This window comes from Rhodococcus artemisiae, from assembly GCF_036327795.1.
GTDB classification, from domain to species: domain Bacteria; phylum Actinomycetota; class Actinomycetes; order Mycobacteriales; family Mycobacteriaceae; genus Rhodococcus; species Rhodococcus artemisiae.
Map to the genome: position 1 here is coordinate 115,344 of NZ_JAUTXY010000007.1, position 115,343 is coordinate 230,686.

Here is a 115,343-nt window from a genome sequence, read left to right on the forward strand (position 1 = left end):
CGCAACCCCCGCTCGGTGACCGGTAGTTCCCGCAACAACGACGACGGCGCCATCGACGGAGGAGAGTCGTCGAAGGTGTCATCGGTGTCGGAGCTCGGCATTCTGTATTTATACGTGATCGGCACATGACCGCTGACCACCCTGGACGACGAGCGCCTCGAGGAGCCGCGACCGTGAACGAACCGCTACCGCTTCCCCGCGCACGTCACGAGGTCGCGCCCGGGGCGGTGCACGTGCCCGCGTGGCTGGACGGCCACATACAGCGCCGGCTGGTCGACACGTGCCGCGACTGGGCGCGGGGCCCGGCTCCCATGCGACACACCGCGCTCCCCGGAGGCGGGGTGATGTCGGTGCAGACCGTCTGCCTGGGGTGGCATTGGTCTCCGTACCGCTACACGCGCCGGGCGGTGGATGTCGACGACGCACCCGTCGCACCTCTTCCCCGCTGGCTCGCCGACCTCGGCCGCCGAGCGGTCGCCGACGCGTACTCCCGCCCGGCCGACGACTACGAGCCGGACACCGCCCTGATCAACTTCTACGACGCCGACGCCCGGATGGGGATGCACCAGGACAAGGACGAACACGTCGCCGAACCGATCGTGTCGTTGAGCCTCGGCGACGCATGCGTCTTCCGATTCGGGAATCGCGAGACGCGAGGCAGGCCCTACACCGACATCCGGCTCGAATCCGGGGATCTCTTCGTCTTCGGCGGACCGTCGAGGTTTGCGTATCACGGTGTGCCGTCGGTATTTCCGGATTCCTGCCCGCCCGGTCTCGGCATGACGCGGGGCCGGCTCAACCTCACCCTGCGGATGACGGGGCTACCTCCTGACGCACTGTGATCACCTTCACTCCGAAAGCGACAAAGTAGACAGGCCCGCGGACCGCGAGTTCGCTAGTATCGACTTCGATCATCGCCTGTCGGGGGCCGACCAGGAGAACCGCGCATGCCCCGGACCACCCGCACTCACATTCGCCTTCTCTGCATGCTCGCCGCCGGCCTGATCACCACCGCAGGCGCTGCGCTGGTCACCGCGCCCACCGCTGCTGCCGACGAGACGAGCGCCTGCCCCGACCGCTACGTCCTCGCGGTCGACGGCAGCAAGGGCTTCAGCACTCCGGACTCGATCGACCCGGACTCGCCGCTCGCGGAAATTTCCGACCGTTATCGCGGCCCGGGCACCGTTGTGGAACATATCCGCTACCCCGCGGTGGTCGTACCGATGCCCAGTACCGGCTCGCACGACGACGGCGACGGTATAGACGACGACGGCGCCATCGCCTACGACAGATCCAAGCAGATCGGACATCAGCGACTCCGCGAGACCATCACCGCGCGGCACAGCACCTGCCCCGACGCTGATCTGTTGATTCTCGGCTATTCGCAGGGCGCCTCCATCGCCGGCGACGTTCTCGCCGAGATCGCGGAGGACGGATCCGTCCCACCCGCTCGAATCAGCGGCATCCTGTACTCGGATCCGCGCGACTCCCGGGGTGTCGAGACCCTGTTCCCGGGCCCCGTTGTTCCCGGAGTGACGCTCGGCGGCGGCCGCAGCGAATTCGGTGAGATCCCCGTCCAACGAATCTGCATCGAAGGCGACGCGGTCTGCGACGGCCGCACCCCCGGCGACGGCGACGACTGGCTCGAGGCGAACGTCGCCGGCTATCTCGAACTGCACACGAAATACCCCGACTACCAGCCCTGACAGCCGCGCACAACCACGGCCTCGAACATCGATTGCGAAGACCGGCCACTCGCTTCAAGGCACCACTGTGCGTCCGGATTCGAGTCGAAGCACGCGATCTGCGGCCACGATGGATTCGTCATCGTGGGTCACGCAGGCCACTGCCGCTCCACAACGGGTCGCATACTCGGCGAGGATCTCGCGCGTGCGTCGGCGACTGGCCGAATCCAGCCCGGCAGCGGGTTCGTCGAGAAGCAGGATCGGTGCCTCTTGCACTATCCCTTGGGCAAGGAGGGCACGCTGCCGTTGCCCGCCGGAGAGTGCGGCGAGTGGTTGTTTCTCGAATCCGATGAGGTCCACCTTCTCGATGGCCTCGGCGACCTCACTGCGGGCACGCCGGCGGTCCAGTCGCCGCGCCCAGGTTCCCATGGTGACGACATCGAACACGGTTACCGGCAGAGTGTCGGGGACGGATGGCCGTTGGACGACGAGCGCCACCGCGCCGCATCGTGTGATCTCTCCGGAGCGTGGAGCTCGCACTCCCGCAAGCAACTCGATGAGTGTCGACTTACCTGAGCCGTTGGGTCCGGCGATTGCTGTCACAGTTCCAGGGGGGAGCGTCACGGAGACACCGTGCAGAACATCCCGTCCGTCGTAGGCGTAGCTCAGGGATCGCGCCGTCAACGCCGAAGTCGAAGTCTTCATTCATGCGACTATAGCAATTGGTAATCGTTGTCATTTCCAGTTACGCTCTTGCCTCGTGCCCTGGCTGAGCGATCCCTTCACCACCGACTTCATGGTCCGCGCCCTTGTGGGAGGTGCCCTCGTCGCAGCGATCTGTGGTGTGGTAGGCACCTGGGTCGTCATCCGTGGCATGGCTTTTCTCGGTGAAGCGATCGGCCACGGAATGTTGCCCGGGGTTGCCTTGGCCACAGTTCTGGGTCTGCCCGTGCTGGCGGGCGGAGCAATCAGCGCCGGAGCCATGAGCGCAGCAATCGGCGCCCTGCAACGGCGAGGGCGCCTGTCGTATGACACGACCATCGGCCTGTTGTTCGTCGCGATGCTGTCGAGTGGCATCATCATCGTCTCTCATTCGCGTAGCTTCGCCACCGATGCGACGACCATCCTGTTCGGCGATATTCTCGCGATCCGGACTGCGGAGATCGTCACCCTCGCATGCGCACTCATGGTTACGCTCGGTATTGCAGCCAAGTTCCACCGTTCCTTCGTCGCATCCGCGTTCGACCCGCGCATCGCCCACACACTCGGTCTCCGCCCGCGGCTCGCACAGGTGATGCTGGTTGCACTTGTCACCCTCGCCGTGGTCGCGTCGTACCAGGCGGTCGGAACGCTCCTCGTTGTGGCCCTGCTGCTCGGCCCGGTCGTCGCAGCCCACCAGTGGACCGCACGCATTCCCTCGACGATGCTCCTCGCCACGGCATTCGGAATCGCGGCTGTCTCCTCCGGCCTTCTCACCTCATGGCACGCCGGAACCGCGGCCGGTGCATCGATCGCGTTCTGCGCCATCTGCCTGGCCCTGGCGTCCGCGATCATCCGCAACGCACACAATCGCTTCCGTAATCGCCACGACCGTGGCGTGCACCCGACCGGGGAACTCGACCATATCGGAAGCGAACCGCCGTTCTCCATCTGGGCCGAAACCCGTTGACCTGAACAACTTCTCGATCGGAAAGCACACAATGCTACAACGCGGGATTCTGACCGCCTTTGCCGCGGCCGCAACTATCGCGCTGTCTTCCTGCGCAACTCAGACGGCCGATTCGACCCCTCCGATACCGGAGGCCGATCGATCCACTGGTGATGGCCACGGTGCGATTGCAGGAGCGGAAGAGGTTGCCGAGCCACCACTGCACCTGGTGAGCATCGACGCCGCGGGCGCAGTCGGCATGCTCGATCTTCTCGACGACACCACCACGGAGCTGGGCACCATCTCCGCACCGTCCGCTGTGGCATCCGACGGACGATACCTGTTTGCGACGACGCCACAGGGAGTCGACATCGTCGACAGCGGTGTGTGGACGTGGGACCACGTCGACCACTTCCACTACTACCGAGCGGATCCGAAGTTGCTCGGGAACGTCACCGGTGAAGGCACAGCGACAGTTTCGACATCGAACACCTCGACCGTCGGTGGGACCGGCCTCTTCTTCCCTCTCACCGGTGAGGCGGTGTTGTTGGACAACGAAGCCCTCTCACAAGGGGAGATACGCGAATTGTTCCGGATCGAAACAGGACAACATTCAGGACTTGCCGTCCCCCTCGGAGGCGGGGCCCTGGTCACCCATGCAGGAGATCGAGGACAGGCCACGGAGGTGCGTTTCCATCGTGCCGATGGGACACCCGTCGACGGGTCGAGCGTCGAATGCCCCGACGCACAGGGCACCATCACCACCCGGGTCGGAGTTGTGATCGGATGCGCCACCGGCGCTCTGCTCGCGACAGCGGAGGACGGTGACGTGACCTTCGAGCACCTTCCCTACCCGGAAGGGACCCACACGCAGCCCGCGGTAGAGTTCGACAATCGCAAAGGGCGGCCGAGTGTCGCCGCACCGGCCGGCGACGAGGGGATCTGGCTACTCGACACCCGTGCCCGCACCTGGCAGCTGATCCAGACCACCGAGCCACTCCTGCGGGTGTCGGCCGCAGACGATGCGGACGAGCATATCGTCGCCCTCGATCGAAGTGGCCGCGTTCGGGTCTACGACGGCAGTTCGGGTGATGAGGTCGGGGCCACCGAGCCACTGTTGCCTCGGAGCATCGCAGATCCCGCACTGCTCGACGGCGTCGAACTGACCGTCGACCGGCAGCGTGCATATCTCAATGCTCCGGCTGAAGGCGTCGTCTACGAGATCGCCTATGCCGACAATGCACGGCTTGCCCGCACGCTCGAAACACCCACCACACCAGCCTTCTTCGCGGAGACGGGACGATAATGCGACGAACCCCTCTGGTCGGTGCGGCGTTGGCAGGGATACTCGTTCTCGCAGGCTGCGGAAGCACCAGCGAGAACGAGGGCCGGCCGACGGTCGTCGTGACCACCAACATTCTCGGGGACGTCGTGGAAAACGTGGTGGGTGATGCCGCCGAGGTCACCACGCTCATGAAACCCAATGCTGATCCCCACTCCTTCGAGATCTCAGCACAGGAGGCAAGCCTTCTGAGTCGAGCCGATCTGGTGGTATCGAACGGGCTCGGCCTCGAAGAAGGGCTGCAGCAACACCTCGATCGCGCAGCCGATGCGGGTGTGGACACGTTCGTCGCAGGTAACGCCATCGACGTTCTGGCGTACTCCGAGGAGAACGAAGGTACACCCGATCCTCACTTCTGGACCGATCCCGCGCGCATGCGCGACGTTGTGGACGCACTCGAAACCGCGCTGGTATCGATCGACGGCATCGACAAGGAGGCGATCGACGAGAACGCCGAACGCTACCGCGAGGAACTCGCTGAACTCGAGAAGGAAATGACCGCGGCGTTCGATTCCTTACCCCAAGACCGGCGCAACCTGGTGACCAATCATCACGTTTTCGGTTATCTTGCTGAACGATTCGAATTCCGCATCGTGGGCGCGATCATCCCCGGGGGTACGACGCTCTCGTCGCCCAGCGCGAGCGACCTTCGCGAACTTTCTTCCGCCATAGTCGAATCCGGCGTTCCGGCGATCTTCGCAGAATCGTCACAACCCGACCGCCTGGTCCAGGTCCTGGCCGACGAAGCCGGCGTCGACGTGGACGTGATCGAACTGTTCACCGAGTCGCTCACAGAACCCGGACAAGGCGCCGAAACCTACCTGGAGATGATGCGTGCCAACACCGAGCGCATCACCGCCGGGCTCTCTCCCTGATACCCGTATACCGAGAGGAAGATCGATGAGACTACGACATGTGCCCGGAAAAGGGGCACTTGCGGCTGCAGTCGGCGCCGCATTGCTGGCAACCGCGTGTAGCGGATCGGATGAGCAGACGGTAACCGACCCGACCACGGTTTCACCCTCCGCCGATGCCTCGGCCGAAGGAGGCATCGCGGTCGCGATCGAGAACGGGCTCGTAGTACTCGATGGGGAGTCCCTCGAGATTCGCGGCGAGTTCGACTCCGAAGAGTTCACCCGGCTCAATGCGGTCGGCGACGGCCGCCATCTTCTCGTGACGACCACCGGCGGCTTCCAGGTACTCGACACCGCCACACCGGAACTGACCGATCTCGTCTTCGAGGCCGAGACTCCGGCGCACGTCGTCCGCCACCATGGCAAGACCGTCCTCTACGACGACGGCACCAGCAACACCGTCGTGTTCGACACCGACGCGCTGCTGACGAACAACGACGAGTTGCCGTCGACCCGGATGGTCCCCGGCGATGAAGCCCACCACGGGGTGTCGATCGTCCTCGAGGACGGCACGCTACTCACGACCATCGGCAACGCCGACGGCCGCACCGGGGTGCGGGCACTCGACACGGATTCGAACGAGGTGACGCGAAGCGAGGAGTGCCCCGGCGTCCACGGGGAAGGAACAGCGGCCGATGAGGCCGTGGTCTTCGGTTGTGAGGACGGGGCGCTGCTCTACCACGACGGTGCGTTCGAGAAATTCACCGCTCCTGACGAATACGGGCGGATGGGCAACGCCTACGTGTCGGAAACGAGCCCGCTCATCATCGGCGACTACAAGAATGACCCCGACGCCGAGGGCTCCCTGTTGCACATGGTGGCCTTGATCGACACCGAATCGCACACGTACGAAGCGATCGAGTTGCCTGACGGTATCGAGTACACCTGGCGAGGCATCGCGCGCGGACCGAATGACCAGGCCTACGTTCTCGCAACCGACGGGTCAATCTATGTCATGGACCCGGCGACAGGTGAGATGAGGGGCCGGTACCCCGTGATCGCACCGTGGGAAGGGCCGGACGAGTGGCAGAACCCGCACCCGGCCATCGTGGTCGACGGCGATATCGGATACGTCACCGAACCTGCGAGCAATACGATTCACGCCGTCGATCTCACCACCGGTGTGATCGTGAAATCCACCGAGCTCCCGGATCAGCCGAACGAGATCGCTGTCGCATAGCCTGATCGACCCGGCTGTGGTGTGCGTGATCGCGCACGCCACAGCCGGGTGTGTCGTTGTTGCCGGGGCCGGATGTCAGTGCGTTGCCGCGCAATGGATGCGTGAACTTCACGCTTGCGTCCTACAGTCGGGCGCTCTAAAGTGAACGCCATTCATAAATAAGTATGGCAACGCTAACCTTATTAGCGATTCGCTGCCGACGACGATCGGTTCGCCCCGACGCCCCAGGAGTGCCATGACGACCACCGCACCTGCCACCACTGCCCCATCAGAAGACCAGCGACAGAAATCCGACTCCGCCCACGAGCAGAAGGACCAACGGAAGGCAGGTGCCCGCGCACTGAAAGAACTGATGAGTCCGGTGTCGGCGCGCCTTACCGTCGGCCGGATCCTCGCGGCGGTGTCAGGGGTCTTCGCAGTGGTCCCCTATATCGCCTTGGTGCGCATCGGCGATCTGCTGCTCAGTGCCCACAACTCGAACACCGCCGTCGACGGCGACGAGGTCGCGATGTGGATTCGGGTTCTCCTAGTCACCTTCGGGATCCGACTGGTCGTCTACTTCACCGCCTTGCTCGTCACCCACTTCGCCGACATCAAGCTCGGCCACATCACCCAACTCCGTCTGGTGAGACGGTTCTCCCGCGTTCCGCTCGCTTGGTTCACGTCCACCAACTCCGGACGCGTACGCAAGGCGTTGCAGGACGACATCGGGACCATTCATCAGCTCATCGCCCACCAGCCTGTCGACGGAACCAACGCGATGGTGATGCCTCTGGCGTTGATGGTCTACGCCTTCATCATCGACTGGCGGCTGGGACTGCTGGCGATCGCGACGATCCCGCTCTATGCCGCGGCGATGGCCGGATCGATGCGCGGCATGGGCGAGAGAACCGCGGAGATGGATCAGCGACTGTCCACCGTGTCGGCGCGGATGGTCGAATTCGTCACCGGCATATCGGTTGTCAAGGCATTCGGACGCGTAGGACGTTCCCACCGCAATTATCAGGACGCCGCCGATGACTTCTACGACTTCTACCTGGCCTGGGTCACACCACTGATTCGGGTCTCCGCCCTCGGGACGTCCGTTCTTGCAGTACCGTTGGTACTGCTCATCAATATCGGCGTCGGTGCTGCACTCGTCCATCGCGACGTCGTCAGCACCGCCGACGTACTCGCTACTTCGCTCATCGCACTCCTGATCCCGTACGCACTCGAAACCCTGATGAATTCGATGTGGGCCCAGCAGATGGCGGGGGGCGCCGCACTGCGGCTCGTCGATCTGGTGAACACCCCGGTCCTGTCGCACACCGACGATGGACACGATCACGAACTCCGTTCTCACGAGGTCACATTCGACCGCGTCAGCTACACCTACGGTTCTGGTCCCGATGCGGTACTCGCCGTCGACGACGCCTCGTTCACCCTTCGGCAGGGGACTGTCACCGCACTCATCGGCCCCTCCGGGTCGGGCAAATCGACGATAGCCACGTTGCTCGCGCGCTTCGACGATCCTCGGTCGGGGACCATCCGTATCGGTGGGGTGCCGCTCGATCGGATCGCCGACCTGTACTCCCATGTCGGCTTCGTACTTCAGGATCCCCAACTGCTCGGCATCAGCATCCGCGACAACATCATGTTGGGTCGGCCGGATGCCACCGATACGCAGGTTCGGGAAGCAGCGGCCGCCGCCCGGATTCTCGACGACATCGAGGCCCTCCCGGACGGCTTCGACACCCTCTACGGCACCGAGTCGGGGTTGTCCGGCGGACAGGCGCAACGCATCGCGATCGCCCGAGCGCTGCTCGTCGACGCCCCGATCCTGATCCTCGACGAGGCCACTGCCCTCACGGATCCCGAGTCCGAACACCACATCCAACAAGCCCTGTCCACCCTTGTCCGGGGCAGGACCGTTCTGGTGATCGCCCATCGTCCCGAGGTCATCAAGGGCGTCGATCGGATCGTCGTGATCGATTCCGGTCGTGTGTCGGCCATCGGGACCCATGACGAGTTGCTCGACCACCCCCAATATGCGCGCTTGTGGCGAGTGACCGGGGCCGAGTTGCGCCTCGCCGAAACCGACCGCGACGGCGGCACCGACTGCGAAGGAACCCGCCGATGAAACTTCCGCTGATCGACATCGTCCCCCGGATGCAGCGCATGATCTCGCATCCGGAGAACATGCGGCCCGCCATCGCCGCCAGCGTGATCGTGGGCCTGGTCGAAGGTTTCGCGCTCGCGGCTCTCCTCCCCACCATCAGCGCACTGGCAGAGGACGACGCGGTCTGGGGGCTGGGACTTGCCGGCTGGCTGTGGGTGCTCGGCGTCCTGTCGGTGGCCAGCTTCCTGCTCAACTACTGGGCCAACAAGGCCAATTACGACGTCGCGCTCGACTTCCTACGAAGCTTCCATCGTCTGGTCGGTGACCAGGTCGCCAAGCAACCCCTCGGGTGGTTCGCGCGGCCGCTGGCGGGTGCATTGTCCCGAATGGTGTCGTCGGAGCTGATGTCGGCGGGCGAGATCTTTGCCCACATGTTCGGGCCACTCGTCTCGCGCAGTACGGCAGCGATCGTGATCATCGTCGCCGCGTGGTTCTGGGACCCCGCGCTCGGTCTGGTCCTCACCGCTGCGGTGCCGGTGTTCGTCCTCATCACCTTGGCGTCGACGGCCCTGATGCGCAAGGGCAGGTCGATTCACGAACCCAAAGAAGCCGCGCTGGCCAACCGGGTTGTGGAGTACGCCCAGTGCCAGGGCGCCATCCGCTCCTGCGCCCGCAACGACGACTACGCGCCACTGGGGCACGCGCTCGAGGGCGCGTATTCGGCCAAGAAGCGAGGGCTGTGGCTCGAGACGATCGGGATGCTTCTCAGCGGAATGGTCACCCAGGGCGTGATCGTGGTGCTGATCACCGTGACCGGATCGCTCGCCACGGACGGTGTCCTGCAACCGATCCCGGCACTGGCATTCATCGGCCTCGCACTGCGCTTCACCTCGACTCTGTCGGCCATCACCGAGAGCGCGATGGGTCTGGAGTCGCGACGACCGCTGCTCGACGCGCTCGACGACGTACTCACCGCGCAGGCCCTGCCCGAGCCCGGCAGCCCCGGGACACTGCCCTCGCCGGGCAGCGTGGAACTCGACGACGTCAGCTTCTCCTACTCGATCGGTTCCGCGCCGGCGGTGCGCAATGTATCGATGACGGTGTCCCCCGGGTCGATGGTGGCTCTCGTCGGTCCGTCGGGAAGCGGCAAGACGACCATCGCGCGGCTTCTCTGCCGCTTCTACGACGCCGACAAGGGCCTGGTACGGGTAGGCGGTCTCCCCGTGACCGAACAGACGTCCGAGCAACTGATGGGCCAGCTGTCGATGGTGTTCCAGGATGTCTATCTGTTCGACGACACGCTCGAGGCCAACGTTGCGGTGGGTCGGGAAGATGCGACCGAGGCGGACATCCGGGAGGCCGCTGACCTCGCCGGCGTCACGGAGATAGCCGAGCGGCTACCCGACGGCTGGCACACACGGGTCGGAGAAGGTGGCCGGGGCATCTCCGGCGGAGAGCGCCAACGAGTGGCCATCGCGCGGGCCCTGCTGAAGAATGCACCGATCGTCCTGCTCGACGAAGCGACATCGGCTCTCGACGTCGAGAACGAAGCGAACATCGTCGCGGCAATAGAGAGACTGCGCGAACAGGCGACCGTCGTCGTCATCGCCCATCGACTCACCACGATCATGGGAGCCGACAAGATTGTCGCGCTCGATGCCGAGGGCCGGATCGAGGGCCAGGGGACGCACGAGGAACTGCTGACTGCCGGAGGCACATACTCTCAGTTCTGGCGTCGGCTCGAGGAGGCGCAGGGCTGGCAGCTGGCGCACTAGCATTGCGGCATGGACCATGTTGATGGCACGAACGCGGCCTCACCGGTCCTGCTGAGCAAGAAGGCCGGGCGGAAGCCGGCTTTCACCGAGCAGGACGTCATCGATGCTGCCCTCGGAGAGGGCCTCGACCGCTTCACGTTGGCCGCTGTGGGTCGGCGCCTCGGCGTGGCGACCACGGCGCTGTATCGTCTGTTCGCTTCGCGCGAGGAGATCGTCGTGGCGTGCCTCGACCACATTGCTGCCGGAATCCGGGTGCCCGACGATGACGCAGCGGACTGGCGCACGATGCTCCAACTCTGGGCGGACGAATGTTGGCGGGTATGTGACGACTTTCCCGGACTCAGCCGGGTGGTCTACAGCTACGCCTCCGCGTTCACCCGCATCGAGGGGGTCATCGCTGCGTATGCCCGAGCCCTGGCGGCGCACGACAAGACCGACAGGCAGGCCCTGTTCGCGCTCGACTTCATCGGAGACACCGTCTTTGCTTGTCATCTCGGCGTGGAGTCATTGCGGAATGTCGACGACAGCGGCACCACCGGCTTCGATCGCGTGAAGGAAGCCGTGGGCCGCGAGTCGATCATCGAACCGCGTCAATCCTGGCGTGAGCGGGGTGTGGTCGACACCAAGATCGAGTTCATCCTCATGGGATTGGAGCATCACTGGCCGGAGATCTGAACCCAACGGATGCGGCCCAGCCCTCGACCGTCCCCACCTGCTGGGTGCGGCTCGCGCCGCGGCACAGGGATCGTCCTCGCGTGTCTTCGTGGCGAAACCGACACCAGCGTCTTGCCCTCGGTCTGATTCGCGAACCGTCGCCGTTGATCATGGCCGCTGCCGACTAGGCTCGACGCCGTGAGCGTACGTGCAGGAATCATCGTTACCGGGACCGAAGTGCTGACCGGGAGGATCGCCGACCAGAACGGACCGTGGTTGTCCACTCAGCTCGTGGCACTCGGCGTCGACGTCGCCCACATCACGATCTGCGGCGACCGACCCGCTGACCTGATCGCCCAGATGCGCTTTCTCGCCGATCAGGGTGTCGACCTCATCGTCACCAGCGGTGGTCTCGGCCCCACCGCCGACGACCTCACGGTCGCTACCGTCGCCGAGTTCTGTCATCGCGAGCTGCTGCTCGACCGTGAACTCGAAGAACACATCGCGGGTATCATCCGCCGCTACCGCCCGCGCACCTCGGACCTCGACGCAGGGCCGACGCGTATCGGGATCCGCAAGCAGGCACAGGTTCCCACCGGCGCCACCGCCCTGCCGCCGACCGGTACAGCGCCGGGCGTGGTTATCCCCGCGCTGGCCGGTGACCGGCAGGTCCCGACCATCGTCATCCTGCCCGGACCGCCCGGTGAGCTGCAGGCCATGTGGCCGAGCGCAGTCACATCCCCTGCAGTCGACGAGGTGCTGTCCCGAGCCGACGACCTGCAGCAGGAAACCGTGCGCGCCTACGGATTGCACGAGGCACAACTCGCCGAGACACTGCGCCGGGCCGACGCAGAGATCGCCGACCTCGACCGACTCGAGATCACCACATGTCTTCGACGCGGTGAACTCGACATGGTGACCCGATTCGCCTCCGGCGACGCGGACGTCTACCGCCGTCTTCTCGATGTTCTCACCGAACACCATGGACGCCAGATCTTCTCGACCGACGGCTCCACCATCGAAGACCAGCTGATCGACGTCCTCGACGGCCGGCTGATCGCGACTGCGGAGTCGTGCACCGGCGGGCTCATCGCTACGCGTCTCACCTCCCGCCCCGGGTCGTCGGCCTATGTCACCGGTGGCGTCGTCGCATACTCCAACGACGCGAAGTCCGATCTGATCGACGTACCGGCCGAGTTGATCACCGCGCACGGTGCAGTGAGCGAGCAGGTCGCCGCAGCTATGGCCGAGGGCGCCCGACGCCGCCTGAAGGCTGACGTCGCGGTCTCCACCACCGGGATCGCCGGCCCGGACGGTGGCACCGAGGCCAAGCCGGTGGGCACAGTCTGCTTCGGCGTCGCGCTCGACGGACGGCCGACGTACACGGTCACCCGCCGCTTCCCCGGGGACCGCGAACAGGTTCGAACCCTCACCACCACGGCCGCACTGCATTCGGTGGTTGCACAACTCGAACGAGGTTGACCTTGCATCCGAGCCCCCTTTGCCGGGGCGAGGGCAGCAGCCGACGCACCAGCTCGCCTGTGAGGTTGCGCGGCACGAAAAGTGAGCAGTTCGTCCATAAGAAGGCCGTCCGTACGGTCGCATCCAGCTCGACTCGTCATCGCAGATGCAGGTGGCATTGCCCCGCCCCGCCGCCGCCTACGTCGATACGGTGTAGCACTTGCGTTCTGTCTGCACCCTGCTGACAAGACCCCTGTTCGTGCATGCACGGTTTCATCGACGAGGCCCTGCGCGCCGGCGATCCCTCGGTGAACTCGCAGCCGAGGAAGTTCCCCACAGCGGGGAATGCGGGTGCTGTGGCGGCGACGTGGAACGAATCAGCTCGTCGGCGGTGAAACGATCCGCACCGACCGAGGGAGCCCGCCAGGGTGATACCGTACCGCCGAGCAGCTACTGCGAACGGCTCAGGGCTCGAGTCGGTCGCCCAGTCCGCCTTTCCAGCCTCCCCGAACAGACCGACATGGACAAGTCGATGGCGTTTGTGCGGGAGATAGACGCAATCCGCAATGCGGAGGCCAGTTCGATGGAACGCATGTCATACGGAATCGCGCCCATCACGTGGAACGACCGGAGGGAAATCGATGGAAGTCACCCTTCAGTTCATCGAATGTTCCGGTCGGCTACTTCACCGGATCCGGATTGACGCCGGTCAGCAGCATGTGGCCGGCATCGACGGGGATCGTCACACCAGTGACGCTCGCGGCAAGTTCGGAGTTGAGGTACAGGGCGGTGTTCGCGATCACCTCGGGTGGCATGAACGTGTGCCCCTTGAGCGCGTGGAAATGATAGCCACCTTCGATCATCTCTGATTCTGTGCCGCCTTCGTGGCCTGCGAACATGTCCCACGCACCTTGATGGTCGGTCATCGGAGTCCGGATCGCACCCGGGTTGATCGAATTGCACCGCACACCGTACGGAGCCAGTTCGAGCGCGATGTTCTTCATCAGCCCGATCACGCCGTGCTTCGACGACACGTAGTGGGCATAGTCCATGCCCGGCTCGAGTCCGTTGACCGACGACGTGATGACGATGGACCCGGTCTGCCGTTCGATCATATGGGGCGCGATGGCTTTTGCGGATTTCCATACTCCGGTGAGGTTGACATCGATCATGTCGTTCCAGGATTCCTCGGTCATTTCCCAGAACCGGGCCTTCGTCCAGATGCCGGCGTTGGCGATCAAGATGTCGATGTGCCCGAACTCCGCGATGCCCTGGGATACGGCGGCATCGAGTTGCTCCTGCGAGCGAACATCCGCGCTGATCGACAGGGCACGCCGATCGAGTTCTTCGACCTGCCGCACGGTCTCTGCCAGATCTTCCTGGCGTGCCATGGCATAATTCACGCTCGCGATCTGGTCTGCTATGTCCACCAGGATCACGTCTGCGCCTTCACGAGCCGAGACGAGCGCATGCGCGCGGCCTTGACCCCGGGCGCCGCCGGTGATGAGCACAACCTTGCCGTCGAGGAGTCCCATGAGAGTCCTTTCGCATGAAGGAGGGGTGTTGGTGGTGGTGCGACGCAGTCAGAGCCGACCACCGGCATCGACGACATGTTGCGTGCCGGTGACGTAACGGCCGTCATCGGAGACGAGATAGAGGATGGCGTTGGAGATGTCGACGGATTCGATCGCTGGGATCGGCAGAGCATTGAGAGTCCGTGCGGCCTCGTTGAAGTCCTCGAGGGTCGGGTTCTCGAGATCGGGACGGAAAAGCCGGTACGTGGCGTCGTTGAGGATCATATCGGTCGCTACCGTTGTCGGGTGGACGGTGTTGACCCGGATACTCTCCGGTGCAAGCTCTTTCGCCAGCACGCGCATGAATCCGACGAGACCGGCCTTGGCAGCACTGTAATGTGCGATGTTCTCGTTCGCCCACAGCGCCGCGAGCGAGCTCGTCAGCACTACCGAGCCACCGCGTCCTCCGGCGACAATGTGCGGTACGGCGGCTTTCACCGTTCGCCATTGCCCGGTGAGGTTGACGTCGATCATCGTCGTCCACATCTCGTCGGTCATCTCCAGAGTCGGGGCCATCGTGGAGATACCAGCGTTCGCAAGCACGATATCGATTCGGCCCAGCGCGGCGACACCATCATCTGCAGCCCTCTTCAGCCCGTCGAAATCGCGGATATCGACCTCGGAGGCAAGGATTCGACGGTCGAGTGCTTCGACCTGACGCACGGTTTCGGCGAGATCGTCAGGGGTTGCGGTGCTGTAGGGAACGGTATCGATCTGACGGCAGGCGTCGACGGCGATGATGTCTGCGCCCTCTTTCGCCAGCTCGAGTGCGTGGCTTCGCCCCTGTCCGCGGGCAGCGCCGGTGATGAAGGCGACCTTGCCGTCCAGTTTGCCCATGTCCACTCCTCGATTCGGTGGTGCGGCTGTGATCTGCGCCTCACTATATGACATAGGGTGCCAAATGTGGCTTGATTCGCCATGGAACCGAACCGACACCGATTCTCTGCAAAACTGGGCCCATGATCGAACCGGGGGACGAACGAACCGAACACGGGGCACGATGGGGGCGCCCGGCAGCCACCAGCGCACCCGAACTTGCCGCAGTGGCTCAAACTCTTTTCCTCCAGCGAGGATTCGACGAAGTCACCGTCGACGACATCGCGGCCGCCGCGGGAATCAGCCGCCGAACCTTCTTCCGCTACTTCCCCACCAAAGCAGACGTACTATGGGTGGAATCATCGGCCGAACTGGCGCAACTACATGATGGGCTGGAATCGAGCACCGGTAGATCGGAACCGTGCCGAGACTCTCTGATCCGCGCAGTCATCGCCGCACTCGAGTTCCCTCCCGAGCAACGCGAGTGGGCGCTGCACCGCGCACAACTGGTTCTCGATGTGCCCGCGGTGCAGACTCACACCACCATGCGGATGAACGCGTGGCGCACCGAGGTGACCGATTACGTGGCACGAAGCACCGGAAGTTCGTGCGATGACCTCGTACCTCTCACAGTTGGGCACGCGACGGTGTCTGCCGTACAGGCAGCGCACCGCTACTGGGTGACCCATCCGGACGAGGAACTTGCTGCCGTGCTCGAGCAGACGCTCGAGATCACACTGCCGGCCACATTCGCAGCAAACGATATGAAGGCAATGCCGCGACAGGACGATGGATTCGACACGGCGTCATCTCGAGCAGACGAGGCACTATCCGGTATTGCAGGTGAAAGAGCAACGAGCAACGAATGAGTGATTCAGTGTGAGCACAGAACGACACCTGATAGATCGAGCAGACCATGGGTCAAGCACCTGCCGTATCCGATGTCCGTGGTCTCAACAACCCTAGGAGCTGACAGCACAACTGTTTTCACCGCGGCGACAGGTGTCGACATTGCTCCGGACTCATTGGCGCGGTGAGACAACGTCTTTGTCCAGAAAACCTCAAATCCGCCACTGAAGACATCATTGTCGTCGCCGGCGACTATGACCGGCTCCGGTGACGTCGATCAGTGCGCCGGTCGGAATCAGCTCGGACAGTTCCTTGGCGTCTTCTTCACTGACCACTTTGGGTTGCCTGCTACGAACGAGCATCGTCAGACCTGTGATCGGACGCTGCGTCGTGCCGAGCGCGTTCATATCGCACGATCGAGTCGGCTTGGCGAGTGAGTTCGTCCCCATGTGAAATGAAGGCCGGGAGCCAATGACCGTACCAGCGACCGTCACGAAACGCAGGTTCTTGCGCAACCCTCCCCACTTGCTTCGTGACACGAAATCAGCGCTGGTTCGGGGAGTGTTGGTTTACCGCGGTAAACCGAAGCTTCCTCATCAAGTGGTCCCGGAGTGACGATTCGCGGACACAGGTCGCCAGGCCCACTCAATTCATTACGTTAGCTGTCGCATCTTTCGCACTGTCGCTTGCCAGGTTGATGGGCTCTGTCGCAGATTCCGTGAAGGATGCTGATACTCATACGATGTGAGTGTTGGAGAGGCCTGAGGTCGAGATATCGGTGGGTTTCGCCCAGGTGCCGATGGTGCCGGCGAGGCGAGTGCACCGTAGAGCACGTGCAGGCCGCCCTGACTGGCGATGACGGCGTCATACTTGGCGAATGCGCGGCGCTTGCGGGCCAGGGCGAGCAGGTCGGCGTCGGCGCGTTCTCCGGTCCAGTGGCGGTGGACGGTGTGGCGTCGAGCAGTTCGGCAACTGCAGCGTCGTCGCATGTGCGCCACCCGGCCCATCCCGCCGGCCCCGCTGACCGGACGAGTTCAGTTGGGGTGCAGAACCCGTTTTCTCAGCAGGTCCAGGCCGGCTCGGCCATACATTTGCCTCTTCAGCGCCTTGATTCGTGTCACTGCGCCCTCGGTAGGACCATTGCTGAACGCCAAAGTGAGCCCAGCAGCCACCGCGGTGAAGTCGTGTTCGACGCCGGTGGTGAACGAGTGCAGCGCGGGCAGATCATCGGCGCGGACCCGATCGATCCAGTCCTGCAGGCGGTCGCCGCGCCGGTCACGCATCATGACGGCGAACGCACCGACATGGCGGCGGACCGCAGCCAGCTGAGGACATGCGTCGGTTTTGCAGCGAGGACACCGCGCTGACCCGGCAGCGACGGCAGCCTCGATGACAACGGCGGAGTCGCCGCTACCGACATCCCTGATCAGCAGATCAGCCAAATGCGGAATCAACTCCCGAACAGGATCACCAGCGCACGCCCGCCACCATTACCCCTCCGCGCCGAGCCCGTGCGGCAACACGCCGAACAGCGGCATCACGGAATCTGCGACAGAGCCCATGCTCATGGCAGACGACAAGCAGTCCCGCAGTTCCTGGGTGGCCATGGTGCGCCGCCAGATCGCATCCTGGGCGGCGCGGGCGAGCACTGTGATCGCCCGCGCGAGATCGCTGCCCGAGGGCCGTGTCCGGTGCGCGTGCGCATCGGTGCGCAGGATGTTCGCCAGCGTCATCGCGTCCACGTGATCAGACTTCTTCCGTGCCATCGAGCCCCGATCGCGATAGCGAGCCACCGCCATCGGGTTGATGTCCTGGACGATTCTCCCCGATCCGCGCAGTGCAGCGACCAGCACGCCGCGTGAGGTCTCGATCGCCACGGGAATCGGTTCGTCGAGCATGTCGCTGGACTCCGCCAGTAGTCCGAGTAGTCGGCGGCGACCGCCCGGATGTCGACAACCGACGAGAAGAACCGTATCACCGAACCCGAACTTCGAATCTGAGAGTTGCGTCGCGCCAATGACATTACGCCCAAATCGGCGGCGCTTCTCGCGGTAGTGGAGGGCACGAAACTCAAGTGTCGGTCGACTACAGCGACGTCCCCAAGACCGCCTACGGGTCGAGCCACCGTGCATATCGCCCCGACATGCTGCGGCAAGAACTCGCGAGCCTCACCACGCGCGATCCTCCGCGCCGAACTTGTAGAACTGATCCGCGGGTCCACGGCAAGGGTTTCGTCGTCCACAGTGCCCGCAAGGTCTCCGCGAACTGAATCGCAGGATCCGGGTGGCCCGGTGCACGGTCCAGCGATTGACGCGCGCAGACGGCTTACGCGACAGCACCAGGTCGAGAGAACTGCGGACGACGATCACTGCAGCGGGCCGTGCTACTCGGAGCGAACGATCGTCGCGGTTCCTGCACCGGATCGAATTCGCTGCCCATCCCGTTCGGGATTGGCGAGCAACAACACCACAATCGCAGTAGCAACACAGAGGAACCCGACACCTTGGAAGGCTTGCGAGTACCCTTCGGCAGCCGAGGCAGCGTTGTCGACGATTACGCCAGTTGCGTACGGAGCAATCAATCCTCCCACCGCGACCAAAGCCATGAAGGTACCCATGGTGCCCGCTGTCTGCTGCGGTGGGCACAGCGACGAAATCGCCGTGCTGATCAGGGGAAGAGCAATCGCTCCCAGTCCATAGCCGAGCGATAGAACCACAACCGCGACGATGGGGGCCTTGATCGAGGGGAGTGAAATCAGGGTCACGCCGCAGAGCACTACGCCCGCCACCGGTACGATTACTCGGATGATCCGAGTACTCACGCCGCGAAGGGCGAGCCTGTCGGTGGTGTAGCCGGCAGTGAGCATCAGAATCAAGCCGACCACAGAGGGGGCCGCAAACAGCGAGCCCGCCTGCAGAGTCGAAAAGTTCAGCCCCTCTTCGAAATACGTGGGGAGCCAGGTCAAGACCACTGCGGTGAGGGCATACACGACGCCGGTCATCAGTGCACAGCTGAGGAAGGTTCGGTTCAGCAGAATCGTGCGCCACGGCACCGATGGCTCGGTCCAGGTGGTCGCCTGACCTGATTCAACGGGGCTGTCCGCTGTCGTCGCGGTTCTGGTGAACGGGCCTTCTTGCCATCCGATGAGCCAACACACCACCCACACCACGCCTAACCCAGCCAGTGATAACAACGCCGCACGCCATCCGAACTCAATGGTGATCCAGGTGAGGACCGGCGCGAGAAGGATCTTCGAGAGCGAACCTGCGCCGGTGAGCAGCGCGCTGGGTAGCCCGCGTTTGGCCAATGGGTGCCATGAGTAGGCCGCGGTGTGCATCAGGGATGTCACCGGGCCCTCGAAGAGTCCGAGGACCATACGGCTCGCGACGAGCACCGCGAGTGTGCCGCTGATTACCATCGGAAGCATCGTGAGTGACCAGATGACCGCGAGCAGTGCCAGCCCCCACCGGAGCGTGAGGTACTTGTTCAGTGCTCCCGCGAAGAACCCTCCGATGGTGAAGGTGACGAAGAACAATGACCCGATCATGCCGATCTCGGCCTTGGTGAGTCCGAGCTCTTCCGAGAGTGGTTTGGCGATGATGCCGAGCACTGCCTTGTCGGCATAGTTCACGACGTAGAGGAAAAGTACGAGGCCCGTCATACTCCAGGCTCGCTTCGGGCTGACCAGCGGCGAAGGCGTTGTTGTCACCGCGGGGCCGTTCCCGCCATGGTCATCGAGAGTTGTGGTCTTCTGCACGGGATTCCTTCGGGAAATCCAGGGTGAAACGAGGAGATCTCGTTCATCCCCGGCATGAGTGAATTGTCCGCCTTGTAGCGGGCCTTGAATCGACAATGATGTCGATAACAAACATTAATGTGAGGGTCGTCACTAGTCAATCCCTCGAAGGATTCAGAGCGCTCCCGACGGAGGTGCACGCCGGAGCAAACGAGCTTCGCGAACGACTATGACCTCCAACACTGTTGGCACACTTAGTAATCGAACTCAATCCCAACATCCACCGAGTTCCAGACCGGCGTCTGCGACGGAGGGCCACGACCATGGGGCGTAGATCACCGGGGCGACAGGCGCTTCAGGGCCATACCTCGTCGATCGGAGTAGGCATGACCGGTGCGGGGTCCGGCATCGCCGATGGTGTTCGAGCGAATCGTGGCGCCGGCGCAGGTTGAGGGACGCCACCTACTTCGATCAGCCCACTCCGGGCGCGTAGATGTTCATCCACGAGTGCCTCGTCGTAGTCGAGAACCGGTGTCACACAGGCATCCAAGTCGCCGAAGATCTTCGTCCACTCGTCTCTGGTACGCGTCCGGAAGGTGACAGTGAGGATCTCTCGCAGTTCCCCCCATCGGGCAGGCTCTGTTGGACCCGGGACCGACTCGGCGTCGAGCCCGAGGCCTGTGATCATTTGCCGGAAGAACTCCGGTTCGAGCGCTCCGACCGCCATGTATCGCGCGTCTGCGGTTTCGTAGGTGTCGTAGTGCGGATAACCGCCGTCGAACATGTTCGTTCCCGGCTCACCCCACTGGCCTTCACCGCGGATCGCCCAGATCATCTGGCCCAGCATTCCGGCTCCGTCGACCATTGCGGCGTCGATCGTCTGGCCTCGACCGGACGTCGACCGCTCGACAAGTGCAGCCAGAATACCCGTGAGCAGGAACATCGAACCCCCACCGAAGTCACCGACCAGGTTCAGGGGCACGAACGGCCGCTCTCCTCTGCGGGCGAGCGCACGCAGGTGTCCGGTCATGGCGAGGTAGTTGATGTCGTGCCCGGGGCGCTGCGCAGCGGGCCCCGTCTGTCCCCAGCCCGTCATCCGCGCATAGATCAGCCGCGGGTTCCGTGCAGCACACTCTTCGGGGCCGAGTCCGAGGCGCTCGGTGACTCCAGGGCGGAACCCCTCGATGAAAACGTCGGCCTTCACGACCAATCGCATGACATGGTCAATGTCGGCGTCATTCTTCAAGTCGGCTTCGACCAGCCTCCGGCCGCGAGCAACATGCTTCTTGTAGCCCCTGCCGACCTCGACGGTCGATCCCGGCCGACCGATCTGGATGACGTCTGCGCCCATGTCTGCCAGTTGCATCGCTGCGTGTGGAACCGGGCCGATTCCGGCCAGTTCGATCACGCGGAGACCGGACAGCGGTCCCCTCGTGGAGCTAGACGTGGCAGTGTTCGAAGTGGTCATCGTCCGATGAACCTTCCTGTGCGGCGTTCTGCGACCGAGCGAACTCCCTCGCGGAAATCTTCTGTGGTGAAAAGCTCTTGCTGCTCAGCACATTCGTGGGCGACGGCGTCGGCAAGCTTGCAGGCCAGGTCGGCTCGCAGTGTTCGCCTGATCGATCGGACGGCGAGCGGCGCGGACGACGCGATACGGGCCGCGTACGCGAGGGCCTCGGCAACAAGTTGCGAGGGGTCATCCACGAGCATGTCGATCAGACCCACCGACAGCGCATCGGCGGCAGCGATCCGTCGTCCGGTGTACAGCAGTTCCATCGCTGTTTGTCGGCCGACGACCTCGGGCAACGTCACCGACAGACCGAAGCCGTGGTGGATTCCGATCTGTGCGAAGTTCGCCGCGAAGCGGCCCTCCCGTGACGAGATCCGGAAGTCGGCACTCAGTGCGAGACCGAGGCCGCCACCGATCGCGGCGCCCTGGACTGCCGCAATCATCGGCAGCGGCTGCCGGAACAGGCGCAGAGCCTGCGCATAGAGGGGGCCGGGGTCCCGGTCACCGGCCGATGCGGCGAAATCGGCTCCGGCACAGAACACTCGCCCTGAGCTGCGCAGCACTATCGCGCGGGTGTGGCCGTCTGCGGCCAGGTCCTCGCATGTGTCCGCCAGACTCTCGAGCAACTCGAGGTCGAAGTAGTTGTTCGGCGGCCTGCTGAACTCGAGGACGGCGACATGGTCGTCACGCACCATCGACGAGACACCTCGCTCCGCGGGTTGGGTCTGCGTCAAAGTTCGATCCCTTCTTCGTGACACAAAGCAGTAGTGTGGGTCACTCTACGGATAGTCGACAACGTTGTCGACTTCTTCCACGGTTGACCGCGGTCACCGACACAGGCCTTGCCGGACCCCTGGCACATGGGTAGTCTCACAAAAGTCGACACTAATGTCGACTTAATCGATCGGGACTTTTTGCTCGGCAAATCGTTTCCCCCGCAACAGGTGAGCGGCCTCAACAGCCGAAGATCTGGAGAAGTGATGTACTTTCCACCGACAGCACTATCCGCCGACGAGCTCGAGCTTCGCTCGGAGGTCCGCGGCTTCCTTGCCGAGAACTCCGAGCGATCGGACGACCGCTGGACCGATTTCGGCCACCGTGCCGACATCGGGTTCAGCCGCTTGCTCGCCGAACGCGGGTGGGTCGGCATGGCCATTCCGAGGCAGTACGGCGGCCACGGCCGCACCGCGGTGGAACGCTTCGTCGTCGTGACCGAACTGCTCGCCGCCGGGGCACCTGTGTCCGCACACTGGGTCGCGGACCGGCAATCCGCACCGAGCATCGTCAAGTTCGGCAGCGAGGAGCAGAAACAGCGCCTCCTCCCCCGGATCGCACACGCGGATTGCACGTTCTGCATAGGTATGAGTGAGCCGGATTCGGGTTCCGACCTCGCTTCGATCCGCTCCTCGGCGCGCAAGGTTGCCGGCGGCTGGCAGCTGAACGGCACCAAGGTGTGGACCTCGGGTGCCCACACCGCCGATTACGCGATCGTCCTCTGCCGGACGGCCCCGATGACCGACAACCGTCACACAGGGCTCAGTCAGCTCCTTGTCGACCTGAAAAGTACCGGGGTCCAGATCAACCCGATCATCAGCCTGGACGGGAGCCATCACTTCAACGAGGTCGTCTTCGATGATGTGTTCGTCGCCGACCAGGACCTACTCGGCGAACCCGGTGACGGCTGGCGACAGGTGAACTCGGAACTGGCGTACGAGCGTTCGGGGCCGGACAGGTGGCTGTCCACCTACGGTCTCTTCCGGGCCCTGCTTCGCGAAAGACTGGTCGACGAGTCCGACGCCACGAGCAACGCGATCGGTCGTATCACCGCTCGATACCGCACCGTGTACAACCTGTCGCTGTCAGTCGCGCGAGAGATCGACCGCGGTGGAGCGCCTGCCGCAGAGGCCGCGCTGGTGAAGGATCTCGGCACGGTGTTCGAGAAGCAGGTGGCCGAGACAATCCGCGACCTGACCGCCGGGCAACCGGGCGACACCTCGGGCACCACTCGCGACCTTCTCCCGACAACGATCCTCACGCTGCCCGCGCTGACCATTCGAGGCGGGACCACGGAAATCCTCCGCAGCGTCGCAGCAAAGGAGCTCACCCGATGACCACAGTGACCGTCGACCCGATCCTCGCCGACACCGCGCTGCAGATGTTCGCCGAGTACTGCACGCCGGAGCGGCTCGAGCAGGCCGAGAAGTCGGGCTGGTCGTCCGACCTGTGGTCGGTTCTCGAGGCGAGCGGACTCACGCGCGTCGGTATCTCGGAATCCGCGGGAGGGAGCGGAGGCACGCCGGCCGAGGCAGCCGAAATGGTGCGTCTGGCCGCATACTCGTCTGCACCGGTTCCGCTCGCCGAAACCGTGCTCCTCGCCGGGCCGCTGCTCGAAGCCGCGGGCCTCACGCTGCCGGACAGCGCACTGTCCGTCGCCCTCGCGCCCGGGAGTTTCGACGCTCGAGAGACCTGTGACGAATGGACGCTGACAGGGAGTCAGGCCAACGTGCCCTGGGCGCGTGTCAGCGGCCACATCGTGGTGCTGGCAACCAGCCCTCGAGGACCCGTCGTCGCCGTGGTGCCCACCGAGCGCGCACAGATCGTGAACGGGTCGAACCTGGCCGGCGAGCCCCGCGATACCGTCACCTTCAGGGACGTCGAAATCGCGTCCGAGGCGGGCGCGGTGTGCGAAGACCTCGATGCAGACTGGTGGATCGCACGGGCCGCGGCGATGCGATCCATCCAGATGGCGGGCGCTTTGGAGCGCGCCTTCGAACTGAGCGTGCAGCACGCCAAGGATCGCGTGCAGTTCGGCCGGCCGATCGCGTCGTTCCAGGCCGTCGGCCAGCTGATCGCAGTCTCCGGCGAAGCAGTCGCTCAGGCTCGGATGGCCGCGGAGACCGCTCTCGCCTCAGGTCTCGCCGAGGACGCCGTGATCGCGAAGATCATCGCCGGCGAGGCGGCATCCGTGGGCGCCGCGAATGCGCATCAGATCCACGGAGCCATGGGCACGACACGCGAGTGCTCGTTGCACTGGTTCACACGCCGCCTGTGGTCGTGGCGCGACGAGTTCGGCACCGAGACGTATTGGGCCCGGCTGATCGGCCGGGACCTCTCCCATCGTGATCCCGCTTCCGTCTGGGAGTTGATCACGTCGAATACCGAAAGGCACATGGAATGACGAGCATCATGGACGGCAAGGTCGTCGCGATCACCGGAGCAGGACGCGGAATCGGGCGTGAGTACGCCCTCGAATTCGCTCGGCACGGCGCAAAGGTCGTCGTCAACGATCTGGGTGGATCCCGCGACGGTGCGGGCGGCGACACGGGCCCCGCCGCCGAGGTGGCGGCAGAGATCGCCGCACTCGGTGGCGAAGCCCTCGTCAACACGGACGACATCGCGACCGAGGACGGCGCACGCAACTTCGTGGACACGGCGGTGACCGGATTCGGCCGACTCGACGTACTCGTCAACAATGCGGGGATTCTGCGGGACCGCACGGTCGTCAACATGTCGTTCGAGGAATGGGATCAGGTCATCCGCGTTCACCTTCGTGGCACCTTCGGCCCCACCCACGTCGCACTCGGACATTGGCGTGAGCAGAGCAAGTCGGGGATGTCCGTCGATGCTCGCATCATCAACACCGCGTCGTCGTCCGGGCTCTACTGCAACCCCGGGCAGGCGAACTACGGTGCAGCCAAGGCCGGGATCGCGGCATTCACCGTGATCACCGCCCGCGAGGCCGCCCGATACGGAGTCACCGTCAACGCGATCTACCCGACGGCGCTGAGCCGATTGACCGAGGACGTCTTCGCCGGCCTTCAGGTGGAGTCGAATCCGGACTTCGATCCGTTCGACGCGGCGAACATCGCCCCGACGGTTGTGTGGTTGGCGTCTCCTGCGGCTCGCGAGGTCACGGGCAGGGTGTTCGGCGTCCGTGGCGGCCGGATCACCGTCGCCGAAGGCTGGTCTGCCGGTCCCACCATCGACTCCGGACGGAGGTGGCGAGTCGAGGAACTCGACGACGTCATCCCGGGCCTGGTGGCGAATGCGCGCCCGAACGCCGGCATCGACGGGCAGCCCGAGAAGCAGGCGGTGTCGCCAGCATGAGTCTCGATTTGGGTGCCGTCGGCCGGCAGGTCGGTCCGGCCGTCGTCGAATGGTCCTCGACCGATGCCATCCTCTACGCCCTCGGTGTCGGAGCGGGACAACTGGATCCCGCAGCCGAACGTGAACTGACCACCGAGAACAGTAACGGCGTCACACAGCAGATTCTGCCCACCTTCGCGATCGTCCTCTCGCAACGGGCGGGCCTGGCCGTCGACATCGGGCAGGTCGACCGCGCGAAGGTTGTGCACGGCGAACAGAAGCTGACCCTTCATCAGCCCCTGTCCGTCGAGGGATCGGCGAGCCTGACCGCACGCGTCAGCGGGATCTTCGACAAGGGATCCGGTGCGCTGATCCGGACCACGATCGACGCCGTCGACCCCGCCTCCGGCGCTCCGCTCTTCACCAGTGAGGGCGCGAGCTTCCTCCGAGGCGCAGGCGGCTTCGGTGGACCGAAGGAAGCACCGGCGGACTGGCCGGAACCGCACCGTGAACCCGATGTCAGCGTCGCGGTCCCGACCCGGACGGACCAGGCCCTGCTCTACCGCCTCTCCGGCGACCGCAACCCCCTGCACTCCGACCCGGTGCTCGCCACCCGTGCCGGGTTCGACAGGCCGATTCTCCACGGGCTCTGCACATTCGGCATCACCGCGCGCGCAGCACTGCAGGCCCTGCAGGTCGACCCGGGAGCGTTGGCGTCGATCAGCGGTCGCTTCACCAAGCCGGTCCTCCCCGGGGAGACCTTCACGGTCTCCCTGTGGAAGGACGGCGATCGGACCATCTACCGCACGGCCGACGGCGACGGCGACGCCGTCCTCGACCGCGGCGTGCTCACGACGAGGTGAAAGGCGAGTGACCATGGACAGTCCAGAAATCTTCCGAGAACAGGCGCGCGCCTGGCTCGACGAACATGCGCCGCGCCACGAGGTCTCGGACATCGCGGAGGCGAAGGCATTCCAGGCCGCACGGTTCGATGCCGGATTCGGTGCCATCACCTGGCCCGAGCGATACGGCGGGCTCGGCAAGACGGTCGCCCACGAGCAGGCGTACGCGGAAGAGGCGTCCCGGTACCGCATTCCGAACGAGCCCTTCGGCGTCGGTATGGGAATGTGCGGTCCCATCATCCTCCAGCTCGGAACGGACGCGCAACGCGACCGCCACCTCCGGAAACTCCTTCGCGGGGACGAGATCTGGTGCCAATTGTTCTCGGAACCCGGGGCCGGGTCGGATGTCGCCGGGCTGCAGACACGGGCAGTCCACGACGACGAGGGCTGGCTGATCTCCGGGCAGAAGGTGTGGACGTCGCGCGCGCAGTTCGCGGACTTCGGAATCCTGCTGGCGCGAACGGATCCCACCGTGCCCAAGCACCAGGGAATCACTATGTTCATCGTCGACATGCATGCCGACGGTGTCGACGTGCGGCCGCTCAAGGACATGTCCGGCGGAGCGTATTTCAACGAGGTCTACTTCGACTCTGTCCGCGTGCGCGACGATGTCGTGGTGGGCCAGGTGAACGACGGCTGGAATGCCGCTGTCGCGATGCTGCGGTTCGAGCGGATCGCGATCGGCACGTCACTGAAGGCGAAGGCCAATCCCCTGTCCGGAGAGAAGCTCGCCGAACTGGCCCGCACCTGCGGGAAGATCGGCGATCCACGCCTTCGTTCCGAACTCGCCTCCCACGTGATCGAGGAGCGTGCGACCCGCGCCTTCGGCGCCCTCCTGCAGGACATGAAGAAGAGCGGTGTCGACCCGGGTGCCCTCGGCTCGGTGGCGAAGCTCGCCGGTGGCGAACTCGCCCGTCGCGCATCGGATCTGGCGGTCCGGATCGGCGGGCTGCAGAGCGCGGGATGGTTGGACGGGGACCGAGAGAGTGCAGAGCTGTCCCGGGCGATCGACGCCACGCCCTCCTCGTCGATCGCAGGCGGCACCAACGAAATTCAGCGAAACATCATCGGCGAACGGGTCCTCGGACTGCCCAAGGACCCGTCTGCGGACCGGGGTGTGCCGTTCCGCGACCTGAAGGTCGGGACCCGGCGTGACTGAGACAACCACTCGAATCCAGAAGAGGAGGCAGTCGTGACCCTGTTGTTGTCAGATGAACAGGAAGTGCTGCGCGCATCGCTGCGGAAGGCGATCGACGCCGAATGCCCGACGGAGTCCGTTCAGGTGTTCGTCGACAGTTCCGGGACGACGAGCCCGGGTCGGTCCCACGACGGTCTGGCCGACGTGCTCGCCTCCCAGATGGGCGTGACCGGGATCGGAATACCCGGCAGCTACGGAGGGGCGGATTCGAGTCTGTCGGATCTCGCCGTCGTCATGGAGGAACTCGGTCGGAGCCTCGCGGTCGCGCCCTTCCTCTCCAGCACCGTGCTGGGCGCCCAGGCGCTCCTCGCCCTGGACGACGAATCGGCGCGCGCGGAGCTGTTGCCGGCGATCGCGCAGGGGACCATCACCGTGGCGGTCGCCCTTCGTGACGACACCTCCCCCTCGGCCGGTGTCCGGTCGACGTCGAATGGTCTGAGTGGATCGGTGTCCATGGTGCTCGACGGCGCGTGGTCCGATCTGATCATCGTCGAGGCGATCGACGACGCAGGCACTCCGGTCTTCCACCTGGTCGACGCGGACGCAACCGGGCTGGTACGCACCTCCCTGACCACCGCAGATCCGACCCGCGCCTTCGCCCGGCTGGATTTCGACGCCGTACCGTCCCGAGAACTGGCCGCATCGGATTCGCGGCGCTCCCGCGAGCGCATCGTCGACCACTTCGCCTACGCGGTGGCCGCGGAGCAGCTCGGCGGTATCGAGCGGTGTGTGGAGATCACTGCCGACTACGCGACGCTGCGCTACCAGTTCGGTCGCCCCATCGGGTCGTACCAGGGCGTCAAGCACCGACTGGCGGACATGTACGTGGTGAGCCGGCTCGCCACGGCGCTGGTCCGCGACGCCGGACGCCTCGCCCACGACCCGGCGGAGTTCTCCCTCGCCGCGCGGTCGGCGTTCGCGTACACGAGCAGGCACTACCTTCCGGTCGCCCGGGACATGATCCAATTGCACGGAGGAATCGCGTACACGTGGGAGCACGTGGCTCACCTCTACTACAAGCGGGCTCGGGTGAGCAGCCAGTTCCTCGGTGGCCACGAGGGGCAGACCGACGTCGTCGCGGACCTCCTCGGCTACCACGATCCGGCAGGAGAAGTGCAATGAACGCAGCGTCGTCTCCGGCCCCGACGGCCGGTCATCGCGTCGAAGGCGGCGTCTCCTTCTGGGAGATCGCGCGTTCGGATCCCACGCGGGTGGCGGTCATCGACCCATCCGGTCAGGAGACCAGCTACGGCGATCTGCTGGTTCGGGCCGACGCGATTGCCGCCGAACTGCTGGAACTGGGTCTCGTGCGCGGTGACACGGTCGCAGTGCTCATGCAGAACACGCCCGGATTCTTCGCGGTCCAATTGGCGACCTCGCAGATCGGGCTCTACCTGACTCCGCTCAACTTCCATCTCGGCGCCGACGAGGTCGCGTACATCCTCACCAACAGCGATTCCCTGGCGCTGTTCGTCGGCGAGGACGAGGGGCTGGCACAGATCGGCGCCGGCGCCGCGGACTCGGCGGGAATCGACGCACGCCTTCGCTTCACGACCGGGTCTCATCCGGGATTCCGTTCCATCGGTGCACTTCTGGCTCGCCACCCGGACCCGCAGGACAGGTGGCAGGGACTGACCATGCTCTACACGTCCGGCACCACGGGGCGTCCCAAGGGCGTCAAGAAGGCCCTGCCGCACGTAAGACCGGAAGAAGCCCTCGCGTCCTCGTTCTCGGCGCAGCACCGAACCCACGGTTTGATGCTCGGCCCGGGAGTGCACGCCGTCGTGGCACCGCTGTATCACGCGGCACCGAACGGGTTCGCGCTCGCGGCGCTCCACATGGGGCGGACGGTGGTGCTGTTCGACAAGTGGACACCGGAAGGATTCCTCCGCTCCGTTCAGACCTACCACGTCACCGATACGCACATGGTGCCCACCATGTTTCACCGGCTTCTCGCACTTCCGGAATCCGTTCGTGCGCAGTACGACCTGTCGAGCCTGCGAGCCGTCGTCCACGCCGCCGCACCGTGCCCGGTGCACGAGAAGTACGCCATGATCGAGTGGTTGGGCCCGATCCTGTTCGAGTACTACTCGGCCACCGAAGGTGGCGGCACCGCGGTGTCGGCGCAGGACTGGCTGGAGCACCCCGGAACCGTCGGTCGAGTATGGCCCGGTGCCGCACTGAAGGTGCTCGGCCCGGATGGAAACGAACTGCCTCCCCGGGAGATCGGCACCATCTACCTGCGGAACGCGACCCCCTTCGAGTACCACAAGGATCCGGCCAAGACGGCCGCTTCTCGTCAGGGCGATTTCTTCACCACGGGCGATGTGGGATATCTCGACGAGGACGGCTGGCTGTTCATCTCGGATCGGCGCTCCGATCTGATCATCTCCGGCGGCGTCAACATCTATCCCGCCGAGATCGAACAGGTGCTGCTGGAGCACCCCGCGGTCCAGGACGCGGCCGTGATCGGACTACCCGACCCGGAATGGGGTGCGGCGGCACATGCCGTCGTGGAGCTGAAGGAAGCCCTCGCCCCCTCCGAGGAGCTTGCCGAGAAACTGCTCGAGCACTGCCGCGGCCGACTCGCGAAGTACAAGTGCCCACGCACGATCGAGTTTCGCGGACTGCCGCGCACCGAGACGGGGAAGCTCAGCCGACTTCGGCTTCGGGACGCGATCGTCGACGAGCGCGCCCACTGACGACACCGTCTGTGGCACAGGCATATCAGCGCGACGTACGGTGTCGCGATTCGAAGGAGAAGAATTATGCGTGATGCAGTCATCGTCGATGCTGTGCGCACCCCGATAGGACGCCGGAACGGCGCACTGTCCGACATCCATCCCGCGAAGCTCTCTGCGCATGTCCTCACCGCGCTGGCCGAGCGCAGCGCCTTGGATCCCGCCGACGTGGACGATGTGATCTGGGGCTGTGTGAGCCAGGTCGGCGAGCAATCGAGCAATATCGCGCGGATCGCCGCCCTGACCGCCGAGTGGCCCGAAACCGTTCCCGGGACAACGGTTACCCGCGCGTGCGGGTCGAGCCAGCAGGCGGTGAGCTTCGCCGCTGCCGCCGTCATGTCGGGCCAGCACGACGTGGTCGTTGCAGGTGGTGTGGAGTCGATGTCCCGAATCCCGATGGGATCGGCGACGACGATCCTCGGGGATTCGTATCCGCGTGAAGTCACCGACCGCTACAACGTGGAGAAGTTCAGCCAGGGCATCGGCGCGGAGATGATGGCGGAACGTTGGGGCCTGTCGCGGGCCGAGCTCGACGAGTTCGCGCTCCGATCGCATTCGCGGGCCGCCGAAGCGACCGATGCCGGGGCGTTCACCCGGCAGATCACTCCCGTCGACGGGTACCACCAGGACGAGGGAATCCGGCGAAACGGATCGCTCGAATCACTCGCCGAACTCGCGCCGGTGTTCAAGGAGGACGGCGTGATCCACGCCGGCAACTCCTCACAGATCTCCGACGGTGCAGGCGCCCTGCTCGTCACGACGAGCGAGTACGCGGCAGCACGCGGCTGGACTCCGATCGTGCGGATCCACACGTCCTCCGTCGTCGGTGACGATCCCCGGATCATGCTCACCGCACCGATCGCGGCCACGAAGAAGGCTCTCGATCGCGCCGGGCTCACCATCGCGAATGTGGGCGCGTTCGAGATCAACGAGGCGTTCGCACCGGTTCCCGTCGCTTGGCAGAGGGAGACAGGCGCGGACCCTGACGCGCTCAATCCGCTCGGCGGCGCCATCGCGGTGGGGCACCCGCTCGGCGGGTCGGGAGCGATCCTGATGACCCGACTGATCCACCACATGAAGGACCGATCGATCCGCTTCGGCCTGCAGTCGATGTGCGAAGCGGGCGGCATGGCGAACGCGACGATCCTGGAGCTGCTCTGACCGGCGGCGGCCAGAGTCTGCGATCGGGCCGATTCAATCGCTGACTGTGACGGGACCCGACGCTCCTGACACGGCATATACACTTGACGACAATGTCGACTTCGCGACGTTCCGCACGGCGACCGAGTGGGAGGGATTGCGCATGGCCAAATCCGATGTTCGTACGACTGCACCGTCCGCAACGGCGCGAGCAGCTGCCGACCAAGCCGCAGGCGACGAACCCCGCACCCGAGGCGGCTGGACGCCGTCCGGGACCGCGGCCAAGCGCCGAGAGACCTCCAAACATCGGGGAACCCCCCGCGGCCACCGACGCCGCCAGGAGATTCTCGAGGCAGCGCGTACTGTCTTCGAACGCGATGGCTATCTCGAAGTGAATGTCGACGACATCGTGCGGGAAGCCGGTATTGCACGCGGCAGCTTCTACACCTATTTCACGTCGAAAATCGATGCGTTCCAAGCACTCGAGAACGAGATGCGTGACAAGATCTACGAGGCAGTCACATTTCGCACCCCCGAATCCGGTGAGGCGCCGGTCGAGGACCTGAGGGAAGCGAATCGGCGATATATCGAGTTGTACCGCGCCAACGCCGCCTTCTATGCATTGGTCGAGCAGGTGGCGGGAGTAGACGAGGAGACCAACAAAAGCCGCCGCGAAGGACGCGAGAACCAGATCGACCGCATCGCGCACCGGATCCGGGTTTGGCAAGACCTCGGATACGCCGACTCAGGTATTGAGCCCGAACCGACTGCGGCGGCACTCGTGTCGATGACGAGCAACCAGTGCTACTGGTGGTTCACGGGAAGCGACAACGGCCCCGAACAGGAGGCCATCGACGCTCTCAACGACATCTGGGTGCGAGCACTCGGCCTGCAGAACAAACCACGGGCGAGCTGATTCGTAGGTCTGAACCAACCCTCCTTCGCACCTGACCCGTCCGCGACAGTGTGATAATCCCAGGTCGCAGTCAGGCGGCGTTGGCGAGGCCGCAGTCTTCCGATGGGTACCACAATGCATCTGCCAGTGTCTCGCGCCGTTAGACGGTACGGGGGTGATACGAATCCCTCGTCCGCTACCTCGCCACCATCGACCCAGAGATCGTTTCGCTGGCCGCACTGGATCGGCGCCGACACATCGAACCAGGAGGCATCTCCCTCTGACGGATGTTGATCTTCTGCGCCGATCTGCCTCGCCCGCAACGCGTCCTGCCTCGATATCTACGACTTCGCCGCACGCCGCCGTCCCGGCGATGAACCATTCCGACCGTGATCGCCGAGATCTGGGCCACGATCAGCCGGTCGATGCTACGCCAACGCGCCGATCGAATAATTCTGGGGCAGAATGTAAACGGAGCAACTCGACTCCACGGAACTCGGGGCACATCACCCTCACGTCGCGAGGCTCAGTACACGTTCGATTCTACCGGCGACGTGAAGCAATGCATCGTCATTGAAGGGTAGCGACTCGAGCGATACACCTACGGGCAGCCCCGCTGACGACCGTCCACACGGCAGAGTGATGGACGGCATTCCAGCGGTCGAGCCCGGTCGAGTGTTCCGTGAAGCTGTAGGAAATACTGGGACCTGCCTGCCGCACAGCTCAGTCGTATCGTCGTCGCCTACCGGTGGCGGCAGTAACGGCGACGTGGGATAGATGAGGGCGTCCAGCTCCCTGCCGTCATGGGTCATCGCATGACGATATGCGTGGCGCAGTCGTTCACGAACTGCCAACAAATCTTGATACCGCGACGGAGTGCATGCGCCGCCGGTAGCGATTTGCAGCAGGCTCTTGACATCCGGCGAAGCGACGTTGTTGATGAGTTCCTCCATCCCCAAAGAGTTCTCGACGCCAGGCAGTTCCTCGAGGTACCTCGGTAAATCGCGTGCCATCTCGAACAGAACGATAGGGAACCCGCACTCCTCATCGAGCTCGTGCGCGACCGAAAAGTCGAGCTCCACCAGTTCGACGCCAGCATCAGCAAGCTGATCCAAGGCAGTGCCGACAGTCGTCGCCACTTCCGGATCGAGGTCATCGAAGAACCCGGAATCCGGGACACCGAGACGCAGATGATTCACCAGCGGCGCTTGGAATCGTTCTCGGGTCACAATGCGATCGACCTCCAGAATGTCAGCGACCGAGGTAGCCATAGCACCGACGGTGTCACGCGTGCGCGACACCGGAACCATGCCGTCACTGCCCCATCGACCGACAGTCGGTCGCCAACCCACAACGCCGCAGTAGGAGGCAGGCAAGCGAACCGACGCGCCGGTATCCGTTCCCAGTGCGAACGGCACACAACCAGTCGCTACCGCCACCGCCGAACCCCCAGAAGACCCTCCAGCCGAGCGAGACGGATCGTATGGGTTTCGCACCGGTCCGAAGGCTGCATTGTTCGACGTGACACCAAATGCGAGCTCGTGCAGATTGGTCTTGCCCAGTAACGCAGCACCTTCCTGCCGCAAGCGTTGAACGGCGACGTGGTCGCGACCCGGACGTGAATTACGAAGCGCCGGGGTGCCAGCGGACGTCGGAAGATCCGCCGTGTCGATGTTGTCTTTCACCGCGAACGGAACTCCGGCCAGTCGGCCGCGCCCCCCGATCGGCTCCCGCTCCGCCAATGAGATGAAGGTGCCGAGCTCCGCTGTCGTGCGCGCGCGCGACAGGGACTCGTCGAACACGGAGCGGGCGTCCGAAGCGTTGATCATCGATCTTGTGCTTCCGATACCGACGGGCTGGTAGTTCGCCATTCCACTGGATCCAATCTGTCGACTTCCATGTGCGCCGATAGCGCCGTCGCGTACCAAGCAGTGCGTCAATAAACCTGGCGTCACACCGGTCGCTCACTCAGCCGCCCCGTCGTAGGACGTCGGTCGCTGAGCCACCGATGTCACCCCAAGAGAGGTGTAGCCCCGAGCCGGGCGAGCTGATTGACAAAGATAGAGCAATCCCGCACCAAGATCAGTACTGAATAGCTTTCCTTGATGTAGGGATACCTTCATCGCGCTCTCCTCCGTTATCCTTCTTCGTTCAACTCCGGCTCGATGCCTGGAGGGCCGAATGTCGACGTAGTTCGATCGATGAGCTGCATCATCGATACAACGAGACCGGCTTCGTTCATGCCATCGGTGACACCGTTACTGAGGTCGAAAGCACGCATGTACCGCGCTCATCCTTCGTCGGTGGGTGAAACTCCATCACACACGGCTCGCTCAGCGCCGTCCGTGCGCCCTGCGATCACTACGGCGCGAGCGCTGAGGCCCGCGACGAGGTCCTCGCGGAACCCTCATCCGCTGACCATCGGAGGAACGATGACCGAACTGTCCATCCACGAGAAGGAAGCGAGTCGATGAGTCGGTTCGAAAACAAGGTGGCATTGGTGACCGGCGCGGCGAGCCGCATCGGCCGTGCGGTCGCGGAACGCATCGCTTCCGAAGGGGGTGCCGTGGTCGTCGCCGACATCGAGGACGACCTCGGCGCCACTGTCGCGCAGTCGATCGTGGCCGGCGGCGGTCGGTCCGTGTATCGGCATCTGGATGTCTCGTCGGAAGCGGAATGGGAGGAGACGATCGCGGAGACGGTCGACACCTCCGGTGCACTGGGAATCCTGGTGAACAATGCGGGTATCGCCCATCCGGACCTGATCGAGGGCACCGCTACGGAGCTCTACGACCGGGTCATCGCGGTGTCGCAGACCAGAGTCTTTCTCGGTCAGCGTGCGGCAAGCTCCGCTCTGAAGGTGTCCGGCTACGGTTCGGTCGTCAACGTCAGTTCGATGTTCGGCATCGTCGGAGGCTTCGGATCCGCCCCGGCGTATGCCGCCGCGAAAGGCGCCGTGCGGACGTTGTCAAAGAACACCGCCGTCGCCTTGGCGCGGGAGGGCGTCCGGGTGAACTCGGTGCATCCCGGCTTCATCGACACGCCCACCCTCGGGGATCAGGGACGCGAGCGAATGGCAACGCTGACACCGATGGGCAGGCTCGGCACCTCGGACGAAGTGGCCGGCCTCATCGCGTTCCTGGCGAGCGACGAAGCGTCGTTCATCACTGTGGGGAGTACATCGTGGACGGCGGATACACCGCGCAGTAAACCCGTTGAGCCACAGGCAATTTTCTGTCTCGACGAGTTCGGACCGCTCGATCTGCAACCCTATCAAGGAGGCCGCCGCCGCCAAACCCAAGTCTGTACACCCGGTGAGGATGGAAGCCGACGACACCGCGTGATGCCCTGGCCGGCACGACACACACGATGAGCGACAATCATCCACCAACCGCACTCGATCGGGGCAAAATACGTCGCCGTAAAACGATTTCGCACACCCTGGTCGAGTGCCCTCGTGAGAGATGTCACCGCATCGCGCCAATCCGTCAGTGCCCGCAGCTGCACACGACCAGATGTGAGCTGCGCTTGTCGCCAGACACGATATCGACGGCTCCGTCCGGTGATACTGCGTCCTCGCTTAGCTTAGCCAGGGACGATATTGAGATACCGTGCCGTGTTCAGCTTTCACTTGCCGTCGGCACCAGATGAGTTGCCCCAGAATGTGAACAGGCAACTCATAGCACAGGGACGCTCGTCGATGAGGAGCGTCGCCTCCGCTCGTGCCACAACGCCGGAGAATAGGTTGTCTGCTCATTGGACGCACGGTAGTTCCGGCTCGGTCCTGTCGTCATCGTGCACCTTTCAGAATCCGACCGGCCGGGCTCGCGGCAATGCGATCACGAAGCCTTGCCGATGTAGCGGATGTCCATCACCCCAGAAAAATCGACATGCCCGAGGCGCTCAAGATCGACAACCTTGTCACTCGATGCAACTACCGTCGGCCCTCCACACAGAAAGAGCTCGTACGCCTGTTCGGCGGCTATTCCCGACGCCCTGGATACCAGCTGTGTGCGTTCTTCGTCACCCAGATTGGGATTCAACGACGCTATGATCACGTCGGACAGTTCCGCAGAAGGCGCCGTCGGAAAGTAATTCGGCTCGAGGTAGGCCCCCAGAAGAGTCTGCGACGGCATCGCGTAGGTCACGCGAGCATTGACGTTCTCATAGCCACCTTCCGCGAACTTCCGCTGCGAGTCTCCCGCAGGCATGGCCAGTATCTCCACGTCGACGCCGACATCGGAGAGTTGCGCCTGCAATGCGGTGATCATCTCTTGGATGGGAGACAGGCCCGAGATGTACACGATTCGAAGCCGAAAGCCTTCCGGGATGCTGGCCTCACGCAGAAGCTGCCGGGCTTTCTCCGGATCGTATTCGTACAGGTTCTCGACATCGGGGTTGTGGCCGACAACTCCCGACACCAGAGGTTGTGAAGTGGGCGAACACTTCCCGTTCATCAACCCCTCATTGATCGACTCGCGGTCGACCGCATGGTTGAGTGCCTGCCGTACGCGGGCGTCGTCCACGCCCTCCCGCCCGATGTCGAACACCATCGAGTAATACATTGCAGTCGGGAAGCTATAGACGCGATACTGCGGTTGCTGTGCCAACGCCTCGACATCGTCGATTTGTCCGGGCCGCGCAGGGATCAGGTCCACTTGCCCACTGCGGAGTGCATTGAGCCGGGCGTTCTCGTCGGTTATTCCCAACACTTCCAATCTTGCCGACTGCTGTGCCGACGGATCCCAATACTGCTCGCTTCTGCGGTATGTAATCCGATCGCCACGCCTGACTTGATCGACCTCGTAGGGCCCGGACCCTGCGGTCTCGGCCGAGAGGTCAACACCGTTCTGCAGCGCGACCGGATTGACAATTGCCGCATGAGTCGAGGCAAGTACATAAGGTAGATCGGCAGCAGGTCTCGTGGTTACGATTCGCACCGTCCGCTCGTCGAGCGTATAGATGTCCGCGACCATCGACAGACTCGAGGCGGACCGGAATTGAGGATCGCGCGCCCTCATAAGGCTCGCGACCACCGCGTCAGCGTCCACGCTGGTTCCGTCATGGAATCGGGCGTCCGTCCGCAGCACGAAGTCGGCCATCATTCCGTCAGGAGCGAAGGACCACGACTCGGCGAGCATCGGCGTGATCGTCGGACCCGACTCGATCTGCGTCAAACGGTCGTACACCGGCGACAGGTACGGAAAGTCGACGAGATAGCTGGTCGACTGGAATGGATCCAGATTATTGGGGGCGAGGGTAGCGGCGACTCTCAACGTCGCGTTCTCGTCCGGCTCTGCGTTCTCGTTGGCGACACTTCCCGCTGTTCCACCCCCGCACGCGCTCAACAGCATCGCAACTGTGATCGCGGCAAGACCCCTGCGGAGCCTGCTTCGAGCCTTGGTAGGACAGTGCATTGGGTGCCATCCGTTCATGCCGGGGACAGGGGTGAGCAACCGTCGCGCAAAGGTTGGTCCTCGGCCCCAAGCCGAGAAGGACCACACGGGTTGCGAGCGAAGACGAAGGCACCGACCGTTCGAATGCCTTGTCTCGGTGCTGCAGTCATTCATACCTCGCCAGGACGTTCGTGCGGTAGCCATTTCGAGAAATCAGCTTCACAGATTCCGAAGATGACTGTCATAGACTACGAAAATCGGAACAAGGAACGGACACTCAGCCTGCGTTGATGAGTCAGATCCGAGAACGGGTGCGACCGGCGGTCGTCACCGTGCAGCCGGTCGTTCGGTGCATCAACCCGACCACGCATGACGATCAACTTATGTTGTGGTGCAATTACTTTCACAGTTCAAACCATGCACCTCCTGCGCTGACAGCAAAGTTCAGCCCCCAATGAGACCCGAACATATTGTTCTGACAGTTACTGCCACTCTAATCGCCGGGACCCGACCATCTGGACACCCTCTGATTACCCACTCAACGACTTACTCTGCACAGAAGAGTAGTTCAGACACCGAGTCAGCATCCAGCTTCCGCGCCCATAGAACCTATGGTGACAGTTTCTGCCATTTAATGTTACAGTGGTCTGCATCACCAACCCGCCTGTCAGAACCGGGCGCAGCAGGAGGATTGATATTGACAGCGCAACCTTTGGGCACCGTCCCCACAAGCGCGAATACCCGCGCGCTGTCGAGGCAAGGGACACTCCAGGAGCTGTCGCAGGCCACCGTCGAGTATTTGATCGAACACGGCACCGCCGATGTGACAGTCAAGGACCTGACTCGGCACACCGGAATCTCGGAGCGGACGTTCTTCCGGTACTTCCCGCGGAAGGAAGATGCCATTCGCCCATTCCTGATGGCAGGTACTGAGCGTGTGGCGGCGGAGTTCCTCGCCCGGCCGTCCGACGAGCCGATCAAGGATTCATTCGTGGCGGTGTGGAGCAAGTCCTGGCCGTCCACGCATCCGGAAGAGGCCCGGAGAATGTATCGGGTCCTTGGTTCCGACCGCGGCTTTCAGGCCGTCTGGCTGCAGGCGATGATCGACAGCGAAGACTACTGGTGCGAGGTCCTGGCCTCGCGGCTCGGACTCGATCCACGCTCGAAGCGGATGGTGTTCGCGGCAGCGGCCGTCCTGACGGCCGTGCGTGTTGCGTGGAGATCCTTCGGGCACGACGAAGACGTATCGCTAGCAACGACTATCGCTATCAATATCCACATGCTCAGCGACGATTTGTTCGTGCCGATCCGGAACAATCCTTAGCTGTACGGCCCGCCAGTCTCCGCGCAGCCACATTTCATCAAGCTCGACCCGACACCTCGCCACGACAAGCCGCTACCACGGGCCGGATCCCCTTCCGGACGGTCCGTCGCCCTGCCGTGCCGAAAGTCATCGGAACGAAAAAGGGAGGAAACATGACTATCAACCACTTCCAGAGCAACCAGCCACTCGTCATCGAAACAGCCATGTCACGCGTTGTGGCCAACACCGGCGGAGACGAGAAAACCACCGAATACATTGTGGCCGAGGCAAAGAACTGCCTGGATTCCGGAGCCGGCATCGTCCACGTACACCACGATTTCTCCCTCGGCTTGGACGACGCCATCGCACAGGTGATCGAGATCAACCGGAGCATCCTCGCCGAATACCCGGGTGCACTGCTCTACCCCGCATACATGGCCGGTCACAAGGTCGAGGAGCAAATGCGGCACCTGCGCCCATTCCATGAGTCCGGACAGATGACCATGTTCGCTTTCGACCCTGGCACCACCGAGCACGGACGCGCCGACAAGGACGGACTCCTGACCGGTTCGATCATCAGCGGCACGACGTTTGAGCAGGCCACCAAAATGGTCGAACTTTCACACGAGTTCGGCGTCCCCACTGCCCTCGGTATCTTCCACCCAGCATTCCTGACCTGGGTGCGCTCATTGGGCGCAGCCGGGAAGTTCGTGCCGGGCACGTACGCAAAGTTCTACTTCGCGGGCGGTGCGGCCTGGGGTGCCGAACAATCCCGGTCCACCTTCGGCGTGCCGCCTACCAAGGAGGCTCTGGATATCTACGTCGACATGCTCGACGGAGCGAACCTCCCGTGGTTCGCCTCAGTGATGGGTGGAGAGATTCTCAAGACCGACCTGTTGCGGCAGACCATCGAGAAAGGCGGCCACATTCGCACCGGACAGGAGGACCCACTGCGTGACGTCGACATGACCAACGCTGAAATGATCCAGAAGGTCATCGAGGTTGCCAACGAGGTCGGGCGCCCCGTCGCGAAATGGAGCGAAGCGCAGGAGGTCCTGTCCCGCCAAATGACAGTGTCCGCCTGAGCATGCCGAGTATTTCGGCGACGTCGACGCCCTCGTGAGCATGCCTCATCGTTCCGAATGTTCAACGACGGGTTCCACCAGTTGAAGCGCCCGCCGTGCCGCGGACCAACGGCAAGGCGGGCTCCTTCGACGGCAAGAGAACGCATACGTATCCCCCGTGGCCGCAGTAATACACCCTGTCGTCGGACTCCACGGCCTCCAGACCGCTCCGCATCCACGCCGGCGTAGAGATCGTCGAAGCCACACATTGCATCCAGACTCGTGTCTGCCGTCCTGGCGCCCGCTCTCTGCACCCGTGCTGCGACTCGTCCGTGTTGGTTGTGTCCACCTCATATAGGCCGCCGAAATCTACGATTCAGGTCACAGCGCCTACACTCACTCCACACGGATGTCACGCAGGTTGAACGGTCCGCCCGCGAACGGAACCGTCATCGTCTCGAACCCGCTCAGGGATGGGATGTGGAGGTACTGGGTCGGGGCGGCGCACAGGAAGACCTCCAGCGCGTCCGACGACGCGCGCCGAGACGCGGTCGCGAGCAGAGTCGAGCGCTGCTCATCGTCGACAGGAGTCAACAAGGTTTCGAGTGTGGCCTGAAAGTCCTGAGGCAGCTGCCCTTGGTAGTTCGATGTCAAGTACACATCGCGGAGCGTGATCGCTGGGTCCGGGGTGCCGGCGTGGCTGTACGCGAACGCGTCCACATTCCCGGACTGCCATTGTGCAAGTGCCTCCGAGAAATCGAGGTTCGTGATCGACAGCCGGATGCCGACCGCCGCGAGCTGATCCTGTAGTGCTGACGCGATCGGCGTGAGACTCCCGCCCGTCACTACGTTCAAGTCGAATCCATCCGGGTAGCCCGCTGCATCCAGAAGCTGCTTCGCCTTTGCTACGTCGTAAGTGTAGTCCGCCCCGTCGACGTGCCCGGTCGCTCCGGCCTGAATAGGTTGACCCGTCGGCTCGCACTGACCGTTGAGCAGTGCCGAACTGATCCCCTCGCGGTCCACCGCAAAATTCATCGCCCGACGCACGTCGACGTTCGTCAGCGGCCCCCGTGAGTTGTTGAGATACATTCCGTACCAGGAACTCTGATTTCCCGATGCGAGTCCGAACTTGCCACTGTCGACCAGGCTCCGGGCGTCTCGATACTGAGTCATCCGCATCATCGCAGCGTCCACCTGACCGCTTCGGGCCGCATTGAGCCGGGCCTGGTCGTCGGGCATACCGATAATCTGCACCTTGCCGATCGCATGCGCATCCGGATCCCAGTAGTCCTCAGCGCGAGCATATTCCGCCCGGTCACCCGGTTTGACTGACACCAGCGTGTACGGCCCCGACCCGGCGTCGAGTTGAGCGAGATCCTGGTCGATGAGCCGCGGGTTGATGATACTTCCCGCCGACGTAGCCAAGGTGTAGAGCAGATCCGAACGCGGCGCCGTCATGCGAACCACCACGGTGTGCTCATCGGGGGTCTCGACGGCAGAGACCGACGAAAACCTGTCCACTACTGCAGAATTGGGGTGGTTCTGGGCGCGGTCGAGCGATCTCGCAACAGCGTCCGCCGTCAGAGGTGTTCCGTCGTGAAACTTCACGTCGTCGCGGAGGTGGAACGTGAGTGCGGTCTTGTCGAAGCTGTACTCCCAGTCGGTCGCCACCATCGGAACCATTCGTGACATTCCGTCGGTGTTCTGCAGCCGCACGAGCTGGTCGTATACAGGCGAGATGTACGGCTCGGCTGCCGGAACACTGCGATTGAGATGCGGATCCAGTGAGTTCGGCGCGATGATCCAGGCCACCTTCGCTGAGTCAGGCCCGTCAGAATCGGTGGAGCCGGCGCCTCCGCACCCGGCAATCAGCGTCGCCACCACAGCCAGTGTCAACGCAACGCGTGTACTGATCTTCGTCATCTATGCTTCCTTGGTCCCGTTCAGATTGGCCGGTGTGGCACCGCGCGGGCCTGCATTGACCACATCAACTTCGGCGTCGATATCCATCGGATGATCCTCCTCGTGGGCGTATTCGGAACGAACCCAGCGACGGGTTCGGTGGGGCAACCTATGGCCGCGCTGAGCTGACAAAGCGGACCGAGAGAAACCACTGACTCTGTGCAACAGGATGTTTCGATTGCCGTGAGCAATTCGGTGGATCGTCGTCAGTGTATAGAGTGTCAGATCCGATTGAACAGAGATCGCTCGATAATGACGGCCAGAAGTTCGGTCTGCGGCGCCTGCCTCACAGGGAGCCCGTTGAGCTTGAATCCCAGCGGAACTTCCTCAATCAGCGCAACGAGGAACAGGTGGGAGACCCGGAGGTCGAGGGCATGCGACCTGGTGACTCGACTGAGGGTCAGTTGCAGGGCCCGTCGCATGGCGTCGACCACCATACTGCGCATCTCGTTTATCTCTGGGCTCATGTGCGAGCGGTCGATCCACGTCCGGTAGATGCCCCGGTACTGGCCGTACACCACGAACGATTCCCGCACCCACCGGCGGAGCCGCCCTCCGCTGTCCTCCGCCGGATCGATGCGGCCGAATCTCCGCGCATCCGCCGCCAGATCCTGACTGCACTCTTCGGACAGCGCGACCAGGAGATCCCGCTTCTCGTCGAAGTACTTGTAGAAAGTTCCGCGCGTGAGGTCGGCGTCGGCGACGATCTCGTCGACACTGGCCCTGTGATATCCCTTCTCGGCGAAGACCCGGAGACCCGATTTCATCAGTTCCCTGACCGTCCCGGCTGCACGCGCGGACAGACCATCGAACCGAGCGCAATACGGTGCGGCGGACCTCCTCCGTGCAGGCGGACGGCCGGACACGCGCTGATCGGCCCATTCCGGGGGTTCGCCCGGGCGGGGACGCGTCGCCGTCCCGGGGGCATCCGGAAAGAGGAACTGTAGGAGCAGTACCGCGAGATAGTACGAGTGTTCGTCCGACAGAGCCGCCGCACCCGGTTGATGCCGCAGGTAGTTGTACCGCAGAATGACATTCGTCACCACGATCGAGGCATGCACGGGATCGACCCCGACGACGCCCGCTCGGGCGAGGACTGCACCGAGGCGGGAGTTCAGCTTCGTGACATACGCACCGACGCTCCGCGCGACGGCGTCGTCGGGTGTATTGATGTTGCTCCACTCGATGAACATCGTCGGATACTTGTCGTAGACGGAAGCCCAGTCGTCCAGCCAGTCCCTCAGCATCCGGAACCCACGAGCTGTGGGAGTCGGCGGCTCGAACCGACGCACAAGGGCGGCCACGGCCGCGCCGCATTCGTCGAGCAACTCGATGAAGAGCGCGTCCTTGCTCCCAAAATACTGGTAAAGCGCAGCACGGGAGATACCGACCCCCGCCGCGATGTCGTGCACTGACGTCTGATGGAAGCCCCTGGCGGCGAACTGGGCGAGCGCCTCGGCGAGAATCTGGTCCCGCGTGCGGGTGCCACGAGTACCGAGACTGTCGACTCCGTACCCACTGCGTCGCACCAGTTCACTCTCCTGCACACCTCCGCTCCCCCGCGGAACCTCGCCAGACCGGATGTTCATCGCGCGATGCCGAAGTTATAGCGCCAGAATCGAAGACTGGGATGCGTATGCGATTCGTCGTGGGGAAGGGAGCCCGCGAGCCCGTGCCTTCGCGCCGCCGAGCGACCCGACCTCGACGACCTGAGCGCCAAGTCCGGTGAGGACGATTCCGCAGGGCATCCCGGGCTCACACCGCGGAGAACGCTCCCCGTCGACGCCGGACGATCGCTCATGTCGAAGCCTTTCTTCCGTCAGTGGGCGCTGCAGGCGACTGTGGAACGAGTGGGCGATTTCGAGTCGGCGGGCTCCTCGGTGACAGCAGCGTGTCTTCCGCACGTCCCATTCATAGAGACCTCTCACTTCCTCATCGCTTCGAAGAACGCGAACTGCACGTTCCGCCGGCTGTTCACCGACCGATTCACGCCATTCCGCGCTGCTGTCGGATCCGATGAGCCTCATTACTCGCTGAACCGGCGGACGAGTGCGGCCTTGACGACCTTGCCCATCGCGTTACGGGGCAGTTCATCGACCACCTCTAGCTGGACCGGCAGCTTGCGCTTGTTCAGCCCTCGATCGAGCAGGTATCCACCCACTTCATCGAGAGTCGGTGCGGAAACGTTGTCGTCGGGCACCACCACCGCGCACACCCGCTCCCCGGTGTCGGGGTCGGGCAGTCCGATCACCGTGGCGTCCCGCAGCCCGACCACCGCGGCGAGATGATCCTCGACCTCGCGGGCCGAGATGTTCTCCATGTTCCGGATGATCACGTCTTTGAGACGGCCGACGATGTTCACGCAGCCCTCGGCGTCGATGAATGCCTGGTCACCGGTGTGGAAATAGCCGTCCGCGTCGAATGCCTCCGCGTCGAGTTCGGGGGCAACGTAACCGACCATGAGTTGTCGTGCCCGCACGCGTAGTTCGCCCCGCTCGCCGGGCTCGGCGATCGATCCGTCCTCGCGGACCACCCGCAAGTCGGTACCCGGCCCCGGACGACCCTCAGTGATCGCAATGGAATTCTCGCTGCCGCGAGGGCTGCCCCAGGCAATGAACGGACACTCCGTCAGTCCGTAGCCAGAGACCAGCCCGACGCCGCCGAGTTCATCGCGCACCGCGTGATGAACCGACACGGGTCGGGGTGCCCCACCGATGAGGAACGCCTCGAGCCGGGGAAACAGACGATGGTCGAGCTTTCGTTGCTCTCGCAAGAGGGCGAGCGCAAACGGGGTTCCGTTGCCGCCGAGAGTAACACCCTGCTCGGACAGTAGCCGTGCGGTGGCCTCGGGTTCGAAGATGTCCGTGATGATCAGTGCGGCGCCGGTCATCAGGGCGACCATCAGGTGCAGGATACCCCCGACGTGCGCGATCGGCGCCAGCCCTGCAATGCGGTCCTGCGGGGTAGGTGCGATCGCCTCACAATAGGTGATCGCTGCGGCGATCAATCCGGCGTCGGTGTGCTTCGCCCCCTTCGGTTCCGATGTGGTACCTGACGTGTAGAACACCCAGCGCACGGGTGGCTCCTGCGGTGCCTCCCGCATGCCTGCGGGGTCCGCATCGGGCAGCGAGCCGTCCGCGACCATCACCTCGAGGCCGTCGATACGCGTCGCAACAGCATGCGCCATGGCACCGTGCCCGTATCCCCGGAACTCCTCGGGAACAATGAGCAACCGGGTACCGACCTGACGGCAAATGAACTCCACCTCCGGTTCCCGCAGCATCATGATGAGCGGATTCTGCACTGCCCCGAGACGACCGAGGGCAGCGGTCAGAACCATCGTCTCGATGCGACTCGGAAGCTGCCACGACACAACCGTTCCCGTTGCTACACCCCGGGCTGCGAGCCCGGCGGCAGTCCGCTCGACAGCGTCGCGGAACTGGGCGAAGGTCATACGCCGACGTCGCTCGTCGACCACGAGCAGTGCGTCCGGCGTCTGCGTCGCTCTTTGCTGAACAAGGGCCCAGAGATCCCCGGCTGTATCCGGGATGCCACGCTCGATCTGCACGCTACTCATCGCACCGAGCCGACTACTCGTGCGGTGTGGAGGCCTGCGAGGTAGCCGAACACCATTGCCGGGGCCAGGGTGCCGCCGGCGCCGCCGTACGTCATGCCGAACGGCGACGCCATCACATTGCCGGCAGCATAGAGCCCGTCGATGGATTCGCCGTCCAGATCCAGGACGCGGGCGTGGGGGTCGACGCGAGGCCCACCTTTGGTGCCGAGCGCCCCGCTGACCAGTGGTACCGCGTAGAAGGGGGCCTCGTCGAGCGGCCCGAGAGTGGCCTTGGTCTGGCCTTTGCAGTGTGGGTCTCCCCACCACAGGTCGTGGGCGCTCTCGCCGCGGTGGAAGTCGGGGTCGTGGCCGTCCGCGACGTTGCTGTTCCACCGTCGCACGGTTGCCGTCAACTCCTCGGCAGGTACGCCGAGTTTACCCGCCAGGTCCTCGAGGCTGCTGGCGGCGATCACCCACGGTGGCGGTACCTCGTTCGGTGCGTAGGGTCCGACAGTTCCGTATCGGCGCAGGTATTCCTGGTCGAAGATCATCCAGCAGGGCAGGTTGGCATAACTGAACGTCGAGACGTCCTCCTGATGGAAGGCGCCGCCGAAGGCGTTGTAGTTCGCGGCTTCGTTGGTGAAGCGACGCCCTCTTCGGTTGATCATGATGGAGCGTGGTCGAGTGCGGTCGGCGTTGACCATCACCCGATTCATGTCGTTGACGCCCTCGGGCAGCACTGCGACGGGGCTCCACCAGGCTTCACGCATATTGCCGAGCATCGCGCAGGCCTTCATGGCCATGTACAGCCCGTCACCTTCACAGGTGGGCATGGTGACGGGATGGGTTAGCGGTCCACGCAGGAACGCGCGCTTGTATTCCTCGTTCCATTCGAACCCCCCGGTGGCGAGCACGACCCCCCCGGTGGCGTGGACCACACGAGTGCCGTCGGCCGTCTCGAGTCGCACACCGGCGACTCGGCGACCTTCGACTACGAGTCCCCTTGCACGACAGCCAGTTCGGATCACGACCCCACGATCGAGGCAGGCCTTGAGGAGCCTGCCGACCAGGGACTGGCCGCGGCCGCGCTCGTCACGGACCCGACGTCGTGCGAGCTCCTCCGCGGAGGGTGGCGACGGCACGGCGGCGCCGATGGGAGTTTCCTTCTGCACCAGGTGAAGTTCCGCGAAGTACGGGCCTGGAGAGACTCGGTGCTGCCACTCGCCGAGTTCATCGAAGGGGAACAGTGGAGTTTCCAGCGTGCGCCCGCCCTGTGGCCGACCCCCGGGATGCTCCGGATGATAATCCGGAAATCCCTCTGCCACATAGAACTCCGTATTCGCGTTGACATCGAGGTAGGTCACCATTTCGCGGCCTGTACGCACGAAGGTGCGTACCAGATCTTCTTGGAGGAGATCCCGCGACAGCGACATGATGTAGGTGTAGGCGTCCTCCTCACTGTCGAGAACGCCGACGGTGTCCATCAGCGGATTGTCGGGGATCCACACGTTGCCGCCCGACCACGCGGCCGTGCCGCCGACCTGATCGGCCTTCTCGAAAACAGCCACGCGCGCCCCCTCGGTGGCGGCGGTGACCGCCGCGGTCAGGCCCGCCGCCCCGCTCCCGAGGACGATGACGTCGAACGACTCCACCATCAAGCACTCCTTCCCAGAGTCTGAACCACAACTGTTGGACATCCCGGATAGCGATCTGCAACGGAGCGCGGACAGGCTTCCCCCGATTCCTGCAAATCAGTCGGACTATGCCGGCCGCCCGCCGAGCCAGGACGCGCGCGCGACCTAGCGGTGTCGATCATGTTCCGGGCCCGCTCGATACGGATCCCGGCACACGACGGAACTGTGGCAACGTCCAGCCCTCCTCCTGATCCAGAAAGAACACCTCGACGAGGGCTCCTATCCCAAGATCGGTGATCGCGCCGTCGAAGTTGGACACCAGGCGCACGCCCTCCTCCAACTCGACGAGCACGATCGGTGCGGGCCCCTCGAAGCCCGGTGCAGGAGGATGATGCTGGACGACAAAACTGGTCACCGTGCCCCGCCCGCTCGCGCGGACCGTCTCCCAATCGAATCCGTGACAGGACGGGCACAGAGGACCCGGCGGGTGGCGCAGCACACCACACCCGGTGCAGCGCTGGATCAACAACCGGTGTTCGCGTGCGCCGTCCCAGAAGAATTGGGTGTCCTGGCTCATCGCCGGCCGGGTCCGACCACGCGTCGGCAGAGGGGGCACAGTCGGGTGGGGCGCCGAATAAACCGTTGCGTTCTCGTTCACGTCGTTCTCCTCTTACATCCGGCTCAGGACGAGGCCACTCGTCGGCACATGCGAGCCCGACGTCACCACGACATGCTCGGCCTCTGGCACCTGGTTGACCGCCGTTCCGCGCACCTGGCGCACCGCCTCGGCCATCCCGTTGAAGCCGTGGATGTAGGCCTCGCCCAGCTGGCCCCCGTTGGTGTTGACCGGCAGACGGCCGCCGACCTCGATGCCGCCGTCGCGCACGAAGTCCGGCGCCTCCCCCGCCCCGCAGAATCCCAGCGCCTCGAGCTGCATCAGCACCGTCGGAGAGAAGTGGTCGTACAGGACGCCGACATCGATATCGTCCGGGCGTAGGCCGGACTGCGCCCACAGTTGCTCCCCGACGATCGCGATCTCCTCGGTGACAGTGATGTCGTCCCGGTAGTGGTTCGACATGAGCACGGTCTCGGAGCCGACCCCCTGCGCGGCACCGGTGACCATCGCCGCCGGACGCCCGGATCGACGAGCCCGTGCGGAGCTCGTGACCACCAACGCGACCGCGCCGTCGCTCTCTTGACAACAATCCAGCAGGCGCAGCGGATCCGAAATCATTCGGGATGTCTGGTGATCGTCGAGTGTGATCGGCTTTTCGTGAAACCAGGCCGCCGGATTGGTGGCCGCATGCCGGCGGGCAGCGACCGAAACCCGCCCGAAGTCCTCGCTCGTCGCGCCGTATCGGTGCATGTAACCGCGCGCGCTCATTCCGATGACCGCCGCAGGCGTCGACAATCCGTACGGCCCGTGCCAGGACGAGTCGAGATCACCGCTCGTCACGGCGGCCCCCGGTATCGGTGCGCTGCGCGGAACCCCGAATCGCTGCTGGGACCGCTCGTTCATCGCGCGATAGCACACCACCACGTTCGCCAGTCCGGCCGCAATGGCCAGCGCTGCGAGGGCGACCGTACCGCATCCGCCACCTCCACCCGCCGGAGTTTCGGGGAAGAATTTGAGCGACCGGAGTCCCAGCGATCGTGCGACCGTCGATGCGTAGGTGTTGTCGAAGGTGAACTTGACCAGCCCGTCGACTTCCTCAGGCGCGATGGCGGCGTCGGCGAGCGCGGAGGTGATCGCCTCCATCGCCAGTCGATGTTCGCTCCGCCCGGAGGCCTTGGAGAATTCGGTCGCGCCGATACCGACGATCGCGGCAGCACCGCTGAGCGGCATCACAGAACTCCGTGTTCGGCGAGCTCCGCGATCTGCGTGTCGTCCAGTCCGAGCAGGTCGCGGTACACGTAGTCGTTGTCCTCGCCGTAGCTCGGTCCGTGCCGGTCGAGGATGCCCCCGATGAAGGTCGGTGTCTCGCTGAACGTGACGGGGATGTCCTTGACCGGCCACGTACCGATGGCGGACTGTGTCAGCTCGACCATCCAGTTCAGATGTCGTAACTGTGGATCCCGCTCGTAGCGGTCCTCAGCGGTCTGGCACACGCCTGCGGGGACACCCGCGCGTTGCAGCTCGTCCATCAGCTCGAACGGCTCATAGGCGCGAGTGGCGGCATCGATCAACGAATCGAGGTAGTCCTGGTGCTGAATACGAAGTTCGAGGGTGAGAAGTTTCTCGTCCGCGGCCCAGCCGGGCGTGTCGAGCACCTCGAGCAGAGCCCGCCAATGGTCCTCCGTGGATGCAGCGATGGCGATCCACCGGTCATCGCCGGCCGTCCGGTATGCGCCGTGTGGCGCCGCAGGCATGTACGGGGATCGATTGCCGAACCGTTGCCACTGTCGGCCGTTGACGCTGTAATCGAGGATCGCGGTGCCGGTCAGGTACAGCCCGGCCTCGGTCTGAGAGGAATCGATCCAGCATCCCTTGCCGGTTCGCCGTTGCCGATACAGTCCGGACATCATCGCCAGGGCCATCTGATACGCACCGAACCAGTCGAGGTACGAGTAGCCGATGCCCGCGGGCGCATACGGCTCGGGAAGTCCGGACATGTCGCTGAGCCCGGAGAACGCCTGCGCGGTGGGTCCGAAACTACGCATCTCACCGTAGGTGCCGATTTGTCCCATCCCGGACTGCTGAACGTAGACGAGCCGCGGGTTGATCTCCTTCAGCCGCTCCCAGCCGAAGCCCATCCGATCCATTGTGCCCGGTGAGAATCCCTCGATCACCATGTCCGCGTCGCGCAGCAACTCGGTGAGTAACTCTCGCCCCCGTTCGCTCTTGAGGTTGAGGCTGACACTGCGCTTGCCCGCGTTGATCTCCATGAATGCACCACTGCGGTCCAGCCCGCTCCCAGTGTCTGTCGAGACCGGGCCGGTGGCGGCGTCACGGGCAGCGCGGCCTCCGGCACCGACCTTGCCGGCGCCCATGCGCATGCCGTCCACCTTGCTGTGATGCTCGACCTTGATGACTTCGGCGCCGAGCGCGGTGAAGAACCGTCCGGCACCGGCACTGGCGAGCAGCCACGACAGGTCTACGATCCGAACGCCCTGGAGGGCAAAGGGCTTTCCGTGCCGACTGAGCACCGCCTCGGAACGAGGTATCTGTATCGGCGCCACGGATGGCTCGATTCCGGTCAGGGCAGCGAACACTTCCTCTGTGTGTTCGCCGACCATCGGTGCGCGTGGCCCGGTGCGCCACGGCAGCCCCGGGGATACCCATTTGGCGCCGATCTGGGTGAAATTCTGCCCGAGTTCCGGGTACTCGACGTCCATGAATGTCCCGCGCGACAACCAGTGGTCCTCACCGACGTTCTCTTCCGGTCGACGTACAGGGGCCCACGGCAATCCGTTCGCCTGTGCGTCCTTCCAGACGTCGCGGTCGTACGTGTAGCCGCCCACCATTCCGTGGATCACCGACTGTACGTGCCGCAATACATCCGGTTTCTGGAGTTCTGCGGGATCGTGAAAGCGCGGATTATCCAGATCCCGTTCGGCACCGTATTTGCGCAACACACCGAGCGTCTTCTCGAAGGGGGCACCGAATCCCGGCAGGTAGGTGCTGTAGGGCAGCAACCAACGGCCGTCTTTGGTCCGGGCGATTCCGGGTACTCGGACGTTAGCCGTCGCGGATTCCTCGGCCGACGCCGTGGCCTGCGCAAACGAGTGGCGGCACGTCTGGCGTGCATGCGGCAGACGTGAGTAGACCCAGTCGGGCATGTCCGTCTCCGTGTTGGAACTCACCGACTCGTGGACCGAGTTCGAGAGCTTCTGCCCAATGCCGGTCTCATCACGGTAGATCAGCGCCGCAATGATCTGGATGGCCGTGATCTCGCCGGCGATGTGATAGGCGTGCCACATCTGCGGTGCAATCGGCGGTGTGTCGTACTCGCCGGTCGGCGTGGCGTCGTATCCGCAGTTCATCATCACGCCACCCAACGCAAGGTGCACCAGGTCCGAGGCGTGGTAATCGGCCCACGGGCCGTCGTCGCCGAACGGGCTCATCCGAACGTAGACCAGTCCCGAGTTCTCGGCTCGCAACTGCTCGTACCCGAGGTCACGATCGCCCAGGTAGTTGCGGTGCCGGGTGTCGAGCACAACATCCGCCGTGCGCGCGAGGGCTCGGAATCGATCACGACCGCCATCGGAGTCGAGGTCGAGCACGACCGAACGCTTACCGAAGTTGTAGTGCCAGAAGTGCAGGCTACGGTTCGGGTGGGGCCGATCGTTCTGAAAGGGAGCGTAGCCACGCGTCCGCTCGCCACCGAGCGGCTCCACCTTGATTACGTCCGCGCCGAGACCCGCGAGCACCTTGCCGCAATACTCGCCGAGTTCGTCGGCGATCTCGACAACTCGAACCCCGCGAAGAAAACTGCCGGTGGAGTCGGCTCGTTCGGTCATGTTCGGTGGCCCCTATTCTCGATCACGAATCTCGATGACAGCGGTGAAGTGTGCGTGCATCCGTCTGTGCCACGCATGGTCGTTCCGATGGAACTACAGTTCGGGCTCTGAACCTGCTGGACCTCAGGTATACAGATCGTCAGATTCGGCGGATATTTCCAACAGTGACAGACGGCACGCCCGTTGACAAGAGGGGAATCGGACGCGCTGGCCCCAGCACATACCTATCTCCGACTCTGTGTCTCGCGTCGATTGACCTCCGACATTCTGACGCGGTGCCATCCTTAATAAACGAGCCCGAAAGGTCTCCCTTGCCCCGGCGATTCCATCAGTTCTGCTTACCGACAGAGGTTTCAGTGCCACCGGGCATTGCGCCCACTTATTGACACGGCACCCGTAGCGTCGCTATACCTGACAGTGTGTTCATTTAGTGCGAAGTGCACTCTTCTCTGCTCGCGCGCAGGGGTTCCGCACGACTGACCGGCACGCCCGGAAAAAGGAGAAGGTGGCCCGATGACCGACTGGACTTCGATAGACAACAAGCTGCTCGACGCCAATTGGTACACGACCACCGAGTACCACGATGTCTTCAAGGCGCTTCGCGACGAAGATCCTCTGCACTGGGCCGAAGACGACCACTACGGCCGACATTACTGGGTTGTCACCAGGTATGACGACGTCAAGTGGTATCTGACGGACCACCCGCGCCTCAGCTCCCGCTGGGACACACGTATTCCCAAGAGCCCCAAGCGACGCACTCCGGAGGAGCGGTACGAGTTGGGTATGGACGTCAGCCTCGGCCGCAACGATCCGCCCATCCACGAGTTGTACCGCAGGCCGATGAACAAGCACTTCTCTGTGCCTGCCGTGAAGAAACTCGCGGCCGAGACCGAGGCGATCGTCGACGAGATCATCGCGGACGTCGCCGATCTGGGCTCGTGCGACCTCGTCGAGGACATTGCCGGGGAGTTGCCGGTCCGCGTAATCCTGCGGATGCTCGGGGTGCCGGAGGAAGACTGGCCGATGCTCCGTGAGGCGTCGTGGCAATGGCTGGCATCGGCCGATCCGAAGTTCATGATCGACGACGATCCGGTTCACACGGCTCTGCACGGTCAGCGTCGGCTCATGGAGTACTGCGAGAACCTTGCGCTCGAGAGGAGGACGAGCCCGCAGGACGACTTCGCCACCGTCATCGGCAACATGGAGATCGATGGAGACAAGCTCAGCTTGCACGAAATGCGTTCGTACTTGACAATTCTCATCGGTGGCGGACTCGAGACCACCCGCAACGCGGCGGCGGTGGGTCTATGGCAGTTCCTCGAGAACCCTGATCAGCGACAACTCCTTCTCGATGATCCTTCGCTGACGAACAGTGCAATGGAAGAGGTAGTCCGCTGGGTGACGCCTGGAAAGAATCGGCTACGGATCGCCAATGAAGCCATAGAGTTGCATGGCAAGACCATCCGCGCCGGCGACTGGGTGGTGGCATTCCAGGCCTCGGCGAACAAGGATGAAAGGGTCTTCCACGATCCGCACCGCTTCGATATCACCCGCGACCCCAATCCGCACTTGGCCTACGGTGAGGGCATCCACATGTGCCTGGGTCGCGCTCTCGCGAGGCTCGAACTCGGTACGTTGATCCCGAAGGTGTTGCGCGCCTTCCCTGATCTCGAGACGAGCGCCGAACCGACGTGGATTGCCGACAACGTCACCACAGGGTTCACCTCCCTTCCCGTCCGATACAGTCCTCGGTCCCTCGCTGCTGCCCGCAATTAACCCGAACGGAGACCGCAATGCCGACTGTCCACTACATCTTCGGCGACGACACGGTGCACAGTGTCGACGCCGTCGAAGGTGATACCCTCATGCACTCCGCGGTGCGCAACGGCATCCCTGGGATCGAGGGCGAATGCGGTGGCGAAATGTCCTGTGCCACCTGTCATGTGTATATCGAGGGTGAATGGCGGAAGAGGATTCAGGCGCCCTCCGACGACGAGAACGATCTACTCGAGATGGTCGACGAGCTCCGGCCTGTGAGTCGCCTCGCATGTCAGATCAAGATCAATGCATCTCTCGACGGCGTCCAGGTCCGGATTCCATGACCCGGGACGGCGATCCGAGAGGTGGAACACAGCAATGACACGTGACTTCGACACCCTGATCGTCGGCGCCGGACAGGCGGGCGCCCAGGTTGCGTTGTCGCTCGCCGCCGCCGGGTACCAGGGTACCGTCGGACTCGTCGGCGCCGAACCAACGGCGCCGTACGAGCGGCCGCCACTGTCCAAAGGATTCCTTGCCGGAACAGTCGAGCGCGATGCGCTCGATATGAAGTCCGCCCAGTTCTGGGAATCCACCGGCGTCACGATGGTGACCGGACGAGAAATCGTGCACGTCGATCCCGAGGCCCACCTGGCGCGTGACTCCCATGACACCGCCTACCGCTATCGGACTCTGGTGTGGGCCGCGGGCGGCACTGCCCGCTCTCTGCCGATACCAGGGACGAATCTGCAGGGTGTGTACCGGCTGCGTACCGTCGAGGACGCGGTCTCGTTGAGATCTGCGCTGCGCACCGCCCGTCGAGCTGTGGTCATCGGCGGTGGCTACATCGGTCTGGAAACCGCTGCCAGCCTCCGCCAGGCGGGACTCGTGGTCACCGTGGTCGAGTCCCAATCGCGGTTACTCGCCCGTGTGACCGGCTCAGACGTATCCGACTACATCGCACACCGCCACCGAGTGGCCGGCGTCCAGCTACATCTCGGCGCCGAGGTCAGCGAGCTTTGGGGCCGCGACGGAAAAGTCCGGTCGGTGCGGCTGACCACCGGCGTCAACATACCTGCTGACCTGGTCCTGGTCGGTGTCGGACTCGCACCGAACCACCTCGTCCTCGCCGCCGCAGGCGCCGCCTGCAGTGACGGCATCGAGGTGGACGAGCGCTGCCGAACCAGCCTCGCCGATATCTATGCGATCGGAGATTGCGCCGCGTTCACAAGCTCGAATCTCGGAGAGGACCGTGTGCGACTCGAGTCCGTGCAGAATGCGGTCGATCAAGCGAAGACCGTGGCCGACGCACTCCTGGGCAAGCCACGACCATATGTGCCATTGCCGTGGTTCTGGTCGCACCAGTACGACATCAAACTACAAACGGTCGGATTGCAGAACGGCCACGATCGCGCAGTACTTCGAGGCGATCCGGCCACGAATCGTTTCAGCGTCGTCTATCTCTCCCGCGGCAGCGTGATCGCAGTCGACGCCGTCAACCACGTCCGAGACTACGTACAGTCCAGGGCGCTGGTGGCAACGCGCGCGGTGATAGACCCCGACGCTCTGTCCGACAGTAGCGTTCAGCTGAAGGAACTTGCGTAGGCCAGTACCCGAAACAGTACCGGTGAACTTCTAGATCGCTCGATTGCCACAGGAGCAATGACGGACCATCGACCACAGTTCCGCGTTTGCGGACGTCTCATGCCCATCATACTGCAGGGAGCACGGAAACCATGGCGAAGAACGAGCATCCGAACGTCTCCGAGCGGCCCGCCGTCATCGAGTCCGCGATCTCTCCCTTCCGTCGAGGAGAGCCACTGAAGTCCCTGGCGGCCACTGCATTTGATGCGGTCGAGTGCCTCACGGCGGGTGCATCGATCATCCACCACCATCATGACTTCCGGCTCGATGTGTCAGGCACGGTCGACGAGATGACCGATCTCGGGCGTCGAATCCACAACGAACATCCCGCGGCAATTCTGTATCCCGATTTCGTTCGCGGTGGTTCCTTCGCCGAGAAGATCTCCCATTTCGGCCCCCTCACTGCAAACGGCACCGTGAACATGATCCCGGTTGATCCCGGCGCGATCATGTTCGGTGGAGTTGACGAGAAGGGCCTGCCCTTCACTGCCAACCGATTCGGCACTGACTTGACCGACGCGTGCACCCTCGTCGACCTCGCCTCGCGCGCAGGAGTTCCCGTTACCATCGGGGTGTACGAACCGGGGAATCTGCGATTCGCGCTCGCTTGTGCGGCGACGGGTAGACTCCCGGCGGGATCGATGGTGAAGCTGTACTTTGCGGGTGAGTACAGCATCTACGACATCGGCCAGCGTGCATTGAATTTCGGCCTCCCACCGTCCAAGGCATCTCTGGACGCCTATCTCGGGATGCTCGAGGGCAGCGGGCTTCCCTGGAACGTCGGGGTCATGGGTGGCGTGCTTCTCGAGACCCCCCTTGCCCGTTACGCCCTCGAATGTGGTGGACACTTGCGGATCGGAACCGAGGATGCGGCAGGCCTCTCGGATGCCGACGACCGGGAGATGGTTGTTGCCGCTGTGTCCTTGGTCGAGTCGGTGGGACGACCGCTTGCCCGGAGTGAGCGGGCAAGGGATGCGCTGCTCACCGCCGACCAAGCCAGGTGAGTTCTCCGGTCCCTTGCGGTCGAATCATGCACCGGCAGCGGCACAGAGAGTCTTCCGATCGATCTTCTGCATCTCGGTGACGGTGTGAAGCCGTCATCGCCGGGTTCTGTGTTGCAGTCGGATGGAATGGGATTGTCCTGCAACCGGAACCGGTCGAAATCTCGAGGCCGTGAAGAAAAGTTGTGGATGTCGTGTCTTCACAGCACATCCTGTGCTCGAATCAGCCCCGTGACATAGGGAGAACCGGGTCGGGTGATCATGTACTTGCGGTGCCCAGCACACTTCGCTGGGTGGTGAGCCGCCGAATGGTGTCCTTGCGGGCTTCACCGGTGAAGAATGCCAATTGGCGCGCGCTCTCCACCTCGACGTAGCGACGCAGCGATAATTGCTCGGCGTCGACGAAGTTCCGTTTCATCGTGCGCAGTGCCCGCGGATCTCGGGACGCGAGTTCCGCGATAATGGCCGTAGTGTCCGCCGCGAACGTTTCGTCCGGGAAGACGCGGGACACGAACCCGATTCGCAGCGCGTCGTCTGTACCGAACTTCCTGGGTAGCAGGTACAAATCGCGTGCCATCGCGCCGCCGACCACCCTGGTCAGCGTCCATGCCGTCCCAAGCTCGCCGGCCAGGCCAACCTGCAGGAACGCGGTGGAGAACCGCGCTCCTGCAGAGGCCAGCCGGATGTCACAAGCAGATGCCCACGCCAGGCCCGCCCCGGCGCACGCGCCGTTGATCGCGGCGACAGTGACCTGCGGCATCTCGTGGAGCAACGTCGCAGACTGGTAGGCCTCGATATCGGGCAGCTGTGACGGTTCGGCAGTCGGGGACTGGCTGAGATCCGCGCCGGGACAGAACGTCGAGCCTGCTCCCGTCAGCATGAGCACCGAGATCGAGCTGTCAGATGCGACGGAGTGCAGGAGGTCGTGCAGTTCGGTCACCATCGTGGTTGTCACGCCATTGCGATGCTCCGGACGATCGAACTTCACGGTCGCCACCTGTCCGCTCACGCCGAGTGCAAGTGTGGACCACTTCGTTCCCGTATTCATGTGCACCACATCCTTGTCACTGTTGCTCTGCGGGTTGTCTCGCGTGAAAGCCGGCTACTGGAAGTGGACTCCGCGAAGATCGAACGGTCCGCCTGCGAACTGCGACGCCATTGTGTCGAAGCCGGCGACGTTCGAGCTGTGTAGGTAGGGATTGGCCGGTGCGCAGATGAAGATCTCGGTGGCCTGCTCGGATGCAAGCCCGGAGAGGGCGGAGAGGATCTCGGTCCTGGCCGGATCGCCCGATTCGAGAGTGAGGGCCTGTGACAGGCTGTCCTCGAAACCCTCAGGAAGTGGTCCCTTCTGTGACGTGCCCAGATACCTGTCCTTGAGCGTGAATCCGGCGTCGGAGGTCGCATTGGCAGCGAAGAGTACAGCGTCAGCGTTACCGGCCGTCCACTGAGCCAGCATGTCGTTGAAATCGGAGTTCCTGAAGTTGATGTCGACACCGATGTCCGCCAGCGCAGCCTGGATCGTGATTCCTATCTTGGAGATGTCTCCGGAAGTGACCCCGTCGAGGGCGAACCCGTCCGGATATCCGGCTTCGGCGAGTAGTTCCCGGGCCTTGTCAGGATCGTAGGTGTAGTCGACGTCCGTGCGATGTCCCTCAGCAGCCTCCTGCAAAGGCTGGGAGGTCGGAACACACTGGCCGTTCAGCAATGAGGTGTTGATGGCGTCACGGTCGATCGCGTAGTTCAGGGCCTGCCTGACCCGAGGATCCTTCAGCGGTCCACGATCGTGGTTGAGATTGACGTTGTACCAGATGAGATTGTCGAGATTGGTGAGCTCGAAATCGCCGCCCGCCGCAGCATCACTCGCTTCCTCGTACTGGGCCACGCGTATTTTGGCTGCGTCGATCTGACCGCTGCGCACAGCGTTCATGCGAGAGTTGTCGTCGACCATGCCGATGATCTCGACTTCAGGAATGACGTACGTCTCATCGTTCCAGTAGCCGTCGATGTGGCTGTATACCACGCGATCACCAGGCACAATTCTCGTCAACTCGTATGGGCCGGATCCGTCAGCCTTCTGACTCAGATCATCGTTGATGGATTTCGGATTGATGATCGATCCCAATGAGGTCGACAGGAGGAAGGGTAGGTCCGACGACGGATGCTTCAGCGTGAAGACAACAGTATGGGGGGCCGGGGCGGACACCCCGTCGATCATCTCGAAATAGCGGGCACTCATTGTGTCTGGCGCCACCCCGCGCTCGATGCTCAGCGCAACTGCATTCGCATCGAGCGGTGTTCCGTCATGGAAGGTCACATCGTCTCGGATTGTGAACGTCGTGGTCAGGCCATCGGGAGTAGTCTCCCAGGCTGTCGCGATGCTGGGCACGACCTGCGGCTGTCCGTCGACCTGTTCGAGCGCTGTCAAGCGGTCGTACAGCATACTGATGTACGGATGCGAGCCTGAGGCGCTGGTGGTTCTGTGCGGGTCCATCGACGACGGCGGAATGTGCCATGCAATCTTCAAACTGTCTTGGTCGCTCGAGCTTTCGGATCCAGATCCGCCGCACGCGGCGACAAGGGCGGTCGCCAGCACGACGGCGGCAACCTTCAGGGTGCGGGGAGCTCTCACGTATATCTCCAGTTCCGAGGAATCAATGGGATATGGCTGCTGGGAAGGAGCATCGTCGATGGTGTGACAACCCGGACCGATCCCCACCCCACCGTCGACGCAGTGGGACGGATCACCACTCTTCCATGCAGTAAGTGGCGCGCATCACAACAGTAATATAATTACTGATGATTTGGAATGCAATGACTGACAGAGGGGGTGTGACGCTCGATTCGGTTGACACCTCGACCCGTGCCCGACAGTTACCGCCAACGAACTGGGCGTCAACCTCGGGAACATCCCATCGCCCGGGTACCTGTCACGGTCGAGAGAGTGCGGCCGATCTGCGCCGAGCAGATCTCAGGTCGACACATCGCTCAGCGATCCATCGGCGCTGGCCGGGCAATACGTAGGGGATCTTCCGGATTCGGGTCTGTCAGGAGACGTTGTGTCTCACTCTGACACAGAGGTTCAGCACCGGCTCGAGGTGATGCACGGAAGTCCACTTTCGATTCGACCGCCGAGTTGTGCGACGATCCGGCCAGCTCCCCACTCATGCAGACCAGGTGGACAAGAGTGACATGAAGGTTCGCCGGAATTCCCTGACGCCACCTGCCGGCAGCATCGACTACCGCATCATCAAGGTACCGCCATCGACGGGGAACACCTGGCCCGTCATGAACCGGGCTCCTGGGCTTGCCAGGAAGGCAAGTACCGGGACAAAGTCCTTCTCGACGTCACCGAGCTTTCCTCCGAGCGGTACCGCGGTGGCCATCTGGGCGTCGTGGGCTTCCAGTTGCTCCGGTGTCATCGATGCGCGGGTCTTGTCGTACATAGGAGTCCAGATAGCAGGGGCAATAGCGTTGACCGTGATGCCGTACTTGCCCCACTCTTGAGCCGCAGTGCGGGTCCAGGCGACCACTGCGCCCTTGCTCGCTGAGTATGCAGCCTTGTTCTTCAAGCCCTGGACACCCGCGGCGGACGCAAAGTTGATCACCTGCCCGCCCTGGTCCTTCAGATAGCGGAAGGCCGCCTGATTCGTAAGAAACGTGCCCGTCGCATTGATGCTCATGACCCGATTCCACGTGTCGAGGGGAACGTCCTCGGCCGCTCCTCCCGGAGCGATCCCCGCAGCGTGAATCAACACGTCGAGGCCGCCCAGTAACTCGACCGCTCGAGTGAACGCTTCCTCGACCGAACTCTGTTCCGCAACATCGCATTGCACGAACCCTGCCTTGCTCGCCTCTGCGATCTCACGCCCCTCCTGTTCGGAGACGTCGAGCGACACTACGTGGGCACCGAGACCGGGGAGCGCCCGTACGAGCCCTTCACCCATCCCGCTCGCACCTCCGGTGACGATGATGCGCCTGTTGTTCAAATTTTCCGACATTCGGGTCTCCTGATTTCGGGGGGGCGGCAAGGGATGAGTCCTCACCGACCAAATGATTCATGACAACTTTGCGATCACATCGCGACCGAACCGTTCGAGAGTCTCCGGTGCCGCGAAATCGTGGAAGCGGAGAACGAACAGTTCCACACCGCGGCGACGTTCGTCGTTCAGCTGGTCGATCAGCATGTTTGCTGTTCCTACAAGCGGTGTACCCCAACTCTGGTCAGGCATACGACGCGCCGTCACAGCTGCCACCTCGGGAATCTCGTCACTCCTCTGTGCGAACCCCACTGCGTACTGTGCAGAGATCCGTGCCTGTCCGCGCAGAGGTGCCAACTCGTCGATCCGGTGCCGGGCGCTCCCCAGGCAGTTCCACCAGTCGGCGTGTTCCGCCACGAGCGGCATCGTCAGTTGTTTTCCACCACCACCGATATGGATCGGAATTCGGCTTTGCACCGGGGCCGGTAGTCCGTACGCGCCACGCAGCCGAAAATGGCGGCCGTCGTAGTCGAACGGCTCCCCCGCGCACATCTTCCGGAAGATCTCGATGGTCTCCCCCAGTGCCTCCGCACGCTCACGACGCGATCCAACCGGGATGCCGAACATGTCGAACTCCGCCTCGACCGACCCCCACCCGAGTCCCAGGTCGAGCCGTCCTCCACTGATGTTGTCCACAGTTGCCGCCATCTTCGACAGCAGTGCAGGATGGCGAAGCGGGTTGCACCCCACCAGATGACCGAGCCGGATCGTGGAGGTGGAACCGGCGAGCATGGTCAGCAATGTCCAGCTTTCGAGACTGGCCGTAGGCTTGCCACCAGGTGAGTAAAGATGATCCATGAGCCAGAAGGAATCGAATCCTGCGTGTTCGGCCGCCACCGCACGAGCCCGCATGCCGCTGACATCGATCCGGAACTGGGGCACGAAGACGCCGAACTGTATTGACACCACAGTCTCTCCTGCTCTCATCGCGTTCCGAAGACCGGAATCCGCAAGTCGTTCGGTAGAACCGGTTATGACTGCCCCGGAAGTAAGCGGAGGAACAGAGCCTCCGCATCGGCCGTCACGTCGGATCCGTTGTACAAGCGGCCCGATAGCCATGTCTTGCGGCCCTCTATCCGATCAATCGTCCCTTCCACCACCAGCGGCGTGTAGACGGGAGTGATCTGGCGATAGTTGACCTTGAGAAACGCCGTGCGCGAGTGCGGCTGTCCCTTCTTGCTGACGAATATACCGAGAAAGTCATCGAACAACAGCGGTATCGTGCCGCCGTGAACTGCACCGTTTCCTCCGAGGTGTACGTCGCTGAACTCGACGGTAGCGCGGAAGGTGCGCTCGTCGAGGTAGTCGACATCGAACGGCACCAGGGTGGGATGGCCACGCGAACTCAGCCCTATCCGACGAGACGCACGATCGTCCTCCACCTGCTGCCGGGTGGACTCGAGGCGATCCGCTGCATCACGGAACTCGTGCTGCAGCGCCGCCATCAATTCCCGGTCCGGGGCCGCGGCGCACAGAGCAGCATGCATCCGACGGAATTCGCCGATCAGAGACTCGAATTCGATTCCGCCCTTGCTGACAGCGGCACGGGCCTCGACTTGCTCGGTCATCGCTTATCCGCCGTACTCGAATCCGACAGTTGCAGTCCTGTCGGCACAGTTCCGATGATTCCCGTCTGTTCGAGTGCCACCAGTTCCGCCTCCTCGAGTCCGAGTTCGCCGCCGAGAATCTCTTGGTTGTGCCGTCCGAGTGTGGGGGTACCGCTGCGGTGGGATCGCTCGGGTCCGACGGAGAATCTCATGGGCCATCCTTGGTACCGATCCGAACCGGCATCGTCGTGGTCGAGGGTCTCGTAGTACTTCCGGTGCGACAGTTGGGAATCCTGCAGGTAGTCACTACCTCTGGCGACCTTGGCAACGGGAATGCCATTGTTCGAAAGAATTTTCGTCAGGTAGGCCACCTCGTGCAACGATGTGCTCTCTGCCAACAGTCCGTCGAGCCGATCATGCGCGACACGACGATCTTCTGGACTGGCGAATCCCGGTTTCCCGAACCAGTCCGGGTGACCGAGTGCCTCACCGAGTGCGGTCCAGTCCGCATTGTCACGTACCGACAGCGCAATCCAACCATCCGCGGCGGGGTATACCCCCTGTGGCGCGGCCGATTCGCTGCGATTCCCCACACGCTGCCGGATCTCCCCTGTCATCGAATGATGAATGACCGGTTCCGGGCACGCAGTTGCTCCGGCCTCGATCTGACACACCTCGACGAGTTGTCCGCCACCACCCCGACGACGATGTTCCAGTGCAGCGAGTGTCGCGACGACTCCGTGCATCGCGACGAGCGGATCGGTATAACCGCCGGGAGTCTGAGGTTTCCCGTCCGGCGGGCCACTGACATACGACTGCCCCGACACCTGCTCGAACGCGTTGCCCCACCCGACGTAGTCGCGCCACGGGCCTTCGAGGCCGTATCCCGGCATGCGGACCATCACCATGTCCGGATTGATGTCGCGGACACGGTCCCAGCCGAAACCGAGTGTCTCGATGACACGTGCCGAATAGTTCTCCAGCAGTATGTCCGCGGAGGCGAGGAGCTGCTCCAGTAGGTCCCGACCCTCCTCACGGCTGAGGTCGAGAGTGAGTGATCGTTTGTTGAGATTGACCGCACGGAAGCGGCCGAATTCGAACCATCGCGGGCCTAGCGAGGGACCCGACATATTGAAGCGAAACCCGTCCGGCCGCTGCAACGATTCCACCTTGACGACATCGGCACCCATCGCACCGAGGTACGCGCCACACGCGCCACCCGCCCAGAACGTTCCCAGGTCCAGGACCTTCAGGCCGGCCAACGGCTGTGCAGGATCGCCGTCGGGTACGCCGGCCGACGGTGAACGGTGCGGCCATGGCACGGCGAACACCTCCTCGGTGTGCTCGCCCAATCGAGGCGCGGGGCGACACCACTGGGCCGGGCTACCGGACAGTCTCCACGGGAACGACGGATGGAGGAACTCCCCGCTCCGGGACGCTGCACGGGTAAAGAACTCTCGTTCGGTCCACTGCGCACTCCGCACGATGGATTCACCGTTGTGGACCGGGACCGCGGGTATACGCATGGCCTGACACAGGTCGACGACATCCTCGGCTCGCTGGTCGGCGAGCCACGCATCGACGCGGGCTTCGAATTCCACGCGGTCCGGACCACCGGCACGCAGCTCGTCCTGCCTGTCCGCGTATTCCTCTGCGCCGACGAGCAAGCACACGTCGTGCCATTGCTGTCCGGTGAGAACATTGATACCGACCCATCCGTCGGCGCAAGGCTTGACGCCGAGCAACACGTGTCCGGCGCTGTGCGGGCCACGGCCCATCCTCGCCAGAACTCCGTTGGTGAGCACCGGAAACGATGTGGTCGAGTGCGCACATTCGAGCAGCGAGGTGTCCACATCGCTTCCGCGGCCGGTGTTCCGGGCAGTCTCGACCGCGGTGAGGATTCCCACCGCCAAGTAGGTGCCCGCTATGAAATCCAGGTAGGCGCCACCGACTTTGGTAGGTGCCGACGAGTGCTCTCCGCGGGCGGCGACCCAGCCTGCACGAGCCTGCAGCGTCAGGTCTGTTGCGGGTAGGTGCGCGTCGGGACCGTCCTGGCCGAAGTTCGACAGTCGCGCAATCACCAGCCCGGGATTGTCCTTGCGCAGTAGTTCGGGATCCAGGCCTCTGACCTCGAGTCCACCCGGTCCGAAGTTCTCCACCAGGATGTCGGCGCCTGCGACGAGATCCCGGATCCGCTCGGTCTCGGACGAGTCGACCACGATCCCGCGTTTGTTCGCCGAGACATATCCGAACAGGCCGCCATCGAGGTGGTCCGGGTCGGTGGGAGCGAATGGACCTTCCTTCCGCAGAGGATCGCCTTCGGGGTCTTCCACCTTGACGACATCGGCTCCCAGATCGGCGAGGAGCCGTGCCGCGAAGGGCGCGGCGACGCCGGTGGCGAGTTCGACGACACGCAGACCGTCGAGCGCTCCGACGCTCACGATGCTGAACCAAGCAAGTCGCCGAGTCGACCCAGGTGCCATTGAGCGGACCCGAGTCGGAGTTCGGTGTTCTTGGCCCACAGGAGGTACCGGTGTACTGGATAGTCCAGAGCAACTCCGATTCCGCCGTGTAGTCGCTGTGCGGTGCCGGTGACGCGGGCAGAGCCCTCCGACGCCCAGAACTTCGCGATGGAAACCTCTCGCTCGGCCGGCAATCCACGGTCGAGTCGCCACAGGGCTTGCAGCGTCGTCACCCGGATGGCCTCCGTGTCGATGAACGCCGCACCCGCATGCAGCTTGACTGCCTGGAAGGTAGCAATCACACGCCCGAACTGCTCGCGTTCGTTGGTGTAGTTCGCGGTCAGGTGAAGCGCGCCTTCACACACACCGAGCAACAGAGCCGAAGATCCTGCGACAATGCGCTGCCACACCCACTGCAACGCATCATGGTCCGGCTCGGATTCGACGACCACATCGTCGGACGCCACCGCGACCCCGGTGAGGGTGACCGTGGCAGCAGGCTCTCCGTTGGTGGTGTCCTGCGCGATCGTCTCTACGCCGTCGGCCTGCGGATCGACAAGTACCAGGAGCGGGCCGCCTGCTGTGTCCGCAGCGACGAGGATCCGGTCGGCCTGCTCCCCCCATGGGACGGACGACAGCACACCGTCGAGAGTCCAACCCTCACCGTGGCGGCTCGCAGCAGGACGGACGCTCCGCTCGGCAGCGTCGATCCCGACGGTCAGCACCCGCGAGCCGTCGACCACGCCGGGCAACCACGCGCGGCGTTGGGCTTCGGAGCCGAATTGGTTGATCGCGAGCGCTGCCACAGTGGAATACAACACGGGTACGCGAGCGAGCCCCCGACCGCATTCGGTGAGAACGCATCCGAATTCGACGAGCCCCAGGCCACTGCCGCCCACGTCCTCCGGCAGCGCGATACCCAGCAAGCTCGCTCCGGCGAGCGCGGACCACAGCTCTGTGTCCGGCCATTTCGGGGAGGTCGAATCTCGCGACGCAACCACTGTGGCGGTCAATTCTCGCACCGCCACCTGTTCCTCGGTGGGATCGAAATCCATGCTCAGTCCTCGTCTTCCGATGTGATCGATCTGCGGTCGCGGGGTGCTTACCGCTTCGCGCGCACCATTCCCAGCGCCGATGTCGAGATCATCTCCAGCAGCATGTCGTTGTTACCGCCACCGAATGTGCCTACGACAGCGCCGCGATACGCCGTCTCGACACGCCCGTGTAGCACTGCGCCAGGAGAGCCGTTCCTGAGGGATCCTGGATACCCCAATACTTCGAGCAGGTCGGCCGTGGCCTCGATGAGCATTTCGGTGCCGTACACCTTCGACACAGCTGCATCGTGTGCGGTGAGCGCACCGTCACCGTTGGCCAGTGCGACCATGCGCCAGTTGAACAGTTTCATCGCCTCGAGCCGCGCGTCGAGCCGCGCGAGCGTGTGTCGTACCCACGGCGTGTCGATCAACCGACCACCGGCCGGCGACTCGGCCGTAGCGGCCCACTTCCCGACTTCCTCGGCGAGGCCGAGGATCCAGCCTCGCGACGCCGCCAGTGCGACGCGCTCGTGGTTGAGCTGTGTCGTGATGAGCCGCCAGCCGTCGTTCTCGGCACCGACCCGGTTGGCCACCGGTACCCGCAGGTTCGTGTAGTACGTCGATGTCGTCGCACGTACGCCGTCCTCGGCGATGGTGGGAAGCGGTGTGACCTCGAACCCGGGGCTGTCTGTGGGCACGATGAAGATCGACAAGCCCTTGTGTTTGGGTGCGGCAGGGTCGGTGCGGGCGGCAAGCCAAATGTAGTCCGACACCGCACCGCCGGTCGTGAAGATCTTGTTGCCATCGATGACATAGTCGTCGCCGTCGCGCACGGCCCGGGTCTGCAGCGATGCGAGGTCCGTGCCGGCTCCGGGCTCGGTGTACCCGACCGCGAAATCGATCTCACCGCTGAGTATCGACGGTAAGTAGCGTTGTTTCTGTTCCTCGGTACCGTATGTCATCAGTGTGGGGCCGACGGTGTTCAGCGCGAGCATAGGAATAGGTACGCCGGCGCGTTTGGCTTCGTCGAAGAACACGAACTGCTCGAGTTCGGAACGGCCTTGGCCGCCGTACTCGACCGGCCAACCGATCCCGAGCCAGCCGTCGCGGCCGAGTGTTGCGGAGATCTCCTTCAGACGATCTCGGCCGAAGATTTCTTTACTGGAGCGTTCTTCTTCGGTCACCAGACCCGCAAAGTAGGCACGAAGTTCGTCCCGGAGGGTGAGCATGCTGTCGGTGAAGGCGATGTGCATCGGACCTCATTTCCCGGACTGGCGGATCAGCGTGTCACTCATCAACTCGATGTCGCGCACGAATTCGTCATAGCTGCGGCTGGTCGGCTCTATCGTGATCCAGGTGACGCCGGAGCCGGCGTACTCGTCCAGTCGCGGTGCCAGTGCGGCACAGAAAGCCGAGGTTCCTTCGGTGCGCAACAGATCCTTCTCGAACGGCACGAAGCTCACGTCGATGTCCGACTTGCCCAGTTCAGCGCGGCGCTTGTTCTGCTCGGTGATCAGGGAGTGAAGCGTGTCGATACTCTCGAGGGCCGGGGTGCGGGTGATTTCGGCCGTGCGCGCATTCTGCGCCATCGGCATCCATCCGTCCCCGGTTTCGACGGCACGACGCTGCGCCGCTTTGCTGTTGCCCCCGATCCAGATGGGCGGGCCGCCTTCCTGAGTTGGTAATGGAAGCGAAACATGTTTCTTCACACCGAATTCCGGCCCCTCGTGCTCCATGCCTGCCCATGTCGCCCGCATTGCTGCGATAGCTTCGTCCAGCAGCTTTCCGCGTCGCGCGAAGTCCGCTCCGAGCGCGTCGAACTCCGACTTCAGATACCCGGCGGCCATACCGAGGGTCAGGCGACCGCCGGACAGGACATCAAGGCTCGACGCCGATTTTGCGCCCAGGTACGGACTGCGGTAGCCGGCGACCATCACGTAGGTGATGAGACGGATCCGTTGAGTGGCCTCCGCAGCCATGCTCAGCGATACGAAGGGATCGAAAGCGTGATGCCCCCCGTTCGCGAGCCAGTCCTTGTCCGGATAAGGATGCTCGCTCATCGAGAATCCGTCGAAGCCGGCATCCTCGATGAGCTTGGCTACCTTTCCGAGACTGCCGTCTCCGATCCACCGCGGATAGTGCTTGACCGCGCGCATCGGGAACATCAGATTGAACTTCAGCGGCATGGCTTGCCCCTCCCTGTCAGCGCAGCAACTCGCGGGCGATCACGACGCGCTGCACCTCGGTGGCGCCTTCGCCGAGACGCTTGACGCGCAGGTCGCGGTACCAGCGCTCGAGCGGCAGCTCGTCGGACAGGCCGAGCGCACCGTGGATCTGGATACACCGGTCGAGGATCTTGAATGCCGCTTCGGTTCCGTACATCTTCGACACCGACGCATCGACCTTGACGTCCTTGCCGAGGTCGGCGTTCCATGCGGCCTGGTACATCAGCAGCCGTGCCGCGCGCAGCTCCACTTCGCATTCGACGAGCATCCATTGGATGCCCTGCTTGTCGGACAGCTTGCCGCCGAACACGTCGCGATCCTTCGCCCAACGGCATGCCATGTCGAGCGCTTCCTGAGCAATACCGATCGGTCCGGCTGCGTACATGATCCGGCCGTAGATGAGGAAGTCACTCGCGAGCGCGAAGCCCTTTCCCTCCTCGCCGATCAGATTGCCGACAGGGATCCGCGCGTTGTCGAAGTGCACCTCGAAAGGAGCAAAGGACGCCATGACGTTGATGCGGTGGAACGAGACCCCGGGTGTGCCCTTTTCGACGATGAAACACGAGATCCCGCCGCGGCCTTCACCGGTGCGTGCGTACACCACGCCCCAGTCTGCATTCTCGGCGTGACTCGTCCACATCTTACTTCCGTTGAGCACGTAGTGGTCGCCGTCGCGGACAGCCTTGAGCTGGATGGCGCGGGCGGGATCGGATCCACCGGATGCCTCACTGATCGAGGTGTAGGCCTTGGTCGCCGTACCGTCGATGATCGGCTGCGCAAACTTCGCGAACTGTTCGGGCGGCGCCTTGAACATCACGTTGGGCGGATTGCCGCCGAAGGCTCCGAGAGCCGGAAAAAACGCTCCCATACGGCATTTGGCGGCTTCCTCAGCAACGATGACCTGCCCCAGAACGCTCAGGCCTGCACCGCCGTACTCTACGGGGGTTTGCATGGCCCACAGGCCGAGCTTGCGGGCCTTCTCCTGAAGCACCAGCAACTGTTCGCGGGGCAGTCCCGCGGCGTCGTGCGGGAGGCTCGCCTCGAGCGGGTGAACCTCGGTCGCCATGAACCGCCGCACGGTGTCCCGCAGCATGCGGAACTCCTCGGGTAGTTCCCAAGCACCTGTGATCGACGTGTCTTCGACGGTGGTCACGAGACTCCTTCTAGACGGTCGTGCCGAAGCGACGGGCGCGTGCATTCTCGAGCTGAGGGACATGGTTCGCGTCGTACTGTTCGATCCATTCCTTCGGGAGCTTGTCCCATGCGTCGCCGATTCGCAGACGTCCACCGTCATTGAGGATTTCGGCGCCGACCACGTCGCCGACGAAGATTGTGCTCTCCTGCACGTCGAGCGAGGCGGAGACGCGTGCCTCGACGTAGCTGTGAGCGTCGAGAAGGATGGGCGCGCCGGTGACACCGGTCTTGGTACGCAGTTTCGAGATCTTGTCTCCGTCGCGGCCCGAGCTTCCGCCCAGCGTCATGAGGATCTCGAGAGACTTGTCGATCTGGTCTTCCTCGGAGCTGAGCATGTGCATCACGAAGATCCCGGACTCGAGCACCATGTCGTGGGTCTTGTTGTACTTGGTGAGGCTGATGGTGGCGCGAGGGGCCTCGGGGATGATGCTGGCAGATCCGGCGGAGAGCGACATCAGCCCGTTCGCGATCCCGCCGTTGATGGTGGTGATGGCAACCGGGAACGGGCGCAGGCCTGCGAGGGCGCGGTTGGCGGCGTCGGTGTCGAGGGTCATGGATCTCTCATTTCGTCGAATCGGATGTGACCTAGCGCTGCAGCCGGGTGGCGGCAGTGGATCTCGAAAGCAGTTGGTCTAGAGGACGGTCCAGGTGTTGTTTCCGTGGAGAACCTGCTGCAGGTCTGCTGGTGTGGTTTCCTTGGCTCGGCTCACCTGCTCGCGGGCACCGTCGTCGTAGGTCGGACGCACGGCCTGGCGCACGATCCCGGTCACGGTGTAGGTGAGGCCCTGGTCCGACAACCGCGACAGCGCATAGGCGTATTCGGGGTCGTCCGTGTGCGCATCGTGGACGACGATGTCACCCGGTTCGACATCACTCGTCCGAGCGATGTTCAAGCCGAAGCCTTTGCGCACCACGCACAGTTCGCCTTCGGCACCGAACACGATGGGTTCGCCGTGCCGCACGTGGATCAGTCGCGACTCAGCGCCCTCCTTGCGGAGTAGGTCGAACGATCCGTCGTTGAAAATGGGGCAGTCCTGCAGGATCTCGACGAATGCCGCGCCACGGTGCTGGGCGGCCGCGAGGAGGACCTCGCTCAGTCCGGTACGGTCCGAGTCGAGTGCACGTCCCACGAAGGTCGCCTCCGCACCGATCGCCAGCGACATCGTGTTGAACGGTGCATCGATGGATCCCACGGGGGTCGACTTCGTGATCTTGCCGATCTCCGAAGTCGGCGAGTATTGCCCCTTCGTCAGTCCGTAGATCCTGTTGTTGAACATCAGGATTCGCATGTTCACGTTGCGGCGCAACGCATGGATGAGGTGATTGCCGCCGATGGACAACGAGTCGCCGTCACCGGTGACGACCCACACCGACAGGTCCGGGCGGGTGACGGACAGGCCGGTCGCGATTGTCGGGGCGCGACCATGGATCGAATGCACTCCGTAGGTCTCGAGGTAGTACGGGAACCGCGACGAGCAGCCGATGCCCGATACGAAAACGATGTTCTCGCGCTTCAGGCCCAGTTGCGGCAGCATGCTGCGGACCGTTGCGAGGATGACGTAGTCGCCACATCCTGGGCACCACCGCACTTCCTGCGAGGACATGAAGTCCTTTGCCTTCTGCGGTACATCGGTTCGCGGTATGTCGGCGAGGGCGCTGAGGCCCAGGTCGACGCCGACGCGGGTACTCGAATCGGTTTCGTTCGAGATGACACTGGTCATGGTGTTCTCCAAATCGGTGCGCGCTGTCAACGGAGGGCGACAGCGGCAACGGCAGCGGGTGTCTTCGCGGCCTCGGTGGCCGCTAGGGTTCCGGCAAACTCCTCGAGAAGTGCCTCGTGCAGTTCGTCTGCGAGGAAAGCCATTCCTGACACCTTGGTCACGGGTTGAATGTCGACGTCGAAGCGTGCCTTCAGCAGCATCGACAACTGGCCGAGGTTCATCTCCGGTACCACTACCCGCCGGTATCGTCCGAGGACCTCACCGAGATTGGCCGGCATCGGGTTCAGGTGCCGCAGGTGTGCACGAGCGATCGTGCGCCCAGAGCGCCGCACTCGCCGCACAGCTTCACCGATCGGCCCGAAGGACGAGCCCCACCCCAGTACGAGAATGTCAGCATCTCCATCCGGATCGTCGACGGCCAGATCCGGCACCTCGACGCGTGCGATCCGTGCGTCACGCACGCGAGTCATCAACTCGTGGTTGTCGTGGGTGTAGGAAATGTCGCCGGTACCGTTGGCCTTCTCGAGTCCACCGATGCGGTGTTCGAGGCCCGCGGTCCCGGGTACAGCCCAATCTCGCGCAAGGGTCTCGGGATCGCGAGCATACGGCAGATACGCGCCTCCCTGATCGGCATCATGCGGCGCAGCAGCAAGGTCGGATTCGATCGTGGGCAGTGAACCGACGTCGGGGATAGACCACGGTTCCGAACCGTTGGCGATCGCACCATCGGACAACAACATCACCGGTGTCCGGTAGGTCACGGCGATGCGGGCGGCTTCCACTGCGGCGTCGAAGCAATCGGCGGGAGACTGCGGTGCGACGATCGCGACCGGGGACTCACCGTTACGCCCGAACATTGCCTGTAACAGGTCGGCCTGTTCGGTCTTGGTGGGTAGACCGGTGGATGGACCACCGCGCTGGACGTCGACGATGATGAGTGGCAGTTCGGTCATCACTGCGAGGCCGATCGCCTCGGATTTGAGCGCGACACCGGGACCGGATGTGCTGGTCACTCCCAGCGCTCCGCCGTAGGATGCGCCGATCGCGGCGCCAATCCCGGCGATCTCGTCCTCCGCCTGGAATGTCACCACTCCGAACTGCTTCAGCTTGCTCAACTCGTGCAGGATGTCCGACGCGGGAGTGATCGGGTAGGTACCCAGGAACACGTCCATTCCTGCAGACTGTCCCGCTGCCACCAACCCGTAGGAAAGTGCAGTATTGCCGGTGATCTGGCGGTAGGTTCCGGCGGGGAGTTTCGCCGGGGCAACCTCGTAGGTGGTGGCGAACGACTCGGTGGTCTCGCCGTAGTTCCACCCCGCTTTCAGCGCGAGCATGTTGGCCTTCGCGATATCCGGCTTCTTCGCGAACTTCTGTTCCAGGAACGCTTCGATCGCTGTCAGCGGACGTCCGTACATCCAGGACAGAACACCGAGGGCGAACATGTTCTTGGACCGTTCGGCGTCCTTCTTACCGATGCCGACGGGTTCGACCGCACCGATCGTCAAGGTTGCCATCGGGATGGCATGTATCTGGTACTCCTCGAAGGCCTCGGATTCGAGTGGATTGCTGTCGTATCCCACCTTCGCCAGGTTACGTTTGGTGAAATCGTCGGTATTGACGATCAGCGTGCCGCCGCGAGGAAGATCGGCGATGTTCGCCTTCAACGCGGCAGGGTTCATCGCGACGAGCACATCCGGCCGATCCCCAGCGGTGAGAATGTCGTACTCGGCGATCTGGATCTGGAAGCTCGACACACCGTGCAGAGTCCCCTGAGGTGCCCGGATCTCGGCAGGAAAATTCGGCTGAGTCGCCAGGTCGTTACCGAATGCGGCTGCCTCAGAGGTGAATTGGTCGCCTGCCAGCTGCATGCCGTCGCCGGAATCACCCGCGATACGGATGACCACCTGCTCGAGTTTGGTCGCCCCGTCGGATGACAGCTGCTCCGAATCCGGAGTTATCGTCTCGGAACTCATTGTCTATCCCGTTCCCTTCGGAAGATCACCGTGGCGTGCCGCGGATCGCGTCAAAAAATCGCCGAGACCGGCGGTGAACATGTCGTTGTCGTCTCCGGTGACCATGTGTCCGGCTTCGCGCACATCGATCACCTCCAGATGTGGTATCAGTCCGCGCATCTCACCGACGCCGGCCTCGGACACGACATCCGACGCCTGTCCACGGACAAGCAGTACAGGGCGAGTGATCCTCCGCGCAGCCTCCGAGGCACGCTGCCGGATCTCCTCACTGACAGGCGCGTCCGGGTCCGTCGAGCCCTGCGGGGCGAGCATGGCCGGGTCCCAGTGCCAGTGCCAGCGACCGTCGCGTAGGCGCAGGTTCTTCCGCAGGCCGTCCACGTTCCTCGCTCGCGGCGCCCCAGACTTGTAGGCCGATACCGCGTCGGCGGCTTCTTCGAGGGACGCGAATCCGACCGGTGCGCTTGTCATGAACTCTCGCACCCTGCGACCTCCGCCCATCTCGACCGTGACGGTGATGTCGACCAGGACGAGGATGTCGGCAAGATCAGGGTCCTCCCCGAGACCGATCAGCGCGACCTTGCCTCCGAGTGAGGCCCCGACGATGGCAACAGGAAGTCCCGGATTGGAATTTCTGACGGTGCGAACAATCTCTTGAAGATCTGCTAGGTGCGCGGAGACGCCGTAACTTCCGTCGGCCGCCCACTCGCTGTCGCCATGGCCGCGCAAATCGACCGTACAGGCCACCCACCCGGCCGGCGCGAGTCGCGCGGCCGTGCGACGCCAGGAGTGCCTGGTCTGCGCCACGCCGTGCAGGAAGAGCACAACACCGTGCACCTGAGCCTCATGCACCTCGGCGGACCATAGATCACCGACAAGGTCGACTCCCGCACCGCGGAACGTTGTACGACTCGGTGTCACCTGCATTCGCTGCACCTTCCTCGCCGAAACGCTAGAGCCTCCAAGTAGTCAGGCGCCCCAGCCGAGGATTTCGTCACCCGTCCGGGGCGCCTGAGCCCACTCTATCTGACACTAATGTTCATTTCCAGGGGAATCTGTCGGAACTTCGATCACCACTGCACCGGCCTGCCCCCCGCCCGCACACATCGCCGCGACACCGATGCCACCCCCGCGACGGCGCAGCTCGTGGACGAGAGAGATGACCATGCGCGCGCCGGACGCCGCTACCGGATGCCCGAGGCTGCATCCGCTACCCATCACATTGACGATGTTCTCGTCGATGCCGAGCTTCTTGCAGGCCGCGATCGGCACCGATGCGAACGCTTCGTTGATCTCCCACAGCGCTACGTCGGCGATTCCCACGTCTGCGCGGCCGAGCACCTTAGGAATGACATCGAGTACCGCCAGGCCTGTCCTGGCCGGCTCCACCGCCGACGCCGCCCACGCCCGCACCGTCGCAAGGGGAATCAGTCCCTGTTCCGCGGCGAGTTCGCTGCCGACGATCGCCACAGCGGCGGCCGCGTCATTGATGCCGCTCGCACTGCCCGCCGTCACGGAGAATCCCTCGATCTCGGGGTGGAGCAACTTCAGGCCCGCGAGCTTCTCGAGGGTGCTGTCCCGCCGCGGGTGTTCATCGGTGGTGAATTCCACACGGCTACCGTCCGCCTGCAATGCCTGCACGGGGACGATCTCATCCTTGAAGGAACCCGCTTCGATCGCAGCGATCGCCCGCTGGTGCGAGCGAACGGCCCACGCATCCATCTCTTCGCGGGTGATACCGACTTCCTTGGCCGTGTTCCATCCGACAGTGATGGACATGTCCATGTTCGGCGCCTCGGCGGTGTCCGGGTGCGACGGGGGCATCCACTTCTCGGTGAATTCGTCAACCGTGCCCGGGGTGCGGAACTTCTGCCACGGCGCGGTCGACGACGAGTTGGTACCGCCGGCGATAATGGCTTTCTCGGCGCCCGCGATGATCGCCGCCGCAGCGTTGCCGATGGCGGTCAGGCTTCCCGCGCAGTGCCGATTCACGGATTGCCCTGGTACCTGCAGCATTCCGGCGACGACGGCCGCGTGCCGCGCGATGTCACCGCCACCGTAGTTGGACTCGGCGAGGATGATGTCGTCGATCTGCGACGCATCCAGACCCGAGCGCCGCTGGACCTCATTCACCACCACCTGCGCAAGTTCCATCGCGGTGGTGTCTTTGAGGGTGCCCTTGAACGCGGTCCCGATCGGGGTGCGGGCCCCGGCCACGATGACGGCGTCGATCTTTCCGTTGTCGGTCATGCTTTTCCTTACGATTCCGGAGTATTCGGTCAGCCGAGAGTGAAGGGGTCGCGCGTCTGGCCGCTCAACTCCACCCACACGGCCTTGGTCTCGGCGAAGTCCTTGATGGCGTCGATGCCGTTCTCGCGGCCGATGCCGCTCGCGCCCATACCGCCGAAGGGGACGTGTGGAGACACCGCGCGGTAGGCGTTGACCCACACCGTGCCGGCGCGCAGCTGCCCGGCCACGCGGTGCGCACGGTAGACATCCTTCGTCCACACGGAGCCCGCGAGCCCGAACTCGGTGCTGTTGGCTGCTGTGACCGCCTCGTCTTCCTCGGTGAACGTGGACACCGCGAGCACGGGTCCGAAAACCTCCTCGGCAACCGCTCTCATGTCGGGTGTGACGTTCGTGAGAACGGTGGGCTTGACGAAGAATCCGCCCAGCTCCTCGACGGGCTCGCCGCCGTAGGCGATCGTGGCACCCTGCTGGCGAGCGGATTCGAAATGCGACAGGACCTTCTGGAACTGCGGTTCGTTGGAAACGGGCCCCATCTCCGTCTTCGGGTCCTTGGGGTCGCCGATCACGATTCGTGATGCACGGTCGACCACCTTCGCGACCAGTTCGTCGGCTACGGACTCGTGCACGAGCAGCCGCGAACCGGCCAGGCATGTCTGTCCGGTCGCTGCGAAGATCCCCGCAACCACACCGTTGGCCGCGGCATCGAGGTCCGCGTCGGGGAAGACGACCTGCGCCGACTTACCGCCGAGCTCGAGGGTGAATCGGGTCATGTTCTCGATCGCGGCCTGTCCGACCTTGATCCCGGTCCCGGTGGATCCGGTGAAGGCGATCTTGTCGACACCCGGGTGCGACGCGAGCGCGGCACCGGTCTCGGGACCCCAGCCTGTGATCACGTTGACCACACCGGGCGGAAATCCCGCTTCGTCGAACAGCCGTCCGAAGGCCAGCGTCGATGCCGGGGTGTGGTCGCTCGGCTTGATCACGAACGTGCACCCGGCAGCGAGGCCCGCGGCCAGCTTCCAGGTGAGGAGCAGCAGCGGCGAGTTCCACGGTGTGATCGCACCGACGACACCCACCGGTTCGTGCGTGGTGTACACGAGGAAGTTCGACTTGTCGGTCGGAACGACGCTGCCCTCGAGCTTGTCGGCCAATCCCGCGTAGTAATAGTAGTACTCGGGCAGGCCCTTCATCTGGCCCGACATCTCGCGCATCAGCTTGCCGCCGTCGCGCACCTCGAGTTCGGCGAGGTTGTCGGCCTCGCGAGCGATGATGTCGCCGACATTCCGCAGCAGCTTGCCGCGCGCAGTGGCAGTGAGGCGGCCCCATTCGCCGTTCAGTGCGTTGCGTGCCGCCTCCACGGCGCGGTCGATGTCCTCCTTGCTTCCGTCCGGTACTTCTGCCCACGGCGTGCCGGTATACGGATCGAGACTTCGATACGTCTTGCCGGACACCGCCGGGACCTCGACACCACCGATCAGCTGCCCGAATCGGAGGAGCTGGTCTGTCTCGACGCTGCTGCTCATGTGTACTCCTGTTTCTAGCGCATCGTGGGAGCGCGGTCAGCGGAAGCGCGGGGTGCGCTTGTTCTTGCGAGAGTCGGAACGGCCGTCGCCTTGATTTCCGATCTGCGTATACGACAGCCCGTTTCGCAGAGCAGTTGTCGGGTTCATTTCGAGGGCCTCCCAGATTGCGCGGACCGTCCCCTGGATCGCCTCGGGCCGGCGGCCGGCAATCTCCGTGGCCAGTTGATGCGCTCGCTCCCGCAACTCGGCGGTGGGCGTCACCTCTGTGACGATGCCTGCGCGTAGCGCCGTGTCCGCAGTCATCCGTTCGTCGCTCCCCAGCAGGGCCCACCTCAGCACCTCGCCGACGGGGATTCCGCGAGCGAGCATGCCGATCGGTTCGAGTGCCGATACGATCCCGCCGTTGGCATGGGGATCGAAGAATGTGGCGTCCTCCGAGCAGATCACGATGTCGGATTCGTTGATGAAATACATTGCGCCGCCAGCGGCCATACCGTTCACGGCGCACACGACCGGCTTCCACACTCGGTGCTGCTTGGGTCCGAGATCAATACCCGGGTCCTCCTGATTCCATCTGTTCAGGTGTGCCCACCACGCCCCCTCGCTGAGGTCCACACCTGTGCAGAACGCGCGTTCCCCGTTTGCGCGCAGAACCGCGACGTGGATGTCGTCGTCGTCGCGTACCCGTGCCCATGCTGCGGCCATGTTTCGGGCCATCGTCTCGTTGAAGCAGTTGAGCCGGTCGGGCCGATTCAAAGTGATGGTCGCGATGTGTTCGGCAATCTCGAATTCGATCGTCTCGAACTCGACAACTTCGGTTGCGGGGGCGGGGTCGGGTGTGTCCCTGTTGTCGGGTGCCATTTGTCCGTCGGGGTCGATGAATTGCTTACGCAATTCGTGCTTGGCGATCTTGCCCAGCGGGTTGCGGGGAATCGAAGGGAGGATCTCGACCTGTTCGGGAAACTTCCGCACGTTCAGTTCAGTATTTCGCAGGTAATCACGGACGGATTCGAGGGTAGGAGGTACACCAGGATCGGCCGGAACGACGATGGCACACACTCGCTCACCGGATACCGCGTCGGGAAGGCCGATCACCGTGACGTCGGCAATGGTCGGATCACCGATCAGCACCTCCTCGACTTCGCGTGCCGAAATGTTCTCCATTTTGCGGACGATGATGTCCTTGATCCGACCGGTGACGGAGACACAGCCGTCGACGTCGAGGAGGCCGAGGTCACCGGTCCGGAAGAACCCATCGTCGTCGAATGCGCCCGCATCGAGGGACGAGTCGACATACCCTTTGAACATTTGTGGTACGCGCAACCGAATCTCGCCGACTTCACCGGCCGGTACCTGTCTGCCATCCGCGTCGACGACTCGGATTTCGCCGCCGCGGCCGGGCACACCTTCGAACTCTGCGTGTTGAAGGTCGGTATTGTCGGGTCGACCCCATGTCGCGTACGGGCATTCGGTCATGCCGTAGCCGGAGATGATCCCGACGCCACCGAGTCGGTTCTTCGCATCCTCGTGAAGGGTGCGCGGACGTCCCGATCCGCCCATGAGCACAGCACGTGCCTGCGGGAACAAGGGCGCGACGCCCCGTTCATGAGAGATTCGCAGGTACTCGTTGGTGAAGGGGAGACCGGAACCGACGAGTGTCACGCCTTGTTCGATGAGGAAGTCCGTGGTCTCTTCCGGCACGAAGGTAGCGCCGACGAGAAGGGTGTGTCCCATTTCCAGCGCGTGTAACAGGTGGCCGAGGCCGCCGACGTGCCCGACGGGAACGAGTGCCGCACACCGGTCCTGCGGTGTCGTCTGCACATTGTCGGTGAACGTTGCGGAAGCAGCCAGCAGGGTACGGTCGGTGTGCTTGACGCCTTTCGGTGCCGACGTCGTCCCGGATGTATAGAGAATCCACGAGATCTCCGGGCCGAACCGTGTTTCGGACGACATCGATGCGCGCGGCGGCAGGAGCGTCGGGGCACTCGACGGCATCGACTCGTCGACCGCGAGGATGTTCATCCCAGGTCTGGCGGTGGCCAGCCGCGCCGCCATCCCGGCGTGGTCGAATCCACGGAATTCCGACCGGACGATCAACAGTGACGTCTCGAGCTGGTCGATGATGAACTTGACTTCCTTGTCCCGCAGCATCATCACCAGCGGATTCTGCACTGCTCCGAGTCGGGTGAGAGCCACTGCAAGAGCCATGGACTCGACCGTCGTCGGCAACTGCCACGACACGACATCGCCCGCGCGGACACCGCGCTCGTAGAGGGCAGCGGCGACACCCTCGGCGAGATCACGGAACTCGGCGAACGTGAACGATCTGCGGTGCTCGTCGACCGCGAACTGCGCATCCGGGGTCGCTCGGGCTCGGGCGTCGACGAGCTCCCAGATGCTCTCGGTGGACAGACGAGTGGCTACGGTGGTGGTCAATGCTTCGCTCCCACGGTAATCAGGTCGTCTGCGACGACTCTCTTGAGGATCTTGCCTGCCGGACCGAGCGGCATTTCGCTGCGGAATTCGAAGCGCCGCGGCTGCTTGTATCCCGCCAGTTCTGCGCGACACAAGCTGGTGAGTTCCGCAGCAAGACTCTCGGTGTCGACACTGCTTCTGGGTACGACCACCGCCACCGGAGTCTCCCCCCACTCGGGGTCGGGCACGCCCACCACCGCGACCAGGTCGACATTCTCGTGATGGCCGATGACCCGTTCGATCTCGGCCGGATACACGTTGAAACCACCCGAGATGATCATGTCGGTCTTGCGGCCGGTGATGTGCAGGTATCGCTCGCTGTCGAGAAATCCGAGATCACCGGACCACAGACCGGTCGACCGAAATGTCTCGGCGGTCTGCTGTGGACGGTTCCAGTACCCGATCGCGTTCGCATCGCTGATGATGACGATCTCACCGATGTCGCCCGCGGGCAGTTCATTGCCGTCGGTATCGACGATCCGAATCGAGCACATCGGGGTCTCCTGACCACACGAAGTGCGGATCGACTCCTTCCCTGCCACCATGTCGCGGTGGTCCTGCGGTGTGAGAATGGTGGCCTGGCCTCCGCATTCAGTCAATCCATATCGCTGTTGCAGGTCGCATCCGAGCATGTCCATGGCCTTTTTCGCCAGGTTGGGCGGAACCGGCGCCGAGCCGTAACTGATCCGCCGCAGGCTGGAGAGGTCCCGTATCGGTCCTTCCTCGAGGATCTTCAGCGTTCGCTGCAGCATCGTCGGAATGAAGGTGGTGAAAGTAATCCTGCTGCGCTCGATCTCGTCGATCACAGCCTTCGGATCGAAGCGCTGGTGGATCACCATGGTCTGGCCCAGGTATGTCCACGCCAAGGTGCGGACCATTCCGCCGGCCGTGAAGAACGGCGTGGTGGCGAGGAAGACGTCGGATCGGTTGCCCTCTGTAACGAGGTTGGTATCGACCGCCTGGGCGAGCATGCCGCGATGTGCATGCACGACTCCCTTTGCACGACCGGTAGTTCCGCTGGTGTACAGAATGAATTGGATGTCGTCGGGTGTCAGGTCCGCGGGAGCGGGATCGACGGGCGATGCGGCACGCAGTGCAGCTTCGTATTCGATGCCGACCGCGTCGCCGCCGATCTGGACCACAACGTCGAGCTCGTTCAGTTCGATGCAGAAGCGCTCGACCTGGGCAGCATGGACCACAGCCGCGCGTGCCCCGGAATCGTCTCGGATGTGCGCCATTTCGTCCGGTGCAAGTCGAATGTTGACAGGAACAGCGACAAGACCGGCTTTCGCGAACGCGAACGTGATCTCGGGCCATTCGATGCAGTTGCGTGCGATAACCAGGATCCGGTCGCCCTTGACCAGGCCGTTGTCCAGAAAGTGGTTGGCCAGGCGAGTTGCCCGTTCGTCCACTTCGGACCAGGTGTGAGTCCGTCCGCTCTCGATCACTGCGGGTTTCTCCGGGTAGCGGCGGGCGTTGTTGCGTGGAATATCTCCAACGAGCACGGGCTTCTCGCAATCATGTTTCAGAACAATGGTTCCCGAGGGGTCGGGAGTCGGATTTCCGACCCGATCCCGCGCAGTGTTGTCAAATGAGGAAGGCCAGCGTCTCCACAGCTCCACCAGCGCTGACCAGGTGGACGGTCTTGGACGCGAGGCGCAGACCGCCGCCGGTGCGACGGACCTTGTGAACGACACGTCCTGCCCAGATCCGCTGTGTGTAGCGATATTCGAACAGCGCGAAGTTGGACTCGACAGTGACGGTGTCGGCGTCGGACGCGACAACCTCATGGTTTCCGAGGATCCGGCGCATCACGGACGGCGGCGTCTGCGAATGCCGGTTTCCGGTGTTGAGCTGGGCGACACGGCTCTTGATGCGTCGTCGGTTGTCGTAGATGTACGACAGGCTCGTGGCCGGGTCGTCCTCGGGATGCATCGGCACCCAGTACAGGGCGTCGTCATCCCAAAGCTGTTCCCACTCGGAGTATCGGGCCTCGTCCGCGAGCCGGGATTCGAGGTTGAGAAACGCAACGACGTCCGCTTCCGGAGCCGGAAGTGCCTTCGGTGTGTCATCACGAGGCACGTCGCTCGTGAGCGGGGTTTCGATGGCGGTCATGTGTTCAGCTCTCCTGTCCGACGACCTTGGCCCACTGGCGATAGAATCCGCGCTGCGGGGTCTCTGCGCTCTTGTCGCTGTTGACGGTTCCGGTCGCGTCCTCGACATCGGTTTCGAGGCCGCGCGCGAGAACGAGCCATTCGGGTTCTTCGGCTGCGAGACCTGCCTGGTTTCGCATTCCGATCTCACCGTCATCGGCGATCAGGAAACCGGCCGGGCCCATGGCCCCTTCGGCGCGGCGAAGCGTCTTCTGGTTCATGCGGTCCTGGCCGGGGAACAACGCCGCAGTCGTATAAGCGATGGTCTCGTTCACCGCGATCGGCTCGACGAACATGATGTTCATCTCGGCGAGGAACAGGTTGGGCCAGATGAGGGTGTGCGGCGGACCGACGACGAGGGCATCGTGCAGCTCGCCCTCGGGGTACGCCTCCTCCATCGCCTCGACGTACTCGGGGAGCTTCTCCCTTTTCGTGCGTCCGTACCAGATGAACTCGTCGTCGAGCTTGCGGTATTCGGCCGAGTAGTCGATCTCGGAATGCCCGTCACCGAGGTCACGGACGACGACGTCGACCTTGGACGGAATGTGCGAGACCTTTGCGGGCCGGACAGCGTCGTAGACCGACGCGTGGGTGAACAGTGCGTGATAGCCGTCGACGTTGTTCTCGACGACCATCTTCCAGTTGGCGTGATGGTGGTGCTTCATCCAGTTGGCGCGCAGGTCGATCGTGCCTGTCGGCGACAGCGCCAGCAACCGGTCGATCGCCTTCGTCGAACGTCCGAGGTGTTCGGTCAGCGAGACACCCTCGGCAGCGAGCGAGGCGAAGATGAACCCGCGGTAGCTGTCCACACGCGGCGCCTGCGCCAGACCCAATTCGGACTTGACCTTCTGGAAGGCTTCGCCGTAACCGTTTCTCATCGGTACGGCGGTGAGAGAACCGTCGTTGCTGAAGGTCCAGCCGTGGTAAGGGCACCGGTAGGAGTTCGCGTTACCCTTCTCCGCATTGCACAGTTTGTTCGCCCGGTGCGTGCACCGGTTGAGCAGAACGCGGATCTCACCGTCCTTCCCGCGCGAGACGACGATCGGATCCTTGCCGATCACGCGGGTGACATAATCTCCCAGTTCGCTGACTTCACTCTCGTGCGCGACGTACACCCATCCCGTGCGGAAGATGGTGTCCAACTCTCGCTGGAAGATCTCCGGAGAGGTGTAGACCGAACCGTGTACTCGATCTTCCTGCACGATGCGGGTGACGTCGAAATCGTCCGACTGGGTCGGCATCGACTCGATGGTGGTCATGAAAAGGCCTCCGTCTCTACTGGGGCTGTGAGTTGTGCTGCGGGGACCGCGATCCCTCCGAGATTGCGGAACGCGACGCGGACCGGCGCGTCGATGGGCAGGGGGAACTGCGTCGATTCGAGCGTGGTCATGATGAGTCGATGACCGCTGGCGAGTTCGACGTCGACGATCGGATACGGACGATCGGCGCGCACCAATCCCGGTTCGGCTCGGTGCATGACTGTGGACGAGTGCACCGTCCCAACCGGCTCGACTGCTCGCCAGACGCACTCGAGCGATCCGCACCCGTCACATACCGGCTGTTCGAGATCCAGCGGAAGCACGCACGATGCGCAGAAAGGGAGGACCAGTTCGCCGCGGGCACTGCCCTCGTACAGCGGCGCGAGCGGGTCGTTGTCCACGTCAGGTGCGAGCTCGTCGTGGAGCAGCCAGTCAGGTGCATCATGTGGGGCGGTCATGCCGTCCGCTCCAGAATCATCGAAGCATGGTGGTCGATACGACCACCGATACCGCCGACCAGTGCGGTGGTAGCGCCTGCTACCTGCCGGTCGCCACCCTGATCGCGCAACTGGATCATCGCCTCGGCGAGCGGGGTCATCCCTTGGAGATAGAAACCGGACAATTGGCCTCCTCCGGTATTGGTGGGTAAGGTCCCGCCCTTCGCCGTGCCGCCTGTCCGGACGAATTCGCCCGCCGGCACTCCGCCCGTGAGTTCGTACTCGTCGAGTAACAACAGGGTCACCACGGAAAACGGGTCATACAACTGGGCGACGTCGAGGTCGCTGCGTACCATTCCTGCCGCGGCCAGCGCATCATCGACCGCGCGTCGACCGCCACCGAACCACGACTCGCGGCCGGCACGCCGGTGACGCACCGGATGGTCGCGGCCGACGCCACGAACCGCGAGGCGGGTCCCGGTGCCCACTGCAGGATCGTTGGAGACCACCACCGCGACCGCTCCGTTGACCGGGCGCGCGCAGTCCAGCCGTCGCAACGGTTCCGCGATCGTCGGGCTTGCAAAGTAACCGTCGGCGTCGAGAGGTGTGCGCACCACGGCATCCGGATTTCCCAGCGCCCAGTCGCGGGTAACGGTGGCGACCGCGCACAGGTCATCCGGGGTACCTGCGTGCAGATGCATCCACCGGTTGGCGAGAAGCGCGTATGTGGGGACGGAGCCGAGCAGGCCCGATGCCCGTTCCAATCCTCGTGCACCGGTCCGCCCGCCACTGTGCGCGTATGTCGATCCGGCGCCCTTGCCGGCGACGAGCGGCGCATCGGCGAACACACACACGACGGTGCGGGCCGCGCCGGTGTCGAGCGCTAGCTGCGCGCGCTGAATCATCGCGATCGTCGTCGCGCCCTTGATCTCCACATGCTCGAGCAGGCGTAGGTCGGAGAATCCTCCCTGCGTCGCGAATGCGACGCCGAGACGGTCGGGGCGCACCCCCTGACTCGAACCCACGAGCAGTCCGTCCACTTCGGAATGGGTCAGGCCGGCGTCCATCAGAGCCAACCGGGTCGCCTCACAGGCCAGTTGCAGCGGTGTGTCACCCGCCTTCAATGACATAGGCGTCATTCCCAGTCCGACCAGCGCCGCCTCTGCAGTCATGACCGGACCCCGTTGCCGCCGGGCCCGCGCCCGAAGGACGGGTCTCGCGATTCGCGGTAGTTGCCGACACGGATCCAGTCCTCACGATCTTCGTCGGTGGCAAGGCACAGGCTCGCGAGCTCCAGCGGAGTCAGGAAGATGTGATCTCCCGACTCCAAGTCCTCGACCAGCAGCCTCGGTCCGTTGCCACTGGTATCGAGGCTGACTCCGACCGCAGCGAACTCGTTGACCAGCTTCGCCAACGACCGACGCCTGACCACATAGTGAGCACCGTTCTGTGCAGATCCGGTTCCGGCAGATGCAGACATTGCGCTCGACACCCTTAGCTGTTGACGTCACCGACGCGTGTGGCCGCGACGGCGGGGGCTTGCTCATCTCGGTAAGACCCCCCATAGTCATATCGTATGCAAGTGTCAGAAACAATGGGAGGGGCCGAATGGCCCCAACTTGGAATGCGCGCTAAGAATGCAGATCAGAGCACATTGATGTCTGTATTTCAAAGATGCACACTCTGACCAGATAACGCTTCGACGGCTTCGGTGATCGCTTCCGCCGAAGCCGCCTCAGCAGCCACCCGGAAAGGTCCGCTCATGACCGAGACAACGATCGCCACGTCCGCACCCACTATCGACACGGAGAACTACCGCAGCATCTGGGGCTACCTACGGGAGCTCGAGTTCCGCCAGGGCTTCGTCGAAGTGGCCGGCATCCGAACCCGATATGCCGAAGCAGGTTCGGCGGACAAACCGCATGCAATCCTGCTGCACGGCACCGGCGGACACTGGGAGACCTTCGCCCCCAACCTCTCCGAACTGAGCCAGCATTTCCACTGCGTGGCGATCGACATGGTCGGCAACGGCTTCTCGGAAAAACCCGACTACGACTACGAGATTTCGGTGTACGTCCGACAGGTTCTCGCGGTGCTGGACCACTTCGGCATGGACAAAGCACACTTCATCGGCATGTCGCTGGGCGCCTGGGTGTCAGCAGCTACCGCCGTCGAGCACCCCGACCGCGTGACCAAACTGATCCTCATGTCCCCCGCCGGCCTGATCGCCACGGCGTCGAATATGGCCCGCATCCGTGCCGAGCGCACCGACGCGGTCAACAACCCGAGCTGGGAATCGATTCACAAGGTCTTCGAACACCTCATCGCCGACGAGAGCAATCGCCTGCCCGACCTCGTCGCGCTGCGCCAGGCCATCTACCAGCGCGAAGACACACGCGAGAGCATCGACCACCTGCTGATCCTGCAGGACGCCGAGGCCCGCGACCGCAACCTCATTCCCGAGGAGAGGTGGGCGACCATCACCGCCCCGACGATGGTCGTCGCCTCGGGCAAAGATCACGGCGAATACCAGTCGACAGCACGCACCGTCGCACGGATCATCCCGAACTCCGAGGTGTTCGAAATGGCGGAGGTGCGGCACTGGCCGCACTTCGAAGACCCCGACAGCTTCAACCCGGCAGCGGTCTCCTTCCTCACGAAATGACCCGAAACGCGATGGAGGAACAGACGAGACGATGGATGGACAACCGATGAGTGGACGACCTGCCGAGGAAACCCTCGACGACGCTGCGCTCGACGACGCCGCACGCCGCCTCTACGAGGCGAAGAGGACCCGCGTCCCGATCCGGCAATTGTCGCTGCAATACCCGGAGATGACCATCGAGGATGCCTATGCCGTCCAACGGCGTCTGGTGGAGCTCGAAGTCGCCGACGGCCGGGTGGTACGCGGTCGCAAGATCGGACTCACGTCCCGGGTGATGCAGCGTGCGGTGTCGATCACAGAGCCCGACTACGGTGCAATCTTCGACGACATGTTCTTCGGCGACGGTGGCTCGGTGCCCGCCGGGCGGTTCATCCGCCCGCGTATCGAGGTCGAGCTCGCATTCGTCCTCGGTGAGCCCCTGAAAGGCCCCGGAGTGACGTTGTTCGACGTGCTGCGCGCAGCCGAGTACGTGACACCCGCGCTCGAGATACTCGACGCTCGGGTGCAGATGAGCGATCCGGACACGGGACACCTGCGCACGATCGTCGATACCATCGCCGACAATGCCGCCGACGCCGGATTGGTACTCGGCGGGAGGGTGGTCAAACCGATGGACATCGATCTACGGTGGGTATCGGCCCTGCTTCTCCGCAACGGCGTCATCGAGGAATCCGGTGTTGCTGCAGCAGTTCTGAACCATCCGGCCAACGGTGTCGCATGGCTCGCGAACCGGCTTGCCCCGCACGGCGTGGGTCTCGACGCCGGTGAGGTGATCCTGGCCGGGTCCTTCACCACACCGATCTTCGCAGAGCCCGGTGATTCCTTCGTCGCCGACTACGGACCGTTGGGCACAGTGTCGATCGCGTTCGAGCGCGATGGGGAGCAGAGCCGATGACGGAGAATCGGTGGGCAGAGCTGCTGCGCGGCGACCGCACGCAGTACGGCATGTGGATCGCCTCGGGCAATGCCTACAGCGCCGAGATCTGCGCCGGCTCGGGGATGGATTGGCTGATGCTCGACCAGGAGCACGTGCCCAACGACATCCGGTCGACGCTCACACAGCTGCAGGCGACGGCCGCGTATCCCGTCGAGGTGCTTGTGCGGCCTGCTTCGGCAGATCCGGTGGCAATCAAGCAATTGCTCGACATCGGTGTGACCAATCTGATCGTGCCGATGATCGAGTCTGCCGACGTTGCGCGGGCCGTTGTCGCGGCCACCCGATATCCGCCCGAGGGCATCCGTGGCGTGGGCAGCGCACTCGCGCGCGCCTCCCGATGGAACCGAGTTTCTGACTATCTCATCACTGCAGACGAGGGCCTGACCGTCACGGTGCAGGTCGAGTCCGTCGAGGGGCTGGACGCACTTCCCCACATCGCGTCGGTCGACGGCGTCGACGCTGTCTTCATCGGACCCGCCGACCTCGCCGCTTCGATGGGATATCTGGGTCGCCCCGACACGCCCGAAGTGGTCGAGACCATCGAGAAAGCCCTGCAGACCATCACCGCGTGCGGCAAGGCCGCGGGCGTCAATGCCTTCGATGAATCGCTCGCGCGCCGCTACGTGGACGCGGGTGCACACTTCGTCCTCGTCGGAGCGGACGTGACACTGCTGGCCAGAGGCAGTGAAGCCCTCGCCGCTCGGTACAACTGCGGAACACGGCCGGACTGACTCTTCAATCTGACGCTATCGTCACTTATACTTGCATGATGATCACGGATCCGCTGATCCGCTACGAGGAAGGTCTCTCATGGATTTGGACTTCACGAAGGAACAGGTGGAGTTCCGGGACCAAGTACGCACGTGGCTGGTCGAGAACAAGCCGACCGAACCGCGCCCCCGGAACAACACAGAGATCCGCGATTACGATCTGGCCTGGCAACACGCTCAGTGGGAGGGCGGCTGGGCGGGTATCGCCTGGCCGACCGAGTACGGTGGCCGCGGGCTCACTCTGCTCCAGCAACTGATCTGGTACGAGGAGTATGCCGCCCAGGGCTTCCCCGGAATCGACGCCAACTTCGTGGGACTCAACCATGCCGGGCCGACCCTCATCACCAGAGCATCAGAGGAACAGAAGTCATTTCACCTACCGAGGATTCTTCGCGGAGAAGCTCTATGGTGCCAAGGCTTTTCCGAACCTGATGCGGGTTCGGATCTCGCCTCGCTCAAGACCAAGGCAGTCTTGGACGGCGACCACATGGTCGTATCCGGACAGAAGATCTGGACCAGTTATGCCGATATCGGCGACTACCAGGAACTGCTCGTCCGCACCGACAGCGGGGACTCGAAGCACAAGGGCATCACCTGGGTCATCTGCGACATGAAGACCCCCGGCATCACCACCCGACCGATCGAAACGATGGAGGGCGGGGCCGAATTCTGCGAGGTGTTCTACGACGACGTGCGAATCCCCCTGAGCAACGTCGTCGGTGAGATCGGCAACGGCTGGAGCGTTGCCATGTCGACCCTGTCCTTCGAACGCGGCACCGCGTTCACGGCCAACCAGGTCCGCTTGGCTCGCGTTGTGGAAAAGCTCATCGATTACGCTCGCGACCACGTCGGACCCGACCGCCGTCGCCCGGCTATCGCCGATGACGAACTCGCACGCCGACTGGCGCGGGTCCGCGCATCCGTCGCCTCCCTGCGCGCCATGACCTACGTCGGAATCTGCGAGAACATGCGGTCCGATACTCCCGGCCCGAAGGGTTCGATGCTCAAATTGCTGTATTCCGATGTCACCAAGGAAGTTTCCGCTCTGGCGATGGACATCCTCGGATCGGATTCCTTACGCGGAAACTCACGATGGGACGACGACGGCTGGGTGGGGACCTACCTGCACTCCTTCTCACAGTCCATCGGCGGCGGCACCTCCGAAATTCAGCGGAACATCATCGGGGAGCGCGTCCTCGGTCTTCCGCGCTGAGAGAAAGCGACTGACCATGGATCTCCTACCTTCCGACGAGCAGCTCGACATCGTCTCCGCTGCCGCAGATTTCATCTCCTCCCGGATGCCGATCGAGGACATCCGTCGACGTGTCGACGAACAAACGTCTGCCGACGTCGACATCTGGAGGGAAGGCGCCGAACTCGGCCTGACCACCCTGGGGTTGCCAGAAGAACACGGAGGCTCCGGACGCGGGCTCGACGACGAAGTTCTCTTGTTCGCGACGCTCGGCCAGCACTTGGCCACCGGACCGTTCCTCGCCACCACACTCGGCGCACGGATCGCAGCGCACTGTGGTGACACCGAACTCGTCGCGCGGATCGCGGACGGCCGAGCCCTCGTCGGTCTCGCCGAACTGCGCGACGGCGGCGCCGTGGGCCCGGACGGATTCAAAGGGACATTCGATCTCATCGATGCTCCGGGGGCCGGCCACCTGCTGCTCATCGGCGACGACGGAGCGGCGCTGGTCGACGCTGCCGAATTCTCCGATATCGAATCCCTCGAGTCCATCGACCCCGGAACCCGGTTGGCCACCGCCACCGTCACGGCAGGCAGCATTCTGCACTGGGTACCCGCCACCGTGGATCCGATCCGGGACCGGGCGTTGCTGCTGTCGGCAGCGGGACTTGCCGGAATCGCTCAGGCCGTCGCCGACATGGCCACTCAGCATGCGAAGACCCGAGTGCAGTTCGGTCGGCCTATCGGAGTGCACCAGGCCGTCAAACACGCGTGCACCGACATGGCCGTCCGGGCCGAGGCCGCACGCTCCCTCGTCTACTTTGCCGCCGCGGCACTCCAAGCGGGCCGCCGGGACTTCGAGTTCCAAGTTCTTGCCGCGAGGGCTGCTGCGTCAAGTGCTGCAATCGACAACGGCGCCGCCAATATCCAGATTCAGGGCGGCATGGGCTACACCTACGAGCACAATGCGCATCTGTTCCTCAAGCGCGCTCATGTGCTCGCCCACCTCATCGACGAGCCGACCGATGTCCTCGCCGAACTTCTCGAGCAGGGAGCCCCCCAGTGAACCGCAAAGTCGCCGTAGCAGGAGTTGCACTGTCCGATGTCGGTCGGGTCGACAACAAGAACGCGTACGAACTCATGGCCCAGGCGAGCCGCCGCGCGCTCGCGGAAGCCGGTCTGTCCCCGTCAGACGTGGACGGGCTCGCCTCGACGGGCCAGGGCACACTGCCACCTACCGATGTGGGTGAATACCTGGGCTTGAAGCCCCGCTGGATCGACTCGACCTCCGTGGGCGGTGCATCCTGGGAAGTCATGCTTGCGCACGCTACCGATGCCATCGCAGCCGGCCACGCCGACGTCGTCCTGCTCACCTACGGCTCGACTGCCCGCGCCGACCTCCGCAAGGGTCTGCGCACAGCGAACATCAACTGGGGCTCGCGCGGGCCTCTGCAGTGGGACGCCCCGTACGGCCATACCCTCATCTCGAAGTACGCCATGGCTGCACGTCGTCACATGTACCAGTACGGCACGACCATCGAGCAGCTTGCAGAGGTCGCGGTATCCGCGCGATTCAACGCCAAGGACAACCCGGAAGCCTACTACCGCGACCCGATCACCATCGACGACGTGGTTTCGGGGCCGATGATCGCCGATCCGTTCACGAAGCTGCACTGCTGTATCCGGTCGGACGGTGGCGCCGCTGTCGTACTCGTGGCCGAGGATCGGGTGAAGGACCTGAAGTCGGATCCGGTCTGGGTGCTGGGCACGGGCGAGGCCACTTCGCACATGCTGACCAGCCAGTGGGATGACGTCACCATCGGTCCGGCTTCGGTCACCGGTCCGCTCGCGTTCTCGCGTGCCGGGTTGAAGCCCTCCGACGTGGACGTCGCCGAGATATACGACGCCTTCACCTACATGCTGCTGCTCACCATGGAAGACCTCGGCTTCTGCGAGAAGGGCGAGGGCGGCAAGTTCGTCGAGTCCGGAGCCCTGCGACTCGGCGGTCCACTACCCACCAACACCGACGGTGGTGGATTGTCTGCGTGCCACCCGGGTCAGCGCGGACTGTTCCTCATCGTCGAGGCTGCCCGCCAGTTGCGCGGGCAGAGCGGGCCTCGGCAGGTGCCGGACGCGAAGATCGCGTGTGTGAGCGGCACTGGTGGTTGGTTCTGCTCGAGTGGCACCGTGCTCCTGGGCTCCGAGGAACCGTGACCTCCGCACGTAGCACTCCTCCGCTCTGCGCAGAGGAGTTCGGCAGCACCGCTGCGCTTCTGGACGCCGCCGCGCTCGTCCATGGCGACCGCGATGCGTACGTCGAGCCGGGAGTGGGTCGGATCTCATTTGAAGAATGGGCTTCCCGGGCACATTCTCTCGCAGCTCACCTGTCCGATCGCGGAATCGGAAAGGGCGACGTCGTCGTTCTGATCCTGCCGTCGGGCATCGACTATGCAGTGTGTCTCGCCGCGGTGGCGATGCTCGGCGGGGTTACCACGGGCGTCAACCCGAGACTGGGTCCGCGTGAGACAGAGGCGATTTTCGCGCAGTCCCGACCGACGCTCGTGATCCGCGACCCGGACGCGAACCTGCCCCAAGCTCCCGACGGTTATCCGACGATGTCCCGCGCGGACGTCACCGCTGCAGTGGGAACGAGCAGGAGAGCGCCCGCAGTCGTGATAACGCGTTCCGATCCGGTCACCATCGTGTTCACCAGTGGCACAACTGGTCTGCCGAAGGGGGCATGGTTCGACGCGGACAATCTCGCGGCGTCCGCGGCGGCATCGGGCATCATGAGCGCCCCATACGACCGCAGGCTGACGGGCACCCCGTTTCCCCACGCCGGCTACATGTCCAAGCTGTGGGACCAGCTGGTCTGGGGCACAGCTCTCATAGAGGCCCCCTCCCCGTGGTCGGCAGCCGGGATGTACTCAGTGATCCGCGACGAACGCATCACCGTGGGTGGTGGCGTCCCAACCCAGTGGGAGAAACTGCTCGAACTACCGGACCTCGACCCCGCCGCTTTCGCACATCTACGCGTCGGTGTGGTCGCCAGCGCGCCGGCCTCGCCCGCGCTCGTCTCGCGCGTCCGGGACCTGATCGGGGTACCGCTGGTCGTACGGTACGCAATGACCGAATCTCCCACTGTGTGCGGGACCGAACCGGACGATGCGGTAGAGGTCCAGTTCCGCACGGTCGGCCGGCCCCAGCACGGCATGACGGTCCGGATCACCGGCGACGACGGCAGGGACCTACCCGACGGTGAAGTCGGTCGGATTCGAGTTCACGGTGGCTGTGTGACACGCGGCTATTGGAACAATGAGGTACTCACCGCAGAGAGCTTCGATCCGGACGGCTTCTTCGTCAGTGGCGATCTCGGGTACTTCACCGACGAAGGCAACCTGGTGCTCGCTGGACGTGTAGGCGACATGTACATCCGGGGTGGTTTCAACGTACATCCGATCGAGGTGGAGCACACCATCGGTGAGCACCCCGATGTGCTGCACGCCGCCGTGGTCGGTCATCCGGCTCCGGTCATCGGCGAGATCGGTGTCGCATTCGTCGTTCCCGATAATCCCGCTCGACCACCCACGCTCGAGGATCTGCGCGAGTGGTCGCGTGCACGGCTCGCCGACTACAAGGCACCCGATCATCTGATCGTGGTCGACACGATTCCGCTCAACGCCATGGCCAAGATCGATCGCTCTGCCCTACATTCCCTTGCACAAGAACATCTTTCTCGCACCCCGATAGTCCGACACCGTCGAAGTTGATAGATCGGAGTCGGATCGATCCGACAGCCCACGGACACCACGCTGCCCCTGCCGGTCGAGGACCGGCAGGGGCAGCTGCGTTCGAGGAACCCGCCGGGTCTAGGCGTCGGCCGCTTCGGCTGCCGGATACCGAAGTACTCCACGGATGTTTCGCGCCGAGCGCATGTCCTCGAATCCGTCATTGATCTTTTCCAGGGGGTACGTCCGCGTCACCATCGCATCGAGATCGACCGAACCCGAGCTCCACAGTTCCAGCATCTTCGGAATATCGGAGCGTGGATTGCCCGACCCGTAGAGGGTTCCGACGATGCGCTTCTCCATCAGAGCCAAGTCCATCATGCTGACAGCCACCTCTTTTTCGGCGAGACGGTGCATGTTGGCTACCACGAGCCAGCCCCGCTTCGCGACCATCCTCAGTGCCTGGGCGATGAGCTTGCCCTCGCCCACGCCCATGGCGCAGATGAAGCGGTCGGCTCCTCGGTTCCAGGTGGCTTCCTTCACCACCTCCGCCGCCTCCTCCCAGGAAGCAGCGACGTGGGTAGCTCCCAGCTCGAGCGCCTTCTCGCGCTTGAACTCGCTCGGGTCGATCACCGTGATAGTGCGCGCGCCGGACAGTTTCGCTCCCTGCAGTGCTGCCGCACCGATACCTCCGAGGCCCGCAACGACCACGTTGTGGCCCGGCTCGATCTCGGCGGCGTACACGGACGCGCCCCACCCCGTCACGAATCCACATCCGAGAAGGCAAGCCCGGTCGAGGGCATGATGGGGTTCGATCTTGACGCAGCTGGCCTCGTTGACCACGGTGTGATGCGCAAATGTTCCGAGGGCTGACGAGATCGACAGGTCCTGTCCCCGTGCATGATGCCGGCTGCCGCCGTCGAGGATCTGCCGCCCGCGACCGATCAGGGCTCCGAGGTCACACAGGTTCTGGTGCCCCGTCGAGCACGACGGACAACGGCCGCACGTGGGAACGAAGCTGAAGACGACGTGGTCGCCTGGCTGAAGCCAGGACACATGCTCGCCGACCGCTTTCACCACGCCTGCACCTTCGTGTCCGCCCACGAACGGAATCTGGAAGGGCATGTCTCCCAGCAGGATGTGCTCTTCTGTATGGCACATCCCCGACGCGTGTAGCTCGACCAACACTTCTCCGGTTTTCGGTGGGTCGAGTTCGACCGTCTCCACGGACCACGGCGCGTTGCGCTCCCAGAGGATCGCAGCCTGAGTCTCCATGTGAATCCTTCCGTGCATGTCGACGCCCTCGCGCCGGTCAGTGTGGTTCGCGTTGGTCTGCTGATCGACGTCAGCTGATGATCGACTGGAATTCGAGGTACTCGGACAGACCTTCCGGACCGCCTTCCCGGCCGAGACCGGACTTCTTGAATCCTCCGAAGGGTGCGCCGCAGTCGAGGGCCGGTGCCGAGTTGATCGACACCGCGCCCACACGGAGCTGCGCCGCAATGCGATTCGCACGTGCCGTGTCCGATGACCAGATCCCGCCTGCCAGACCGTATTCCGAGTCGTTGGCCAGAGCGACCGCGTCGACGTCGTCCTCATAGGGAATGACGACGACAACAGGACCGAAGAGTTCGTCGCGGGCGATGGCCATGCTGTTGTCGACGTTCGCGAGAACTGTCGGGGCTACGTACCATCCGGTGTCGAAGCCGTCGGGCCGTGCACCACCGACGATCACCCGTGCACCCTCGTCCACCGCCTGAGCGACGTAGCGTTCCACGCGGTCGCGGGCGGCGGCATTGATGAGCGGCCCCACGTCCGTGGTGCGGTCCGACGGGTCTCCTACCACCAGCTCACCGACGGCAGCGCCCACTGCCGCAACGACTTCGTCATAGCGGGACCGGGGTGCCAGGATGCGGCTGCGGGACACGCAGATCTGCCCGTTGTTGCCCATCACGCCACCGACAAGGCCACCGATCGTCTTGTCGTCAAGTACGACATCGTCGAGGAGAATCGCTGCCGATTTACCACCGAGTTCGAGACTGCACCGTCGGATGTCGGCAGCGCACAATGCACCGATACGAGCACCGACTGCGGTCGAGCCGGTAAAGCTGATCTTGTCTACTCCGGGATGCGTCACCAGCGCTTCGCCGGTCGCAGCGTGGCCCGACACGATGTTCACGACGCCCGGCGGAAGATCGGCCTGCTCGATCACCTCGGTGAAGAGAGAGACTGCCAACGGCGCGTCGGGGGCCGGCTTGAGCACCATCGTGCACCCGGCGGCGAGCGCAGGAGCGAGCTTGAGGCACGCGGTGAAAAGCGGGGCGTTCCAGGGTAGGATTGCCCCGACCACCCCGACCGGAAGCCCACGGACGCGGACTTCTCCGCCCACCATCGACGGGCGCACTTCGTCGAACGGGTAATCGGCGCCGATCTTCTCGTAGGCTCGCAGCGCCCCGAGGGTGCTCATGACATGAACGAACGACGATGCGCGACGCGGTGTTCCGACCTCGGCCGAGAAGAGCTCGGCAAAATCGTTCTTTCGAGTTTCGAAAGCGTCCGCGAGGCGGCCGAGGGCTGCAGCCCGGTCCGCGGGGCTGTACGTTGCCCAGTCGTCGTGCAGAGCCGACCTGGCAGAATCGACCGCCTGCCCCACCTCGTCCGCGGTGGCTTCGGAGACGTATCCCAGGACCTCCCCTGTCGCAGGTGAGGTCACCTCGATCCGCTCACCCCGACCGGGACGCCACGTACCGGCCACGTAGATTCCATCGAACGTCCGCATCGGACTCCTCTCGACCGGGAGCGTCGGTTCGCTCCGAAGGTCACTTGCGCGACTGCACCACCAACTCGCATCAAATTCTGGCAGTAATGTCACTTTAGAGCAAGGGGTCAACGTCGCTGAATTCACGCTGGTCGGCAGCATGCGCTACCACGTGCATCTCTTCTGACATCAATGTCATGGGATGATCGGGTTACGCGGCTCCGATCACGATGTCTTACCCAGATAGCGCGTGTCCATGATCCCGGTGAAGTCCACCTGAGCCACCTCATCCATCCCGACCACGGCGTTCGAGTACGCAACTGTCGTGGGGACACTGCAGATGAAGATGTCGTATGCTTCGTCGCTTGCGATTCCCGACGCCTTCGAATACAGCTCCGTGCGCTCCGCGTCACTGATGCCGGGGTTCAGAGATCCCAGTACCGCATCCTGGAACTCCGGGGAGGGCTCGGTCGGGAAGAAGGTCGGCGTCATATAGCCGGCCATCAGTGTCTGCGCCGGGAGCGGATAGGTGACACGAACGTTCATGCTCCCGTATCCGCCTTGCGCAAACATCAGCTGCGCATCGCCGGCAGCCATGGCCACTACCTCTGTGTCGACACCGACGTCATCGAGCTGCGCCTGAATGGCCGTCAACATCTCCTGCTGAGGCGAAAGACCTGTAATGTTGACGATCCGCAGCTTCAGGTCGTCGGGCACCCCGGCGGCGCGCAACAGTTCCCGCGCCTTGTCAGGATTGTAGTCGTACCTTCCGGCGACGTCGCTGTTGTGGCCGACCACCCCGGCAGGCAGAGGTTGCGACAACGGTGCGCAATGATCCTTCGTCAGCCCCGACCTGATCCCCTCCCTGTCGATTGCGTAGTTGAGAGCCTGCCGCACTCGAACGTCTGCGAGGTATTCCGCGCCGATATCGAGCGCAATCGAATAGAACGCAGCAGAGGGGAAGTTCTGCACCCGGTATTGCGGTTGCTGGGTGAGCCTGTCGAGTTCATCGGTCTGCCCCACCTTCGCCAGCATCACGTCGATCTGCCCACTGCGGAAGGCGTTGAGGCGGGCATTGTCATCGCTCATTCCGATGATCTGGAGCGTCGCTGCCTTCTGAGCATCCGGATCCCAGTAGTGTTCGCTGCGCGTATAAGTGATGCGGTCACCGAATCGCACCTCACTGGGTTGGTACGGTCCCGATCCCGCTGTGGTCTGCGTCAGGTCGGTGCCGTCCTCGAGGGCACGGGGGTTGATGATTGCAGCGTGAGTACTGGCCAGTACCGACGCCAGATCGGCCGCAGGACGAGTAGTTGCGATGCGAACCGTGTGGTCGTCGACTACTGCGACATCAGCAATCATCGACAGCGCCGGCGCGGATCTGAAACCCACAGTGCGAGCGCGAGCGAGACTTTTCACCACAGCCTCAGCGTCTACGGGGGCACCGTCGTGGAAGACTGCGTCGGTCCGCAACGTGAAGTCCGCCGATAGCCCATCCGGCGCGAACTGCCACGACTCCGCGAGCATCGGAGCGATCTCCGGCCCCACCCTCACCTGCGTCAACCGGTCGTACACCGGTGCGAGATAGGGAAAATCGACAATGTTGACGACCGACTGGTGAGGGTCCAAATTTGATGGGGGCAAGGTCCAGGCCACCTCGAGTGAGGCTTCACGATCCACCGCTCCGGCGCCATCGTTCCCACGTTCTCCGGAACCAGTACATGCGGTCGTCACCAGCAGAGCCGCTATCAGAACCGACGACCGCGCGAGCCCTCGTCGAACGCTGTGATCGAATCTCACCAGGAACACCTTTCATATATGACAAGAGCTGAATGCCCGCAGCGATTCGGGGATTGGCAGTGGTCCAGTTATCTTGTTCGCCAGAAACTTCGATCAGAGTTGCGTTGTTTCAGGTCGGCTTGGATCCCCATCGCCGCGGGGAGCGACTGCAGCGTCTCGTCCGGCCAACCATCCATAGGTCAGCGCAGGACCGAGCGTGCCGCCGGCGCCGCCGTAGGTCATGCCCATCACCGATGCCATCGCGTTTCCTGCTGCGTAGAGACCAGGAATCGCCGTGCCGTCCACACTCTGGACACGACCATGGGCATCGGTGCACGGGCCGCCTTTGGTGCCCAGAGCACCGCTACGCACCTGAACGGCGTAATACGGCGGCGCATCGAGTGGTGCGACGTTTGCGGCAGCGGAGTCCCCGGCGTCACGATCGCCCCACCACCGGTCCAGAGTCGACTCGCCGCGTCCGAAGTCCGGATCGTGGCCTGCCACCGCATTCTCGTTCCATCTCCGGACAGTGGCGACCAGCGCTGTTTCAGGGACGTCGATGGCCTTTGCCAACGTCTCGAACGACTCCGCACGGGTGATCCAGTCCGGGAGCTCGCTTGCCACCGAGTGGGACGCCAGACCGAACTTGGTCAGATAGTGATGGTCGAAGATCAACCACGCCGGATGGTTCGAATAGTTGTAGGACGAGACGTCAAGATAATGGAACGCTGCACCGAAGGCGTTGTAGTTGGCCGACTCGTTGGCGAATCTCACTCCGGCTCGATTCACCATGATGCTGTGTGGGCGGGATCGTTCGCCGTTCACCAGCCAGGGGACTCGACCGAGGTCGGGATGGTCGATGTCGATGGTGGGCGCCCACCAGGCTTCGCGCATGTTTCCCAGGCTCGCGCCCACCCGCATCGCCATGTCGAGTCCGTCCCCCGTATTGGTGGGAACGCTGACAGGACGGTCGAGCGGACCGCGCAGAAACGATCGAACACGTTCCGCGTTGTGTTCGAAACCTCCCGTTGCCAGGATGACAGCGCGCCGAGCCCTGACCTCGAATTCGACTCCATCCGTGTCGAATCGGACGCCGGCCACGCGGCCGTCCTCGACGATCAGCGACCTCGCCCGGACCCCGGTCCGCGGAGTAATTCCACGATCCAGACACCCGCGCAACATCGCCCCGACGAGCGCCTGCCCGGTGCCTCGTTCGTCGCGTATCTTCCGCCGCTCCAGGTCCTCGGACGTCGGCCCGGTGCCCGCGCCCTCCCCGAATGTGGTCTCACTGATCGCAATATTCGACGGAAGTTGGTGTCCCACCCACACTTTCGATGCCCACTCACCGAGTTCCGCAAAAGGGAACAGTGGGCAGGCCATGGTGCGTCCGCCGCTCTCCTTGGCCCCCGGATGGGTGGGATGGTAGTCCGGGAACCCCGCGATGAGCTCGAACTCCACCGGGGTGTGTTCTTCGAGCCACGATACTGCCTCGGGTCCGTGTTCGAGGAATGCTCTCAGGAGAGAGTCGTCGACAAGTCCGTGGGTCAGCGACTTGATGTATTCGAAGGCCTCCTCCGGGCTGTCCGAGATCCCGTTGGCTTTCATGTGTGGATTGTTCGGCATCCACACCATTCCGCCCGACCATGCCGCTGTGCCTCCGACATACTCGGCCTTCTCATAGATACCTACGTCTGCGCCCGCATCGTGGGCGGACAGGACCGCGGCGAGTCCGGCCGCCCCCGATCCGAGCACAATGACGTCATGAGTCACAGGATAATTCGAATCCATACGAAGATCTCCAATCAAGAGAGATGACCTGCGGACCGCAGCGCCCTGGTCAGATGACGAGGTCTACCTCGACAGGGACCGGTCCTTCCACAGTTCGGATACGGCGATCGCGCCCATCGGGGGCGGAACCGAGGGCGGTGCCGGTGTTCGGGAGAACCGCGGCGCCGGTGCCGGCTGAACAACACCGTCGAGTTCCTCGAACACTCCCCGACTCACCATGTGTGGATGCTCGGCTGCTTCCGCGAAATCGAGGACCGGAGTGACACATGCGTCGGTGCCATCGAAGACGGTGGTCCAATTGTCGCGGGTCTTCGTCGCGAACTTCTCTTCGAACAGAGTGCGCAGCTCACCCCACCGCGACGTGTCATGTTGCGGCGGCAACGAATCCGGACAGTCCCAGGCCCGAGACCATCTGGTGGTAGAAGTCGGCTTCGAGCGCACCGACCGCAACGTATTTCCCGTCAGCGCATTCGTACGTGTCGTAGAACGGTGCGCTACCGTCGAGCAGGTTCGTGCCCCGTTCGTCCGACCACTGGCCCGCCGAACGCAACGCCCACAGCAAATGGCCGAGCACCGGAGCACCGTCGACCATGGCAGCATCGATCACCTGCCCGCGACCGGATCCGGCGCGTTCGTGTAGCGCCGCGAGGACGCCGACGACCAGGAACATGGACCCTCCGCCGAAGTCTCCGAACAAGTTGAGGGGCGGAACGGGACGTTCCCCCGCCCGTCCGACTGCGTGGAGCAGTCCGGTGAGGGCGATGTAGTTGATGTCGTGTCCCGCGCTGAGGCTCATCGGGCCGTCCTGGCCCCATCCGGTCATCCGGCCGTAGATCAAACCGGGATTGCGCGACTGGACATCGTCGGGGCCGACGCCGAGCCGTTCGGCCACACCCGGCCGAAACCCCTCGATCAGGATGTCGGCGCGGTCGATCAGCGCAAGAATCGATTCCTTGTCCTCGGGGTCCTTCAGATCCGCTTCCACCAGAATCCTGCCTCGAAACTGTGCGTTCCGCGGACCGACAGGACCGAAGTTGTAGTCGGGCCGCCGGACACACGCGACCTCGGCACCGAGGTCCGCCAGGATCATCGCTGCGTGCGGACCCGGACCGATACCCGCAAGCTCGACGACACGAACCCCGGCAAGTGGCCCTCCCCCGGTCGTCTCACGAGGTGCGAACACGATTCTCCTGTTCCTGTTCCTGTTCCGTTCGAGGGACACCCAGAATCTCGTCGATCCGGGCTTCTGTGTAACCCAGGTCGACCAGCACCTCTCGAGTGTCCCCACCGACTGTGAACGACCGTCCCGGCTTGTCCTCACCGTCCTCGCCCCACTGCACGAGAGCACGGACCATACGCAGCCGCCCGAACTGTGGAGCAGAGACGATGTGGGAGAAACGGTTCTCCTGAAGGAACGAATCCTCGAGCGCGTCCTTGTCCTCGACTACCCGACACGCGGGCACACGGTGCTCGGAGAGGAGTACGAGTGCCTCCTCGACGGACCGCGTTGCCAGGGCGGACTCGACTTCGGTGAGGTCGCCGGTCCCGAGCGCATGGAGAAGAGCCTGCGCCCGGCCTTCGCCGACAGCGGCGACGGCGATCCATCCGTCGGTGCAGGCGTAGAACCTGTGGCCCTCCGCAGGACCCGGATGGTCCATCCCACCCCGCTGCGGCTCGGGGCGCCCCAGGTACGACGTCAGCTCGCTGCCCTGCAGGAATATCGACGTACTCGCAAGGGAAACCCATACCTGCTGCCCGACACCGGTCACCCCACGCTCGTACAGAGCAGCCAATACTCCGAGGGCCCCGAGCGCGCCCGTGCAGGTGTCGTGAGCAGGCATCGGTGCTGCGAGGGGCTGCGCATCACCGCCTTGCGCGGCCGCCATCCCGCTCAGCGACTGGAACACCGGGTCGAACCCCGGTGCCGTGGCGTAGTCACCTGCGCGACCGTAGGCGGACACCGTGCACTGCACCAGCTCGGGGTGTTCGCGCTGCAACACCTCCGGGCCGATGCCGAGCTTGTCCAGATGCCCAGGCCGTAGGTTCTCGACGAGCACGTCCGCTCCGCGGACGAGATTGAGCAGGGTGTCGCGTCCCGGCTCTGTCCTCAGATCCAGTGCTGTACCGAGTTTGTGTTGATTCACCGCGATGAACGACAGGGTGAAGGCTCGGTAGGGATCTCCGTTCCGCGGTTCGACCTTGATCACCTCTGCGCCGTGATCCGCGAGCAGCGACGCCACCAAGGGAGCCGCGAGAAACGTGGCGGCGTCGATCACCCGAATCCCTTCGAGGGGGCGCCGCGTCGAGGGGGCCTGAATGCTCGTGGCCCGAGTCCGACGCGTCCACAACTGCGACGCGGGGGGCCTCTCCGCGACGGCAGCGTGGGCCGCCCGCACTCGACTGCGAGAGAATGCGATCGGTACATCGGGCATGGTCACTTCGCCCAGCACGTCGTGTTCTATCCGGGTCATGCCGTGGTTGGCAGCGACGATGTCGCTTGCCGCCCATTCGGCCCTCGTCCGCACCGGCGCGCACGGCACGTCTGCTGCGGCGAACGTAGCGATCCAGTGGCTGCACGGTTCCGTAGCGAACAGCGACTCGAGTTCCTGTTCGACGGCGTGCACTCCGGGACTGCCGACGACCATCAAGTTTGTGAATTCTCCGGCGACCTCCGGAAGCACCAGGATGTCCATCCGATCGAGTGCGTCGAGAGCCCGGATGAACAGGTCCGGGGTCAACGTCGCAAGGAAGAACCATTGCCCGTCCGATGCCTGGTACATACGCCAGAACGGCAGCGACCGCACCGAGCGTCCGGGGCTGAAGACGGGTTGATCGACTCCCTCGATCATCATCGTCGCCATTTGCGTTCCGGCCGCGTGCAATCCGCTCACGACAGCGGTATGCCCCGATCCGGTACTGTTTCGGCCTACCAATCCGGCGACAGCGGCTCCGGCGCCGAGTGCACCATGGAGAATCGACGTCGTTGCGACGACGGGCGCCACAGGTCGATCCTCGACACAGGGATATCGGCCGGCGACACCGCCGACGGCATCCAGCAGCAAAGGATCTTCCTCGAGTTCCGCCCATCTGCCCGTCGCCGCATACGGTGGCATCCACACGTGTATCAGTTCGGGATTCAGAGCCTGGATATCCTCCGCACGCAGTTGCGATGCTCTGAGTCCCGCCGGCGTGTGATCGACCACCATGACATCGGCTTCCATGGCCGCATTCCGGATCTCGTCGGACCCCGAGGGCACGAGTCGTTTTCCTCGATCCCACCACACTTCACCCGGGTCGGCTGGGATGACCGTGTTCCGCACAGGGGCTACGACCCTCACAACATCGGCCCCGAGGTCGGAAAGGAGCTGTCCGGCAATTCGTGCGGCCCGCGTCGTCGACACCTCCAGGACGCGGATTCCGATCAACGGACAGTCACTGTGGTCCCGACGCGACCCGGACATGCTGGTCATTCTCGCCTCGATTCAATTCTGCTGTCCTTGGGCTCAATCGGTTTCGCGGTTGCACGACAGCGCGACAGGTGCGACCAGCATGTATCCCGGGTGAAACCCTCTCGTTGTCTTCGCGTTTCGAATTCGATGTATCGGTCGAGGGCCAGCCGCTCCATGTCGAGGAAATTCCCCCTCGGATTCAATCGCCGTGCCGCAGCACCGACCGGACAACTGTGAACCACATCACCGTCGAAATCAAAGTAATCCGATTACTCGTTTTGGTCAACACTATTACCTCGAATTGTCGCCGCCAGCCGCATCGGGCCCCGTTTCCCATCGACCATCACTCAACCCTTGGATCTGACGTTGACGTCACTTAGACTCGTCGGCAAACGCGCACGACCACCGATGACTGTGCCCCACCGCCTCGAAGGAAACCGTTGTGAACGAGCCCGGGACTGCCGCACGACCCATCACCACCCTCGCCAATCTGCGCGACGTGGCTGGGCTGCCGACAGAGGACGGCGGGGTGACACGGCCCGGAGTGCTGTACCGAAGCGACGCGCCGCGGACGGATGACACAGCACCGGTGCATGTTCTGTCGTGGCCGCCGCGTGTCGTAGTCGATCTACGCTCGCATCGCGAGCTTGCACGTTCCCGATGCGAGTGGCCCGACAGGACCACTGTGCATCACCACCCGCTGCACGATGACGCAGCACCGGGGGTTACGCCACCGGGAGACCTGCCGGAGCTCTACGATCTCATCCTCGACTCCGGCGCGGCACGTATCGCCGCACTCATCTCCCTGGTCGCGCACGCGGACGGACCTGTACTCATACACTGCGCGGCAGGAAAAGATCGTACCGGTGTGGCAGTCGCCGCCCTACTGCTCGCCGCCGGCGTCAACCCCGAAGCTGTGGTCGCCGACTACCTCGCCACTGCGCCGAACATGCCCGCGTTGCGACAGCGGTGGGCTTCCATCCGGGCAGCGGCCTCGGACGGCCCGCCCCTGGGCGAGCACTGGTTCGAGACACCCGAACCGGCAATCGTCGCGGTCGTCGAACGGATCATCACTGTGCGGGGTGGGCCGGTCGGGTGGCTGCGGGATCACGGGGCCGATGACACCGATCTCCACAGATGGCGCGAGCGAATCCGTGCATAGCAACGTAGTTCCTTCCCACCCGGAGTCAGCCACACAGAATCGGAGTACCACCATGCGAATTCATATCGACGCCCTCCAGTGCGAAGGACACGGCATGTGCGCGGCAGCCGCTCCGGATCTCTACGACCTGAACGACGACGGGTACGCAAACTCTACGGACTTCGATGTTCCTCCTGAGTCCGAGGAGCAGGCCGACTCCGGTGCACTGGCATGTCCGATGGGCGCGATCAAGGTTCTGCACTGAGCGGCCGCTTCACCCTGTGTCCGTGTTCGAACCAGAGGAGTCGGGGCGGTAGCGACGGTGGGAGGGATTCGAACCGTGGTTGGTTCATGGGGAGCCCAGCGGTATTCAGACGGCGCCCTTGACGCATCGACATGGTGTCGAGGGCGCCGCGTTGATCGCCGGTCCGCCGACTCTCGCGGAGCCCCGAATCGGTCGGTCAAGGGTGACATCGGTGGAGAAAGGCCAGCTTCGTCCCCAACTCCGCGACGTCTTGCAAGGATCGGAGCAGGTCGTTGAGATGGGTGCACGACACGACACCCCTGAACTCGGCCCCGACGAGGGGCGCGATATCGGGCACCGTCATGCCGACCAGCCGATCCACCGCTTCCACGGCGCTCGAACATTCCGGCCACGGCAGCACATGCGGTGTTGCTGCCGCACGGACGACCTCGAGCGTGTCTGCGCGTGCAGTCAGGCCGAGGTGGTACTCGTGCACCACCGTCTCGACACCGATGCCGTCGACGTAGCTATCGCGAAACATGGCGTCTACGGAAATGTCGCCATCCCCGTGTACATCGATACGCCGCAGCCGGCGCATCCCCTTCGCAGGCAAGTCATCCATTCCATGCCACCCGAGCGGATCTTGCCCACGGACGATGTCCGGCGCGAGTGGGCCGATGACCACGGGCGCGACGCCGTTCGCTTCGATTCCCCCGATGAATACACCGCCGGTTACGAAGCCCGCACAGTAGTCCGCTCGAGCTGCCGCACCCGACCGCGGAACGACACCGTCAACGGCAGCGGGATCCTCACGCGTGAGTGCGTAACCGGAAATCACCGTGGCCACCGGAACATCATCGAGTACGCGGTGCAGCAGCGAGTGTTCCTGCCTGTCGTCGCAGAGCGTTGCCACGAGTGCGGAGCGGAACCCCGGTCCAGCACGAGTCCCGACCAATGCGGTCAGATCCGGACCGGACTTGCCTGCATTCGCGGAGACGACCATTCGACCCTCCACGAAATCGACCTCTACGGCGCTGTCCACGGCGTCGAACTGCACGGGTGAGCCATCACCGTGAGTACCGAGGTCTCTTCCGCTGCCCTTCAACAGCAGCGGGCCGTCAACGCCGTCGGGACGAAGGATGTGGACTGCGGTTGTACGCCGCACCGAATACGGCAACCGTGCCGGAGTGGACTCGGTCGGATTGTGTACTCCCCTCCGCAATACCCACGAGTTCTCGTGCACAGCTCTCCTCACATTCGCCCCACCCCCCTTGTTAATGTACACTCTTGTCAGATATTGGTATCCAGGATCGGGATCGCCAGAAAATTTTGAATACCCCTTCACAACAACGACTCTCGGATACCCGAGGCGCGCATCCCCATGCAGGAACCAGCGCCCGAACACTGATCAGGAGTTGTCCATGACTTCCCAGCCCGTAGAGCTCGTACCCGGCGCACTGTACGTAGTCGGCGACTCGACCCCGAACGATGGGCGCTTGTCCTGGGCCGCCCCCGGCACATCGACGTTCGAACCCATCAACGCATTTCTTCTCGTCGAGGCGGGCCGCGCCCTCCTCATCGATCCCGGTGTCGCGGCACATGAAAGCGCTCTACTCACCCAACTGGGTGAGATCATCGGGCCCGAAACCGAATTGTCGGTGTTCTGCACGCGCTTCGAAGGCGATTGCGTGACCGCGCTGGGCCCGGTCATCCGCGATTTCAACGTCGTGAGCATCTTCGGCGGTGGAGTGAGCAATCCATTCGACTTCTTCGAGGATGTCAGTCCCCAGGAGCAGATCCGCACCGACCATCAGATCGAGATCCTCCGTAAGAAGGCAGGAGACACGATTCCGGTCGGGCCGGGGCGAAACGTCGATCTACTCTCGACGTCACTCCGCGTCCTGACCACGTTCTGGCTGTACGACGAGCGCACAGGCACCCTGTTCACCTCGGACTTCTTCGCGTACGAGGGACTCGATCATGCGGATCGATCAGATCTCGTTCGCAACACGAGCCCCGACACGGTCGACCGCGATGCCGCGGCGCGACGCCTGTTCACCAAAGTCGACTGGTTACTGCTCGCCGACCCGACACCGTTCGTCGACGAACTCGACCGGCTCTTCGACACCTACGACATCCGCACGATAGCTCCCGCTCACGGCCGAATCATCGCCGGACCCGATACCGTCCGTTCCTATTACGAGCTGACCCGCGACCTCCTGCTGGCCTGCGGCCGAACTCACTCCGCACGAGAGGTTTCCGTCCATGGTTGAGCCGTTTCGTGAGATCGCCCCGAGCCTGTTCTGGTTCGGCGACTGCCTGAAGTTCGAATACGGAGACGAGATCTGGCACGGTCATGTCTCCACGTACCTGATTGTCGGTGACGAACGGACGTTGCTGCTCGATACCGGCCACCCCGCTCACTGGGGTGCCGTCGAACCGGTACTCGACGAATTGCTCGGTGATCGCCCTCTCGACCTCGTGATGCCCACCCACCCGGAGATGCCACACGCCGGAAACCTCCCGAATCTGGCGCGCAAGTATCCTGGACTCATCGTCGTCGGTGATACCCGCGACTACCACCTGTACTACCCTCAACTCGCCGATCGACTTGCTCCGACCCCGGTAGGTGAGCGAATCGACCTCGGTGGACGCGAGATCCATGTACTGCCCGCAATCTGGCGCGATCTTCCGAATACTGTGTGGGCTTTCGACACCGGCAGTCGGGTGATGTTCGTAGCGGACGGCTTCTCGTATTCACACCATCACCTCAACGGTGAATGCCGTTTGTACTCCTCCGAGTTGCCACAGGCACCCGATCTCGAACAGACAGTGTTCCTCAACGAGCGTGCCTTGTTCTGGACCCGGCACGTCGATTCCGAGCACAGTGAGCCGGATCTCGAGGCTCTGTTCGAACAGTACCGCCCCACTCTCGTAGCGCCTGCTCACGGCAGTGTCATCGATCATCTCGATGAGATGGTCGAGCTCCTCAAAGCCGGAATGGCCGAGAGCCGCAAACAGAACCGGCTCGTCGAGGCGCGGTGGGCGCCGACCGACGGCGGCGGATAGGCAGTTCGCTCGAACGATGTGCATCTCGAGCGGTAGTTGTCGATCAGCGGACTTTCGACCTGTGGTCCGAATGAGCTACCGAAGGCAGTGCCGCTGCACGAAGCATGGAGACAACATGCACGAGAAAATTTCGGTCAGTGGGCTCTGCTTTCCGGCTCACGATCTCACCGCCACGTTGTCGCAGTTGGACAGCATCGAGGCGCGACGAACGACGCTGCTGGCCGCGAAGGTTTCCGAGCGCGGGTGGAACGCGGGACTGGAACGCGTTCGGTCCTCCGGCGTCTCGGTGACGGCACTGATAGAGAGCCCCTTTCAACTCGCCGACGAGCGAACTTGGGTCGGAGCGCGGTCCAGAATGATCGACACACTCGATGCCGCCGACGCCTTGGGCGCCTCAGCCGTGTACATGCCTACGGGGCCTCACATCAGTGCCCGATGGGGCGAGTGCGCGGCGGCGTTCGTCGAGGCTGCCCAACCTGTTCTCGATCATGCCCGACGTCTCGGCGTGCGGCTCGCTATCGAGCCGACGAACTGGCTTTACGCCGATCTGTCTTTCGTTCACTCCGTCCACGATGCACTTGCGCTCTTCGAACTCTGTGACGTGGGGGTCTGCATCGACCTCTTCCATGTCTGGACGGAGGCGCACTTCCAGGAGAACCTCGAATGGGCGGGAGAGCGGATAGTGCTGGTGCAGGTGAGTGATTACATCCTGGGAGACCGTTCGCTCCCCGGTCGTGCTGTTCCTGGTGATGGCGGAATTCCGATCACGGACCTCCTCGCCTCGACACTGACAGCAGGATATGAGGGCGTATTCGACATCGAACTCTCCGGACCTCGAGTCGACGCCGAAGGGCAGGCCGCAGCAGCTCGCCGGGCTATGACTTGGCTCGACGAAGCGATCTCGAAGGCTTCGATCCTCTGAGCACCAACGCTTTCGACGGCATCCGGAGGCCGACGTCACCCATTTCCTGAGTGACCCCACAATGCTGCATGCAGCACTGCACGTTCCTCGTCGAGTTCTCGCCGCGAAACCGCTGCATCGACCAACACCGCGGAACAATGGAACGTGCCGGGAAAGAGATGCGCTTCCACCTGGACCCCTGCCGCAGCGAGCGCGCGCGAGTAATTCAAGGCCTCATCTCGCATGGGATCGAACTCCATCGCCGCGATGTAGGCCGGGGGAAGCCCGGCCAGATCCGTAGCGCGCGCCGGTGCAGCGTACTCGGATACGTCCGCCGTCCCTGGCACTCCGGGTCCGAGATAGTACGCCCAACTCGCTTCTGCCGCAGACTGTGACCACATCGGGGTATCGACAAACAGGCGCATGCTGGCCGTGGAGGTGGTGTCGTCGAGCTGGGGTGCAGCGAGGTACTGGAAGCATGGTTCGGGGAGCGACCGAACTTGTCCGTCGTCTTCCCGCCGCAGGTCGCGTAGTTTCAACGCGAGGGAAGCAGCCAGGCCTCCACCCGCACTGCGGCCGTGCAACACGATCCGGCTCTGGTCGACGCGCAAGCATTCCGACTCGGCCACCAACCATGTGAACGCAGCGACAGCGTCGTCGAGTGCTGCCGGGTACGGATGCTCGGGCGCGAGCCGGTAATCGACTGCAACGACCACCGCTCCCAACTCGTACGACAGTCGCTGATTCCGCGCGTGAGTGGCGTCGATCGACCCCATGACGTAACCGCCCGAATGCAGGTGCAGGAGCGCCGGCATCAGTTCATCGTTGTCCCGCGGCCGGTATACCCGCGCGCGCAGGGCCGAGCACCCCGCACCACGATCGAGCCCGAACTCCTCGTCGCGCACAAACGGGTGCGGTTCGACGGGCTTTGCGCGTTGCACACTGGAAAACCGTGCCGAAGCAAGGTCGGTCAGGTCCGGGGCGGGAAACTGCCCGGCGGCGTCGACGAGCTCGGGATCGAATCGGTAACCCATCATTCGGCTCGGTGCAGGATGTACTCGGACGGGTCCGGCTCACGAGTGCGCTGCCAGAACTCGAGGGTGCTCAGCGGCCAGTTCTGCGATACCCGGCCGGACGAGCTCTTGTACCAATTGTGAACACCCTTCACACCGAACGCCATCGCCGCACTCGCTGCATCGACTCGCTCGTAGAAGCTCTCGAGCGCGTCCGGGCGGCAGTCGATCGTATGCGCGTCGGCTTCGAGCAGCCTGCGAAGGCAGGCCATCACATAATCTACCTCGGCCTCGGAGAACAACACGATGCTGCCGTTGACCACCAGATTCGTGTTGGGACCGTAGAGCAAGAAGAGGTTCGGAAAGCCGGGGACGGTGATACCCACGTTCGCGCGCGGTTCGCCATCCCAGATGTCGTGCAACCTCACCCCGCCACGACCGGCCACTTCCATCGGCACGAGGAACTCGGACGCCCGGAACCCGGTTCCGTAGATGATCACATCAACCTCGTGGCGACGTCCATCCGCGGTCACGAGACCCTGAGGTGTGATCTCCGTGAGCGACTCCGTGACCAGCTCGACGTCGTCACGCTTGAGTGTGGCCGCCCACCTGCCGTCGTCGCGCAACATCCGCTTCGCATACGGCGGGTAGTCGGGGACGACGTGTGCGAGAAGGTCCGGGCGGTCATCGAATTCACCCTCCAGATACGACTCGAGCGCGCATCGAAGAGAATAGTTGTCTTCTGACACCGATCCCGGCTTGTCCCATGCCGGGTCGACGAGGGCATACCTACGACGCCCTTCTACACCCACCCAGAACTGCAGGAATCTGAACCAACGGTGATAGCCGGGTATTTCCCGGAGCAGCCAGCGCAGTCCCGGCGCAAGTTCGGCGTGGTAGTTCGGTGTCGGCATGATCCAAGGCGGAGTGCGCTGGAAAAGCACGACATGCTCCGCCTTTTCCGCGATTTCGGGCACCACCTGGAAGGCACTTGCACCGGTGCCGACGACAGCGACCTTCTTTCCACTCAGGTCGACCTCGTGGTTCCACCGAGCAGTGTGCCATGAGTCACCTGCGAACGATTCGCGTCCCGGTGTGGCGGGGAAAGCGGGACGGTTCAATTGACCGACCGCACTGATCACGGCGTGTGCTTCGATCGTGTGTACGCTTCCGTCCACGGTGTCACGAACGGTGAGCCTCCAGATCCCCTCCCCTTCGTCGAACGTCGCCGCCGAGACCTCGGATCGGAATCGAATGTGGCGCCGAAGTGATTGCGTGTCGGCGAAATCTCGGAAGTACTCGAGGATCGAGTCACGTCGCGAGTACTGGTATTGCCATCTTGCATGCTGCGCGAAGGAGTAACTGTAGCAGAAGTTGCTGGTATCGAGTTGACAACCAGGATAGTCATTTTCGAGCCAGACACCGCCGACGTCAGCGTTTCGTTCGAGTACCGTGAACGGCACTCCGGCTTCGTCCAGTCGGTGGGCCGCTGCCAGGCCCGACATGCCGGCGCCGATCACGACGACACGGAACTCACGATCGGGACGCACATCCTCGAGCGCCCAGCCCGGACCGTTTGCGTCGACGCCCAACTGCCCCAGGAACAACGACAGGTAGTCGGCATCGACGGGACCGGTGACGAATTCCATCAGGGGCCGCAGTTCATCCGGCCGGTATTCGGGCGCCGCGGGGCGACCGGCCCGATGCCATTCGAGCAAGGCTCGGAACGCACTCGCACGACCCAGCTCCTGGGCTTCGCTCGACAAGCCGCCTTGCGGTTCGAGCCCGAGCGGCGTTGGGTGCACTCCCGGCCGCAACTCATCCCGAAGGATCTCGTGGTTCCCGGTCAGGTGTGCCACTGCGGGCAACAGGGAGGGTAGCTCGGCGACCTTCACGGCGCTGCGAAGCTGCTCTTCGAAATTCGCGTCAACAGGGATGGATCCATCGTCGCCCATCACGATCAAGACACCGAACGCACTTGGGTAGCAAGCGTATCGAACTCATCGATACCGAGCACCGAATCAGAATTGCCCGCATGCTCCGCGCGCGACTCACTCCTCATGTTTCCTCCATGCCTGTGATTCCACTCCGTAGCTCGTTGGACGCCAACCGGGGGCGAATGCACTCTCGAGTGGAGCAAATCCTGCTTCCACCGAACGAAGCACAGCGTCGCTCTTCAATTCTGGCAGTAATGTCACCTCAGTTCAACCGCGGCGAGTAGATCAGACCTCCACACGAAAACAAGAAGTATCGACCGCGTGGGCCCACCCAGTTCTGCGCGGAGTGCATACCTCGCTCACTCCATCACACTGCAGTCCACTCCGTTCAGACGCGCATCGATATGTCGCGCAAGCTGTTCACCCGCGCGGTGCACGTGCTCGAGCGTCACGATCCTGGCGCACTCGGAATTACGCGAGCGTATCGCCGCGAGTATTGCCGTGTGGTCTTCCACTGTTGTTGCGGGCCAGTCGGTGGAGCAGGTGCAGCCCTTGGTTGTATAGAACCTTCGCGGCGTGTAGCGCGACAGAATCTGAATCACCCAGCCCAGTTTCGGGGCGCCCGCCGCCAGATTGATCTCCCGATGGAACCGATGGTTCAGCTCCTCCACGGCACTCAGATCCTCGTGTTCGGCCGCAGCCACCAGCGACACGTGGATGTCTTCGAGCCGTGAGCACTGCATCGGCGTCATCCGCGCAGTCGCTCTCGCCGCCAACTCGCCCGCCACCGTGGCCTGAACCAGAAAGATGTCACGGATATCGTCCCCGGTGACGTTGGCTACCGTGAAGCCACGACGAGGCTCGAGTTCGAGAAATCCCTCGACCTGCAGTGCCTTGAGCGCCTCCCGCGCCGGCGTGGGTGAGATACCCAAGTCTCCGGCAATCGCTTCGGGGCGCACCCGCACGCCGGGTGCCAGTTGCCCTGAGATGATCTGGTCCCTCACGTACGCAGCGGCTTCATCGCCGAGTTGCTGGCGGGCGATGGGGGCATCTGTAGTCATTTCTTCGATACTCCTGTGACTTTCTGTCCGCAGTCCTGTTCGACCGGCACCGAATCCGTTATCGGCGAACCCAGGTGAGCTGACGTCTTCGTCGTCGGCACCGTCATGACGTGAACAGCCGTATCACTGCGGTCAACGTGAGTCGTCGGCTCTCCCCACCATCGGGCGCCGGCCTGCTCCGGCGCGCTCCTCGGAATCGAATGATTCCTTTGCGCCACCACCCAGCATGCCCGCGCGCAGCCCTCATCATGCTCAGTCGGACCGGACGTCGCGGGACTGCTCGTCCGGATCCGGCTCGGGGCCCGAACTCGAATCGGTGCCGCCGGGGGTTCCGAGCAGATCGAGCAGAGCGTCGACCGTCGCATCGAGGTCTGCTGCAGAACTCACTGCAGCGACGTACCTGTCCGGCCTGACGATATACACCTCGGCAGTGGGTCGTTCCAGGTAGGTGTCCCGCAGACCGCCTTCGAGGTCGTAGACGTCCACCACGGGAACGCCGACGTCGCCACGCCGCGCAGCCGGGTCGAACTGTCCCTTCCTGCGATACGCCGGAGGCACATGCGACTGCACGACGATCCCATTGTGCGAAGCGAGTCGAGCAGCAACCCGCGGCGACAGCGCTTCGGTGACTCCCTCTACCACTCCCACTACCGCGATCCGGGTACCCAGCACATCGTCGAGACGCAACCGCGTTCCGTCGAGCTTCTCGACCAGCGGCTGTGGAAAGGCACGGCCCACAGGAGACGAACGATCCTTGCCGTCGCTCACGACGAATCCGTCCTCGTATCGCGGGACAGGCTTGTACTTCATCTGGAGGATGTAATCGCGGCCACCGGGTACACGCTGAACCCCGCGGAAGAGCACATTGCGGAACCACTCGGTGGCCCGGTTCGCGGGATGATAGAGACGACCCACTCCGGTGGCGAACTGCACCATCTCGCGGGCCGTTCCCCGGCGTTCCGATTCATAGGTGTCGAGCAGCGTCGGCGACGCCGATCCGGACAGGACCATTCCCAGTTTCCATGCAAGATTCGTCACGTCCCGCATCCCCGAATTCATGCCCTGTCCGAAGAACGGTGGCTGAAGGTGCGCGGCATCGCCCACCAGGAACACCCGGCCTTCCTGGAATCTGACAGCGGTGCGCGAATGATGCCAGTAGATTCGGCGGCGCACGGCCGGGGGCACGTTTCCGTCGGGGTAGAACTGCTTCATCAGGGTCGCGACCGTGTCGGGCTCTGCCATCCGCTCGGGGTCCTCCCCGTCGAGCACCTTGAATTCGAATCGGCGGTAGCCGAACGGCAACGGGATCGTCATCGAAGGCCGTTCCGGCGACGTGTACACCGCGGAATACGGCGCGTCCCAGGTATCGTCTTTCACATCGACGACGAGCCACTTCATCGGCGCCGTGTCGCCCTCGAGTTCAATATTGACAGCGTCCCTGACGAAGCTGCGACCACCGTCGGCACCGATCACGTAGCGCGCACGAATACTGAAGGTTTCGTGATCCTGCTGCGCCATGACGGTTACTCCGTCGGCGTCCTGTTCCAGTCCCACCGCCTCGCACGCGGTACGCAATTCGACGGTACCGAAGCGCCCTAGACTCTTTCTGAGCACCGCTTCGAGGTTCGGCTGGAAGAACAGGTTACGCCGTGGCCACCCGTAGGGCCGGCCGCTCGGCGCAACGTGGGCAAGAATTCGTCGGCGCGAGTCGTAGTACCGGATCGGTGCATTGCGCACCGAGTTCGCCAACACCTCCTCGGCCATGCCGAAACCTTGAAGGGTGCGCAGTGCCTCGTCGTCGATTCCGACCGCGCGCGGCTCGTCGAGAATCTCCGCCGCGCGATCGATCAGGGTTGTCGATACTCCGTACTGTCCGAGAAGATTTGCAAGCGTTACACCCGCCGGCCCGGCACCGACAATAACCACATCACGCTCGAGGGCTTCCATTTCGTCTCCTGGCTCGTGTGAAACTCCAGTCGGTCAGCTGCGAGAGAGCAGCAAACCGCTCGTCGGTACGCTCGTTCCGGCAGTGACGAGCATGTGATCGACTCCGTCGATGGGATTGCAGGATTGATCCCGCAGTTGCCGAACTGCTTCGAGAATGCCGTTCATCCCGTGGATGTACGCCTCACCCAACTGCCCACCGTGTGTGTTGAGCGGCAGCCGACCGTCGAGCTCGAGGTTCCCGTCTCGGATGAAGTCCTTCGCTTCGCCTACCGGGCAGAATCCGAAGGCCTCGAGTTGCGGCAAGACCAAGGGGGTGAAGTGATCGTAGATGATCGCGCCGCCGATATCGTCCGGTGTCAGACCTGATGTTTCGTAGAGTTGCCGGGCCACGAGGGACATCTCGGGCAGACCCACGAAATCGGTGTCGGGCCGGTAGTAACTCGTCATCGAATGCTGGTCATCGGCGATACCCTGCGCAGCTGCAGCGATCGATACGGGGCGCTGGGCGAGGTCGGCTGCCCTCTCGCTGCTCGTCACGACCAACGCAACACCGCCGTCGCTTTCCTGGCAGCAGTCGAGCAGGTGCAGCGGCTCGACAATCCACGGCGACTGCTGATGCTGTTCGAGGGTGATCGGCTGCTCGTAGAACCACGCGTTGGGATTCGTGGCCGCGTGTTTGCGGTCCACCACGCTGATACGGCCGAAATCCTCGCTGGTCGCGCCAAAGGTGTGCATGTACCGCTGGGCGAACATGGCGACCTTGCTCGCAGGGGTCAACAGGCCGAAAGGGTTCGTCCAGCCCGCGGACACCTGCTCGGAGCCCGAGCCGACGGGCTGGCCACGGTTGGCTGTGCCGAACCGCTTCCCCGATCGTTCGTTGAATGCCCGGTAGACCACTACGTTGCGGGCGGTGCCGGTCGCAACCGCCAGCACGGCCTGGAGCACGACACCACACGCGGCGCCGCCACCGAAATGTACACGGGAGAAGTACGTCACGTCGCCCATGCCGAGTGCTCGGGCGACGTCGGTTTCGGCGCTGGTATCCATCGAGATGGTAGCCAGTCCGTCGATGTCTTCCGGGCGGAGACCGGCATCGTCGATCGCGGACTTCACCGCTTCCACAGCCAATCTCAGCTCGCTACGACCGGACTTCTTCGAGAATTCGGTCTGTCCGATGCCGACGATCGCAGTCTTGTTGCTCCACTGGCTATCCACGGGAGACATCCTTTCCGTCGGTCTCGGCGACCGGGTGGAACTGTGGCAGCACGAGACCTGGTTCGACCTCGGCGAATTCGACTTCGACCGACATTCCGATCGAGACCTCGCTCGGCTTCACTCCGACGACCTGCGACACGAGGCGCACGCCTTCTTCCAGCTCGACCACCGACACGTTGTAGGGTTCGTCGAATCCTTGGGACAGTGGCTTGTGGAAGGTGACGTGCGAGTACACCGTGCCTGCTCCCGAGACGACAAGGTGCCCGAGGGCAAACGAACCGCATGCCGAGCAGATCGGCTTCGGGGGATGGCTCAGTGCGGCGCAATCGGAACACTGCTGGATTCGAAGTTCGCCGTCGCGCACACCGTTCCAGAAGAATTCGGTGTCCTCGCTGACCGCCGGCCATGAGCGGCGGCGCTCCGATATCGGTGACGGGTCCTGCTTGTTCGTCTGTGCACTCATACCAGTTCCACCTTCACGGAACTGACGACGGCGTCGCTGCGACGGCCGTTGTCGATGATCAGATCGAGGTCGACCAGTAGTCGATCGTCGATGATGTCACGGCCGACCACCGTCGCACCCACGGTGAGTGTGTCACCCGGGCAGCCATGTGAGTGAATCTTGATCCTCATCTTCCGTAGGAACGACTCGTATCCGGCCCATTCGGTCACGACCCTGCCGATCAACCCCTGGTACCACATCGTGTTCAGGAAGATGTTCGGCGCGCCGTTCTCCTGGGCGAATGGCGGGTCGTGATGGATTCGGTACAGATCTCGTGTTCCCACAACATCTTTGGCAAGCGTCGAGTAGGAGACATCGAAGGTGAAGGGTTCGAGTTCGTGTCCGACGACGACCTCGTCCCACGGAATGCGTGGTCGGGCTGTCATGACTGTGCTCCCGTTCCGTCGTAGAGTAGCGTGACGTTCCGTGCGATCGCGACGAGACGCGTGTTGTGCTGCGTGTGATATTCGATTTCGTAGGTCATGAACACACCCGGCCCGACCTTCGTCTGCTTGACTGGGCTCACGGAGGTGACGCGGCGATCTCTGCCCATGTGCCCGTCCTCGGGTCCGAACGGCTCGAGGTACTCCTCCTCGCGCTCGACCACGGTGACAGTGGTGAAACCCCGGTCCGCGAGGACCTCACGGATCTTTCCTTCGGGCGTCGACGTACGTGCCTGGTCCACCTCACCACGCAGATATTTCGGTAACCACCACGCGTCGATGTTGAAGGCCATCAGACCCTGCGGCGGCGCGATGACGCGGCCGAATCGCGACGCCTTCGCCACCTCGGGTTGCCAATAGATGGGGTTCGCATCCTCGACCATCCCGCAGAACTGCTGGATCGCCGTCGTCTCCAACGGGTATGCCGACCACACACGGGGGGCGTACTCACCGATGTACGGGGCAAGCTCGTCCGCCAGCCCGACGTACTTCTCTTTCAGTTCCACAGCATTCTCCTTGCCTCCGATCTGCGCG

The 115,343-nt window shown here is 63.6% G+C and carries 95 protein-coding genes and 3 pseudogenes (2 of these 98 cut by a window edge); 39 read left to right on the forward strand and 59 right to left on the reverse strand.

From position 1 onward, the window contains the following. Window positions 1–101: the start of a TetR/AcrR family transcriptional regulator gene (locus Q7514_RS16400; RefSeq protein WP_330134344.1), read on the reverse strand. Its footprint begins 577 nt before the window's first position; 101 of the gene's 678 nt are visible here — the first part of the coding sequence; the start codon lies at window positions 99–101; its stop codon lies off the left edge, out of view. Window positions 102–173: 72 nt separating this feature from the next. Here Q7514_RS16400 and Q7514_RS16405 point away from each other — a divergent pair, with 72 nt between their 5' ends. Continuing rightward, on the forward strand, window positions 174–842 hold the full coding sequence (locus tag Q7514_RS16405) for an alpha-ketoglutarate-dependent dioxygenase AlkB family protein (RefSeq protein ID WP_330134345.1): 669 nt from the start codon (window positions 174–176) through the stop codon (window positions 840–842). A gap of 105 nt (window positions 843–947) precedes the next feature. Further along, complete coding sequence (locus tag Q7514_RS16410) at window positions 948–1,706, forward strand: cutinase family protein (RefSeq protein WP_330134346.1); 759 nt, start codon at window positions 948–950, stop codon at window positions 1,704–1,706. A 54-nt stretch (window positions 1,707–1,760) separates the two neighbouring features. Here the strand turns inward: Q7514_RS16410 and aztA are convergent, their stop codons facing one another. After that, window positions 1,761–2,390, reverse strand: a complete 630-nt coding sequence (aztA, locus tag Q7514_RS16415; protein WP_330134347.1) for a zinc ABC transporter ATP-binding protein AztA — start codon at window positions 2,388–2,390, stop codon at window positions 1,761–1,763. A 55-nt stretch (window positions 2,391–2,445) separates the two neighbouring features. Between aztA and aztB the strand changes: the two genes are divergently transcribed. From aztB to Q7514_RS16455, 8 genes are all read left to right on the forward strand, one after another. Next, on the forward strand, window positions 2,446–3,354 hold the full coding sequence (gene aztB / locus Q7514_RS16420) for a zinc ABC transporter permease AztB (protein ID WP_330134348.1): 909 nt from the start codon (window positions 2,446–2,448) through the stop codon (window positions 3,352–3,354). A gap of 208 nt (window positions 3,355–3,562) precedes the next feature. Then, on the forward strand, window positions 3,563–4,639 hold the full coding sequence (locus Q7514_RS16425; RefSeq protein ID WP_330134350.1) for an ABC transporter: 1,077 nt from the start codon (window positions 3,563–3,565) through the stop codon (window positions 4,637–4,639). Beyond that, a complete protein-coding gene (gene aztC / locus Q7514_RS16430; RefSeq protein WP_330134351.1) occupies window positions 4,639–5,550 on the forward strand; it encodes a zinc ABC transporter substrate-binding protein AztC in 912 nt (303 codons plus the stop codon). Before Q7514_RS16425 ends, aztC begins: the two co-directional genes overlap by 1 nt. Before the next feature lie 25 nt (window positions 5,551–5,575). Continuing rightward, window positions 5,576–6,769, forward strand: coding sequence for a zinc metallochaperone AztD (gene aztD, locus Q7514_RS16435; RefSeq protein WP_330134352.1), 1,194 nt, complete (start codon window positions 5,576–5,578; stop codon window positions 6,767–6,769). Between the two features lie 235 nt (window positions 6,770–7,004). After that, the gene (locus Q7514_RS16440; RefSeq protein WP_330134353.1) at window positions 7,005–8,888 is read left to right on the forward strand and encodes an ABC transporter ATP-binding protein; all 1,884 of its coding nucleotides are present in this window, start codon (window positions 7,005–7,007) and stop codon (window positions 8,886–8,888) included. Beyond that, window positions 8,885–10,642 (forward strand): ABC transporter ATP-binding protein, encoded by a 1,758-nt coding sequence (locus Q7514_RS16445; RefSeq protein ID WP_330134354.1) that lies wholly within the window; start codon window positions 8,885–8,887, stop codon window positions 10,640–10,642. The genes Q7514_RS16440 and Q7514_RS16445 overlap by 4 nt, the downstream gene beginning before the upstream one ends. A 9-nt stretch (window positions 10,643–10,651) precedes the next feature. Continuing rightward, window positions 10,652–11,317 (forward strand): TetR/AcrR family transcriptional regulator, encoded by a 666-nt coding sequence (locus tag Q7514_RS16450; RefSeq protein ID WP_330134355.1) that lies wholly within the window; start codon window positions 10,652–10,654, stop codon window positions 11,315–11,317. 177 nt (window positions 11,318–11,494) lie between these two features. Then, window positions 11,495–12,778, forward strand: a complete 1,284-nt coding sequence (locus tag Q7514_RS16455) for a competence/damage-inducible protein A (RefSeq protein ID WP_330134356.1) — start codon at window positions 11,495–11,497, stop codon at window positions 12,776–12,778. 659 nt (window positions 12,779–13,437) lie between these two features. On the opposite strand, the gene Q7514_RS16460 is transcribed toward Q7514_RS16455, so the two are convergent. Beyond that, a complete protein-coding gene (locus Q7514_RS16460; RefSeq protein WP_330134357.1) occupies window positions 13,438–14,292 on the reverse strand; it encodes a mycofactocin-coupled SDR family oxidoreductase in 855 nt (284 codons plus the stop codon). Window positions 14,293–14,340: 48 nt separating this feature from the next. Further along, window positions 14,341–15,168: a mycofactocin-coupled SDR family oxidoreductase gene (locus Q7514_RS16465; RefSeq protein WP_330134358.1), complete on the reverse strand. Its 828-nt coding sequence runs from the start codon at window positions 15,166–15,168 to the stop codon at window positions 14,341–14,343. 122 nt (window positions 15,169–15,290) lie between these two features. On the opposite strand from Q7514_RS16465, the gene Q7514_RS16470 reads away from it, so the two are divergent. Next, window positions 15,291–16,016: an acyl-CoA-like ligand-binding transcription factor gene (locus Q7514_RS16470; RefSeq protein ID WP_330134359.1), complete on the forward strand. Its 726-nt coding sequence runs from the start codon at window positions 15,291–15,293 to the stop codon at window positions 16,014–16,016. A gap of 213 nt (window positions 16,017–16,229) precedes the next feature. Here Q7514_RS16470 and Q7514_RS16475 read toward each other — a convergent pair whose 3' ends face one another. The 6 genes and pseudogenes from Q7514_RS16475 to Q7514_RS16500 form a co-directional block, all read right to left on the reverse strand. Beyond that, complete coding sequence (locus tag Q7514_RS16475) at window positions 16,230–16,511, reverse strand: hypothetical protein (RefSeq protein WP_330134360.1); 282 nt, start codon at window positions 16,509–16,511, stop codon at window positions 16,230–16,232. Between the two features lie 519 nt (window positions 16,512–17,030). Further along, window positions 17,031–17,282: a transposase gene (locus Q7514_RS33215; protein ID WP_408016117.1), complete on the reverse strand. Its 252-nt coding sequence runs from the start codon at window positions 17,280–17,282 to the stop codon at window positions 17,031–17,033. 291 nt (window positions 17,283–17,573) lie between these two features. Further along, window positions 17,574–17,936, reverse strand: a pseudogene (locus Q7514_RS16485) (IS110 family transposase); the annotation flags it as partial. Window positions 17,937–18,379: 443 nt separating this feature from the next. After that, a complete protein-coding gene (locus tag Q7514_RS16490; RefSeq protein ID WP_408016118.1) occupies window positions 18,380–19,657 on the reverse strand; it encodes an MFS transporter in 1,278 nt (425 codons plus the stop codon). Between the two features lie 430 nt (window positions 19,658–20,087). Beyond that, complete coding sequence (locus Q7514_RS16495; RefSeq protein WP_330134363.1) at window positions 20,088–21,200, reverse strand: CaiB/BaiF CoA transferase family protein; 1,113 nt, start codon at window positions 21,198–21,200, stop codon at window positions 20,088–20,090. After that, window positions 21,197–21,976: an enoyl-CoA hydratase/isomerase family protein gene (locus Q7514_RS16500; protein ID WP_330134364.1), complete on the reverse strand. Its 780-nt coding sequence runs from the start codon at window positions 21,974–21,976 to the stop codon at window positions 21,197–21,199. The genes Q7514_RS16495 and Q7514_RS16500 overlap by 4 nt, the downstream gene beginning before the upstream one ends. 246 nt (window positions 21,977–22,222) lie before the next feature. Here Q7514_RS16500 and Q7514_RS16505 point away from each other — a divergent pair, with 246 nt between their 5' ends. The 9 genes from Q7514_RS16505 (at window position 22,223) to Q7514_RS16545 (ending at window position 32,225) form a co-directional block, all read left to right on the forward strand. Further along, entirely contained in the window at window positions 22,223–23,353 is a 1,131-nt protein-coding gene (locus Q7514_RS16505; protein WP_408016119.1) for an acyl-CoA dehydrogenase family protein, read from the forward strand. Further along, complete coding sequence (locus tag Q7514_RS16510) at window positions 23,350–24,420, forward strand: acyl-CoA dehydrogenase family protein (protein ID WP_330134366.1); 1,071 nt, start codon at window positions 23,350–23,352, stop codon at window positions 24,418–24,420. Before Q7514_RS16505 ends, Q7514_RS16510 begins: the two co-directional genes overlap by 4 nt. After that, the gene (locus tag Q7514_RS16515; protein WP_330134367.1) at window positions 24,417–25,349 is read left to right on the forward strand and encodes an SDR family oxidoreductase; all 933 of its coding nucleotides are present in this window, start codon (window positions 24,417–24,419) and stop codon (window positions 25,347–25,349) included. The genes Q7514_RS16510 and Q7514_RS16515 overlap by 4 nt, the downstream gene beginning before the upstream one ends. After that, complete coding sequence (locus Q7514_RS16520) at window positions 25,346–26,191, forward strand: MaoC/PaaZ C-terminal domain-containing protein (RefSeq protein WP_330134368.1); 846 nt, start codon at window positions 25,346–25,348, stop codon at window positions 26,189–26,191. The genes Q7514_RS16515 and Q7514_RS16520 overlap by 4 nt, the downstream gene beginning before the upstream one ends. Window positions 26,192–26,204: 13 nt before the next feature. After that, complete coding sequence (locus Q7514_RS16525) at window positions 26,205–27,389, forward strand: acyl-CoA dehydrogenase family protein (protein WP_330134369.1); 1,185 nt, start codon at window positions 26,205–26,207, stop codon at window positions 27,387–27,389. A gap of 33 nt (window positions 27,390–27,422) precedes the next feature. Then, complete coding sequence (locus Q7514_RS16530) at window positions 27,423–28,550, forward strand: acyl-CoA dehydrogenase family protein (RefSeq protein WP_330134370.1); 1,128 nt, start codon at window positions 27,423–27,425, stop codon at window positions 28,548–28,550. Then, window positions 28,547–30,130 (forward strand): AMP-binding protein, encoded by a 1,584-nt coding sequence (locus Q7514_RS16535; protein WP_330134371.1) that lies wholly within the window; start codon window positions 28,547–28,549, stop codon window positions 30,128–30,130. The genes Q7514_RS16530 and Q7514_RS16535 overlap by 4 nt, the downstream gene beginning before the upstream one ends. A gap of 66 nt (window positions 30,131–30,196) precedes the next feature. Beyond that, a complete protein-coding gene (locus Q7514_RS16540; RefSeq protein WP_330134372.1) occupies window positions 30,197–31,330 on the forward strand; it encodes a thiolase family protein in 1,134 nt (377 codons plus the stop codon). A gap of 142 nt (window positions 31,331–31,472) precedes the next feature. Next, window positions 31,473–32,225: a TetR/AcrR family transcriptional regulator gene (locus Q7514_RS16545; protein WP_330134373.1), complete on the forward strand. Its 753-nt coding sequence runs from the start codon at window positions 31,473–31,475 to the stop codon at window positions 32,223–32,225. 491 nt (window positions 32,226–32,716) lie between these two features. Here Q7514_RS16545 and Q7514_RS16550 read toward each other — a convergent pair whose 3' ends face one another. After that, entirely contained in the window at window positions 32,717–34,075 is a 1,359-nt protein-coding gene (locus Q7514_RS16550; protein ID WP_330134375.1) for an amidase family protein, read from the reverse strand. Window positions 34,076–34,341: 266 nt separating this feature from the next. Then, a complete protein-coding gene (locus tag Q7514_RS16555) occupies window positions 34,342–34,485 on the reverse strand; it encodes a hypothetical protein (protein ID WP_330134376.1) in 144 nt (47 codons plus the stop codon). A gap of 189 nt (window positions 34,486–34,674) precedes the next feature. Between Q7514_RS16555 and Q7514_RS16560 the strand changes: the two genes are divergently transcribed. Next, a complete protein-coding gene (locus tag Q7514_RS16560; protein ID WP_330134377.1) occupies window positions 34,675–35,577 on the forward strand; it encodes an SDR family NAD(P)-dependent oxidoreductase in 903 nt (300 codons plus the stop codon). 466 nt (window positions 35,578–36,043) lie between these two features. On the opposite strand, the gene Q7514_RS16565 is transcribed toward Q7514_RS16560, so the two are convergent. Next, window positions 36,044–37,393 carry an ABC transporter substrate-binding protein gene (locus Q7514_RS16565; RefSeq protein ID WP_330134378.1) on the reverse strand — a complete coding sequence of 450 codons (1,350 nt, stop codon included), beginning with the start codon at window positions 37,391–37,393 and terminating at the stop codon, window positions 36,044–36,046. Window positions 37,394–38,297: 904 nt separating this feature from the next. Here Q7514_RS16565 and Q7514_RS16570 point away from each other — a divergent pair. Then, window positions 38,298–38,924 carry a TetR/AcrR family transcriptional regulator gene (locus tag Q7514_RS16570; protein ID WP_330134379.1) on the forward strand — a complete coding sequence of 209 codons (627 nt, stop codon included), beginning with the start codon at window positions 38,298–38,300 and terminating at the stop codon, window positions 38,922–38,924. A 152-nt stretch (window positions 38,925–39,076) separates the two neighbouring features. Then, on the forward strand, window positions 39,077–39,988 hold the full coding sequence (locus tag Q7514_RS16575) for a 3-keto-5-aminohexanoate cleavage protein (RefSeq protein WP_330134380.1): 912 nt from the start codon (window positions 39,077–39,079) through the stop codon (window positions 39,986–39,988). A gap of 375 nt (window positions 39,989–40,363) precedes the next feature. Here the strand turns inward: Q7514_RS16575 and Q7514_RS16580 are convergent, their stop codons facing one another. The 7 genes from Q7514_RS16580 to Q7514_RS16610 all read right to left on the reverse strand — a co-directional run bounded on the left by Q7514_RS16580 (window position 40,364) and on the right by Q7514_RS16610 (window position 51,580). After that, complete coding sequence (locus tag Q7514_RS16580) at window positions 40,364–41,890, reverse strand: ABC transporter substrate-binding protein (protein WP_330134381.1); 1,527 nt, start codon at window positions 41,888–41,890, stop codon at window positions 40,364–40,366. A 260-nt stretch (window positions 41,891–42,150) separates the two neighbouring features. Continuing rightward, window positions 42,151–43,476 (reverse strand): TetR/AcrR family transcriptional regulator, encoded by a 1,326-nt coding sequence (locus Q7514_RS16585; protein ID WP_330134382.1) that lies wholly within the window; start codon window positions 43,474–43,476, stop codon window positions 42,151–42,153. Window positions 43,477–43,955: 479 nt separating this feature from the next. Beyond that, window positions 43,956–45,506 carry a class I adenylate-forming enzyme family protein gene (locus Q7514_RS16590; protein WP_330134383.1) on the reverse strand — a complete coding sequence of 517 codons (1,551 nt, stop codon included), beginning with the start codon at window positions 45,504–45,506 and terminating at the stop codon, window positions 43,956–43,958. Continuing rightward, the gene (locus Q7514_RS16595; RefSeq protein WP_330134384.1) at window positions 45,503–47,140 is read right to left on the reverse strand and encodes an FAD-dependent oxidoreductase; all 1,638 of its coding nucleotides are present in this window, start codon (window positions 47,138–47,140) and stop codon (window positions 45,503–45,505) included. Before Q7514_RS16595 ends, Q7514_RS16590 begins: the two co-directional genes overlap by 4 nt. Window positions 47,141–47,297: 157 nt before the next feature. Further along, the gene (locus Q7514_RS16600; RefSeq protein WP_330134385.1) at window positions 47,298–47,696 is read right to left on the reverse strand and encodes a Zn-ribbon domain-containing OB-fold protein; all 399 of its coding nucleotides are present in this window, start codon (window positions 47,694–47,696) and stop codon (window positions 47,298–47,300) included. 93 nt (window positions 47,697–47,789) lie between these two features. Further along, the gene (locus Q7514_RS16605; RefSeq protein ID WP_408016111.1) at window positions 47,790–48,965 is read right to left on the reverse strand and encodes a lipid-transfer protein; all 1,176 of its coding nucleotides are present in this window, start codon (window positions 48,963–48,965) and stop codon (window positions 47,790–47,792) included. Beyond that, the gene (locus Q7514_RS16610) at window positions 48,965–51,580 is read right to left on the reverse strand and encodes a CaiB/BaiF CoA transferase family protein (RefSeq protein WP_330134387.1); all 2,616 of its coding nucleotides are present in this window, start codon (window positions 51,578–51,580) and stop codon (window positions 48,965–48,967) included. Before Q7514_RS16610 ends, Q7514_RS16605 begins: the two co-directional genes overlap by 1 nt. Window positions 51,581–52,093: 513 nt before the next feature. Here Q7514_RS16610 and Q7514_RS16615 point away from each other — a divergent pair. From Q7514_RS16615 to Q7514_RS16630, 4 genes are all read left to right on the forward strand, one after another. Continuing rightward, the gene (locus tag Q7514_RS16615) at window positions 52,094–53,356 is read left to right on the forward strand and encodes a cytochrome P450 (RefSeq protein ID WP_330134388.1); all 1,263 of its coding nucleotides are present in this window, start codon (window positions 52,094–52,096) and stop codon (window positions 53,354–53,356) included. 17 nt (window positions 53,357–53,373) lie between these two features. Continuing rightward, a complete protein-coding gene (locus Q7514_RS16620; protein WP_330134389.1) occupies window positions 53,374–53,682 on the forward strand; it encodes a 2Fe-2S iron-sulfur cluster-binding protein in 309 nt (102 codons plus the stop codon). 34 nt (window positions 53,683–53,716) lie between these two features. Further along, window positions 53,717–54,943 (forward strand): NAD(P)/FAD-dependent oxidoreductase, encoded by a 1,227-nt coding sequence (locus tag Q7514_RS16625; protein ID WP_330134390.1) that lies wholly within the window; start codon window positions 53,717–53,719, stop codon window positions 54,941–54,943. A 131-nt stretch (window positions 54,944–55,074) separates the two neighbouring features. Continuing rightward, the gene (locus Q7514_RS16630) at window positions 55,075–55,986 is read left to right on the forward strand and encodes a 3-keto-5-aminohexanoate cleavage protein (protein WP_330134391.1); all 912 of its coding nucleotides are present in this window, start codon (window positions 55,075–55,077) and stop codon (window positions 55,984–55,986) included. A gap of 256 nt (window positions 55,987–56,242) precedes the next feature. Here Q7514_RS16630 and Q7514_RS16635 read toward each other — a convergent pair whose 3' ends face one another. From Q7514_RS16635 to Q7514_RS16750, 24 genes and pseudogenes are all read right to left on the reverse strand, one after another. Beyond that, entirely contained in the window at window positions 56,243–57,031 is a 789-nt protein-coding gene (locus tag Q7514_RS16635; protein WP_330134392.1) for an enoyl-CoA hydratase/isomerase family protein, read from the reverse strand. A 54-nt stretch (window positions 57,032–57,085) separates the two neighbouring features. Continuing rightward, window positions 57,086–58,612, reverse strand: coding sequence for an ABC transporter substrate-binding protein (locus Q7514_RS16640; RefSeq protein WP_330134393.1), 1,527 nt, complete (start codon window positions 58,610–58,612; stop codon window positions 57,086–57,088). A 607-nt stretch (window positions 58,613–59,219) separates the two neighbouring features. Next, window positions 59,220–59,981 (reverse strand): SDR family NAD(P)-dependent oxidoreductase, encoded by a 762-nt coding sequence (locus tag Q7514_RS16645; protein WP_330134394.1) that lies wholly within the window; start codon window positions 59,979–59,981, stop codon window positions 59,220–59,222. Between the two features lie 57 nt (window positions 59,982–60,038). Further along, window positions 60,039–60,926: an LLM class flavin-dependent oxidoreductase gene (locus Q7514_RS16650; protein WP_330134395.1), complete on the reverse strand. Its 888-nt coding sequence runs from the start codon at window positions 60,924–60,926 to the stop codon at window positions 60,039–60,041. Window positions 60,927–60,991: 65 nt separating this feature from the next. After that, window positions 60,992–61,588, reverse strand: a complete 597-nt coding sequence (locus tag Q7514_RS16655) for a PaaI family thioesterase (RefSeq protein ID WP_330134396.1) — start codon at window positions 61,586–61,588, stop codon at window positions 60,992–60,994. Further along, window positions 61,585–64,008, reverse strand: a complete 2,424-nt coding sequence (locus Q7514_RS16660; RefSeq protein ID WP_330134397.1) for a CaiB/BaiF CoA transferase family protein — start codon at window positions 64,006–64,008, stop codon at window positions 61,585–61,587. The genes Q7514_RS16655 and Q7514_RS16660 overlap by 4 nt, the downstream gene beginning before the upstream one ends. After that, window positions 64,005–65,084, reverse strand: a complete 1,080-nt coding sequence (locus Q7514_RS16665) for an acyl-CoA dehydrogenase family protein (RefSeq protein WP_330134398.1) — start codon at window positions 65,082–65,084, stop codon at window positions 64,005–64,007. Before Q7514_RS16665 ends, Q7514_RS16660 begins: the two co-directional genes overlap by 4 nt. Before the next feature lie 47 nt (window positions 65,085–65,131). Next, window positions 65,132–66,316, reverse strand: coding sequence for an acyl-CoA dehydrogenase family protein (locus tag Q7514_RS16670; RefSeq protein WP_330134399.1), 1,185 nt, complete (start codon window positions 66,314–66,316; stop codon window positions 65,132–65,134). Window positions 66,317–66,322: 6 nt separating this feature from the next. Then, entirely contained in the window at window positions 66,323–67,249 is a 927-nt protein-coding gene (locus tag Q7514_RS16675) for an LLM class F420-dependent oxidoreductase (RefSeq protein ID WP_330134400.1), read from the reverse strand. 16 nt (window positions 67,250–67,265) lie between these two features. Next, window positions 67,266–68,381: an acyl-CoA dehydrogenase family protein gene (locus Q7514_RS16680; RefSeq protein ID WP_330134527.1), complete on the reverse strand. Its 1,116-nt coding sequence runs from the start codon at window positions 68,379–68,381 to the stop codon at window positions 67,266–67,268. Between the two features lie 70 nt (window positions 68,382–68,451). Next, window positions 68,452–69,036, reverse strand: coding sequence for a flavin reductase family protein (locus Q7514_RS16685; protein WP_330134401.1), 585 nt, complete (start codon window positions 69,034–69,036; stop codon window positions 68,452–68,454). A 78-nt stretch (window positions 69,037–69,114) separates the two neighbouring features. Next, window positions 69,115–70,203 (reverse strand): 2-oxoacid:ferredoxin oxidoreductase subunit beta, encoded by a 1,089-nt coding sequence (locus Q7514_RS16690; RefSeq protein ID WP_330134402.1) that lies wholly within the window; start codon window positions 70,201–70,203, stop codon window positions 69,115–69,117. Window positions 70,204–70,229: 26 nt separating this feature from the next. After that, entirely contained in the window at window positions 70,230–72,176 is a 1,947-nt protein-coding gene (locus Q7514_RS16695; protein WP_330134403.1) for a 2-oxoacid:acceptor oxidoreductase subunit alpha, read from the reverse strand. A 3-nt stretch (window positions 72,177–72,179) separates the two neighbouring features. Next, a complete protein-coding gene (locus Q7514_RS16700) occupies window positions 72,180–73,100 on the reverse strand; it encodes an alpha/beta fold hydrolase (RefSeq protein WP_330134404.1) in 921 nt (306 codons plus the stop codon). Between the two features lie 105 nt (window positions 73,101–73,205). After that, a complete protein-coding gene (locus Q7514_RS16705) occupies window positions 73,206–74,423 on the reverse strand; it encodes a thiolase family protein (protein WP_330134405.1) in 1,218 nt (405 codons plus the stop codon). Window positions 74,424–74,452: 29 nt separating this feature from the next. Beyond that, window positions 74,453–75,946, reverse strand: a complete 1,494-nt coding sequence (locus Q7514_RS16710; protein WP_330134406.1) for an aldehyde dehydrogenase — start codon at window positions 75,944–75,946, stop codon at window positions 74,453–74,455. A gap of 36 nt (window positions 75,947–75,982) precedes the next feature. Then, window positions 75,983–76,807: an enoyl-CoA hydratase/isomerase family protein gene (locus Q7514_RS16715; RefSeq protein ID WP_330134528.1), complete on the reverse strand. Its 825-nt coding sequence runs from the start codon at window positions 76,805–76,807 to the stop codon at window positions 75,983–75,985. 60 nt (window positions 76,808–76,867) lie between these two features. Continuing rightward, a pseudogene (locus Q7514_RS16720) lies at window positions 76,868–78,382 on the reverse strand (AMP-binding protein); the annotation flags it as partial. Then, window positions 78,379–79,926, reverse strand: coding sequence for a class I adenylate-forming enzyme family protein (locus Q7514_RS16725; RefSeq protein WP_330134407.1), 1,548 nt, complete (start codon window positions 79,924–79,926; stop codon window positions 78,379–78,381). The gene Q7514_RS16725 and the pseudogene Q7514_RS16720, both read right to left, overlap by 4 nt. An 82-nt stretch (window positions 79,927–80,008) precedes the next feature. Further along, window positions 80,009–80,536, reverse strand: a complete 528-nt coding sequence (locus Q7514_RS16730) for an aromatic-ring-hydroxylating dioxygenase subunit beta (protein WP_330134408.1) — start codon at window positions 80,534–80,536, stop codon at window positions 80,009–80,011. Window positions 80,537–80,540: 4 nt separating this feature from the next. After that, window positions 80,541–81,833, reverse strand: a complete 1,293-nt coding sequence (locus tag Q7514_RS16735) for an aromatic ring-hydroxylating oxygenase subunit alpha (RefSeq protein ID WP_330134409.1) — start codon at window positions 81,831–81,833, stop codon at window positions 80,541–80,543. Beyond that, window positions 81,830–82,291 carry a Zn-ribbon domain-containing OB-fold protein gene (locus tag Q7514_RS16740; RefSeq protein WP_330134410.1) on the reverse strand — a complete coding sequence of 154 codons (462 nt, stop codon included), beginning with the start codon at window positions 82,289–82,291 and terminating at the stop codon, window positions 81,830–81,832. Before Q7514_RS16740 ends, Q7514_RS16735 begins: the two co-directional genes overlap by 4 nt. After that, window positions 82,288–83,442, reverse strand: a complete 1,155-nt coding sequence (locus Q7514_RS16745; RefSeq protein WP_330134411.1) for a thiolase family protein — start codon at window positions 83,440–83,442, stop codon at window positions 82,288–82,290. Before Q7514_RS16745 ends, Q7514_RS16740 begins: the two co-directional genes overlap by 4 nt. Next, window positions 83,439–83,750, reverse strand: a complete 312-nt coding sequence (locus Q7514_RS16750) for a hypothetical protein (protein WP_330134412.1) — start codon at window positions 83,748–83,750, stop codon at window positions 83,439–83,441. Before Q7514_RS16750 ends, Q7514_RS16745 begins: the two co-directional genes overlap by 4 nt. Window positions 83,751–84,032: 282 nt before the next feature. Between Q7514_RS16750 and Q7514_RS16755 the strand changes: the two genes are divergently transcribed. The 7 genes from Q7514_RS16755 (at window position 84,033) to Q7514_RS16785 (ending at window position 91,604) form a co-directional block, all read left to right on the forward strand. Continuing rightward, complete coding sequence (locus Q7514_RS16755) at window positions 84,033–84,935, forward strand: alpha/beta fold hydrolase (protein ID WP_330134413.1); 903 nt, start codon at window positions 84,033–84,035, stop codon at window positions 84,933–84,935. Between the two features lie 46 nt (window positions 84,936–84,981). After that, a complete protein-coding gene (hpaH, locus tag Q7514_RS16760) occupies window positions 84,982–85,830 on the forward strand; it encodes a 2-oxo-hept-4-ene-1,7-dioate hydratase (RefSeq protein WP_330134414.1) in 849 nt (282 codons plus the stop codon). Further along, a complete protein-coding gene (locus Q7514_RS16765) occupies window positions 85,827–86,603 on the forward strand; it encodes an aldolase/citrate lyase family protein (RefSeq protein WP_330134415.1) in 777 nt (258 codons plus the stop codon). The genes hpaH and Q7514_RS16765 overlap by 4 nt, the downstream gene beginning before the upstream one ends. 79 nt (window positions 86,604–86,682) lie before the next feature. Continuing rightward, complete coding sequence (locus Q7514_RS16770; protein ID WP_330134416.1) at window positions 86,683–87,855, forward strand: acyl-CoA dehydrogenase family protein; 1,173 nt, start codon at window positions 86,683–86,685, stop codon at window positions 87,853–87,855. A 16-nt stretch (window positions 87,856–87,871) separates the two neighbouring features. Beyond that, the gene (locus Q7514_RS16775) at window positions 87,872–88,900 is read left to right on the forward strand and encodes an acyl-CoA dehydrogenase family protein (RefSeq protein WP_330134417.1); all 1,029 of its coding nucleotides are present in this window, start codon (window positions 87,872–87,874) and stop codon (window positions 88,898–88,900) included. Next, window positions 88,897–90,048 carry an acetyl-CoA acetyltransferase gene (locus Q7514_RS16780; RefSeq protein WP_330134418.1) on the forward strand — a complete coding sequence of 384 codons (1,152 nt, stop codon included), beginning with the start codon at window positions 88,897–88,899 and terminating at the stop codon, window positions 90,046–90,048. Before Q7514_RS16775 ends, Q7514_RS16780 begins: the two co-directional genes overlap by 4 nt. Then, window positions 90,045–91,604 (forward strand): class I adenylate-forming enzyme family protein, encoded by a 1,560-nt coding sequence (locus Q7514_RS16785; protein ID WP_330134419.1) that lies wholly within the window; start codon window positions 90,045–90,047, stop codon window positions 91,602–91,604. The genes Q7514_RS16780 and Q7514_RS16785 overlap by 4 nt, the downstream gene beginning before the upstream one ends. Window positions 91,605–91,703: 99 nt before the next feature. On the opposite strand, the gene Q7514_RS16790 is transcribed toward Q7514_RS16785, so the two are convergent. The 6 genes and pseudogenes from Q7514_RS16790 to Q7514_RS16815 all read right to left on the reverse strand — a co-directional run bounded on the left by Q7514_RS16790 (window position 91,704) and on the right by Q7514_RS16815 (window position 101,357). Then, window positions 91,704–92,837, reverse strand: a complete 1,134-nt coding sequence (locus Q7514_RS16790) for an NDMA-dependent alcohol dehydrogenase (protein WP_330134420.1) — start codon at window positions 92,835–92,837, stop codon at window positions 91,704–91,706. A gap of 70 nt (window positions 92,838–92,907) precedes the next feature. Continuing rightward, window positions 92,908–94,341 (reverse strand): aldehyde dehydrogenase, encoded by a 1,434-nt coding sequence (locus tag Q7514_RS16795; protein WP_330134421.1) that lies wholly within the window; start codon window positions 94,339–94,341, stop codon window positions 92,908–92,910. 204 nt (window positions 94,342–94,545) lie between these two features. Beyond that, window positions 94,546–95,964: an ABC transporter substrate-binding protein gene (locus Q7514_RS16800; RefSeq protein WP_330134422.1), complete on the reverse strand. Its 1,419-nt coding sequence runs from the start codon at window positions 95,962–95,964 to the stop codon at window positions 94,546–94,548. A gap of 249 nt (window positions 95,965–96,213) precedes the next feature. Next, window positions 96,214–97,869 (reverse strand): FAD-binding protein, encoded by a 1,656-nt coding sequence (locus tag Q7514_RS16805; protein WP_330134423.1) that lies wholly within the window; start codon window positions 97,867–97,869, stop codon window positions 96,214–96,216. Window positions 97,870–97,950: 81 nt separating this feature from the next. Beyond that, window positions 97,951–99,070 (reverse strand): annotated as a pseudogene (locus Q7514_RS16810) (CaiB/BaiF CoA transferase family protein). Continuing rightward, window positions 99,054–101,357 (reverse strand): CaiB/BaiF CoA-transferase family protein, encoded by a 2,304-nt coding sequence (locus Q7514_RS16815; protein WP_330134424.1) that lies wholly within the window; start codon window positions 101,355–101,357, stop codon window positions 99,054–99,056. Before Q7514_RS16815 ends, Q7514_RS16810 begins: the two are co-directional and overlap by 17 nt. 421 nt (window positions 101,358–101,778) lie before the next feature. Between Q7514_RS16815 and Q7514_RS16820 the strand changes: the two genes are divergently transcribed. Next, window positions 101,779–102,498, forward strand: coding sequence for a tyrosine-protein phosphatase (locus Q7514_RS16820; protein ID WP_330134425.1), 720 nt, complete (start codon window positions 101,779–101,781; stop codon window positions 102,496–102,498). A 52-nt stretch (window positions 102,499–102,550) separates the two neighbouring features. After that, the gene (locus tag Q7514_RS16825) at window positions 102,551–102,742 is read left to right on the forward strand and encodes a ferredoxin (RefSeq protein WP_330134426.1); all 192 of its coding nucleotides are present in this window, start codon (window positions 102,551–102,553) and stop codon (window positions 102,740–102,742) included. 196 nt (window positions 102,743–102,938) lie between these two features. On the opposite strand, the gene Q7514_RS16830 is transcribed toward Q7514_RS16825, so the two are convergent. Next, window positions 102,939–103,964 (reverse strand): DUF2889 domain-containing protein, encoded by a 1,026-nt coding sequence (locus Q7514_RS16830; protein WP_330134427.1) that lies wholly within the window; start codon window positions 103,962–103,964, stop codon window positions 102,939–102,941. 178 nt (window positions 103,965–104,142) lie between these two features. Between Q7514_RS16830 and Q7514_RS16835 the strand changes: the two genes are divergently transcribed. The 3 genes from Q7514_RS16835 to Q7514_RS16845 all read left to right on the forward strand — a co-directional run bounded on the left by Q7514_RS16835 (window position 104,143) and on the right by Q7514_RS16845 (window position 106,712). After that, window positions 104,143–104,994: an oxygen-binding di-iron domain-containing protein gene (locus Q7514_RS16835; protein ID WP_330134428.1), complete on the forward strand. Its 852-nt coding sequence runs from the start codon at window positions 104,143–104,145 to the stop codon at window positions 104,992–104,994. Next, on the forward strand, window positions 104,987–105,790 hold the full coding sequence (locus Q7514_RS16840; RefSeq protein ID WP_330134429.1) for an MBL fold metallo-hydrolase: 804 nt from the start codon (window positions 104,987–104,989) through the stop codon (window positions 105,788–105,790). The genes Q7514_RS16835 and Q7514_RS16840 overlap by 8 nt, the downstream gene beginning before the upstream one ends. A 115-nt stretch (window positions 105,791–105,905) precedes the next feature. Further along, window positions 105,906–106,712: a sugar phosphate isomerase/epimerase family protein gene (locus tag Q7514_RS16845; protein WP_330134430.1), complete on the forward strand. Its 807-nt coding sequence runs from the start codon at window positions 105,906–105,908 to the stop codon at window positions 106,710–106,712. Between the two features lie 35 nt (window positions 106,713–106,747). Here the strand turns inward: Q7514_RS16845 and Q7514_RS16850 are convergent, their stop codons facing one another. From Q7514_RS16850 to Q7514_RS16885, 8 genes are all read right to left on the reverse strand, one after another. Beyond that, window positions 106,748–107,728, reverse strand: coding sequence for an alpha/beta hydrolase (locus tag Q7514_RS16850; protein ID WP_330134431.1), 981 nt, complete (start codon window positions 107,726–107,728; stop codon window positions 106,748–106,750). Continuing rightward, complete coding sequence (locus Q7514_RS16855) at window positions 107,725–109,659, reverse strand: flavin-containing monooxygenase (protein WP_330134529.1); 1,935 nt, start codon at window positions 109,657–109,659, stop codon at window positions 107,725–107,727. Before Q7514_RS16855 ends, Q7514_RS16850 begins: the two co-directional genes overlap by 4 nt. Before the next feature lie 341 nt (window positions 109,660–110,000). Further along, on the reverse strand, window positions 110,001–110,702 hold the full coding sequence (locus Q7514_RS16860) for a GntR family transcriptional regulator (RefSeq protein WP_330134432.1): 702 nt from the start codon (window positions 110,700–110,702) through the stop codon (window positions 110,001–110,003). A 252-nt stretch (window positions 110,703–110,954) separates the two neighbouring features. Further along, window positions 110,955–112,649 carry a bifunctional 3-(3-hydroxy-phenyl)propionate/3-hydroxycinnamic acid hydroxylase gene (locus tag Q7514_RS16865; RefSeq protein WP_330134433.1) on the reverse strand — a complete coding sequence of 565 codons (1,695 nt, stop codon included), beginning with the start codon at window positions 112,647–112,649 and terminating at the stop codon, window positions 110,955–110,957. Window positions 112,650–112,682: 33 nt separating this feature from the next. Further along, the gene (locus Q7514_RS16870; protein WP_408016112.1) at window positions 112,683–113,864 is read right to left on the reverse strand and encodes a lipid-transfer protein; all 1,182 of its coding nucleotides are present in this window, start codon (window positions 113,862–113,864) and stop codon (window positions 112,683–112,685) included. Then, complete coding sequence (locus Q7514_RS16875) at window positions 113,857–114,327, reverse strand: Zn-ribbon domain-containing OB-fold protein (RefSeq protein ID WP_330134435.1); 471 nt, start codon at window positions 114,325–114,327, stop codon at window positions 113,857–113,859. Before Q7514_RS16875 ends, Q7514_RS16870 begins: the two co-directional genes overlap by 8 nt. Beyond that, window positions 114,324–114,752 carry a hotdog family protein gene (locus Q7514_RS16880; protein ID WP_330134436.1) on the reverse strand — a complete coding sequence of 143 codons (429 nt, stop codon included), beginning with the start codon at window positions 114,750–114,752 and terminating at the stop codon, window positions 114,324–114,326. Before Q7514_RS16880 ends, Q7514_RS16875 begins: the two co-directional genes overlap by 4 nt. Continuing rightward, window positions 114,749–115,343, reverse strand: partial view of an FAS1-like dehydratase domain-containing protein gene (locus Q7514_RS16885; protein WP_330134437.1) — the 3' portion only. 29 nt of this gene lie beyond the right edge of the window; the window shows 595 of its 624 coding nt (coding positions 30–624); its start codon lies beyond the right edge, outside the window; it ends in the stop codon at window positions 114,749–114,751. Before Q7514_RS16885 ends, Q7514_RS16880 begins: the two co-directional genes overlap by 4 nt.

Bases quoted from the DNA above. Each gene is read 5' to 3' on its own strand.
- Q7514_RS16860 (WP_330134432.1), bottom strand. From the start codon at position 110,702: ATGACTACAGATGCCCCCATCGCCCGCCAGCAACTCGGCGATGAAGCC.
- Q7514_RS16600 (WP_330134385.1), bottom strand. From the start codon at position 47,696: ATGAGCCAGGACACCCAATTCTTCTGGGACGGCGCACGCGAACACCGG.
- Q7514_RS16520 (WP_330134368.1), top strand. From the start codon at position 25,346: ATGAGTCTCGATTTGGGTGCCGTCGGCCGGCAGGTCGGTCCGGCCGTC.
- Q7514_RS16535 (WP_330134371.1), top strand. From the start codon at position 28,547: ATGAACGCAGCGTCGTCTCCGGCCCCGACGGCCGGTCATCGCGTCGAA.
- Q7514_RS16615 (WP_330134388.1), top strand. From the start codon at position 52,094: ATGACCGACTGGACTTCGATAGACAACAAGCTGCTCGACGCCAATTGG.
- Q7514_RS16815 (WP_330134424.1), bottom strand. From the start codon at position 101,357: ATGACCAGCATGTCCGGGTCGCGTCGGGACCACAGTGACTGTCCGTTG.
- Q7514_RS16835 (WP_330134428.1), top strand. From the start codon at position 104,143: ATGACTTCCCAGCCCGTAGAGCTCGTACCCGGCGCACTGTACGTAGTC.
- Q7514_RS16555 (WP_330134376.1), bottom strand. From the start codon at position 34,485: ATGCGTGCTTTCGACCTCAGTAACGGTGTCACCGATGGCATGAACGAA.
- Q7514_RS16625 (WP_330134390.1), top strand. From the start codon at position 53,717: ATGACACGTGACTTCGACACCCTGATCGTCGGCGCCGGACAGGCGGGC.
- Q7514_RS16685 (WP_330134401.1), bottom strand. From the start codon at position 69,036: ATGACCCTCGACACCGACGCCGCCAACCGCGCCCTCGCAGGCCTGCGC.
- Q7514_RS16445 (WP_330134354.1), top strand. From the start codon at position 8,885: ATGAAACTTCCGCTGATCGACATCGTCCCCCGGATGCAGCGCATGATC.
- Q7514_RS16590 (WP_330134383.1), bottom strand. From the start codon at position 45,506: ATGAGTAGCGTGCAGATCGAGCGTGGCATCCCGGATACAGCCGGGGAT.
- Q7514_RS16540 (WP_330134372.1), top strand. From the start codon at position 30,197: ATGCGTGATGCAGTCATCGTCGATGCTGTGCGCACCCCGATAGGACGC.
- Q7514_RS16630 (WP_330134391.1), top strand. From the start codon at position 55,075: ATGGCGAAGAACGAGCATCCGAACGTCTCCGAGCGGCCCGCCGTCATC.
- Q7514_RS16495 (WP_330134363.1), bottom strand. From the start codon at position 21,200: ATGACCACTTCGAACACTGCCACGTCTAGCTCCACGAGGGGACCGCTG.
- Q7514_RS16710 (WP_330134406.1), bottom strand. From the start codon at position 75,946: ATGAGCAGCAGCGTCGAGACAGACCAGCTCCTCCGATTCGGGCAGCTG.
- Q7514_RS16700 (WP_330134404.1), bottom strand. From the start codon at position 73,100: ATGCAGGTGACACCGAGTCGTACAACGTTCCGCGGTGCGGGAGTCGAC.
- Q7514_RS16510 (WP_330134366.1), top strand. From the start codon at position 23,350: ATGACCACAGTGACCGTCGACCCGATCCTCGCCGACACCGCGCTGCAG.
- Q7514_RS16740 (WP_330134410.1), bottom strand. From the start codon at position 82,291: ATGACCGCCCCACATGATGCACCTGACTGGCTGCTCCACGACGAGCTC.
- aztD (WP_330134352.1), top strand. From the start codon at position 5,576: ATGAGACTACGACATGTGCCCGGAAAAGGGGCACTTGCGGCTGCAGTC.
- Q7514_RS16670 (WP_330134399.1), bottom strand. From the start codon at position 66,316: ATGCACATCGCCTTCACCGACAGCATGCTCACCCTCCGGGACGAACTT.
- Q7514_RS16845 (WP_330134430.1), top strand. From the start codon at position 105,906: ATGCACGAGAAAATTTCGGTCAGTGGGCTCTGCTTTCCGGCTCACGAT.
- Q7514_RS16730 (WP_330134408.1), bottom strand. From the start codon at position 80,536: ATGACCGCCATCGAAACCCCGCTCACGAGCGACGTGCCTCGTGATGAC.
- Q7514_RS16410 (WP_330134346.1), top strand. From the start codon at position 948: ATGCCCCGGACCACCCGCACTCACATTCGCCTTCTCTGCATGCTCGCC.
- Q7514_RS16825 (WP_330134426.1), top strand. From the start codon at position 102,551: ATGCGAATTCATATCGACGCCCTCCAGTGCGAAGGACACGGCATGTGC.
- hpaH (WP_330134414.1), top strand. From the start codon at position 84,982: ATGAGTGGACGACCTGCCGAGGAAACCCTCGACGACGCTGCGCTCGAC.
- Q7514_RS16605 (WP_408016111.1), bottom strand. From the start codon at position 48,965: ATGCCGCTCAGCGGTGCTGCCGCGATCGTCGGTATCGGCGCGACCGAA.
- Q7514_RS16645 (WP_330134394.1), bottom strand. From the start codon at position 59,981: ATGTCGGAAAATTTGAACAACAGGCGCATCATCGTCACCGGAGGTGCG.
- Q7514_RS16595 (WP_330134384.1), bottom strand. From the start codon at position 47,140: ATGGTGGAGTCGTTCGACGTCATCGTCCTCGGGAGCGGGGCGGCGGGC.
- Q7514_RS16690 (WP_330134402.1), bottom strand. From the start codon at position 70,203: ATGACCAGTGTCATCTCGAACGAAACCGATTCGAGTACCCGCGTCGGC.
- Q7514_RS16855 (WP_330134529.1), bottom strand. From the start codon at position 109,659: ATGGGCGACGATGGATCCATCCCTGTTGACGCGAATTTCGAAGAGCAG.
- Q7514_RS16560 (WP_330134377.1), top strand. From the start codon at position 34,675: ATGAGTCGGTTCGAAAACAAGGTGGCATTGGTGACCGGCGCGGCGAGC.
- Q7514_RS16675 (WP_330134400.1), bottom strand. From the start codon at position 67,249: ATGCCGCTGAAGTTCAATCTGATGTTCCCGATGCGCGCGGTCAAGCAC.
- Q7514_RS16765 (WP_330134415.1), top strand. From the start codon at position 85,827: ATGACGGAGAATCGGTGGGCAGAGCTGCTGCGCGGCGACCGCACGCAG.
- Q7514_RS16620 (WP_330134389.1), top strand. From the start codon at position 53,374: ATGCCGACTGTCCACTACATCTTCGGCGACGACACGGTGCACAGTGTC.
- Q7514_RS16795 (WP_330134421.1), bottom strand. From the start codon at position 94,341: ATGCGGACGTTCGATGGAATCTACGTGGCCGGTACGTGGCGTCCCGGT.
- Q7514_RS16505 (WP_408016119.1), top strand. From the start codon at position 22,223: ATGTACTTTCCACCGACAGCACTATCCGCCGACGAGCTCGAGCTTCGC.
- Q7514_RS16580 (WP_330134381.1), bottom strand. From the start codon at position 41,890: ATGACGAAGATCAGTACACGCGTTGCGTTGACACTGGCTGTGGTGGCG.
- Q7514_RS16755 (WP_330134413.1), top strand. From the start codon at position 84,033: ATGACCGAGACAACGATCGCCACGTCCGCACCCACTATCGACACGGAG.
- Q7514_RS16545 (WP_330134373.1), top strand. From the start codon at position 31,473: ATGGCCAAATCCGATGTTCGTACGACTGCACCGTCCGCAACGGCGCGA.
- Q7514_RS33215 (WP_408016117.1), bottom strand. From the start codon at position 17,282: ATGATGCGTGACCGGCGCGGCGACCGCCTGCAGGACTGGATCGATCGG.
- Q7514_RS16735 (WP_330134409.1), bottom strand. From the start codon at position 81,833: ATGACCACCATCGAGTCGATGCCGACCCAGTCGGACGATTTCGACGTC.
- Q7514_RS16635 (WP_330134392.1), bottom strand. From the start codon at position 57,031: ATGAATACGGGAACGAAGTGGTCCACACTTGCACTCGGCGTGAGCGGA.
- Q7514_RS16840 (WP_330134429.1), top strand. From the start codon at position 104,987: ATGGTTGAGCCGTTTCGTGAGATCGCCCCGAGCCTGTTCTGGTTCGGC.
- Q7514_RS16715 (WP_330134528.1), bottom strand. From the start codon at position 76,807: ATGGCACCCGACAACAGGGACACACCCGACCCCGCCCCCGCAACCGAA.
- Q7514_RS16465 (WP_330134358.1), bottom strand. From the start codon at position 15,168: ATGGGCAAACTGGACGGCAAGGTCGCCTTCATCACCGGCGCTGCCCGC.
- Q7514_RS16790 (WP_330134420.1), bottom strand. From the start codon at position 92,837: ATGGAGACTCAGGCTGCGATCCTCTGGGAGCGCAACGCGCCGTGGTCC.
- aztA (WP_330134347.1), bottom strand. From the start codon at position 2,390: ATGAAGACTTCGACTTCGGCGTTGACGGCGCGATCCCTGAGCTACGCC.
- Q7514_RS16695 (WP_330134403.1), bottom strand. From the start codon at position 72,176: ATGAGTTCCGAGACGATAACTCCGGATTCGGAGCAGCTGTCATCCGAC.
- Q7514_RS16775 (WP_330134417.1), top strand. From the start codon at position 87,872: ATGGATCTCCTACCTTCCGACGAGCAGCTCGACATCGTCTCCGCTGCC.
- Q7514_RS16770 (WP_330134416.1), top strand. From the start codon at position 86,683: ATGGATTTGGACTTCACGAAGGAACAGGTGGAGTTCCGGGACCAAGTA.
- Q7514_RS16515 (WP_330134367.1), top strand. From the start codon at position 24,417: ATGACGAGCATCATGGACGGCAAGGTCGTCGCGATCACCGGAGCAGGA.
- Q7514_RS16550 (WP_330134375.1), bottom strand. From the start codon at position 34,075: ATGGCGAACTACCAGCCCGTCGGTATCGGAAGCACAAGATCGATGATC.
- Q7514_RS16875 (WP_330134435.1), bottom strand. From the start codon at position 114,327: ATGAGTGCACAGACGAACAAGCAGGACCCGTCACCGATATCGGAGCGC.
- Q7514_RS16460 (WP_330134357.1), bottom strand. From the start codon at position 14,292: ATGGGACTCCTCGACGGCAAGGTTGTGCTCATCACCGGCGGCGCCCGG.
- Q7514_RS16865 (WP_330134433.1), bottom strand. From the start codon at position 112,649: ATGGAAGCCCTCGAGCGTGATGTGGTTATTGTCGGTGCCGGGCCGGCG.
- Q7514_RS16750 (WP_330134412.1), bottom strand. From the start codon at position 83,750: ATGTCTGCATCTGCCGGAACCGGATCTGCACAGAACGGTGCTCACTAT.
- Q7514_RS16525 (WP_330134369.1), top strand. From the start codon at position 26,205: ATGGACAGTCCAGAAATCTTCCGAGAACAGGCGCGCGCCTGGCTCGAC.
- Q7514_RS16680 (WP_330134527.1), bottom strand. From the start codon at position 68,381: ATGCTGCGGGACACCGTGCGGCGGTTCATGGCGACCGAGGTTCACCCG.
- Q7514_RS16575 (WP_330134380.1), top strand. From the start codon at position 39,077: ATGACTATCAACCACTTCCAGAGCAACCAGCCACTCGTCATCGAAACA.
- Q7514_RS16470 (WP_330134359.1), top strand. From the start codon at position 15,291: ATGATCGAACCGGGGGACGAACGAACCGAACACGGGGCACGATGGGGG.
- Q7514_RS16490 (WP_408016118.1), bottom strand. From the start codon at position 19,657: ATGACGGGCCTCGTACTTTTCCTCTACGTCGTGAACTATGCCGACAAG.
- aztC (WP_330134351.1), top strand. From the start codon at position 4,639: ATGCGACGAACCCCTCTGGTCGGTGCGGCGTTGGCAGGGATACTCGTT.
- Q7514_RS16665 (WP_330134398.1), bottom strand. From the start codon at position 65,084: ATGGATTTCGATCCCACCGAGGAACAGGTGGCGGTGCGAGAATTGACC.
- Q7514_RS16610 (WP_330134387.1), bottom strand. From the start codon at position 51,580: ATGACCGAACGAGCCGACTCCACCGGCAGTTTTCTTCGCGGGGTTCGA.
- Q7514_RS16705 (WP_330134405.1), bottom strand. From the start codon at position 74,423: ATGACCGACAACGGAAAGATCGACGCCGTCATCGTGGCCGGGGCCCGC.
- Q7514_RS16440 (WP_330134353.1), top strand. From the start codon at position 7,005: ATGACGACCACCGCACCTGCCACCACTGCCCCATCAGAAGACCAGCGA.
- Q7514_RS16745 (WP_330134411.1), bottom strand. From the start codon at position 83,442: ATGACTGCAGAGGCGGCGCTGGTCGGACTGGGAATGACGCCTATGTCA.
- Q7514_RS16880 (WP_330134436.1), bottom strand. From the start codon at position 114,752: ATGACAGCCCGACCACGCATTCCGTGGGACGAGGTCGTCGTCGGACAC.
- Q7514_RS16450 (WP_330134355.1), top strand. From the start codon at position 10,652: ATGGACCATGTTGATGGCACGAACGCGGCCTCACCGGTCCTGCTGAGC.
- Q7514_RS16850 (WP_330134431.1), bottom strand. From the start codon at position 107,728: ATGATGGGTTACCGATTCGATCCCGAGCTCGTCGACGCCGCCGGGCAG.
- Q7514_RS16655 (WP_330134396.1), bottom strand. From the start codon at position 61,588: ATGACCGAGCAAGTCGAGGCCCGTGCCGCTGTCAGCAAGGGCGGAATC.